The following is a 113,046-nucleotide window of genomic DNA, read 5'->3' as shown; positions in this document are numbered from 1 at the left end:
GACGTGGTCCGCGCCGCCGGCGACAACGGCGTGAAGGAAGTGGTCATCGGCATGGCCCACCGCGGCCGCCTCAACGTGCTGGTGAACATTCTCGGCAAGGCTCCCTCGCAGCTCTTCAACGAGTTCGAAGGCAAGTTCGAGCACGACGACAGCCCGATCCACACCGGCGACGTGAAGTACCACATGGGCTTCTCCGCCGACGTCAAGACGCCCAACGGCGGCGTGCACGTGGCGCTGGCCTTCAACCCGTCCCACCTCGAAATCGTCAACCCGGTGGTGGCCGGCTCGGTGCACGCGCGCCAGATGCGCCGCCGCGATACCGCGCGCGAGAAGTCGCTGGCCGTGCTCATCCACGGTGACGCGGCGTTCGCCGGCCAGGGTGTCAACATGGAGCTCCTGCAGATGTCGCAGGCCCGTGGCTTCGCCATCGGCGGCACGCTGCACCTGGTGGTCAACAACCAGGTGGGCTTCACCACCTCCAAGCGCGAGGACGCCCGCTCCACGCTCTACTGCACCGACCTGGCCAAGATGGTCAACGCGCCGGTGTTCCACGTGAACGGCGACGATCCGGAAGCCGTGATCCAGGTCACCCGCCTGGCTTACGAATTCCGCAAGCAGTTCAAGAAAGACGTGGTCATCGACCTGGTCTGCTACCGCCGCCACGGTCATAACGAGGCCGACGAGCCGGCGGCCACGCAGCCCCTGATGTACCAGGTGATCCGCAAGCGCCCGACCACGCGCGACCTCTACGCGCAGTCGCTCGTGAAGGACACCGTCATCGGTGCCGACGACGGCCAGAAGATGCTCGACGACTACCGCGGCCGCCTCGAGAAGGGTGAGCCGCTGATCTCGATCGACCCGAACCCGCAACGCGACATCGCCGTCGACTGGACCCGCTTCCAGGGCAACAAGCTGTCGATGGAAGTGAATACCGGCGTGTCGCGCGAGACGCTCGGCAAGGTGCTCGACACCATCCTCGACATCCCCTCCGACGTCACCCTGCACGCGCGCGTCGCCAAGATCTACGACGACCGCCGCAAGATGGCCGCCGGCGAACTGCCGGGCGACTGGGGCTTCGCCGAGAACCTCGCCTACGGCACGCTCATCGCCGAGGGCAACGACCTCCGCGTGGTGGGCCAGGATGCCGGCCGCGGCACGTTCTTCCACCGCCACGCGGTGCTGCACGACCAGAAGAGCGACGACACCTACATGCCGTTGCGCAAGGTGCGCGACGGGGCCCGCGTCGAGGTGATCGACTCGCTGCTCTCCGAAGAAGCCGTGATGGCCTTCGAATACGGCGAAGCCACCACCTCGCCCGACCAGCTCACGATCTGGGAAGGCCAGTTCGGCGACTTCGCCAACGGCGCCCAGGTGGTGATCGACCAGTTCATCAGCTCCGGCGAAGCCAAGTGGGACCGCCTCTGCGGCCTGGCGCTATTCCTTCCGCACGGCTACGAAGGCCAGGGACCGGAGCATTCCTCCGCGCGCCTGGAGCGCTTCCTGCAGCTGTGCGCCATGGACAACATGCAGGTCTGCGTGCCCACCACGCCGGCCCAGGCGTTCCACATGATCCGCCGCCAGCAGGTGCGCCCCGTGCGCAAGCCGCTGATCGTGATGACGCCCAAGTCGCTGCTGCGCCACAAGCTGGCCGTCTCCACGCTCGACGAACTGGCCAACGGCAAGTTCCAGCTGGTGATCGGCGAGCATCGCAACGTTGCGGCCAAGAAGGTCAAGCGCGTGGTGCTCTGCTCGGGCAAGGTCTACTACGACCTCCTCGAAGACGCCGAGAAGCGCGAACTCAACGACGTGGCCATCGTCCGCGTCGAGCAGCTCTATCCGTTCCCGCGCGCCGAAGTCTCGGCCGAGCTGGAGAAGTACCCCGCCGCCAAGGAAGTGGTGTGGTGCCAGGAAGAGCCGATGAACCAGGGCGCGTGGTTCCAGATCCGTCATCACCTGCAGGCCTGCGTCAACCCGAAGCAGAGCCTCTCGTACGCGGGCCGTTCGCGCTCGCCGTCGCCGGCCGCAGGCCATCTCAACACCCATATCGCCGAACAGACGGCGCTCGTCGAACAGGCGCTCGTCGCGCCGGTCGGCACCGATCACGCAGCGGAGTAAGACAAGCATGTCCATCGAAGTCAAAGTCCCGGTCCTGCCCGAGTCGGTCTCCGACGCGCTCATCGCCACCTGGCACAAGAAGGCCGGTGATGCCGTCAAGCGCGACGAAAACCTGCTCGACCTGGAAACCGACAAGGTCGTTCTCGAAGTACCGGCCCCGGTCGACGGCGTGCTGAAGGAAATCAAGTTCGAGGAAGGCGCCACCGTCACCAGCCAGCAGGTGATCGCGGTCATCGAGGAAGGCGCCGCCGCCGCGGCCCCGGCCCCGGCTCCCGCCCCGGCCGCCGCCGAAGCGCCCAAGGCCGAAAAGGCCGAGGCCAAGGAAGCGCCGAAGGGTGTCGACGAGCTCTCGCCCGCCGGCCGCCGCGTCGCCGTGGAAGAAAACATCGACCCGTCCACCGTCGCCGGCACCGGCCGCGACGGCCGCGTGACCAAGGAAGACCTGGTCAACGCCGGCAAGGGCGGCGCTGCTCCGGCGGCTCCCGCCACCCCGGCCGCCAAGCCCACGCCGGGTTCGCGTCCGGAAGAGCGCGTGCCGATGACCCGCATCCGCACCCGCATCGCCGAGCGCCTGATGCAGTCGAAGAACTCGATCGCGATGCTCACCTCGTTCAACGAAGTGAACCTCGCCGAGGTGGTGAAGCTGCGCAAGAGCCTGGGCGAGCAGTTCGAGAAGGCCAACGGCGTCAAGCTGGGCTTCATGAGCTTCTTCGTGAAGGCCGCCACCGAAGCGCTCAAGCGCTACCCGGTGATCAACGCCTCCGTCGACGGCAACGACATCATCTACCACGGCTACCAGGACATCTCGATCGCCGTGTCCACCGACAAGGGCCTGGTCACGCCGGTGCTGCGCGACGTGCAGGACATGTCCTTCGCCGACGTGGAAAAGGGCATCGTCGGCTACGCCAAGAAGGCCCGCGACGGCAAGCTCGGCCTGGACGACCTCCAGGGCGGCACCTTCACGATCACCAACGGCGGCACCTTCGGTTCGCTGCTGTCCACCCCGATCGTCAACCCGCCGCAAAGCGCCATCCTCGGCATGCACACCATCAAGGAGCGCCCGGTCGTGGAGAACGGCCAGGTGATCGCCGCCCCGATGATGTACCTGGCCCTGTCGTACGACCACCGCATCATCGATGGCCGCGACGCCGTGCTGTTCCTGGTCGACATCAAGAACCAGCTGGAAAACCCGCAGCGCATGCTGCTCGGCCTGTAATGGCCGGTTGAGAAGGCAAGCGTGAAGGCGGGAGTCGAAAGACTCCCGTTTTCATGTCACCGCCCCCATATCCAGCGGTAGCGAATACCGCCGTTTCATCCGGAGCTAAGCAAATGAGCGAGAAGTTCGACGTCATCGTCATCGGTGCCGGCCCCGCGGGCTATGTGGCCGCGATCCGCGCCGCCCAGCTGGGCCTGAAGACCGCCGTGGTCGACGCCTTCGTCGGCAAGGACGGCAAGGCCGCGCTGGGCGGCACCTGCCTCAACGTGGGTTGCATCCCCTCCAAGGCGCTGCTGGATTCGTCCAAGCAGTTCCACAACCTTACGCACAACTTCAAGGATCACGGCATCACGGCCGAGAATCCGAAGATCGACATCGCGACCTTCATCGGTCGCAAGGACAAGATCGTCAAGCAGTTCACCGGCGGCGTCGCGATGCTGTTCAAGGCGAACAAGATCACGTCGTACTTCGGCAAGGGCAAGCTGCTCAAGGGCAACGAGGTCGAAGTCACCGGCAACGACGGCGCCAAGCAGACGATCTCGGCCACCAACGTCATCCTCGCCTCGGGCTCGGTGCCCATCGAGCTGCCGTTCGCCAAGTTCGACGGCAAGCACATCATCGACAACACCGGCGCCCTCGACATCGACGCCGTGCCCAAGCGCCTGGGCGTGATCGGCGCGGGCGTGATCGGCCTCGAGCTCGGCAGCGTGTGGAAGCGTCTCGGCGCCGACGTGACGGTGCTCGAAGCCCTGCCGAAATTCCTCGCCGTGGCCGACCAGGACATCGCCAAGATGGCCGCCCGCGAGTTCGCCAAGCAGGGGCTGGACATCAAGGTCAACGCCAAGGTCACCAAGGCGGAGATCAAGGGCGACGAAGTGCACGTCAGCTACACCGACAAGGACGGCGCCGAGCAGAGCCTGGTGGTCGACAAGCTGCTGGTGGCCGTGGGCCGCCGCGCCTACACCGACGGCCTGCTGGCCGACGACACCGGCGTGAAGCTCGACGAGCGCGGCCGCATCGTGGTCGACGCGCACAACCACACCGGCGTCGACGGCGTCTGGGCGATCGGCGACGCCGTGCGCGGCCCGATGCTCGCGCACAAGGGCTCGGAAGAAGGCGTGATGGTGGCCGAACTCATCGCCGGCAAGCCGGGTCATGTCAACCTCGACACCGTGCCCTGGGTCATCTACACCGAGCCGGAAATCGCCTGGGTCGGCAAGACCGAAGAGCAGCTCAAGGAAGAAGGCATCCCGTATCGCACGGGCGCCTTCCCGTTCGCCGTCAACGGCCGTGCCGTGGCGATGAACGAAGGCATCGGCCAGGTCAAGATGATCGCCCACGCCGAAACCGACCGCATCCTCGGCGTGCACATGGTCGGCCCGGTGGTTTCCGAGCTGATCCATGAATGCGTGGTGGCGATGGAGTTCAAGGGCTCGTCCGAAGACCTCGCCCGCATCGTCCACGCCCACCCGGCGCTGAGCGAAGTGGTGCACGAGGCGGCCCTCGCCGTCGACAAGCGCGCCATCCACAAGGGCAACTGATCGCCCCTGTTGGCAAAAGCCCGTCCATGCGCAAGCATGGGCGGGCTTTGTCGTTTTGAAACGGGTGTTTTTACCCGATCGCACTCGCGACCTGGAATCGCCGATACGATCGGCTCCCACCCCTTCGGTAGGCAGGTTGCTCGTACTTTGCCACCGAAGGGGTGGGAGCCGATCGTATCGGCGAAGCGCTTCGCCAAGCGTGCGATCAGGTAAACACATCGGAGGTTTCGTCACATGCGTGAGATCAAATCCCTCTGCGTCTACTGCGGTTCCAGCAGCGGTTCGCGCCCCGAATACGTCGAAGCGGCGAAGGCCTTCGGCACGCGGCTCGCCCACGAAGGCATCGCGCTCGTCTACGGCGGTGGCAAGGTCGGGCTCATGGGCACCGTGGCCGACGCCGTGCTCGCCGAAGGGGGCCGCGTCATCGGCGTCATTCCGCGCCAGCTGGTCGAGAAGGAAGTCGCGCACCAGGGCCTGAGCGAGCTGCACGTGGTGGAAACGATGCACCAGCGCAAGACGCGCATGTATGAACTCTCCGATGCCTTCGTCGCCCTGCCCGGTGGCTTCGGCACCATGGACGAGATGTTCGAGATGCTCACCTGGGCCCAGCTTGGCCTGCACACCTATCCGTGCGCGTTCCTCGACGTGCTCGGCTTCTACTCGGGCCTCGCCGCCAGCATGGACCACATGGTGAGCGAGGGTTTCGTCAAGAAGATCCAGCGCGACCAGGTCTGGTTCGGCGCCAGCATCGACGCGCTGTTCGACTGGATGAAGCGCTACGAATCCACCTTCGTGCCCAAATGGATCACGGCAAGCACCGTCGACAGTCACTGAGGAGTAAACGATGAACGCGTTTCGAGCCTTCCGTATCCGCCAGGAGGATGCCGGCTGTCGTGGCCGCATCGAGACCGTCGCTCTCGACGACCTCACGCCAGGCCAGGTGGTCGTCCGTGCCGAATGGTCGTCGGTGAACTACAAGGATGCCCTCGCCGGCACCGGCAAGGGCAAGATCCTTCGAACGTTCCCCCTGAACGGTGGCATCGACGTGGCCGGTACGGTAATCCAGTCCACCGATCCGGCCTACCGCGAGGGCGACAAGGTGCTCGCCACCGGTAGCGGCCTTTCCGAGACGATCGACGGCGGCTACTCCGAATACGTGCGCCTGCCCTCGGTGACGGTGATTCCCCTGCCCGCCTCGCTGAGCACCCGCGAGGCGATGATCATCGGCACCGCCGGCTACACGGCCGCGCTGGCGCTGCTGCAGATGACCTTCAACCGGCAGTCGCCCTCGATGGGGCCGATCGCCATCACCGGCGCCACGGGCGGCGTGGGCATGCTGGGCATCGACATCTTCAGCGGCGCAGGCTACGAAGTGCACGCGATCAGCGGCAAGGCCGATCGCTTCGAGGCCCTGCGCGCCCTCGGCGCCAGCGAGTGCGTCGACCGCCATACCCTCACCTTCAGCGGCCGCCCCATGGATTCGGCGCGCTACGGTGGCCTGCTGGACAACGTGGGCGGCGACACCCTGGCCGGGCTCCTGCCCCTCATCGCCCCCTACGGCAACGCCGCCATCTGCGGCCTGGCCGGCAGTCCGGAGCTGCACACCACGGTGATGCCCTTCATCATCCGCGGCGTGAGCGTGCTGGGCGTGGCCTCGGCCGGAAGCCCGCGCGACATTCGCGAGGAAGTGTGGCGCCGCCTGTCCGGCGAATGGCGCCCCCGCCACCTCGACACGATCTGCACGCGCGAGGTGTCATTGGACGATGTCGCGGGGGTTTTCGATGGCATGCTCGCGGGTGGGTCGTTCGGTCGCACGGTGGTGCGCATCGGATAGTTGCCGTTGCGACAATATCGCCGGCCGGTAGAATGGCTCCGCCGGAAGCGCATCGCGCGACGTTTTTTCGTCGCCTGGGCGCCGTATCCAAGAAAAGACACATCGGGCACCGTCCCGGGGGAAAGTGAATGGCTCGTATCCTGATCGTCGACGATTCGCCGTCGCAGCTGCTTGGCATCAAGCGCATCGTTGAAAAGCTGGGCCATGAGGCCATCACTGCCGAGGACGGCGCCGCAGGCGTCGAGGCCGCCAAGCGCGAGCTGCCCGACCTGATCCTGATGGACGTGGTCATGCCCAACCTCAACGGTTTCCAGGCCACGCGCACGATCGCCAAGGAAGACAGCACCAAGCACATCCCGATCATCCTGGTGACCACGAAGGACCAGGACACGGACAAGGTGTGGGGCTTGCGTCAGGGCGCGAAAGCTTACGTGGTGAAGCCGATCAAGGAAGAGGAGCTGGTGTCGGCGCTGAAGGAACATCTGCCGGGCTGACGCGCTTTGCCAGGTGCGGGCCTCGCTCGGCAGGAGCCGCTTTAGCGGCAATGGCCGGTCGCGACACGGTTAGGCATCGCCGATGAATCGGCTCCTACCGAGCAAGGGCAAACGCCTGCATCGTGCCGCACCCTGCTTAGTAGGAGCCGCTTCAGCGGCGATAGCAGGTCGCGACACCGTTAGGCATCGCCGATGAATCGGCTCGTACGCGGCAAAGGCGCTTCAGTGCTCCCTATCGCCGCGGATCGAACCCCGCGAACGCTTCCTTGAACTCGGCATACGCCGCCTGCTCTTCATGCGTTTCCGGCACGGGAACGCGGATTTCCAGCACCACGATCTGGTCGCCCGGCTCCGAACCAGGCAGACCACGCCCCTTCAGCCGCAGCTTGCGCCCGGACTGCGATCCCGACGGAATGCGCAGGTCCACATGCCCACCCAGGGTCGGCACGGGCACCGTCGCGCCCAGGGCGGCCTCCCAGGGCGAGATCGGCAGCACATGGGTCACCGTGCGCCCATCGAGGCGGAAACGGGCATCCTCGCGGACGCCGATCTCCAGCAGCAGATCGCCCGCCGGGCCGCCGCCCGCACCAGGGTGCCCCTGCCCCGACAGACGGATCGTCTGGCCCGATACGATGCCGGCGGGAATCTTCACCTCCAGCACGCGCTCGCCACCGGACGAGTCGTTGAGTACGACGCGGGTCTTGCCACCGGTGTAGACGGTCTCGAGATCGGTCTCGATCTTCGCCTGGATATCGCGTCCGCGACGGGCCTGGGGCTGTCCGCGGCCCGCACGGGCGCCGCCGCCGAACAGGCTCTCGAAGAAGTCGCTGAAGTCGCCGCGACCTCCCATGTCGCCGAAATCGAAGCCGCCGCCTTGCTGTCCCCAGCCCGGCGGCGGGCGGAACTGCTCGCCCTGGCGATAACCGCCGGCGCGGAACTGGTCGTAGGCCCGGCGTTTCTCCGGATCCTTCAGCGCCTCGTTGGCCTCGTTGACGGCCTTGAACTTCTCTTCCGCCCCCGGCTCCTTGTTCTTGTCCGGGTGGTATTTGCGGGCAAGCTTGCGGTACGCCGCCTTGATCTCGGCGTCGCTCGCGTCGGGCTTGACCCCGAGAATCTCGTAATAATCCTTGAACTCCACAGGCTCTCCCGGGCTTGTGTCGAATACCGAATAACCCATACACATGGCCCGCGGTGGACCGAACCACCGCGGGCCAGACTGTCAAGCTTAGACCGAATCAGCCCGCAGCGTTGACGGTGATGCGACGCGGCGCACTTTCCGCCTTTTTCGGGATGGCGATTTCGAGCACGCCGTTGCGGCTGGAGGCGGTCACGCCCTCGGCATCGGCACTTTCCGGCAGGTTGAAGCTACGGCGAAAACCGCCCGTGACACGCTCGACGCGAGCGTATTTACCCTCGGTCTCGCTGCTGTAGGCCTTGCGCTCACCCTTGATGCTCAGCACGTTCTTGTCCATCTGGATGTCGATGTCGGCCAGGTCCACGCCCGGCAGGTCGGCCAGGATGAGGAAGCGTCCCTCTTCCTCGCGAATGTCCACGCGCGGCGACCAGGCGCTCTCCGTGGCGCTGCTGGCGGGGGCGATGTCGCTGCCGAAGATATGTTCGAAGGCGGCACGAAGATCCCCGCCCAGCAACGGCGCGCGACGGAACGTGATGTGACGAAGCTCGTTCATCTGGTTGACTCCCTTAAAGTTTTTCGGCCCGCTGGCCGTCTGGAATCCAACATATGAGCGCGCTGCGGCGATTCAAGAGGCCGACCGCGACGGTTGGTGACGCTTCAGCTTCACGGCGCTCGCGTACACTCGGGACTTTCCTCCCACCAAGGCCCGCATCATGACCATCGCAGTCGGCGATCGCATTCCGGAAGCCACCGTCGCCGTCTTCAAGGACGGTATCCAGACCCACACATCCACCGAGTTGCTCGGCGAAGGCAAGATCGTGGTGTTTGCCGTGCCGGGCGCGTTTACGCCCACCTGCTCGAACCGTCACCTACCGGGCTACATCCAGCATATCGACGATTTCGCCCAGCGCGGCGTGAAGGTGTTCTGCCTGTCCGTGAACGACGCCTTCGTCATGGACGCCTGGGGCAAGGAGCGCGGCATCCCCGAGAGCCTGGTCATGCTCGCGGACGGCAATGCGGCCTTCACCAAGGCGCTGGGGCTCGAACTGGACGGCACGAAGAACGGCATGGGCATTCGCGCGAAGCGTTTCGCCATGTACCTCGAGGATGGCGTGGTGAAGGTGCTGAACGTCGAGGCGCCGGGCGAATTCAAGGTGTCGTCGGCCGAAGCGATGCTGGAAGCCATCGGCGACTGAGCCTCACGTCGCATCCTCGAATCGCGCAGCGAGATGCCCAAAAAAAAACCCGCCTTTCGGCGGGTTCTTTTCATCAGGCCTCCGGCGAATCGCCTTCGCCGTTTACCGGCCCGGACTCGACCGGCGGCATGTCCGCCGCAGCCTCGCCGCTGGGCGTTTCGCCCTCGCCTTCCGGCTCGTCTTCGGCCTCGATGCGGACGACACCGATGAGGGTTTCGTCCTTCGGCAGCTTGATCAGCGTGACGCCCTGCGTGTTGCGGCCGACCTGCGCCACCTCGGACACGCGCGTGCGCACCAGCGTGCCCTGGTCGGAGATCAGCATCACCTGCTGGGCCTCGGTGACCTGCGTGGCGGCGACGAGATGGCCGTTGCGCTCCGAGCACTGGATGGCGATCACGCCCTGCGTGCCGCGCCCCTTCTTCGGGAACTCGTCGAGCACCGTGCGCTTGCCGTAGCCGCGCTCGGTGGCGGTGAGGATGTCGCCGTCGCCATGGGCGACGATAAGCGAGACCACCACCGCGTCGTCCGCGAGCAGCATGCCGCGCACGCCGGTGGCGGTGCGGCCCATCGAACGCACCTTGTTTTCGTCGAAGCGCACGGACTTGCCGTTGGACGCGAACAGCAGCACGTCGCTCTCGCCGTTGGTCATCGCCACGTCCACCAGCGCATCGCCCTCGTCGAGGCTGATGGCGGCCTTGCCCTTCTGCAGCTGGAAGGCGAACTCGGTGAGCGGGGTCTTCTTCACCGTGCCCTTGCGGGTGGCGAAGAACACGTAGCAGCTCGGGTCGTAGTCACGCACCGGCAGCAAGGCCTGCACCTTCTCGCCCTCGGCCAGCGGCAACAGGTTGACGATGGGCTTGCCGCGCGCGCCCGGGCCGGCTTCGGGCATCTGGTAGACCTTGAGCCAGTAGACGCGACCGGTGCTGGTGAAGGTGAGCAGCGTATCGTGGGTGTTCACCACCCACAGCTGCTGCACGACGTCTTCGTCCTTCAGCGCCGACGCCGAACGCCCCTTGCCGCCACGGCGCTGCGCACGATAGAGGCTGGCCGGCTGACGCTTGACGTACCCGGTATGCGACAGCGTGACCACCACGTCTTCCGGCGCGATCAGGTCGAGGACGTTGAGGTCTTCCTGCGAGTGCTGGATCTCGGTGCGGCGTGCGTCGCCGTAATCGGTACGGATCTGTTCGAGTTCTTCGCGGATGACCTCGAGCAGGCGCACCGGGTTCTCGAGGATCTCGATGAGCCCGCGGATGGTTTCGAGGATCTCGCGATATTCGTCGGAAAGCTTCTCCTGCTCCAGGCCGGTGAGGCGGTGCAGGCGCATCTGCAGGATCTCGGTGGCCTGGGCTTCGGACAGCTGGTAGCCGTCGTCACGCAGGCCGTCGCGTGGATCCATGTCTTCCGGACGGGAGGCGGCGGCACCGGCGGCGCCCAGCATCGCGCGCACCATGCCCGGCTCCCAGCGACGGGCGACCATACGCTCGCGGGCCTCCTGCGAGGACGCCGACGTGCGGATGAGCTCGATCATCTCGTCGATGTTGGCGAGCGCGACCGTGAGACCTTCGAGGATGTGCGCACGCTGGCGGGCCTTGCGCAGCTCGAAGATGGTACGGCGGGTGACCACCTCGCGGCGATGGCGGATGAACGCCTCGATGATGTCCTTGAGGTTGAGCAGCTTGGGCTGGCCGTCGAGCAGCGCCACCATGTTGATGCCGAAGGTGACCTGCAGCTGCGTCTGCTGGAACAGGTTGTTCAGCACCACGTCGGCCATGGCATCACGACGGATCTCGATGACCACGCGCATGCCGTCCTTGTCGGACTCGTCGCGCAGTTCGCTGATGCCTTCGAGCTTCTTCTCCTTGACCAGCTCGGCGATCTTTTCGATCAGGCGTGCCTTGTTCACCTGGTAAGGCAGCTCGTGGACGATGATCGTCTCGCGCCCGTTGGCCTCGGTCTCGATCTCGGTGCGCGCACGCACGAGGATGCGGCCGCGACCGGTGCGGTACGCCTCGACGATGCCCGAGGAGCCGTTGATGATGCCGGCGGTGGGGAAGTCCGGGCCGGGGATGTGGGTCATCAGCTCGTCGACGCCCAGCGAGGGCTCCTCGATGAGCGCCAGCGTGGCGTTGATGACCTCGGTCATGTTGTGCGGCGGGATGTTCGTCGCCATGCCGACCGCGATGCCGGCCGAACCGTTGACGAGCAGGTTCGGCACGCGGGTGGGAAGCACCAGCGGCTCGCTCTCGCTCTCGTCGTAGTTGGGGCCGAAGTCGACGGTTTCCTTGTCGATGTCGGCGAGCAGCTCGTGCGTGAGGCGCGCCATGCGCACCTCGGTGTATCGCATGGCCGCGGCGTTGTCGCCGTCGACCGAACCGAAGTTGCCCTGGCCGTCGACCAGCATGTAACGCAGCGAGAACGGCTGGGCCATGCGGACGATGGTGTCGTAGACCGACGCGTCGCCGTGCGGATGGTATTTACCGATCACGTCACCGACGACGCGCGCCGATTTCTTGTAGGGCTTGTTCCAGGCATTGCCCAGTTCGTTCATCGCGAACAACACGCGCCGGTGCACCGGCTTGAGTCCGTCGCGCACGTCGGGCAGCGCGCGCCCGACGATGACGCTCATCGCATAGTCGAGATAGCTCTGGCGCATCTCGTCTTCGATGTTGACGCGAATGACTTCTTTGGCGAGTTCTGCCATCAATCGACTTCCTGGATATCCGTGAAAATGCCCCCGCCGACCGCCGGATGTCGCGGCATGGCGACGCGGTCGACCCAACCCGACGATGATATCACAAAGGACGTCGAAAAGACAGTTAAAAAACCTTTGTATTCAATGACTTAAACAGTCGTTTTGACGGTGCGGAAAAGCACCGCGCGCGCCAACAGGAAGTTGGCGGCCGCGCCTGACACCGAGCCCGCGGCGACGGCCACCGCCGGCCACGCGTGGAGGGCGGGAAAAAGGTGCAGCGCCAGCACATAGGCGCCGTTGTTGAAGGCCGCGCCCACCAGCATGAGCCCGATCCAGTGCAGCCATTCGCTGCGGCTGTCGCGCCCCGATTCGCGATCGGCGAAGGTATGGTGGCGACTCCACCACCAGGTGAAGGTCGCCGCGACGAAAAACGACACGGCGCGCGCGCCGTAGGCGTTCCATCCGGCCATCCGCACCAGTCCCTGGGCGATGCCGCCGTCAATCACGAAGCCGATCAGTCCGCCCAGGGCGAACAGGGCGAATTCGCGACGCAGGCGCGTCACGGGAACATGATCCGCATCTGTTCTTCGTCGGGCTTCAGGATCACGCCGCGTTCGGTCACGATGGCATCGATCAGGTCGGCGGGCGTGACGTCGAAGACCGGGTTCCAGGCATCCGCGCCTTCGATCACCGTGCGCGTGCCGCCGACGGAAAGCAGTTCGGTCGCGTCGCGCAGCTCGATCTCGATGTCGTCGCCGCTGGCGGTGGCCATGTCGACGGTGGTGGAAGGCGCGACCACCATGAACTTCACGCCGTGGTGGCGCGCGGCGATGGCGAGCTGGTAGGTGCCGATCTTGTTCGCGGTGTCGCCGTTGGCGGCGATGCGGTCGGCGCCGACGATCACCCACTTCACCTTGCCTTCCTTCATGAGGTGGGAGGCGGCCGAGTCGGCGATGAGCCTCGCGGGAATGCCATCGCGGAAGAGCTCCCACATGGTCAGGCGCGCACCCTGCTGCCAGGGACGCGTTTCGCCCGCGTAGACATGATCGATGCGGCCGGCCTCGACGCCTGCGCGGATCACGCCCAGCGCCGTGCCGTAGCCCGCCGTGGCGAGCGAGCCGGTGTTGCAGTGGGTGATGACCTGCGATCCCGCTTCGATCAACGCGGCGCCGAGCTGGCCCATGTGACGGTTGGCGGCGAGGTCTTCGTCCTGGATGGCCTGGGCCTCGCGTTCCAGCGCGGCCGCATCGGCACCCGCGTCGATCCGCGCTTTCATGCGGTCGAGTGCCCACATGAGGTTCACCGCCGTGGGACGGGCGGCACGCAGCGTGGCGAGCGCATGCGGGAGGTCGTCTCCCGCCTTCGCCGCCAGCACCACGCCCCAGGCCGCGGCGATGCCGATGGCCGGTGCGCCACGCACGGCGAGATCGCGGATGGCGCGGGTGACATCGTCGGCGTTCACGCAGTCGAACCAGCGTTCCTCCGTCGGCAGGCGGCGCTGGTCGAGCAGGCACAGGCGGTCGCCGCGCCACTGGACGGCACGGATGGAATCGTGTGAGGTCGAGGCATTCATGCGTGGATTATCGCATGCCGGCCGCCACTGTCGCGGCGGTTCGCCGAGGTTGGTCAGGCTCCGGGTTCGCCGTCGGCCTGATTCACGAACACCAGCACGCCAAGCAACGCCATGTAAAACCTGAACGCGCTTTCCTGCCCGTTCCATGCCTTCGACTGCCACATGGCGAACCACTCGCCGCCCACCACCATGAAACCGAAGAACCAGACCATGAAGCCCACCGTGCAACCGGCGACGGCGAAACGCTTGGCCGCCTGGAACGCCACCGAGGAACGGCGTCGCGCCATCCACAATTCATACGCCCCCAACGCCAACAGCACGGCGGTCACGCCCTCGCCCGCGATGATCGCGACATAGGCCGCGTGCCAGGCGCCCGGCGAGGTGATCGCACGGCCCATCAGCGCATGACCGGGAAAGGTCGTATCCATCGACAACACGTGCCGCACGAATTCGAAGTTCGAGCCGTAGTCGATGAGATTGTCGAACGTGACCACCAAGGCGAAAGCCGCCAGCGAGAGCACCATCGCTATCTTCGACCAGCGCACGATCATCGTTCGTCGAGCCACTCATGGATGGCTGGCGGTACCAGTTTCTGCGCACGCCCGGATACGTAGATGCCGATGTGCCCGCCCGGGAACGCGAGCGCGGTGTAATCCTTGCTGCCGATCATGTCGCCGAGCGGCGTGGAGGCGGCCGGCGGCACCAGGTGATCCTGCTCGGCGTAGATGTTGAGCACGGGCTGGACGATCTTCTTCAGGTCGACCCTGCGCTCGCCGATCGTGGCCTCGCCTTTCATCAGCAGGTTCTTCTGGAAAAAATCGCGGGCGAACTGCCGGAAGGTTTCGCCGGCCTGGTCAGGCGAGTCGAAGATCCACTTTTCCATCCGAAGGAAGTTCTCTACCTCCTTAGGATTGTCGAGGATATCGACCAGGCCCACGTACTTCTGCTGATTCAGGCGCAGCGGCTTCAAGGTGAGGTAAGCGAAATTCATCAGGTCGGCGGGCACGTTGCCCACCGTGTCGACGAACAGGTCGATGTCGACGTTGCGCGCCCAGTGAGAGAGCATGTTGTCGGGCGTATGGAAGTCCACCGGCGTCACCATGGTGACGAGGTTGCGCACCTTCTCCGGATGCAGCGCCGCATAACACAGCGAGAATACGCCACCCTGGCAGATGCCCAGCAGATTCACCGCGTCCAGACCATGACGGCGGCGGACCACGTCGACGCAGCGATCGAGGTAACCGTCGATGTAATCCTCGAGCGTAAGCCAACGGTCGGCGCCGTCGGGATACCCCCAATCGATCAGGTAGACGTCTTCGCCTTGCTCGAGCAGGTTGCGCACCATCGAACGGTCTTCCTGGAGGTCGACCATCCACGGCGTGTTGACCAGCGCATAGCAGATCAGCAATGGCGTTTTCGCCGTGGGCTTGCCCTTGCCCTTGAAATGCCACAGCGTGAGCTTGTCTTCGGTGTAGACGGCCTCGCGAGGCGTCGAACCCAGCTCGATCGGCCCGACGTGCTTGAGCGTTTCGACGCCGGCCTCCAGCTTGCGCCGAAAAGCTTCGACCTCTTCACGAGCCCGCTCGGGGTCGATGTGGAAAGGGTTGTCGCTCATCGGGCCGGCCTCTTGCCCGCCGCCTTCTTCGCCGCTCTCTTGGGCTTGTCGCCACGCAGCGCGGCCAGTTCCGCCTTGAGCGACTCGACTTCGGCGGCCAGGCCCTGCATCTGCCTCAATTCGCGACGAACGGCTTGCAGGCGTTCCCCGAGGCTATCCACCTCCTTGCGCGTCGGCATGCCGGCCTGGACCGAGAAACGTTCGATCTGGCGCTGCTGGAGCACCTTCACGCGCATCTGCGCGTTGACCAGCGCCGCATAGACCTCGCGAAACTCCGTCGACAACGCCGCTTCCGCGTAGCTCTCTTCGGCGAGGTTCACCCAACGGTCGTAGAGCGAACGCATGGAGTCGGCGTCGGTCGGCGCCACCCGATCGCGCATGGCGGCGGACGCACGGTCGTGCACGCCCTGCAGCAACGACTGGTATCGCCCGAACTGCTCGGCATAGTCGATCCATGCCTTCAGCAGGGCCTGCTGCTCCTCCTGCTGCTCGCGGGTCAGCCCGAAGGCCGGCATCGACAAGGCTTCCCGGGTCACCCTCGCCCAATCGTCGAAGCGCTCGCTACCCGGCTGGGCGCCGGGTGGGGGACCGAAGGCGAACGGTGCCGCGCCGGGACCCGGCTGCCCGAAGGGCGGCACCGGGGCATCGAACGGCGATGCGGGAGACGCGCCTTGCATCACCGAACGCATCCAGTCGCCGTAACCGCCAAGGCTGGCGAAAAGCCGGGCGGCGATGTCGGCCTGCGGCGCGGCGTCCGGCTCGGGCTTGGGATCGAATTGCCGGGCCCAGGCCTGCACGCTGTCACGAACGAAGGCCTGGTACTGGTCGATGAAATCGTTGGGTTTGTCAGCCATGCCGGTATGGTACGGCACCCGGCGCGTGGGCGGCCGACAGCGGGGCCGGCGGACGCGTCAGCGTGCGGCGATGCCGTCGAGGAAAAGGTCGACCCGATGGGACGTCCGCGACGGATCGGTGCCGTCCTGCTCGATGGCCAAGGAAATCGCCGTAACCATGCAGACGAGATCGTCGACCGAGACATCGCGCCGGACCGCGCCCGTATCCTGCGCACGCAGGAGCAGCCGCCGTGCCTCCTCGCGGCTCGCATGGCACCCCGGCGTTCCGCTCTTCATCACCGCGCCCAGCGACGCCGCCAATCCGCGACAGTGAATGACGTGATCCACCAGTTCGCCGGCGAAGGCCCGGATCGATGCCGTCGGCGAAAGCCTGTCGTCGCGCGCGAGGCTGGTACGGGAGAGAGCGAGGAGCCGCTCGTCGCTGATGGCGGCCAGGAGGGATTCGCGTGTCGGAAAACGACGATAGAGGGTACCGATGCCGACCTTGGCGCGCTTGGCGATTTCGTCGAACGACGCGTCCGCGCCCTTTTCCGCCAGCACCACCTCCGCGGCCTGGAGAATGCGCTCACGGTTACGCGCCGCGTCGGCGCGCAGCGGTGCCTCGCCATGCGGAGCGTTGGCCATGCCTACCTCGCTTGAAAAGTGGATGATGCCTCCATATAGTAAATGGAGCAATCCTCCACTTTTTAAAGGGCACAGCATGAGCAAGCGGTTTGAAGGCAAGATCGTGGCGATCACCGGGGGCAGCGAGGGCATCGGCCTGGCAACGGCCCAGCGCTTCGCCGAGGAAGGCGCCACCGTGTACATCACCGGGCGCCGTCAGGACGCGCTGGACGCGGCGATCCGGTCCATCGGACACGGCGCGGTCGCCATCCAGGGCGACGCGTCCAACCTCGATGACCTCGACCGGCTCTATGCGCGTATCGAGGCTGACAACGGCCGTCTCGACGTGGTGTTCGCCAACGCCGGCCTGGCCGATCCGACGCCGAAGCCGCTCGGCGAGGTCACCCCGGAAAACTTTGATCGCGCCTTTGGCCTTAACGTGCGCGGTCTGTTCTTCACCGCGCAGAAGGCCTTGCCCCTGCTCTCGTCGGGCGGCTCGATCATCCTCAACGGCTCGGTCGCCGGCAGTAAGGGCTTCCCCGGCCAGTCGCTCTACAACGCAACGAAGGCCGCGGTGCGCTCGTTCGCGCGCAGTTGGACGGCCGATCTGGCCCCGCGCGGGATCCGGGTCAACGTGGTCGCGCCTGGCGGCACCGACACCCAGCTGATGCGGACGTATCTCGATACGCGCCCCGGCTTCACGGAAGTGCTCGATCAGATGATTCCGCTCGGTCGCCTGGGCAAGCCGGACGAGATCGCCAACGTGGTCCTGTTCCTGGCGTCGGCCGAGAGCAGCTACGTGGCAGGCGTCGAACTGTTCGTGGACGGCGGCTCCATCGCCGTCTGATCCACCTGCGACCGCCCATAAAAAAACCCGGCATCGCGAGATGCCGGGTTTTTCGTGTCACCGCGACGCTGGGACTCAGCTCGCGGCGCCCTCTTCCTCGGTCACGGCCTTCATCGACAGGCGGATGCGGCCCTGCTTGTCGACTTCGAGCACCTTGACCTTGACGATGTCGCCTTCCTTCAGCTTGTCGGAGACCTTTTCGACGCGCTCGCTGGAGATCTGCGAGACGTGCACGAGGCCGTCCTTGCCCGGCATGATGGTCACGAACGCGCCGAAGTCCATCAGCTTGGCGACCTTGCCCTCGTAGATGCGGCCCGGCTCGACGTCGGACACGATCTGCTCGATGCGCTTGCGGGCGGCTTCGGCCGCTTCGCGGTTGACCGAGGCGATCACGACGTTGCCGTCGTCCGTGATGTCGATGGTGGTACCGGTCTCTTCGGTGATCGAGCGGATGGTGGCGCCGCCCTTGCCGATGACTTCGCGGATCTTGTCCGGGTGGATCTTGATCGTGAGCAGACGCGGGGCGAACTCGCTCATTTCCGAACGGGCCGTGCTCATCACCTTGGCCATCTCGCCGAGGATGTGCGTACGACCGCGCTTGGCCTGGGCCAGCGCCGTGCGCATGATTTCCTCGGTGATGCCCTCGATCTTGATGTCCATCTGCAGCGCGGACACGCCATCGGCGGTACCGGCCACCTTGAAGTCCATGTCGCCGAGGTGGTCTTCGTCACCCAGGATGTCGGAGAGCACGACGAAGTCGTCGCCTTCCTTCACCAGGCCCATGGCGATACCGGCCACCGGCGCCTTGAGCGGCACGCCGGCATCCATCATCGCGAGCGACGAGCCGCAGACCGAGGCCATCGACGAGGAACCGTTCGACTCGGTGATTTCCGAGACGACGCGAACCACGTACGGGAACTCTTCGATGGTCGGCTTGACGGCCTGCACGCCGCGCTTGGCGAGACGGCCGTGGCCGATCTCGCGACGCTTCGGGGCGCCAAAGCGACCGGTCTCGCCCACCGAGAACGGAGGGAAGTTGTAGTGGAACAGGAAGGTGTCCTTCGACTCGCCTTCCGGCGCATCGATGATCTGCGCGTCGCGGGTGGTACCCAGCGTGGCCACGACCAGCGCCTGCGTTTCGCCGCGGGTGAACAGCGCCGAACCGTGGGTGCGCGGCAGCACGCCGACGCGAACCGAGATCGGGCGGACATCGTCGAGCTGACGACCGTCGATGCGCACCTTGGTGGCGAGCACGCCGTCACGCAGGGTGCGGTACTCCACTTCGCCGAAGGCGGCGGCGATGTCGCCGTCGGTCCAGCCGTTGGCTTCGGCATCGGCGGCGACGGCGGTCTTGACGTCGGTCTTCAGCGCGCTGATGACGTCACGACGGGCCAGCTTGTCGCGGATCTGGAAGGCTTCGGTGAAGCGGCTGCCGACGGCGGCCTTGACCGCGTCGTACAGGGCCGTCTTCGGTGCCGGGGCTTCCCACTTGAACGTCTTGGCGCCGGCTTCGGCGACGAAGGCGTTGATCGTGGAGATCGCGGCCTGCATGGCCTGGTGGCCATGGACCACGGCGCCGAGCATGACGTCTTCGCTGAGCAGCTTGGCTTCGGATTCGACCATGAGCACGGCGTTGGCCGTGCCGGCGACGACGAGGTCGAGGTCGGAGGTCTTCAGCTCGGTGGCCGTCGGGTTCAGGATGTACTGACCGTTGGCGTAGCCGACACGCGCGGCACCGATCGGGCCCTTGAAGGGCACGCCGGCGAGCGTCATCGCGGCCGACGCGCCGATCAGCGCCGGGATGTCACCGTCGACTTCCGGGTTCAGCGAGACGACCTGGGCGATGACCTGGATCTCGTTGCGGAACTCTTCCGGGAACAGCGGACGAAGCGGACGATCGATGAGGCGCGACGTCAGCGTCTCCTTCTCGGTCGGACGGCCTTCGCGCTTGAAGAAGCCACCCGGGATGCGACCGGCGGAGTAGAACTTCTCCGTGTAGTCGACCGTGAGGGGGAAGAAGTCCTGGCCTTCGCGCGCCTTCGGCGCCGCGACGACCGTCACCAGGACGACCGTGCCGCCCATGCTGACCATGACCGCACCGGAAGCCTGCCGGGCGATTTCGCCCGTCTCCAGTGTGACTTCGTGACTACCGTACTGGAATGACTTGGTTACTTTCGCCACTTCAATCTCTCCTCGTCCTGTTCCGGTGGTTTAGCGGCGCAGGCCGAGGCGTTCGATCAGGCTCTGGTAGCGAGCGAGATCGCTCTTCTTGAGGTAGGCCAGCAGCGTCTTGCGCTTGTTGACCATCTTGAGCAGGCCACGGCGCGAGTGGTGATCCTGCTTGTGCGCCTGGAAGTGATCCTGGAGCGCGGTGATGTTGGCGGACAGCAGGGCGACCTGGACTTCGGTCGAGCCGGTGTCGTTTTCCTTGCGACCGTAGTCCTTGATGATCTGGCTGGTCTGTTCGACGGTGAGCGACATGTGTATCGATTCCTTAAAAGCGGGTGCGAGACTTGCGCAACCTCACCGGAGCACCGCTGAAGTTGCGCAAGCCTCGCTTTATGATGAAAGCCGTTAAACGAGCACGTAATTGTAACGTCCCGGCAGTAGCGGCAACAAGCCCGGTCAGGCCCTGGGCAGGTTGAACCCCCGGAGAACCCTGAGCACGCCGTCCGGCGCTACCTCACCCAGCGCCATCAGCCGGCCATCGGCGCCCCATACCCCGCAGCGCCCCGTGGCGGCGCCCTCCCCCAGCGGCACCGGCTGGCCGAAGCCGAGTACCCGGGTTTGCGGCGTATCGAGTTCTACCCGGGAAATATGCGCGAGGCCGGCGTCGACGGGCAGCAGACAGGCGTCGAGCGGGCCCGGCCCGGTGTCGGCGGCCTCGCGAAGCTGCTCGAGCGTGACCATCGACGGGGCCATGAACGGCTCCACCCACAGGCGGCGCAGCCCGGTCAGGTGGGCGCCGCAGCCCAGGTTGGCGCCGAGATCGACGGCCAGGCTGCGCACGTAGGTGCCCGAACCGCACTCGACGAAGAGGCGTAACGTATCCCCTGTCCGCTCGATCACGTCCAGCCGGTAGACGTCGACCTCACGCGACGGCACATCCACCGCCTCACCGCGGCGGGCACGCACGTAGAGCGGCACGCCGTCCTGCTTGATGGCCGAATACGCCGGGGGCACCTGGACGATGTGGCCACGCAACGGCGCGAGGGCGGCGTCGATCGTCGCGTCGTCGAGGGGCGGCACGGGACGGGTGTCGACCACGTCGCCTTCCAGGTCGGCCGTGGTGGTCGTGACTCCAAGCCGCACCTCGGCCTCGTAGGCCTTGCGTGATCCGAGCAGCCAGCCGGCGAGCTTGGTCGCCTCGCCGAAACACAGCGGCAGCAGGCCGGTGGCGAGCGGGTCGAGGCTGCCGGTGTGACCGCCCTTGGCGGCACCCACGAGGCGGCGGGCCGTCTGCAGGGCCTGGTTGGAACTCAGCCCCAGCGGCTTGTCGAGCAGGAGGATGCCGTGGATGTCACGAAAGGATCGGCGGGTCATTGGAAACGTCGGGCGTATTGAACATTCGTAGGAGCCGCTTCAGCGGCGATCCCGCGGCAGCGGGCCCGCCTTGCGGCGGGATCGCCGCTGAAGCGGCTCCTACCGAGCAGGCTCAGTCTTCTTTGGATTCGTCGGCCGGCGGCACCGGGTTTTCGCGCAGCAGCGTCTCGATGCGCTCGCCGCGGTCGACCGATTCGTCGTACTTGAAACGCAGCTCGGGCACGCGGCGAAGGCGCATGGAGCGCGAGAGCTCGCGGCGGAATTCCTTGGCCAGTTCCTTGAGCGCCTTGACGGCCTCGGCCGACTTCTCGGGCATCAGCGCGGTCACCCACACGGTGGCCACGTCCAGGTCCTTGGTCGTCTCCACGTCGGACACGCTGACCGACGGCAACGCATGGTCGCGCACGGCGGCATGCACCAGCAGGCCGATCTCGCGGCGAAGCTCGGCGGACACGCGGTCGGTACGCTTGAAATCACGGGACGGCATATCCGCCTCCTATAAACGAGAAAAGCCTCCCCGGCGAACCGGGGAGGCACCTTGCAAGGGCTTACAGCGTGCGGGCGACTTCGATGCGCTCGAAGCACTCGATCTGATCGCCGACCTTCACGTCGTTGTACTGCTTCACCGCGATACCGCACTCGGTGCCGTTGCGGACTTCGTCCACCAGCTCCTTGAAGCGGCGCAGCGATTCCAGCTCGCCCTGGAACACCACCACGTTGTCGCGCAGCACGCGGATCGGCTTGGAACGCTTGACGATGCCCTCGATGACCATGCAACCGGCCACCGCGCCGAACTTCGACGAGCGGAACACGTCGCGCACCTGGGCGATGCCGATGATCTCCTCGCGCACTTCCATGCCGAGCAGGCCGGACGCCGCCTGCTTCACCTGGTCGATCACGTCGTAGATGATCGAGAAGTAGCGGACGTCGAGGCCCGCCGTATCGATCACCTTGCGCGCCGACGCATCGGCACGGACGTTGAAGCCGATGATCAGTGCCTTGGAGGCCGCCGCCAGCTGGGCTTCGGACTCGGTGATGCCACCGACGCCGGAGGAAATGACGTTCACCTTGACCAGGTCGTTGCCGATCTGGGTAAGGGAATCGCGCAGCGCCTCGACCGAACCCTGCACGTCGGCCTTGACCAGGATATTGAGGGTCTGCTGGCCTTCGCCCTGGCCCATCTGGGCCATGATGTCTTCCAGACGGTTCGACTTGGTGACCAGACGGTTCTCGCGACGCTTCTGCTGACGCTCGGCGGCCACCTGGCGGGCGAGGCGTTCGTCCTCGACGGCCACGAAGTCGTCACCCGACTCCGGCACGCCGGACAGACCGAGCACCTGCACCGGGATGGACGGACCCGCTTCGGCGACCTGCTTGCCGGTTTCGTCGATGAGCGCGCGCATGCGGCCGTATTCGACGCCACAGACGACGAAGTCGCCCTTCTTCAGGGTGCCCTGCTGCACGAGCACCGTCGCCACCGGACCGCGACCGCGATCGAGGCTGGATTCGATGACCACGCCCGAGGCACGGCCGTCGGCCACGGCCTTGAGCTCCATCACCTCGGCCTCGATCGAGATCGCGTCGAGCAGTTCGTCGATGCCCATGCCGGTTTTCGCCGAGACGGGCACGAACTGGGTATCGCCGCCCCAGTCTTCCGGGATGACTTCGAGGTTCGCGAGTCCCTGCTTGACGTGGTCGACGTTGGTGTCCGACTTGTCCATCTTGGTCAGCGCGACGATCAGCGGCACCTTGGCGGCACGCGCATGCTTTACCGCCTCGGCGGTCTGCGGCATGACGCCGTCGTCGGCGGCGACGACCAGCACCACGATATCCGTGGACTGCGCGCCGCGCGCACGCATGGCGGTGAACGCCGCGTGGCCCGGGGTGTCGAGGAAGGTCACCACGCCGCGGCTGGTCTCGACGTGGTAAGCGCCGATGTGCTGCGTGATGCCACCGGCCTCGCCCGAAGCGACCTTGGTGCGACGGATGTAATCGAGCAGCGACGTCTTGCCGTGATCGACGTGGCCCATGATGGTGACCACCGGCGGACGGGTGACCTTCTCACCGTCGAGCTCGACGCTCTGGGTGTGCGAGGCCAGCGCCGCTTCCGCGTCGTTGTCGGTGGCGCGAACCGGGTTGTGGCCCAGCTCTTCGACCACCAGCGCGGCGGTGTCGTGATCGATGGTCTGGTTGATGGTCGCCATGACGCCCATCTTGAACAGCGCCTTCACCACCTCGGCGCCCTTCACGGCCATCTTCTGAGCGAGCTCGGCCACGAGGTTGTTGTCACCGATGACCACGTCGCGCACCACGGCGGCGGTGGGACGGGTAAAGCCGTGCGGACCGCTGGACGCGACCTGGCCGCGGCTCGGCTCGATGCGACCGCCACGGCCGGGCTTGCCACGACCGCCCTTGCCGCTGGAACGGCGCGCGCGGTCGGCATCGGAAAGATGCATCTCGCCACCGGCGAAGCGCTTACCGCCCGACTCCCGCTCACCACCGCGGCCACCGTTGCCACCACCGGCGCCGTGCTTCGGCCGCGCATTGCCGCGCGCGTCGTTGGCGGCGGCGACGGCACCCGGTGCCGGACGCGCCGCCGGCGAACCGGAAGCGGCCGGACGGGCGGCAGGTGCCGCCGGACGGGCGGCCGCCGGTGCGGGAGCAGGAGCCGGTGCCGGCGGAGGTGCCGGCTTGGAGACCACGCGCTCGCGCTTACGCGGCTCGTGGATGCGCGGCAGGATCATGCCGAGCGAGCGGTTGTCGAGCTTGCCGACCTGGTGGGTCGGCGCATCGTCGGCGCTGGCCGCGGCGGCCGTTTCGCCGGCAGCGGGTGCCGACTCGGGCTGCACGGCCTCGGCGGCGGCGCGCGCCTCTTCGGCACGAGCGCGCTCGGCGGCCGCCTGCTGCTCGGCCTCGGCCTGGCGGCGGGCTTCCGCGGCGGCTTCCTCCTGGCGGCGCGTTTCCGCCTCGGCAGCCAGGCGGGCTTCTTCGGCCTGCTGGCGGCGCTCGGCCTCCTCGCGACGCTGCGATTCGTCGTGCTCGCGCTGGGCCTGCGATTCGGCGAGCTTGCGCGCGGCGTCCTCGCGTTCGGCGTCGACCGGTGCGTCTTCGCCGATGGCGCTGCGCTTGACGTAGGTGCGCTTGGCACGGACCTCGACGTTGACCGTCTTGGCCGGGCCGGCACCACGGCCGGTGCCGGAGTTCACCTTGAGCTCACCGACCGTGCGGCGCTTGAGGGTGATCTGGCGCGGGGCGGAATCGTCGGTTTCGGCGGCGGCTTCGCTCTTGCCATGCGTGCGGCGCAGGAAACCGAGCAGTTTCACCTTTTCGGTGCTGCTGATGACCTGATCCGCGTTGTTGAAATTCATCCCGGCCTTGTCGAGCTGCCCAAGGAGCTTCTCGACCGGCATTTCCAGGACCTGGGCCAGTTGTTTAATCGTGACGTCCGACATCGTTCTCTAATCTCCGCCGTTCCCGCGCGTACCCACCTTACGTGCCGTTCGATGACCCGTTCGGCTCCTCCATCCGTGGCGGAAGGCCCACCGGCCTTCCTCGAGGCGCCCTTCCAGGGCGCTTCCGGTCTCGCGCTTAGCCACCCTTCTCCAGACGGGCGATCATTGGAGCGCGCGCAGCCATGATCAGCTGCGAGGCGCGCGCTTCGGTCATGCCTTCGATATCGATGAGCTCGTCGACCGCGAGGTCGCCGAGGTCGTCGAGCGACTTCACGTTGCGCTCGGCGAGGGCGAAGGCGGTGGCCTCGTCCATACCGTCGAGCTCGAGCAATTCCTGCGAGGGGCCTTCGACGTTTTCTTCGACGGCCAACGCTTCCGTGAGCAGGGCGTCGCGCGCACGGGCGCGAAGCTCTTCCACGATGTCTTCGTCGAAGCCCTCGACGGCGAGCAGTTCGCCGCTGGGCACGTAGGCGATTTCCTCGATGGAGGAGAAGCCTTCCGAGACCAGGATGCCGGCGATTTCCTCGTCGACTTCGAGTTTTTCCTGGAACAGGTTGAGCGCGGCGGCCTGCTCGGCTTCGGTCTTGGCGGTGACTTGATCCTGCGTCATCACGTTGAGCTGCCAGCCGGTGAGCTTGCTCGCCAGGCGCACGTTCTGGCCGCCGCGGCCGATGGCCTGGGACAGCTTGTCCTCCGCCACCGCGATGTCCATGGCGTGCTTTTCTTCGTCCATGATGATCGACTGCACTTCGGCCGGCGCCATCGCGTTGATGACGTACTGGGCCTGGTTCTCGTGCCACAGGATGATGTCTACGCGCTCGCCGTTGAGCTCGTTGGACACCGCCTGCACGCGCGAACCGCGCATGCCGATGCACGCGCCGATGGGATCGGTGCGGCTATCGTGGGCCACCACGGCGATCTTGGCGCGATCGCCCGGATCGCGGGCGCAGCCCTTGATCTCGACGAGACCCTGGCCCACCTCGGGCACTTCGAGCTTGAACAGCTCGATCATGAACTCCGGCGCGCTGCGCGAAACGAACAGCTGCGGCCCGCGGATTTCCGACTTCACCTCGTAGAGGTAGCCGCGCACGCGATCGCCCACGCGGGCCGATTCGCGCGGAATCGTCTTGTCGCGCGGGATGAACGCCTCGGCATTGCTGCCCAGGTCGAGGTAGACGTTGCCGCGCTCCACGCGCTTGACGATGCCGGTGACCAGTTCGCCGACGCGGTCGGCGAAGGCGTCGACCACCTGCTGGCGCTCGGCTTCGCGAACGCGCTGCACGATCACCTGCTTCGCGGCCTGGGCGGCGATGCGACCGAACTCGGCGTTTTCGATCTGGTGTTCGATCCAGCCGCCGACCTCGGCGACTTCGCCCTCGCCCGCCTCGTCTTCGGCGTCCATCAGGCGAATCTGCCAGGACGGATCTTCCATCTCGCCGTCGTTCTCGATGATCTCCCAACGACGGAACGTCTCGTAGTCGCCGGTGTCGCGGTTGATCTCGACGCGGATGTCGGGATCCTCATCGGGGTAGCGCTTCTTGGCGGCCGAGGCCAGCGCCGCTTCCATGGCTTCGAAAATGACTTCGCGCGGCACGCCCTTTTCATTGGCGACCGCGTCGACTACCAGCAAAAGTTCTTTGCTCATTGCCGCTACTCCCGTGAGGATGCCCCGCGGCATCCCATCGTTTCGTTATTTATTTGGATTTCTTCTTTGCGCCCGGCTTGGGCTTGGGCTGCGGCGCATAGCCGAGGGCCACCCAATCGGGCACCACGCGGGCGCTTTCGACGTCCGCGTGTTCGAATTCGAACCGACCTGCCTCGCCTTCCAGCACCACGCGCTCGCCAACCACCTCGACCACGTTGCCCTTGAGGCGACGACGGCCCTCGATGGGAGCCTTCAGCAGCACCTTCACCTCCTGGCCAGCCACGCGCGCGAACTGCGCCGCCGTGAACAGGGGGCGGTCGATACCGGGCGAGGAGACTTCCAGTACATAGTTGCCGGGGATCGGATCTTCAACGTCGAGCCATGCCGAGAACTCGCGGCTGGCGGCTTCGCAATCCTCGATGGTCACCTCGGGCGGCAACTCGGCCGCCTCGCGGCGTTCGCGCTCGGCATCAGTGACGTCGAGATAGACGCGCAACGTGCTTTGCCCGTCCGACGGGGAGAATTCGATGCCCATGACCTCGAGGCCGAGATCGGCCACGATGTCCGAGAAGCGCTGTGAGAGTGCGTTGTTGTCCACGTTACCTGCGATGTTTTCCGGTCGCCAGAAACAAAAAAAGGGCGCGAACGGCCCATTCCTTTCGTCGCCGATGTATCCCGACACTTTCCTCCAGCGCCCTCCGCGATGCCCTGACGGCGCTCACAGTGTGTCGCAGGGAGCCTCCATGCGCCCAACAAAAAAGCCTCACGAGGAGGCTTTCTTGTAAAAAGAAAGTTCCTGAAGCGCGGCGGTCACGAATGTCGAAACAATCGTTAACGGCGCTTAAGATTCACGAATTCTATCGTATTTTCCAGGCTTCGCGCAAGGTGCCCGTCCGCCTCGAAACCCGCCGTCACGGCGCGTGAAGGCGTACCCCGCGGAATCTCACGATGGTCCGAGATGGAAACGGGCGCCTGTCATCCTGGCCGCATCACCACTGTACCGATCCAGCCCCGGGCGCGTCGCGCCAGCCTCGCACCCTCCTCTTCCCCGTCGAAGTCCACCGGGGCGGGAGCGGGTAACGTTCCGGGGAAGCCTTCGAAGGCATTCACGTTGACGACGGCATACAGGCGACCATCGATATCGCTGGTGCAGACCGGGACGGCGCCGCACCGGGGGCACACATGGAATCGCGCGGTTTCGGTGCCGAAGCGGTAGTGCGACACATCCGCGCCGTCGACGACCTCGAGCGAGGCGGCGGGATGCGCCGTCCACGCGGCCCCGTGCTTGCGGCAGAAGGTGCAGCCGCAGGCCCGCGGAACGATCGGCGCGTCGTCGGGCCAGTCGAGATCGAAAGCGATGCGGCCGCAATGGCATGCGCCATGGATTCGCATGATGGGCATCTCCGAACAGGGCAGACGCGATGGTAGCGCGTCGCAGGGATGTCGAGACCCCCTACGACGCATGTCATGTGGATCGCGGTACGTCCGATGTTTAGCATCGCAAGACAGGACGAAAGCCAGGGAGAGGCGCATGAAACGTATCGACTTCCGTGTCGAGGTGCCCGAGTGGCATTTCTACGAAAACCGCAGGCGGTGGATCTACGACCTCACCGACCCGGGCATCACCGGAGACGCATGGGAGGAAGGCCGCGTCGTCACCTTCATCGACGCGGAGGGCTACTTCGAGCGGCCGGACCAATTCGATCCGCTTCCCGTCGGCAGCTGGCGACGACTTCCCTTCCAGTTTTTCGAACGGGCGTCGGATATCCCGATCGGCCACGTCGATATCGAACGCCTCGTCGTGGCGTTCGGCACCGACGTCGAGCGATTCGAAGACGGACGGCGCAAGGGCCTGCCGGAACGCGCCGCACACGCCATCGCCCGCGGATGGCGGCGCCTGTTCCATCCCGCCGCCCCCAAGCGCGACTTGCTGTTTCTTCGCCTCGTGATGCTTACCCCGTTCGAAAGGCGCCCGGTAAAGAAGCACGACTTCCGCATCGACGTCTATGAGCCGGGAGAACCGGTGCCCTGATCATGGCCCAACAAAAAGCGCCCCTCCTCACGGAGGGGCGCCTCAGGGGTCGGCTTGCGATTACGGAGTCCAGGTCGCCTTCAATGACACGCCCGAGAACGATTGGTAGGCGTTGACCATCACGTAATACGTACCCGCCTGCGGCGAAGCGAACGTGCAGGATTCCGAATTACCCGTGAGGTACGGGCGGCAGCCGTAGCTCGAAGTCGTCGGCGCCGAGCCGAACTTGACGTAGAGATCGGCATCGCCCGTCCCGCCGGAAATGGCGATCTTCAGGTTGGTCGCCCCTGCCGGCACGGTCACGTAATAGCCCGTGACCTTGTTGCCGGTCGTCGCCGACAACCCGGTCTTCGCCACGCCGTTCTGCAGCGAGTTCGGGCTGGTGCTGCCCGAGCCGCCGCCACCCGTGTTGCCACCGCTGACCCAGTTGGCCTGCGCGTAGGTGTTGAGCTTGCCGATGTCGAAACTGCCGAAGCCGGTGGCCTGGTCGAAGCCGGTGCCGGCGACCTCGCCGTGGCCCTGGTAGCCGTTATTGCCTGAGGTCACGTCATGCAACACCGAGGTCTGGGTCGGGAAGGCCTGGTAGAACTTCGAGGCCGGGAAGCCGATGCCGTTGTTGGCGGCCGACTCGATCCGGGCGAACGCACCGACGAACAGCGGCGAGGCCAGCGACGTGCCGCCGACCTGCTGACCGGACTGCCCGTTGATCACGATGAGGGCACCGGACGACGACGCCGCGTCGAACGCCACGTCAGGGCCCACGCGATTGCCCGAACTGGATACCGACGACTGCCAGGACGGCGCCGTCTCGTACAGGCTGGTACCGCCACCGGTCGCCCACAGGCGCTGGTTGCTGTCGTTGCCCGGATCGATGGTAGCGAGACCTTCGTTCCACACGGTCTCACCTCCCCAGCTGGTGCCGCTGGTGGAAAGCGTGGTGCCACCGACCTGGATCACGTACGGCGAACTCGCCGGTTCGCTCACCGAATAGTGGGTCAGGTCGATCTTCACGGTGCCAGCCGAGTTGGCGACATAACCAGGGGCGCCCTCGATCGGATCGGACGACCATTGATATACGCCCGCATCGCCTGCGGCGACCGAGAAGATCTGGCCCTGGGCGACGGCCTGCTGGAAGATGTTATCGTCCGCCTGCTGCGTACCGGACTGCTGCGCGGCGGTTTCGTCTTCACCGAGCGACACGTTGATCAGCTTGGCGAAGTTGTCGGTCACCGCCTTGTTGTACGTGGCCGTGATGCCCGCATCGGTGATACCCGACGAGTTCGTGTCGCCGTTGGGCGACGTGTAGAAAATCAGCTGTTTTACGCCGCCGGCGATGCCGACGATGTCCTGGCTGTCCAGCGACCATTCGCCGTTCGAGTTCGGATCGTTGGCGAACGTACCGCTGCCCACCTTGGTGATCGTCGCGTTGACGGTCGCCAGGCCGGCGTTGCTGGTGAAGGTGTTCAGATCCTTCACCGTCTGGGTGAGCGAACCCCAGGTGATGACCGCGACCGTCGTGTTGGTGGCGGCCGGCACGCTGGAGCCTCCGTAGATCGAGGCGAAGTCCTGCGGCTGGTGCGCAGTGACCGAGCCGCTCGCCTGCGTGCGCGTAGCGGGGCCGGGAGCGGTGACGTTATCCGGCTGGTAGACGTGGTGCAGCGTGTGCTTGACCGACACGTTCTGCAGGCCGAGCACCGAACCGACCGAGTCGCCCAGCGACGCCGGTACGAGGGCCGGCGTGTCGTTGGCGAAGCGTTCGCGTCCGTTGGCGTTGATGCGCTTGATCGAGGTGTGGAAGCCGGTGGCCGCGGCGGCGGCGGTGCCGCTCGCCGAGATGAGCATGTTGTTCGGCGCGACCTCGATGTTGTCGAAGCCCGACTGGCGCAGGTGCGCCACCACGGCGTCGACCTGGGCCTGCGTGGGCGCGAAGCGCGCCTTGAATTCGGCCGGCGTAAGGAACTTGCCGTAGAGCGCGTTGCCCGGCGTCGTCACCGCGGCGAGGAACGCCTTCAGCGCATCCGGGTCACGCACCTTCATGGCCACGGTGACCTGCAGCGGATGGTCGCCCGGCATCGCGGAAACCGCAGCCGCATCGACATGCGGCGAACCGGTCATGTTGAGGATGTAGCCCGACATCGGTACCGACGCGCTGGACGTTGTCGCGAGCGTGCGGGTGGTTGCGACCGGCGACATCGCCGCCTGCGTACTGGTGGACACCCACGCCTGGTCGGCATGAGCGGAAAGCGAGGACATCGCCAGTGCGACGGCGATGGTCAATGCGGACTTGCGGGTAATCCCAAAAGCGTGTGCATCGATCTTCATGTGTGGTCCTTCGTTAGCCCGTAGTTTGCTTCCCCCGAAGCGGAAGCGCTGTCACTTCCGGCGATCGGGCAGGACCCCTCGCGTTGCGCAAGTCGCAGAAACCCACGAATCCCCCGCCGTTACGCCCTTGCTCCCCTGTTCCGCATCCAGCGATGCGCAGGAAGCCTTTCGCGCGGCTTTCAAGAAGGGGAGGACGCAGCCGCATCGGCGGACTTGCGTGACGGAATGCGCAAATACGGATGACCATCGCGTATATCGACGGACACCAGCGGCGACACGAAGGCATGCGTCGGCACTGACGCAACCGCATCATCTTGCGTTTTTGCCGGAATAGGTTTCGATCCGCTGCCGATCAGGCTGCGGATCGAATGTCCTGGCGAACGAAAGCGATCACCGCGTCGGCGAATGCGACCGGGCGCTGGAGGCGAACGAAATGCCCAGCCTCATTGAAAATGGCGCATCGGGCGTCGGTAACCAAGTCCGCGAGCGTGTCCGCCCATCGTGGCCCGCAAATGAAATCCCGCGCGCCGGCGCAGCCCGAGGCTTTACGCGCCACGCATCCGGAACACCGAGGCTTCGGCATTCATCCGGCGCGACGCCGCGGCGACGTCGGTGCTCACCACGGTCTTGCCGATGGGCGCGAGCGCGATGCCGGCCAGCTTCAGGTGCTGCCAGCCGAAAGGAATTCCGATGATCGTCACGCAGCAGGCCACGGCCGAGCAGACGTGTCCGATGGCGAGCCAGATGCCCGCGAAGACGAACCAGATGACGTTGCCGATGGTACCCAGCGGGCTCGTGCCGATATCGCCCTGCCCCGACAACTCGCGCCGGTCGATGGCCTCCTTGCCGAACGGGAAGAACGCGAACGAACCGATCACGAAGCAGGAGCGCGCCCAGGGAATACCGACGATGGTGATCAGCGCGACCAGGCCGGCCAACCACCAGCCAAGGCCCATCAACAGGCCGCCGAAAATGAACCAGATGAGGTTGCCGATCGTCTTCATGTGCCGCTCCTTGTGGACTGACGTCCACGTTAGGCCGGTCGCGGCGCGGGTCCCAGTGCCGTTAGTTGGCCGGATGGCCATGCTTGCTTCGGCAAGATCCGTTGTTGTATCCAGTTCGTTCGAAAAAACAGGAGTACCCCCGGTGCCAAGGATCCCTCGTCCCGCCCTCCTGATCCCCTTCTTCCTCGCCGTGCAAGGATGTAACGCCATGAACGGTTCCGCCGAGACGTTTCGCCCTCAGCAATCCGCCGATGATGCTCGGCAACAGCTCACCCGCTGGGTTCCCGTCTCCATGCCGCTCGGTGAGGCCGTAAAGGTCTTGCAAGCGCACGGCTTTGCCTGCCAGCACACGCAACCAACGAATGGCCTTCGCTCTGCCATGATCTGCACGTTCGCTCCCTCGCCCACGTCGCCGATCGCACGGCGCGACACCGCACCGCCGACGCCCGTCCATTGGTTCGTCACGCTCCAATCCAAAGACGGCACGACGGTCAGTGACATGCTCGTCGGACGTACGCCGCGCGATATCGGGGGCTGAGCATGGCCGACACCCCCAGGCGAAGATCATCATCGGCGCCAGCCCAGTAGCCGCCGACAGGCGCCACACCTATCTGCTTTTCGAGCACGCCGACGGCCGTCAGGAAGTGGTTCGAGCCGCCCCGGACGCCCAAACCGAGGGCGATGACTTGGCGAACCTTGCGGAAAGCGCCGTGTTCGGTTCGCCTTTGTTCGAGACGGAAGAAATCGGAGCGACCCTAAGATCGCTATAAAAAAATGCCTTCCTGGCCGCTTCCAAAATCTGGAACTCATTGGGTCACAAGCAACGACGAAACAAATTGCGGTTTTCGACCGCTCCTGCCGTTTTGCCAGTCCGCGTACGGTGAAAATGCGAACGGGTCTTTAAAAGCGAGTTCGCAATATATTGCGCATTCCGCACGAATGACGACACGACGCCCCGCCGCTTTCGTGGTCGGTGGCCCACAAGTATCACTGCGAAGGCGATACATCGAAAATTGCCGAAATTACGCACGTGTCGGCTGTTCGACATGTCGCTGTATGAGCGCAAACTGCAGCCGCGAAGTCGTTACCGGATGACTGAAGCTAGATTGAGTTCGCACTTCAGAGGACACCCCGATCGTCTGACCCTAAGTGCAAAAGGATCGACGACGCCTTCGCATCCACCTTCTACAAGGAAGAGTCAAATGAATTTGAAGTATTTCGTTGCAAGCGCAAGCTTCAGTGTTTTGGTCTTCTCATCAGGGCTCGCTCTCTCTCAGGAAGATATTGCCCCAAACCAAGATAGCCATGCGCGGCGAATCAGTTATCAACGGGAGATCGATGAAGCGAGAGCGCCCATTAAGTCGGAATCTGATCTTCGAAAGTATCTTCTCACCGAGTCATTATCTTCGCCATTGAATCGGCTAAGTCCTGACGCAAAGGCGCGCTTCATTTCGAGCCTGATTTTCAGCGAGAAAGGTCTAGGCAGCTACAACTATCAGTCGCTAGAAGACGAGCTTACAGCTTCTCAGATATATGACGTATTGAGCCTTTTTGGTGCTCAGGCCACTACACATCTCATTAGTGGCGCGAAAGTCGAGAGCAAAGCCGATCTGCTCATTATGCAACCGCAGGTCATCTCTCTGCCTTGTGAAGAAGGCGGCGACCTGCCTTGTCATGGCGGTGGCGGCGACACAGGCAGCGGCGGCGGCGAAGTCGATCACTTTGAATACAGTTGCGGATCGCCTCACACTTGCATCAGCACGCCAGGTGCGATCTGCATGCATACTTGTTGAGTGTCAAAGTCCCGGGCGCGCTTCCGTCTGCGCGCCCGGGACCAGTAGATCAATCTAACAAGGAGTAGGGAAGATTGCGCTGGCTCAACTATCCCACGCTGTTGATCGCGCTTTTTTGGATGAACGCGAACGCTGGTTCGCACGTCGATAGATCGGCCGTCGACCGCCTTCATGAACTTGAGAAAATTGAAACCGACAGCATACGAAGCCAGATAGCTGAAGACAGACGAGATGACCTTATCGTTTCATCATATGAACGTCTCTTTCGGTTCGACGATTCAAAAATCCTCCGAATGTCGGTGGAAGATCTACAGGCTTCATTTAAGGCCGCTTATCTCGCGACATTTTTTGGTATCCATCTCAAGCATATTGCCGAGATGGAGGGTTACCTAAATGCCCTCGAGTCTCAACATGCTGCCACCTCCGCCCAGTACACGCGCATGCACGATATGTATATGGCCGCACGCCTGTTCGATAAAGCGAACAAACTCCGCGAGCAGCACCCCGATCTGCATCTGGAGGTAGCACCGCTGATCGTAGCAGGACCTCGAGACGGCGAAGCTCGACCAAACAAACTGGGTATAAGTACCGACGGAAATACTCTGCTATATACCCCTATCGATACGAAGGGTAAGGCTATCGTTGTGATTGCTCACCCGCTATGTCACTTCTCTATGAAAGCAATTCGCGATATCTCTGCGCGAAGCGATTTATCCCATGTCTTCAAGGAGGCTATTTGGCTTGCCCCCCCTGGTTCGAGCTTGGACATGAAACAAGTACAAGGCTGGAACAAGTCATATCCCGCGGCAACGATGGGCTTCATGTACCGTCGAGAAGACTGGCCCATGCTTGACGCTTGGGCGACCCCCACCTTTTACTTCCTGAACAACGGGAAGGTTGTGGCACGAGTGCAAGGTTGGCCTCCGCAAGGTGGATATGAAAGCCTTGATCGAGCCATCAACGCATGGAGAAACTCCAAGGACTGATGCCATCGGTGCCAGGTAAAACACCCTGGCTTCGCTGCGCAAGCATTCCGGAAATGACACACACACCCATGTCTTTCCGGCCGCGCCCATGAGCGTGGGGGAAAGCAAGAGCTTGGTGCCCCGTCATCCGCCATAGCGATGCTCCTGCCCAACACGCTGTCCGGCGAAATCCGCCAGGTGCCATTACCGGAACAGCTATCAGGGAGACGAATGCGGAGCGAGGACGGGTGACGAACACAGCCGTGCCGGCTCCTGCTCCGCCACACCCGAGTCATCACAATGGCAAGCTGAGGCAGTGAACGCCGTCATCAAAACGGATTCGAACAGCACAAAAGAAAACGGCGCGATCCGAAGATCGCGCCGTTCAAAAAACTGGTAGCGGGGGCAGGATTCGAACCTGCGACCTTCGGGTTATGAGCCCGACGAGCTGCCAGACTGCTCCACCCCGCATCAGAGTCAAAAAGTATAGCGACGTGGCCGGATTCTTGCAAGCCCTTTCTTACACCTTCGTGAAAGAAAGGGCCGAAGGGATCAGCCAGCGAATGCCCTCTGGCACCACGCCAGCAGCGGCGACCAGGTGAAGCCGAGCACGAGCAACGCCAGTGCATTGATCGAAAGCATCCAGCGCGAGGCGACATCGGACGTGGCGCGCACCTCCGTGCCTTCGGTCGGCGCGTCGAAGTACATCACCTTCACCACGCGCAGGTAGTAGTACAGACCGATGATCGCGGCGACGGCACCGACGAGGGCAAGCCACAGCATCCCCGCGTCGATGGCGGCCTTCAGCACCAGCAGCTTGCCGTAGAAACCGAACAGCGGCGGCACGCCGGCCAGCGAGAACATCACCAGCAGCATCATGAAGGCGAACCACGGCGAACGCTGGTTGAGGCCCTTGAGATCGTCGATCTCCTCGCATTCGAAACCGGCGCGAGACATCACGATGATCATGCCGAACGCCGCGGCGCTGGTGATCGCATAACTCACCGCGTAGAACATCGAGGCCGAGTAGCCTTCGGGACCGGCGTTGACCAGGCCCACCAGCAGGTAACCCATGTGCGAGATGGTCGAGTAGGCCAGCAGGCGCTTGAGGTTGGTCTGCACGATGGCGACGAAGTTACCGATGGCCAGCGAGAGCACAGCCAGCACCGCCAGCATCAGCTGCCACTGCGGAGCCAGGCCCGTGGTGCCGCCGGCGATATCGCCCATACCGGTCGACAGCAGCCGATAGGCCATGCCGAACGCCGCGAGCTTCTGCGCCGAACCGATGAAGATCGTGACGGCCGTCGGGGCGCCCTGGTAGACGTCGGGAATCCACATGTGGAACGGCGCGGCGCCGAGCTTGAAGCCGATGCCGACGATCATGAAGACCAGGCCGAACAGCAACAGCGTCTTCCACTCGGTGCCGACGATGGCGGCATGGATGGTGTGCAGGTCGAGGCTGTGCGTGGCGCCGTAGACCATCGACATGCCGTACAGCAGCATGCCCGACGACAGCGCACCCAGCACGAAGTACTTGATGGCCGCTTCCGACGAAAGCTGCGAATCGCGGTTCAGGGCGACCAGCGCGTACGACGAGAGCGTGAGCAGCTCGAGGCCGAGGTACACGGTGACCAGGCTACCGGCGGCCACGAGGAACATGATGCCCACGACGGCGAAGATGGAGAGCGTGTAGAACTCGCCGAACGGAATCGCCCTCTCCTTCAGGTAAGGACGCGCGTAGACGAAGATCACCGCCATCAGTACCAGCGAGAACAGCTTCAACACCGTCGACACGCCGTCGCGGATGAACATGCCGCTGAAGGCGGCGGTGCTGCTGCCGGCCTGCTGGCCGCTCACGACCAGGTAGGCGCCGACCAGTACCACCAGGATCGACAGCCAGTGCACGGCGCCCTTCTGCGACGGCTTCAGGTAAGCGTCGAGCAGGAGCAGCACGCAGGCCGCGATGGTGAGGTACACCTCGGGGAGCAGGATGAGAATGTCGTTGATACCAGGCATGTTATTTCCCGCTCAGACTTTGGTGATGGCCAGCTGTTCGACGATGCGGGACACCGACGCGTCCATCAGGTGAACCAGCGGTTCGGGCCAGATGCCGAAGATCAGCACGCCGGCGGCGAACGCGGAGAGCATGAAGATCTCGCGGCCGTTCACGTCGGTGAGTTCTTTCACGTGCGGGTTGGTGATGTCGCCCCAGAGCACGCGCTTGACCATCCACAGGGTGTAGGCGGCACCGATGATCAGGGTGAACGCGGCGAACAGCGCGATCCACGGATTGGCCGAGAACGAGGCCAGGATCACCATGAACTCGCCCACGAAGCCGCTGGTACCCGGCAGGCCGCTGTTGGCCATGGCGAACAGCACGTAGAACGGCGCGAACACCGGCATCACGTTGATGACACCGCCGTAATCCTTGATCTGGCGCGAATGCAGGCGGTCGTACAGCACGCCGATGCAGCTGAACATGGCGCCGGAGATGAAGCCGTGCGAGATCATCTGCACCATCGCGCCCTGCATGCCCAGGCGGGCCGCGTCGGGGTTCTGCGAATCGCGCACCAGCAGGAAGGCGATGAAGATGCCCAGGGTCACGAAACCCATGTGGGCGATCGACGAATACGCCACCAGCTTCTTCATGTCCTGCTGGACCAGCGCCACGTAGCCGATGTAGCACACGGCGATGAGCGACAGCACGATGATCAGCCAGGCGAACTCATGCGAGGCATCGGGCGTGATCGGCAGGCTGAAGCGCAGGAAACCGTACCCACCGATCTTCAGCATCACCGCCGCCAGCACCACCGAGCCGCCGGTGGGCGCTTCCACGTGCGCATCGGGCAACCAGGTATGCACCGGCACCATCGGCACCTTGATGGCGAAGCCGAGCAGGAAGGCGAAGAACAGCCAGCTCTGCTCCGTCAGCGTCAGGTGCACGTTGGCCATGTCCGACAGCGCGAAGCTGCCACCCGTCTTGTGCCACAGGTACAGCAGGCCGATCAGCATGAAGATCGAGCCGAAGAACGTGTAGATGAAGAACTTCAGCGTGGCGTAGACGCGGCGCGGACCGCCCCAGATACCGATGATGACGAACATCGGGATCAGCATCGCCTCGAAGAACACGTAGAACAGCATCGCGTCCGTCGCGCAGAACACGCCGATCATGAGGCCCTCGAGGACCAGCATGGCGGCCATGTACTGGTGGGGCTTGTTCTGCACCACTTCCCAGGCGCCCACGATCACCAGGATCTGGGTGAACGAGGTCAGGATGATCAGCGCGACCGAAATGCCGTCGACGGCGAGCGAGTAGTTGATGCCCAGGGACGGGATCCAGCTCATCGATTCGGTGAGCTGGAGCGTGCCGGTGGCGGCATCGTAGGCAGGCAGGAGGGCCAGGCTGGCGGCGAAGGTCGCCACCGCTACCAGGAGGGCGATCCAGCGGGCGGCGCCTGGGCGACCGGAGCCAGCCAACAGCACCGGGATGGCGCCGAGGACCGGGAGCCAGATCAGCAGGCTGAGCAAGTGATTCGACATAGAGCTCGTTTCCCTTATTGCCCGATCAGCCAGTACCCGCCCAGGAGCAGGATCAAGCCGAGGATCATGGCGAACGCATAGTGGTAGAGGAATCCGGACTGCAGGCGGCGCATGCCGCCCGCGATACGGCGGACCAGGCCGGCCGAGCCGTTGACGACGGCGCCGTCGATGATGGCGGTGTCACCCACCTTCGACAGGCCTTCGCCCAGCTTGACGCCACCCTTCGCGAACACCGCGAAGTAGAGTTCGTCGATCCAGTACTTGTGGTTGAGCAGTTCGTACACCGGTTTGAGCGCCGTCTTCGCCTTGTCGGCGACCGACGGATTGAACAGGTACACGTAGGTCGCCACCGCGAAACCGGCGAAGGCGATCCAGAACGGAGCCGCCGTGAAGCCGTGGACGCCCGCCGCCACCACGCCGTGGAACTCGCGCGCGAGTTCGCCCAGCACGTTGTTCTCTTCGTTGACGTGGATGGCCTTGCCGAACCAGCCGTCGTACAGCATCGGCTTGACGGTGAACCAGCCGATCACGATGGACGGGATCGCCAGCAGCACCAGCGGCACGGTCACCACCCACGGGGACTCGTGCGGTGCATGCTCGAGCACGCCCGGCGTGTGATGGCCGTGGTCGTCGTCGTGGTGGTCGTCATGGCCGTGACCATGCGCCTTGTGCTCCACCGTGAAACGCTCCTTGCCGTGGAAGGTCATGTAGAGCAGGCGGAAGCTGTAGAACGAGGTCACGAACACGCCGGCCAGCACGCAGAAGTACGCGTAGCTCGCGCCCCAGCGATGCGACTCGCCCACGGCCTCGATGATGGCGTCCTTCGAGTAGAAGCCCGAGAAGAACGGCGTGCCGGCCAGCGCCAGCGAGCCGATCCACATCGTGATCCAGGTGACCGGCATGTACTTGCGCAGGCCACCCATGTAGCGCATGTCCTGCTCATGGTGCATGCCCATGATGACGGAGCCCGCGCCGAGGAAGAGCAGCGCCTTGAAGAAGGCGTGGGTCATCAAGTGGAACACGGCGCCGCTGTAGGCCGACACACCGAGCGCGACGGTCATGTAGCCCAGCTGCGAGAGCGTGGAGTACGCGATCACGCGCTTGATGTCGTTCTGCACGATGCCGATCAGGCCCGTGAACAGCGCGGTGGTGGAGCCGATCACGAGGATGAACGACAGCGCGGCGTCGGTCAGCTCGAAGATGGGCGACATGCGGGCGACCATGAAGATACCCGCGGTCACCATGGTGGCCGCGTGGATCAGCGCCGAGATCGGCGTGGGGCCTTCCATCGAGTCGGGCAGCCACACGTGCAGCGGCACCTGGGCCGACTTGCCCATCGCACCGATGAACAGCAGGATGCCGATCACGGTGGCGGCGTCCCAGGCATGGTTCTGGGTGATCTGCAGCGTCTTGCCGACCAGCTCCGGCGCGTGGTCGAACGCGGTCTGGTAGTCGAGCGTGCCCAGGAAGTACAGGATCGCCGAGATGCCCAGCAGAAAACCGAAGTCGCCCACGCGGTTGACCAGGAAGGCCTTGAGGTTCGCGAAGATCGCCGTCGGACGCTTGTACCAGAAGCCGATCAGCAGGTACGACACCAGGCCCACCGCTTCCCAGCCGAAGAACAGCTGCATGAAGTTGTTGCTCATCACGAGCATCAACATCGAGAAGGTGAACAGGGAAATGTAGCTGAAGAAGCGCTGGTAGCCCGGGTCTTCCGCCATGTAGCCAATGGTGTACAGGTGCACCAGCAGCGAGACGAAGGTGACCACCACCATCATCATGGCGGTAAGACGGTCGACCATGAAGCCCACCGAGGCGTGGAAACGGCCGATCTCGAACCACGTGTAGACGTTCTGGTTGAAGTTGTCGGCGCCGCCCCAGACGAGCTGGTAGAGCACGTAGAACGACAGGCCGCAGGCGATCGCCACGCCCAGGAGGGTGGCGGTGTGCGCCCCCGCCCGGCCGATCAGCTTGCCGAAGAGGCCGGCCAGGATCGAACCCGCGAGCGGCGCGAGTGCGATCGTCAGCAGGATTGAAAGCGAGAGACTCATCGGATCAACCCTTCATGCTGTCGATTTCGGCGACGTTGATCGTGCTGCGATTGCGGAACAGCAGCACGAGGATCGCCAGGCCGATGGCGGATTCCGCCGCGGCCACGGTGAGGATGAAGAACACGAACACCTGGCCCGACACGTCGCCGAAGAAGCGCGAGAAGGCCACGAAGTTGGTGTTCACCGCGAGGAGCATCAGCTCGATCGCCATGAGCAGCACGATCACGTTCTTGCGGTTGATGAACACGCCGGCGACGGCGATGCAGAACAGGATCGCGCCGAGCACGATGTAATGGGAAAGCGTGATCACTTGGCGTTCTCCTGCGTCGGTTCCACGACCGGCACGGGCGCCGGGCTGACGGATGCCATCGTTTCGCTGGCGAGCTTCACCACGCGGACGCGCTCGGTGGCCTTGACGGACACCTGCTGCGAGGCCGACTGGTGGCGCACGCCCAGGCGCTGGCGCAGGGTCAGCGCCACGGCGGCGACGACGCCCACGGTGAGGATCAGTGCCGCGATCTCGAACGGCAGCAGGAACTCGGTGTACAGGGCATGGCCCAGCCAGGCCACGTTCGACTCGCCGGCCGGGTTGGGGCCGAGCGTGTGCGCGTGCATGGCCTTCACGCCGATCATCGCCAGCATTTCCACCAGCATGACCACCGCGACCACGATGCCGACCGGCAGGTAGCGCATGAAGCCCTCGCGGACGGCCTCCTGCTTGATGTCGAGCATCATCACCACGAACAGGAACAGCACCATCACCGCGCCGACGTAGACCACGACGAGGGCAATGGCGAGGAACTCCGCCTCGGCCAGCAGCCAGACGCAGGCCATGCTGAAGAAGGCCAGCACCAGCGACAGCACGGCATGCACCGAGTTGCGCACGGAGATGACCATCAGCCCGGCGATGACCGCCACGCCGCCGAAGAGGTAGAAACAGATGAGTTGAAGCAGATCGGTATTCATCGCATAGGTCTCCGGGCGCTCAGCGGTAAGCCGCGTCCTGCGCGCGGGCGGATGCGATGTCCTGCTCGAAGCGGTCACCGATGGCCAGCAACTGGGCCTTGGTCACCACGTTCTCGCCACGATGTTCCATGTGGTACTCGTGCACGTGCGTCTCCACGATGGAGTCGACCGGGCAGCTCTCTTCGCAGAAGCCGCAGAAGATGCACTTGAACAGGTCGATGTCGTAACGCGTGGTACGGCGCTGGCCGTCTTCCGCGCGCGGGGCCGAGTCGATGGTGATCGCCAGCGCCGGGCACACCGCCTCGCACAGCTTGCAGGCGATGCAGCGTTCTTCGCCGTTGGCGTAGCGGCGCAGCGCGTGCAGGCCGCGGAAGCGGTTCGACTTGGGGATGTGCTCCATCGGGTAGCGCATCGTGTACTTGGGGCTGAACATGTAGCGCATGGTCAAGCCCATGCCCTTGAACAGCTCGATGAGCAGCAGGCTCTTGAAGTAATGGGTAACGCGGGACATGGCTCTTTAGGCTCCCGTTCCGATGTGGACCCAGCCGAAATATTTCATGCAGCCGGCAACGAGGACCCAGACGATGGTGATGGGGATGAAGACCTTCCAGCCAAGACGCATGATCTGGTCGTAGCGGTAACGCGGGAAGCTTGCGCGGAACCACAGGAAGAGGAAGGCGAAGACGAAGGCCTTGATGAACAGCCAGTGGAAGCCGCCGTGGCCGATGAGGCCCCACGATTCCGGGAACGGCGACAGCCAGCCGCCCATGAACAGGATCGAGGTGAGAAAGCTCACGAGGATCATGTTGGCGTATTCGGCCAGGAAGAACAGCGCGAACGGCGAGCCGGAGTACTCCACGTGGAAACCGGCGACGATTTCCGACTCGCCTTCGGCCACGTCGAACGGCGCGCGGTTGGTTTCGGCCACGCCCGAGACGAAGTAGATGACGAACACCGGCAGCAACGGCAGCCAGTACCAGCTCAGGAAGCTGCCCCGCTGCGCATCGACGATCGCCGTCAGGTTCAGGCTGCCCGTGAGCACCAGCACGCAGACGATGGACATGCCCATCGCCAGTTCGTACGAGATCACCTGCGCCGCGGCGCGCATGGCACCGAGCATCGCGTAGCGCGAGTTCGACGACCAGCCGGCGAGGATGATGCCGTACACGCCCATCGAGGTCATGGCCAGCAGGTAGAGCACGCCGGCGTTGACGTTGGCGAGCACCACGCCCGGGGAGAACGGCACCACGGCCCAGGCGCACAGCGCCGGCACGAGGGCCAGCAACGGCGCCAGGTAGTAGAGCGCCTTGTTCGCGTTGGTCGGCAGTACCACTTCTTTCAGCAGCAGCTTGACGACGTCGGCGAAGGCCTGCAGCAGGCCGGCGGGGCCGACCTTGTTGGGCCCCATGCGCACGTGCATCCAGCCCAGCACCTTGCGCTCCCACCAGACGTACATCGCCACGCCGATGACCAGCGGCAGCACGATCGCCAGGATGAAGAGCACCGGCAGCAAGAGGTGGTCGAAGAGTTGATCGGCCATGGTTTACGCCTTGCTCAGGGTGATGGCCGCGCCGTACGGGGGCAGCATCGCGGTTTCGGGAAGCGCGGCCTCGATCCACGCGGCGCCCGCGGGCACCGAGGCATCGATCGCCACCGGCAACACGGCATCGCCCACGCGGGCGTTGCCGCCCTCGGCGAGACCGAGCTTTCCGGCATCGTCCGCGTGGATGCGGATGGCGGCGGGACGGTTCAGCGGATGCGAATTGAGCGCACCGGCACGACGAAGCACCGCATCGACGCGGTAGATCGGCATGGTGGCCAGGCGCGAGAAGGACACGCCCGAGCTGCGCGTGGCGAGCTGCGAGCGCATCTCGGTGGCGCGCTCGGTCATGCCGTCGCGCAGGCCGGCCAGGTCGTCGAATTCGAAACCGGCCACGCCGAGCATGCCGCCGAGCGCGCGCAATACCTTCCAGCCCGGACGCGCATCGCCCGGTGCCTTGGCACCGGCGGCCACGACCTGCGCCGTGCCTTCGACGTTGACCAGCGTGCCGTCGATCTCCGGCGTGAGCGCGATCGGCAGGATCACGTCGGCCGAATCCTTCAACGCGTCGCTGGCATAGGCGGCGAAAGCGACCACGGTCTGCGCCGAGTGCATCGCCTGCTGCGCGAGCGCGCCGTCGGCGAAGTCGTGCGGCGGTTCGACGTTGTACAGCACGTAGCCCTTGCGCGGCTGCGCCAGCATGGCGCGGGCGTCGAGGCCGCCGGCGGTCGGCAGCACGCCGACCGAGGCCAGGCCGATGGCGTTCGCGCCGACCGGCAGTTCGTTGAAGGCCGCACCGGTGGCCTGCGCGATGAAGCGCGCGATGGCGCGCAGCCACGAGGCTTCCGGATGGGTGACAGCGGCGTGGCCGAGGATCACCACGGCGCCGTCGGCCGAAAGCGCCTTCACCGCGTCGCGATGGGCATCGGTCGCCTGCGCGCCGTCGACAGCGGCGGCGATCGATGCCGGCACGGTCGCGCCGGTCTCGGCGGCGGCCTTGGCCAGCAGCAGCAGCTCGTCGACGAACGCGTGCGGCGCGGCCACGGCTTCACCGGCCAGCGCGTAGTTGAAGTTGAAGTGGGCCGGATTGACCGCGTACACCTTCGCGCCCTTCTTCACCGCCTGACGGATGCGGTGATTGAGCAGCGGCACTTCGTGACGCAGGTCGGAGCCGACCAGCAGCGCCGACTTCACGGTATCGAACGAGGCGATCGTCGAGGCGAAGGGCTTGGCGAACGCATTGTCGGCAAAGTCGAGCTGGCGCAGGCGATGATCGACATGGGCGCTGCCGAGGCCGCGTGCGAGACGGACGATCAGTTCGCCCTCCTCGTTCGACGTGGCGCCGTGCACCAGCACGCCGAGATCGGCGCCGGCGACGCTCTTCAGGGCTTCCTTGGCGACCGAGAGCGCGTCGTCCCAGGTCGTGGCCGACCACTGGCCGTTACGCTTGACCATCGGCGACTTGACGCGATCGGCCGCGTACAGGCCCTGGTGGCTGTAGCGGTCACGATCGGAGAGCCAGCACTCGTTGATCGTTTCGTTGTCGCGCGGCACGTTGCGCAGCACTTCGCCGCGACGGGTGTGCATCCACAGGTTGGAACCGAGCGCGTCGTGATAAGCGACGGATGGGCGCGCGATCAGCTCCCAGGCGCGGGCCTGGAACTGGAACGGCTTGTTGGTGAGCGCGCCGACCGGGCAGACGTCGATGATGTTGCCCGACAGCTCGCTCTCGATCGTCTTGCCGATGTACGTGCCGATCTCGAGGGTTTCGCCGCGGCTCATGCCACCCAGCTCGTACGTGCCGGCGATCTCGCTGGTGAAGCGGACGCAGCGCGTGCACTGGATGCAGCGGGTCATCTCGGTGGCGATCAGGGGACCGATGTTCTCGTCGGCCACCGAACGCTTGCGTTCGTTGTAGCGGGACACCGAACGGCCGTAGCCGAGCGAGACGTCCTGCAGTTCGCACTCGCCGCCCTGGTCGCAGATCGGGCAGTCGAGCGGATGGTTGATGAGCAGGAACTCCATCACGTTGCGCTGCGACTTGAGCGCCTTGTCCGAACGCGTGAAGACCTTCATGCCCTCGCCCACCGGCGTGGCGCAGGCCGGCGCGGGCTTGGGCATCTTCTCGATTTCCACCAGGCACATGCGGCAATTGGCGGCGATCGGGAGCTTGCGGTGGTAGCAGAAGCGCGGGATGGGAATACCGACGGCATCGGCCGCCTGGATGATCATCGACCCCTTGGCTACCTGCACCGGAACGCCATCGATCTCGACGTTGACGAGGTCCGGCGCGGCGTTGGCTACGGGCTGCGCACTCATGCAGCGACTCCAGTGGTGACCGTGTCAGCCGGACCGTCGACGATCGACCGGCCATGCTCCACGTAGTATTCGAATTCGTGCCAGAAGTGGTACAGGAAGCCCTGCACCGGCCAGGCGGCGGCTTCGCCGAAGGCGCAGATGGTGTGGCCCTCGATCTGGCCGGCGACGGCCTTCAGGCGATGCAGGTCGTCCGTGGTGCCCTTGCCTTCGACGATGCGCGAGAGCACGCGGTACATCCAGCCGGTGCCTTCACGGCACGGCGTGCACTGGCCGCACGACTCCGCCTTGTAGAAGCGCGAGATGCGATGGCAGGCGCGCACCATGCAGGTTTTCTCGTCCATCACGATGACGGCACCCGAACCCAGACCCGAACCCGCCTTCTGCAGCGAGTCGTAGTCCATGGTGCATTCCATCATCTTGTCGGCCGGCAGCACCTTCATCGACGAGCCGCCCGGGATCACGGCCTTGAGCTTGTGGCCGTTGCGCACGCCACCCGCCATCTCCAGCAGTTCGGAGAACGGCGTGCCGAGCTTGATCTCGAAGTTGCCCGGGTTGTTCACGTGGCCGGAGACCGAGAAGATCTTCGGGCCGCCGTTGTTCGGCTTGCCGATGTTGAGGAACCACTCCGCGCCGTTGCGCAGGATGGCCGGCACCGAGGCGTAGGTTTCGGTGTTGTTGATCGTGGTCGGACGGCCGTACAGGCCGAACCCGGCCGGGAACGGCGGCTTGAAGCGCGGCTGGCCCTTCTTGCCTTCGAGCGATTCCATCAGCGCGGTTTCTTCGCCGCAGATGTACGCGCCCGCGCCCAGCGCGTTGTAGATGTCCACGTCTATGCCGGAACCGTCGATGTCCTTGCCGAGCAGGCCGGCCGCGTAGGCTTCCTTCAGGGCTTCTTCGATGTGCTCGAACGGCTCGTGGTGGAACTCGCCACGCAGGTAGTTGTAGGCGACCGTCGACCCCGTGCAGTAGCACGCGATGGCCAGGCCTTCGAGCACCGCGTGCGGGTTGAAGCGCAGGATGTCGCGGTCCTTGCAGGTGCCCGGCTCGGATTCGTCGGAGTTGCAGAGGATGTACTTCTGGCCCGGCGCGGTGCGCGGCATGAAGCTCCACTTCAGGCCCGTGGGGAAGCCGGCGCCGCCGCGGCCGCGCAGCGAACTCTTCTTGATCTCTTCGATCAGGGCCGCCGGATCGGGCTTCTCGGCGAGGATCTTGCGCCAGGCCTTCCAGCCGTCGACCTTCTCGTAGCTTTCCAGCGACCAGGGCTTTTCAAAATGCAGGGTCGTGTAGACGACCTGGTGTTCCTTGGGAGCGGGTCCGACCGGACCGGTGGTGCTAGCCATTGCCCTTACCTCACTTCAGACCGTCGAGGATCGCGTCGACCTTTTCGGTCGTCAGCTTCTCGTGGTAATGACCGTTGACGACCATCATCGGACCGCCCGCGCACGCGGCCAGGCATTCCTCTTCCTGCTTGAGGTAGATGCGGCCGTCGGCGGTGCTTTCGCCGGTCTTGATGCCCAGTTTCTTCTCGCAGTGGCGCACGAGGCCTTCGGCGCCGTTCAGCCAGCACGAGATGTTGGTGCAGATGGCAACGTTGTTGCGGCCCACGGGCGAGGTCTCGAACATCGAGTAGAAGCTCGCGACTTCGTAGGCCCAGATCGGCGGCAGGTCGAGGTACTTGGCGACGGCGGTGATCAGCTCGTCGGTGAGGTAACCCTGGTTCTGCTCCTGGGCACCCATCAGGCCCTGGATCAGCGCCGAACGCTTGCGATCCGGCGGGAACTTGCCCACCCAGTGATCGATGTGGGCGCGGGTGTGATCGTTGAGCACGACGAGAGGATCGACGTCCTTCACCTGCTCGAAATGACCGGTGGCTTTCATGATTCTTTACTCCGTCGACTTAGCGGTCGACTTCGCCGAAGACGAGATCGTAGGTGCCGATCATCGCGACGACGTCGGCGAGCATGTGGCCCCGCACGAACGCGTCCATCGAAGACAGGTGGGCGAAGCCCGGCGCGCGCAGGTGCACGCGGAACGGCTTGTTGGCACCGTCGGACACCAGGTAGCAGCCGAATTCACCCTTGGGCGCTTCCACGGCGGCGTAGGTTTCGCCGGCGGGTACACCGTAGCCCTCGGTGAAGAGCTTGAAGTGGTGGATCAGCGCTTCCATGTCGTTTTTCATTTCGACACGGCTGGGCGGAGCGACCTTGTAGTTCTGCACCATCACCGGGCCCGGGTTGGCCTTCAGCCATTCCACGCACTGGCGGATGATGCGATTGGACTGGCGCATTTCCTCGACGCGCACGAGGTAGCGGTCGTAGCAGTCGCCGTTGACGCCGACGGGAATGTCGAAATCCATCGCGTCGTAGGCGGCGTACGGCTGCTTCTTGCGCAGATCCCAGGCGATGCCCGAGCCGCGCAGCATCGCGCCGGTCATGCCCCAGGCCTGCGCCTTGTCCGGATCGACCACGCCGATGCCGACCGTGCGCTGCTTCCAGATGCGGTTGTTGGTGAGCAGCGCTTCGTATTCGTCGACGCGTGCCGGGAAGTCGTTGGTGAACTCGGTGAGGTAGTCGAGCATCGAGCCCTCGCGCCAGGCGTTCAGGCGCTTGAGGTCGTTACCCTTGTGCCACGGCGACTCGCGGTACTTCGACATCTGCTCGGGCAGATCGCGGTATACACCGCCGGGACGGTAGTACGTGGCGTGCATGCGCGCGCCCGACACCGCCTCGTAGACGTCCATCAACTCTTCGCGCTCGCGGAACGCGTAGAGGAACACGGCCATGGCGCCGAGATCGAGCGCGTTCGAGCCCACCCACATGAGGTGGTTGAGGATGCGGGTGATCTCGTCGAACATCGTGCGGATGTACTGCGCACGGATCGGGGCCTCGATACCCAGGAGGTTTTCGATGGCGCGCACGTAGGCATGCTCGTTGCACATCATCGACACGTAGTCGAGGCGATCCATGTAACCGATGGACTGGTTGAACGGCTTGGATTCGGCCAGCTTCTCGGTGCCACGGTGCAGCAGGCCGATATGCGGATCGGCGCGGACGATGGTTTCACCGTCCATTTCCAGCACCAGGCGCAGCACGCCGTGCGCGGCCGGATGCTGCGGACCGAAGTTCATCGTGTAATTGCGGATTTCTTCCACGGCTTAATTCTCCCGCCAGCGGTCGGCGGCTTCCGCCCTGGCCTGATCGAGGTCGGCATCGTTGCGGATCGTGCGCGGCACCAGCACGCGCGGCTCGATCGAGACCGGTTCGTACACCACGCGCTTCTGCTCGGCGTCGTAGCGGACTTCGACGTTGCCGATGAGGGGGAAGTCCTTGCGGAATGGATGCCCCACGAAGCCGTAGTCGGTAAGGATGCGACGAAGGTCTGGATGACCGTCGAAGATGATGCCGAAGAGATCGAACGCCTCGCGTTCGAACCAGTCGGCGCCCGGCCAGATCGACACCACGGAGGGCACCACCGGGAACGCGTCGTCGTCGCAGAACACGCGCACGCGGATGCGCTGGTTCAGCTCGATCGACAGCAGGTGGTAGACGGCGGCGAAGCGGCGGCCCAGCGCGACGTCGCGCGGGCGTTCTTCCCAGGTGAAGCGGCCGACGGCCTGGGCTTCGACGCCGCGCGAGAAGCTTTCGCCCTGCGCGGTGTCGGTGTCCCACTCGGTCTTGCCGTAGCTGAGGTAGTCGACGCCGCAGGCGTCGATGAAGACGGTGAAACGGAAGCCCGCTTCGTCGCGCAGCGCCGTCGCCACGGCCGTGAGGTCGCGCGCGGCGACTTCGGCGGTGACTTCGTTGCGCTCGACCTTCACGGTCAGCATGTCGCCGAAACGCGCGGCGAGGCGTTCGACCAGCGAGGTCTCGTTGTTAACGCTCATGAGGCAGCCCTTAGCGCGCGATCGTGTGGGTACGGCGGATCTTCTTCTGCAACTGCAGGATGCCGTGGATCAGCGCTTCGGCCGTCGGCGGGCAACCCGGCACGTAGATGTCGACCGGCACGATGCGATCGCAGCCGCGAACGACCGAATAGGAATAGTGGTAGTAGCCGCCGCCGTTGGCGCACGAGCCCATCGAGATGACCCACTTCGGCTCGGGCATCTGGTCGTAGACCTTGCGCAGCGCGGGGGCCATCTTGTTGACCAGCGTACCGGCCACGATCATCACGTCGGACTGGCGCGGGCTGGGGCGGAACACGACGCCGAAGCGGTCGAGGTCGAGGCGCGCCGCGCCGGCGTGCATCATTTCCACCGCGCAACACGCCAGGCCGAAGGTCATCGGCCACATGGAGCCGGTGCGCGCCCAGTTCATCAGGGCGTCGACGCTGGTGACGCCGAAGCCGCGCTGCGGCACCGGGGCGTCGCCATTCGGACGGATGATGTCGTCGACGAGGTTGAGCGGCGCCGGGTTGTGCATCACCCGGTCGATGGTGGTCATCACTCCCATTCGAGTGCTCCCTTCTTCCAGACGTAAGCGAAACCGACCACGAGCAGCGCCAGGAACAGCGCCATCTCGATCAGCGCGATCGCGCCGATCTTGTCGAACACCACTGCCCACGGAAACAGGAAGGCGATTTCGAGGTCGAAGATGATGAAGAGGATGGCGATCAGGTAGTAGCGCACGTCGAACTTCATGCGCGCGTCCTCGAATGCCTCGAAGCCGCACTCGTAGGGCGAGAGCTTTTCGGCGTCGGGACGGCGCGGACCGGCGAGCATCCCGAGCACCATGAGCACGATGCCTAGGCCGACGGCCACGGCGATGAACAACAGGACGGGCCAATATTGGGCGAGCACGATGCTGCGTACCTCCGCGCCTCACTGGGCGCATCAGTGACCGTCGGCGGGGACGAGCGGTCCGGCTAGAACGCCGGAGCTTTTATCGAATCGATCCAAATGGACCCATCCGAGTCGGCGCGCCAGGCACGCCAACGACTCCGGATATCCACAATCTCACGTTGGGGAACCGAACTATTGTACCAGCGCGTGCAGGTAAGACGACAAGTATTAATAGAAGGAAAACTGCATCCGAATGGTGCAAAGTCTTGCGCCACCCCTCCCGCCGCGGTCACGTCACATGGTCTGGGTAGGACGCTCGGACGTGAGGGTGCCGGCCAGCAGGCCCTCGATGCGCTGGCGGGCCGCCTCGCTCTCGGGCGACTCGTTGAACTGGATGCCGACCCCGGCCGTGCGATTGCCCTGGGCCCCCACGGGGGTGATCCAGACCACCTTACCGGCCACCGACAGGCGCTCACCCTCGTCGAGCAGGGTCACCAGGAGGGCCACCTCGTCGCCCAGGCTGTAGCGCTGGGCCGTGGGCGCGAACAGGCCGCCGTTCTTGAGGAAAGGCATGTACGAGATGTAGAGGGAATTCACGTCCTTGATCTTCAGGGACAGGATGCCCTGCTGGCGCGGCGCGGGGGCGTTGGCATTCATGGAGGCGGTCCCTTCGGTGACGAGGCATCCTAACGAGCCGGACCGTGACAGGTCCAGCCGTAGCGGTCGTGGATCCAGGGGGTGGAGAGGTCGGCCGTGAGCTTGACGAAGGCCGGTCCCGGCGCACCGCGCAAGGCCAGCCGCCAGTGCCCGTCCCGGAAGTCGAGCGGTGCCCGGCGCCAGGGCCAGACCACGCTGCCCTGCCCGTCGGACAGCAGTACGCGCAGGCGCGCCCTGGCGAGCGGACCGGGATGCCATGGCAAGCGGAGCGCGTCCAGGGCGTCGGCGGACGGCGCGGGCACGAACACCTCCGGGCGGCGCGCGTAGGCGAGCATGCGCTCGCGACTCAGGGCGAGTTGCGTGCGATGCTCCTGCATCGCGGCCGTCTTGGCGGCCTGCTGCCCGGCGTCCGTATCGATGGGCTCGCCGTTCGCCGACGTGGCGCCGTGCACGGCATAGGTCAGCACGGGGGCGACGGTTTTCGTTTCCCACAGTGCCAGGCGTACCAGCACGTGGGCCGCCCCATGGTCGGGATGGGTGTCCCTCAGCGAAGGGGCCAGCACCAGGGTGGGCCGCACCGCCTGGATCACCCCGCCCACCTCGGCCACGGCGGCGCCGTGATGGCAACGGAGCGCATCGGTGACCTGCATATCGTGCCAGCCCAACGGATGCAGTCGGTCCTCCCCGACGCCCAGGCGGCCGAGCGCCGCGATCGCCTCGCCCCGTCGGCGCGCGCCCCAGCGGGCCCGCCCCGCCTTGCCGATGAAGAGGCGCCGCTCGATCCAGCGCTGCGGCCAGGGATTGTCGTCGCCGTCGGTGAGCAGCAGCACGTCCACCTGCCCCCCAGCCCGGAGTACGCGCTGGATCAGTAGGCCGCCGCCGAGGGTTTCGTCATCGGGATGGGGCGCGACGACCAGCAAGCGGGTCTGTCCGTCGATAGCGGGCATGGAAAACACGATGGCGGTAAGTCCTAGGCTCGAAGGCGTCTCGATTAGCGCCGATCGGCCGGAAAAGTCGCGTCAACGCCAGGCGGCGACGAGTTCGAGCAAGACCAGATCGGCGCGCAAGGGGCCGCGCAGCGCATCGCGGGCACGATTGGCCTTCGCATACCAGGCATCCAGTGACTCGTCGTCGAGCCGGCTTTCCAGCGGAGCGGCCGTGCCGGCGGCGCGGGCACGCAGTTCATCGGTCACGGCCTGCGCGGCGAACCAAAGGTAACGCTGCGGATCGGCGGCCTGCCAGCGCTTGATCACCTCCATGGCATCGCCGCGTCCGGCGGCCAGGGCCTTGAGGTCGTTGCGCACCTCGCCGCGCTGCTTCAGCGCGCCGTCGGCGGCCCAGGTACGCGCCATGCCCGGATTGCCGCCGGCCGCATCGAGCGCGGCCACCGGGTCGGGCACGCCCGCGGCACGCAACCAGGCCAGGGATTCGTCGCGGGCGGGCACGAGGAAATCGATGCGCTGGCAACGGCTGCGGATGGTGGCGGGCAGCCTCGCCGGTTCGTCGGCCACGAGGATCAGCAGCGTGGCGGGCGTGGGCTCCTCGAGGGTTTTCAGCAGGGCGTTCGCCGCGGCGGCGTTCATCGCATCGGCCGGATCGATGCTGACGACCTGCCAGCCGCCGAATTGACTGGCCATGGCCAGGCGCTGCGACAATTCGCGGATCTGGTCCACCACGATCTCGCTACGGGTCACGCCGTCCTTGCGCAACCCGAACGACAGGGCGACCCGATCGGGATGCGTTCCGGCGTCGACCAGCTGGCAACCGCGGCAGGTGCCGCACGCCACGCCGTCGACCGGACGCTGGCATAGCAACCCTTTGACGAACGCCGCCAGGAAATCGCGCTTGCCCAGGCCCGCGGGCCCGGCCAGCAGCAAGGCGTGGGGCAACGCGTCACGCTCCCGGCGCGCCTGCAGGCGCGCCCAGGCGTCGGCATGCCAGGGCCGCAGACTCATGCGAATGCACCTCGGATAGGCTGACGCTGGATCACTTGCATCGTTTCAACTGGTAGCAGGCCACGGCCCGGTTGTGTTCGTCGAGGGTATCGGAAAACACGTGGCTGCCGTCGCCCCGCGCCACGAAGTAGAGCGCCTTGCCACCATCCGGATGCAGGGCCGCGAGTATGGCCGCGCGCCCCGGCAGCGCGATGGGCGTGGGCGGAAGGCCGACCCGCGTGTACGTGTTGTAGGGCGTGTCGGTGGTGAGGTCGCTCTTGTGGATGTTGCCGGTATAGGCGGCACCCATGCCGTAGATGACGCTGGGGTCGGTCTGCAACAGCATGTGCTGCTCCAACCGGCGTACGAACACGCCCGCGATGCGCGGGCGCTCGTCCGCCCTGCCCGTCTCCTTCTCCACGATGGAGGCGAGGATCAGCGCCTCGTAGGGCGAGGCCAACGGAAGATCCTGCGCCCGCGCCGGCCATGCGGTATCGAGCAGCTTCGTCATCGCGGCGTGGGCACGCTTCACGATGGCCGATTCCGGATCGCCCTTGACGTAAGCATAGGTCTCGGGGAGGAACCGCCCCTCGGGCTCCTCGCCTTCCGCGCCGAGGCGCTTCATCAGGTCGGCGTCGTCCACGTCGGCCAGGTCGTGCGTCAGCGTGGGTACGGTCGCCAGCACGCGGCGGAATTCGGCGTACGGCCAGCCTTCGACGATGGTGAAGTAATGCTGCACCACTTTACCCGAGGCCATGTCGCCGATGAGGTCGCGCGGCGTCATGCCGGGCCGCAACGCGTATTCGCCCGCGTGCAACCGGCCGGACGCATGCATCTCGGTCGCCAGCACGCGCCAGTACAGCGGCGAGGCGGCACTGACGCCACGACGGCGCAGGTCGCGAACGATGTCCTTGAACGAGGCGCCGCGCGCCACGTCGATACTCTGGCCCGCCGCGGGGATCGCCAACGGCGTGCGGGCGAAACGGGCCCAGTCGAACCAGGCCCATGCCCCCGCCGCGATCGCCGCGACCACCACCGCCAGCAGGATGACTCGCCACAGGGCGAGGCCACGCACCTTCATCACTTGGAAAATCCTTCAATCGTTGGCAGCGGCAAGCCGAGCGTACGCCAGTGCGCCTGCAGGGCGCGGGTCGCCGGACCGGGAGTCCATGCCCGCCCGGCACATGCCCGAACGGGGAGGATGCCGCGAACCGCCGACGTGAGGAAGACCTCGTCGGCCATCATCAGCCGTTCGGGTGCGATCGCCTCGACGGCGACCTCCCGCCAGGCCAGCACTTCGGCCCGCGCCACACCCGCCACACCGCAGGCGTCCACGGGCGGCGTCACCCACCGGTCGCCGAACACCGCGAACAGGTTCGCCGCGGTGGCGCAAACGACGTGACCCGCCATGTCGCGCACGAGTCCTTCACCGCACGCCGCATCCGACCACTCCGCGCGCGCCATCACCTGCTCCAGGCGATTGAGGTGCTTCATCCCCGCCAGCAAGGGCTGCGTCGCCAGCCGCGTCTCGCACAGCCGAACCGCGATGCCCTCGTCATAGGCCGACGCGTCCAGCACGAGCGGTGCCGCGCTCAACACCAGCGTGGGTTGCGGCCGTGAAGGCAACGCGTAGCCCCGCTCGCCTTCTCCGCGGCTCCACGTGAGACGCAACACGGCGTCGTCGAGACCCTCGCAAAGCCGCGACACTTCCAGACGAAGCGCATCGACGTCCGGCACCGGCAGGTGCAGGCGCTCGCAACCAGCGCGCAGCCGTGCCATGTGACGGTCCCACAAGGGCGCGCGGCCCGCGACGACGCGTAGCGTCTCGAACAGGCCGTCGCCGTAGGTGAAGCCGCGATCGGCGGCGGACACCGTGGCGCCGTCGACGAAGTTCACGGAAAAGCGCGCGCTCATGCCGCACCGAACACGCGAAGCAGCCCGCGAGCCTTCGCACGGGTTTCGTCCAGCTCTTTCTCGGGCACCGAATCGGTGACGATGCCCGCGCCCGCACGCAGCGACACCGTGCCGCCCTCGGCGGTGAGCGTGCGGATCAGGATGTTGAAATCCATGTCGCCGTCGTGGTCGAGGTACCCGAACGCGCCGGTATACGCGCCGCGGGGCTCCCGCTCGATGTCGCCGATGATCTGCATGCAACGGACCTTCGGACACCCGGTGATGGTGCCGCCGGGAAAGGTGGCGGCGATGACCTGGCCAGGCGTCACGCCTTCGCGTGCACGGCCTCGCACGTTCGACACGATGTGATGCACGTGCGCGTAGCTCTCCACCACCATGAGTTCGTCCACCTTCACGCTGCCCGGCACGCAGACGCGGCCCAGGTCGTTGCGCTCCAGGTCGATGAGCATCACGTGTTCCGCGCGCTCCTTCGGATGCGCGGTCAGTTCGCGGATGCGCGCCGCATCGTCGTCGCCCGCGAGGCGCGGACGCGTTCCCGCGATGGGACGCGTCTGCAATACGCCGTCGCGCGACTCGACCAGGCGCTCGGGCGACGAACTCACGATGGCCCAGCCCGGTCGCTGCAACATGCCCGCGAACGGCGCGGGGTTCGCCTGGCGCAAGGCCTGCATCAATGCGGCGGGCAGGGGCGCATCGGCGAAACGGGCTGCCCAGCGCCGGGAAAGATTGACCTGGAACACGTCGCCCGCACGCAGGTGCTCATGGATGCGCGCCACGCCATCGAGAAAACGCTGCGGCTCGTCCTCGTCGATGGCGACGGGCGCGGCCAGCGGATGGTCGCCCAGCGCGATGTCGACGTCGGCTTCCAGCCGGTCGAGCCAGTGCTCGCTACCCTCTTCCGCGATGAGCACGGTGCGCTCTTCGACGTGATCGACGATGGCCGCCGCGGGCACGCGCAAGGCGTAGGCCACGGGTACCGGACCACGGGCGGCGGGCAGGCGCAGCGAGGGCTCGATCTGCGCCGCCAGCTCGTAGGCGAGGTACACGAACCAGCCGCCATGGAACGGCAGGCCGTCGTCGACGCGTGCGCGATGACCTCGCACCCAAGCGCGATCCAACGCGTCGAGGAAAGTCCCCTCGACGGGCCGATTCTTTTCGTCGAGCAATCGTCCGTCGGCGTGCAGGGTGAGCGACGCATCAGCCGCGGCGAACAGGATGTCGAAGCGCGATTGCGGCGTGCCGCTGACGGCGCTCGCCAGCAGGGCCGGATAGCGCTCGGGAAACGACGCGGCCGGCGCGAGGAGATCGCGCCGGCCGGCCAGGGTTCGCGTGACGAAAGCCAACGTGCGTCAGACGCGACGGAAGACGAGCGTTCCGTTGGTACCGCCGAAGCCGAACGAATTGGACATGACGACGTTCAGGTCGGCCTTCCTGGCTTTGTTCGGCACGAGGTCCATGCCGAGCGCGGCGACTTCCGGATCGACGTTTTCGAGGTTCATGGTCGGCGGGATGATGCCGTCACGCAGCGCCAGCACCGAGAAGATCGCCTCCACGCCACCGGCTGCGCCGAGCAGGTGACCGGTGACCGACTTGGTGGAGCTCACCGCGAACTGGCCGTTCTTCGTGGCGTACTCGCCGAACACGTTGCGGATGGCCTTGGCCTCGCCCAGGTCACCCACCGGCGTGGAGGTGCCATGCGCGTTGACGTACTGCACCTCTTCGGGCTTCAAGCCCGCATCGTGCAGCGCGTTGCGCATGGCCAGCTCGGCGCCGTCGCCGCTGGGCGCGGTGATGTGATAGGCGTCGCCACTCATGCCGAAGCCGACCAGTTCGGCCAGGATGGTCGCGCCGCGCGCCTTGGCGAACTCGTATTCCTCGAGCATGAGCATGCCCGCGCCGTTGGACAACAGGAAGCCGTCGCGACCGGTATCCCACGGACGGCTGGCGTGCGTGGGATCGTCGTTGCGCGTGGACATCGCCTTGGCCGAGCAGAAGCCCGCCATCGCGGTCGGGGTGGTAGCGAACTCGGCGCCGCCGGCGAGCATCGCGTCGGCGTCGCCGTACTGGATGAGGCGCATGGCCATGCCGATGTTGTGCGCGGCCGTCGTGCAGGCCGACACCAGGGCGATGTTCGGCCCTTTCATGCCGAGGTAGATCGACAAGTTGCCGGCCACCATGTTGATGATCGAGCTGGGGACGAAGAAGGGCGACACCTTGCGAGGGCCCTTTTCGTTCAGTTCGAGCGCCGTGGCCTCGATGGTGTGCAGGCCGCCGATGCCAGCTCCCGCGGCGACACCGATGCGACCGGCATTATCGTCGGTGACCTTCAGGCCCGACTGACGAAACGCATGCACGCCCGCGACGATGCCGTAGTGGATGAACGGATCCATCCGCTTGAAGTCCTTGGCGATGGAACGCTTTTCGTCGTCCGGCGCGTCGGTGCCGGCGAAATAGGCCTCCACGGCGTCGAAGTCGCGGACTTCGCCAGCGATGTGCGTGGCGTACTTGCTCCAGTCCGTGCCCTCGATCGGGCTGATTTCGGCAATGCCGCTCACACCCTCGACGACATTCTTCCAGGCGGTGGCGAGATCGTTGCCGACTGGCGACAGGATGCCCATGCCGGTCACTACCACACGTCGCTTACTCATGCGTTCTCATCCTCAACGGTTTCCTCCGCCACCATACGCGAGCGCAGGTTACGGTTTGCAGAAACGAAAACTGCGCCATGACGGCGCAGCTTCCGTGTCGCTCGGAGATCGACGGGAGGCGACGCCTCCGATCGACGGCCTTACGTACGATTATTCCTTGACGTGAGCCTTGACGTAATCGACGGCCTGCTGAACCGTCGTGATCTTCTCGGCTTCTTCGTCCGGGATCTCGCACTCGAATTCTTCTTCGAGGGCCATCACGAGCTCGACGGTATCGAGCGAGTCGGCACCGAGATCGTCCACGAACGAAGCGTTCGCGGTGACTTCATCTTCCTTGACGCCCAACTGCTCAACGACGATCTTCTTGACGCGCTCTTCGATGGTGCTCATGTTGCCTTAACCTCCCGAGGGGAAAATCCGGCGGCATTGTAGTGGCTTGGGCCTCGCCCCGCCAACACGCCGCCGTGACGTGGATGACGCCCGGGCTTCCGTCCGGACGCGAAATGACGATTGTCTCTCAAAATCGGGCCGGTGGCGACTCCCCCGACCCGGATGCGACCGTGCTCAGGGCATGTACATGCCGCCGTTCACGTGCAGCGTCTCGCCCGTGATGTACTTGGCGGCCGGCGAGGCCAGGAAGGCCACGGCCTCGGCGATGTCGTCGCTCTCGCCCAGGTGGCCCAGGGCGATGCCCGCGAGTAGCGCCTGGCGCTGCTCTTCCGGCAGGGCGCGGGTCATGTCGGTGTCGATGAAGCCCGGCGCCACCACGTTGACCGTGATGCCGCGCGAGCCGATCTCACGGGCCAGCGATTTGGAGAACGCGATGATGCCGGCCTTGGCGGCGGCGTAATTGGCCTGACCGGGGTTTCCGGTCACGCCCACCACCGACGCGATGCTGATGATGCGGCCCTTGCGCGCCTTCATCATGCCGCGCATCACGGCCTTGGACGCGCGAAACACCGACGTGAGGTTGGTGTCCATGATCGCGCTCCAGTCCTCTTCCTTCATGCGCATGAGGAGCTGGTCGCGCGTGATGCCCGCATTGTTGACGAGAATGGAAACCGCGCCGGCTTCCTTGCCGATCGCCTCGATCAGGGCGTCGATGGACGCGCCGTCGGTGACGTCGAGCACTCGCCCATGGCCACCATGGGCGGCGAGGCGGTCGCCGATGGCCTTCGCGCCGGATTCGCTGGTGGCGGTGCCGTATACGGTGGCGCCGAGCGCGGCGAGTCGATCGGCGATGGCGGCACCGATGCCACGGCTGGCGCCGGTGACCAGGGCGACTTCACCCTTGAGGGTATGGGTCATGGTGTGGGTTCCTTGCGGAAGGGGGACGTAGGGATTCAGGCCACGACGGCCGCGTCGAGCTCGTCGGGCGTGTCGATCGCCTTCGCCTCGACCGATTTGTCGATGCGCTTGATCAGCCCCGCCAGCACCTTGCCCGGGCCGCATTCCAGGACCTGGGTGACGCCGCCGGCGGCCAGCGCCTGCACGCATTCGGTCCAGCGCACCGGCAGATAGAGCTGACGCTGCAGCGCGCCGCGGATGTCGTCGAGGATGGCGTGCACCTTCGCGTCGGCATTCTGCACGACGGGAATCGACGGCAGGCTCCACCGGACGGAAGCCATCCGTTCGCCGAGACGGTCGGCGGCGTCGCGCATCAGCATGCAATGCGAGGGAACCGAAACGGCGAGTTTCACGGCCTTCTTCACGCCCAGCTCGGCAAGGCGCGCGAGCGCACGATCCACCGCCTCCGCGTGGCCCGCGATGACGAGCTGGCCTGGCGAGTTGTAGTTGGCGGGCGCCACGACCTGGCCCTGCGCCACGTCCTCGCACACCTGCGCGATCTGGGCGTCGTCGCCACCGAGGATGGCAGCCATGGCACCGACACCGGCCGGCACCGCAGCCTGCATCAGGCGGCCGCGCTCGGCGACCAGCCCGGCGGCGTCTTTCAGCGAAAGCGCACCGGCGGCCACCAGGGCACTGTATTCGCCCAGGCTATGACCGGAGAGATAGGCCGGCTGCTTACCGCCCTGCTTGAGGTAGACACGCCATACCGCCACGCTGGCCGCCAACAGGGCCGGCTGGGTGTTCTCGGTGCTGTTGAGCTTTTCCTCAGGACCATTCTGGCTCATGTCCCACAGGTCGACGCCCGCGCCTTCGGAGGCTTCGTCGAAGGTGGCCTTCACCTCGGGATGGGCGGCCGCGAGGTCGGCGAGCATGCCGACGGACTGCGAGCCCTGGCCCGGGAAAACGATGGCGAGCGAGGCACTGGCTTGGGTCATTGCTTATCGATTCCGGCGACGTCAAAACGCGAATGGTGCCAGCAACCCAGGGGCGAATGCACCATTCGCGGGGGTATTGGCCAGTTCTATCGCGCCCTCGATCGCGACGCGTGGAGTTTCAGTAACGGATCAGGGCCGATGCCCAGGTAAACCCGCCGCCGAACGCTTCCAGGAGCAGGTTCTGCCCACGTTTCACCTTCCCCGAGCGCACGGCGTGATCCAGCGCCAACGGCACCGAACCCGAGGAGGTGTTGGCGTGCTTGTCCACCGTGACGATCACGCGGTCCATCGACATGTTCAGGCGCTTGGCGGTGGCCTCGATGATGCGCAGGTTGGCCTGATGGGGTATCAGCCAGTCCACCTGGTCTTCGGTCATGCCGGCGTCCGCGAGGGTCTCGCCGACCAGCGAATCGAGCGTCTTCACGGCCACCTTGAATACCTCACGGCCCGCCATGGTGATTTTCACGCCGTGATTGGGCGCATCGCTGAAGCCCACGGACACGCCGACCGGACTGAACAGCAAGTGCTTGTAGCCACCGTCGGCGTGCTGGCGGGTCGCGAGGATGCCTGGCTCGTCGGAAGCCTCCAGCACCACCGCCCCCGCGCCGTCGCCGAACAGCACGCAGCTTTCGCGCTCGGTCCAGTCGACCATGCGGGTCAGCGTTTCGGCACCGATCACCAACACCTTCTTCTTCTGGCCGCTGCGGATGAAGGCGTTGGCCACACCCAGCGCGTAGACGAAGCCGGAACAGGCCGCGTTGACGTCGAACGCGGCGCAGCCGTTGGCACCCAGCCGATGCTGGATCAGGCAGGCGGTGGAGGGAAAGACGAGATCGGGCGTGGTGGTGCCGACCACGATCATGTCGAGGTCTTCGGCCCTTACGCCGGCGGCTTCCAGGGCGCGTGTCGCCGCGAGGAAACCGAGGTCGCCCGTGGTTTCGCCATCGGCCGCGATATGGCGTTGCGTGATGCCCGTGCGGGTGCGGATCCACTCGTCGCTCGTGTCGACGATTTTCTCGAGGTCGGCATTGGTCAGCACCTTATCGGGAAGTGCGCTGCCGGTGCCGATGATGCGGGCGTATTTCAGAACGGTATTCCCGTGCTCAGGATAAAACCGGTATCCGTAAACGCAAAACGGCGCGTTTCCGCGCCGTTGCGTGGTGTTTTGTCACCGCGAGGAGATCAATCCTCGACTTCGACCGCACCGCGGGTGTCGATGACCTTCTTACCGCGGTAGTAGCCATCCTTGGTCACGTGGTGACGCAGGTGCACTTCACCGCTGGTCGGGTCGGTCGACAGCTGAACGGTCTTCAGCGCATCGTGCGAACGACGCATGCCGCGGGTGGACGGGGTCTTGCGGCTCTTGGCAACGGCCATGGCAAATCTCCAGCGATTACTTCTTCATGAGTTCGCGGAGTGCCGCGAACGGGTTGTCGGGGGGCTCGTCGGAGGGGATGTCCTCTTCCGTGCCGGCGATCTCTTCGGGCAACTCGTGATCCGGATTGACCGGAACCAGGGGCAGCGCCAACAGCAATTCATCTTCGATCGTCGCGATCGGATCCAGCTTGCCGTCCTCCTCGAGGAGAAGCGGCTCGTACCCGGGCGGAAGCGCGGCTTCCTCGCGTTCTTCGACGATCAGTCCGAGACGGGCATCGACCTCCACCGGCAGCGCGAACGGCTCGAGCGAACGCTGGCAGACCAGCATCAACGAAGCCTTTGCACGGACCGCCACGTAGGCGATGCCCAGGTTGTCGCGGCCGAAGTCGAGTTCGTAGGTTACGTCACCTTCGGGTGACGCGACCACCTCGCCGAGGCGGGAAAACGCCGACACGGGAAGACGACCCTGAAACGAACGCCGCGCACGAACCTCGCGCCAAGCGTCCACGGACGATGGCAAAGTCACGGACATAATCGCGAAATGGTAGGCACCAACGCCTCTGAAGTCAACCGGTTAGACGCCCGGCAGCCATTTTGCGCACACCGCCCCCTTTCGGGCAGACTCGCAGGCCATGCAGCAGTTTGCCTCAGCCGGCCCGCGAGGGGGAAGGTCCAGCGTGTTTTCCGTTGCGTATTATGCACTTGCCGCGACCATCGTCGTCGCGGTGGCGTTCTGCGGCTGGGCGGTGTCGCTCCAGCGCCGTCGCCGCCGCCTCGGCGCGCTGCAAGACCTGCACGACCACGCCGACCGCCTCGAGGTCGATCTGAAGGACTGCCGCGACCGCCTCCAGCGGGCACACGCCGTGATGTCCTCCCATCCCGAACAGCCGGCGGCAGGCGAGATCGAGGCGCGTCATGCCGTGGATTCGGGCCTCAAGGCCCTGCTCCGCCAGCGCATATGGATTCGCGACAAGGCGCCTTCCGCCAGCCAGCGCGAGCTGGACGAGGCCGTCGACGCCCTGCTCCGCGCCCGCCACCAGCTCGAGCCGCGCCTGCGCGACCTGGACGACGCCCAGGCGGCGCTGGACACCGCCGTGCGCGAACAGATCCATAAGGGTTTCTGACAACGTGACCGAACCGACCGTCATCCTCGCCTCCACGTCCCGCTATCGCGCCGGCCTCCTGCGCCGCCTGCTGGAACATTTCGAACAGGCCGCGCCAGGCACCGCCGAGGATCACCTGCCCGGCGAGGCGCCCGCCCGGCGCGCCGCGCGCCTGGCCGAGGCCAAGGCCCGCGACGTCGCCGAAGCCCACCCCGGCGCGATCGTCATCGGCTCCGACCAGGTGGCCGACCTCGACGGCACCGTGCTCGACAAGCCCGGCACCGTGCATGCGGCGCACCGCCAACTGGCGGCCAGTTCGGGGCGCGACGTGGTATTCCACACGGCGGTGTGCGTGATCGATGCCCACGGCGATGCGCTGACCCACGTCGACGAGACGCGCGTCCGTTTTCGCAAGCTTTCCGAAGCGGACATCGAACGCTACGTCGAGCGCGAACGCCCGCTCGACTGTGCGGGCAGCTTCAAGTGCGAAGGCCTGGGCATCACTCTCTTCGAGCGCATCGTCAACGAAGACCCCACCGCCCTCGTCGGGCTGCCGCTGATCGCCACCGCCCGCCTGCTGCGCAAGGCCGGCGTCGCCCTGCCCTGAACGGTCAGTGCGGGGCGGCGAGGTAGGCGGCCATCCAGACCACGCAATCGTCGGGATTCTGCGCCGGGGCCGGCGTCGCGCGTGCTCGCGCATCGTAGAACGCGATGCGTCGACGACCGTCGAAGAGGTCCAGTCGCGATAGCGGCCCGACGATATCCACCCGTGCGCAGATCGAGCCGAGCCAGCCGCGTGTCTCGCGCTCGCGCAACGACGTCTCGTCCACGGCCAGGATCACGCGCTGGCCGGCGTGCATGGCCAGACCCGCCTCGTCGATCCGCCACGCCGCCAGTTGCGGCGCGCGACCATGCTTCACGTTCAACGGGCTGTCGAGGGAATACACCGTGCGCGGACCGCCCAGGGCAAAGCGCAGCTCCGCCGCCAGCATGAAATTGTCGGCCACCACGAGCGCGCCGCTGTCGTGCAGCAGCTCACCTTGCAGCACGGCCGCGCTTTCGCGCCAGCCGGTGAAATGGGAGGGAAAGGCCTTGAGGTTCGCAAGCACGCGCGCACCGTCGCCCGATGCGGCCAGCCCGAGCCATGCGAAGCCCCCGAACAATCCGGCGAGGGCCAGTGCGAAACCCGCGTGCACGATGCGCCGCCAGGTGGAAGACGACGGCAACGACGGCCACGCGGCACAGAGCAGCAGGTAACCCGGCAGCGGCCAATGCACGCGAAAGCGCACGTCGTCGGCGAACAACCCGAGCACGAAATACGCGACGATGAACGTCCCCGCGACGGACCCGATCGCGTCGAACGGCGCTTCGCCGCGACGGCGCCACGCGCTCCACGCCATCCACAGCAGTGCCACGTAGGCGACCGGCGTGCAGGTCGCTGCCTGCTCGAGCGGCTGCACCAGGGCATCGGCATGGAATCGCCAGGGATTGCGTTCCACCAGCTGAAACGACACCCCGGCGCCCTGGGCCTGGAGGTTGTAGATCGCGATGGGCAGCAAGCCAACGGCAGCGATGCCCATCGCGAGCCATAGCCCGGGCTTGCGCCATTGCGCACGGCCGCGTGGCGTCGCCAGCAGGAAGACGAGCCCGCCCAGCATCGGCATCGCCGCGCGGTAATGCGTGGCCCATGCCAGCGCGAGCCCGACGCCGAGCAGACACCAGTCGCGCCGACGCCCGTCGTCGAGCGCACCAAGCAGGCCCTGCATCGCGAGCAGGACGGCGAAGGTCAGCGGCACGTCGGGCACGGCGAGTACGCCCAGGCTGCCCGCCAGCGGCAGGCACAGGGCCAGCGTGCCCGCCTGCCAACCCGCCGCGTCGCCGGCGTGGCGGCGCGCGATGGCGCGAACCTGGAAGGGAATCGCCGCGCCGATGAGGAGGAACGGCAAACGCATGGGCAACAGGCCATGCCCGAATACGGCCTCGGACGCTCCGATCAGCCATGCCGTGAGGGGTGGAAGATCGCTGTAGCCCCATGCCGGAGCGAGGCTTTCCTGCCAATAGAAGGCCTCGTCACCGAAGGGCGACAGCGTGCATGCGATGACGATGCGCAGGCCCAACGTCACGGCGAAGAGAACGAGGAACATGCCTCGCCACGCGCGCAGGCGCGCCGCTACACTCGACCGATCATCCATCGACGGGATCCGCCCCAGGGGCGCATGTTTGAATCATGTCAGCGACCACTCCGCTCAACGATGAAATGCTTCGGCACCGCCTCGACGCCGCCCTCACGCAGGTCAACGGCGTGTTGCTCGGCAAGCCGCGCCAGGTGAAGCTGGCTTTCACCTGCCTCGTGGCCGGTGGACACCTGCTGCTGGAAGACGTGCCCGGCGTGGGAAAGACCACGCTGGCGCATGCCCTCGCCGCCACCTTCGACCTGGACTTCCAACGCATCCAGTTCACCAGCGACCTGCTTCCCTCGGACATTATCGGGGTGAGCGTCTACGAGCGCGAGACGGGCGAGTTCCGTTTCCATCCGGGCCCCATCTTCACCCGCCTTCTGCTCGCCGACGAAATCAACCGCGCCACGCCCAAGTCGCAGAGTGCGCTGCTGGAAGCCATGGCCGAAGGCCAGGCCACGGTGGACGGCACCACCCACGTACTGCCCCGCCCGTTCTTCGTGGTGGCCACGCAGAACCCGCTCGATCTGGCCGGCACGTTTCCGCTGCCCGATTCGCAGCTGGACCGCTTCATGCTCCGGCTCAGCCTGGATTATCCGGACCCCGCCGCCGAACGCGCCCTGCTCACGGGGGAAAGCCGCCGCGACATGATGGAACACCTCGCGCCGCGCCTGGACGTCGCCGCCATCGGGCAATTGCATGCCGCGGCGCAGGCCGTGACGGCCAGCGGCAGCCTGCTCGATTACCTGCAGGCCCTGCTCACCGCCAGTCGCCGGCACAACGACCTGCGCGTGGGGCTCTCGCCACGCGCAGGCCTCGCCCTGCTCGCCGCCGCGCGCGCGTGGGCCCTCCTTAGCGGGCGCGCTTATGTCATCCCCGAAGACGTGCAGGCCGTATTCGTGCCCGCCGCCGCGCATCGACTCGTGCCGGGACGCGGCGGCCACCGCGAAGCGATCGCCCGCGCCATCCTCGCCGATACCGCGGTGCCCTGATGGCCTCGCGCGGGGCCCGGCTGCTCGCATGGGCGGAGCACCGCCTTCCCTCGCTCACGCGCCTGCGGCCCCGCGAACCGCTGCCCATCGTGCTCCACCGGCGACGCATCTACATCCTTCCGACCGGGTTCGGCCTGGGCCTGTCGATGCTGCTCGTCGTCATGCTCGTCGGTGCGCTCAACTATTCGAACAACGCCGCGCTGGGGCTCACCTGCCTGCTCGGCGCCGCCGCCGTCGGCAGCATGCTGGTGGCCTTTCGCACGCTCAACGGCCTCGTCATCGGCGGCCTGCGCTCCGATACCGCGCGGGCGGGCGAACAGGTACGCGTATCGCTCGACGTCTCCGCGCCACGCTACGCGCGGACGGCCATACGGCTGGATGCCGAGGCACGCGAGCAGGTCTTCGGCGTCCAACCGGGCGCGCCGTCGACCATCGAGTTCCATCTCGATGCCGCGCATCGCGGCTGGCTCGACTTGCCGCGCATGCGCCTGCACAGCCGCTGGCCGATGGGGCTGTTTCGCGTGTGGAGCTGGCTTCATCCCGACGGCAAGGTGCTGGTCTATCCGCGCGTCGAAGCCTTCGGCCCACCGCCCCTGGTACCGGATGGCGACGCCGATCGCGGCAGGCCGCGCGCGGGCGACGAGCTGGCCTCGCTGCGCGACTACCGGCCGGGCGATCCGCGCCGGCAGATCGCGTGGAAACTCAGCGCGCGCCACGACGGGCTGCTCGTGAAGGATCTCGAACAACCCGCGCCCCAGGAAGACTGGCGGCTGGATTGGGACGCGATCCATGGGCTCGACGACGAAACGCGCATTTCCCGCCTGGCCCGCTGGGTGGACGAAGCCCATGAAGGCGGCAGGCGCTGGAGCCTGCGCCTGCCCGACGGGTATTTCGACATCGCCCAGGGCGACGAGCATTACCACCGCTGCATGACCGCCCTGGCGCTGCGCCCATGACCGGCCTTCGTCCTTCCCTTCGCAAACGGGTTTCGACGGGTCTTCCGCTGGGCCGCCGCGCGTTCGACCTGCTCACGCTCACCATGGGTTTCGTGGTGCTGGTGCATGCCCTTCACCTGCCATGGTGGCTCACGGCGGCGCTGGCCGTGGTGGCGGGCGGACGCTGGTGGCATCGCCGTCACGGCGGGCGAAAGATCGCCGCGCTCATCCGCCTGCCGCTGCTCGCCGCATTGCTCGCCGTCGTGATCCTGCACTACGGCACGATGTTCGGGCGCGAACCGGGCAGCGCCTTCGCCGTCGGCCTGCTCGTGCTCAAGCTGCTGGAAACCGACGAGACGCGCGATGCCCGCGTCGGCGTGGCCTTCGCCTGTTTCGCCTTGATGAGCGCCCTGCTCTTCGACCAAAGCCTCGTCGCCAGCGCCTTCGTCAGTCTGGGATTGCTCCCGGCCCTCACCACCCTGTGCGCCGTGGAAGACCCCGACGCCGAGCAGCGCCGCTGGTCGATGCAATGGAAGCCCGTGCTGCTGGCGCTGCTGGCGTCGGTACCGCTGTCGGTGTTCGCCTTCCTTTTCATACCCCGTCTTTCCAGCCCGCTCTGGGGTACGCCCGACAGCGGACAGGCCGCGACCGGTCTTTCGCCGCAGCTGTCGCCGGGCGGCATGCTCGACCTCATGACCGACGACACGCCGGCCATGCGGGTCACGTTCGACGGGCCGCCGCCGCCCAACAGCCTCCGCTACTTCCGCGCCTACGTCATGCAGCTGTTCGACGGCACCGCATGGACACCCGGCTCGCACAGCACGCGCCGCCCGCCGTCCGACGTGCAATACGCGCAGCGCATCGGCTACCACGCATCGATCGAACCCACCCACGACCGCACCGTGCCGATGCTCGACCTGCCGACCACCGCGCCGCAGGACACCACGCTTCGTCCCGACCGCACCGTGCAGGCCAACCGCCGCATCGACGACACGGTGAACTTCACCGCGTTCGCGGCCACCCGCTACCGCCTCGAACCCACGCTGGACGACGGCGTGCGGCACGACAACCTGCAACTGCCGATGGGCGTCGGCCCTCGCGCCCGGGCACTGGCCCAATCGTGGGCGCAGCGCTACGGCGACGACCACGCGGCGATCGTCCGCGCGGCGCTGGCGATGTTCCATGCCGACTTCTCCTACACCCTCGCCCCGGAACCGCTCGACCGCGACCGCATCGACGATTTCCTTTTCCAGACGAAGCAGGGTTACTGCGAGCACTTCGCCTCGACCTTCACCTTTCTCATGCGCGCCGCCGGCGTGCCTGCCCGCGTCGTGACCGGCTATCAGGGCGGCTACTGGAACAGCGGCGCCCACTACCTGCTCGTACGGCGCTCCGATGCGCACGCCTGGTCGGAGGTATGGCTCGAAGGCCAGGGATGGGTTCGCTTCGACCCGACCGCCGCCGTGCGACCCGAGCGCGTGGAGCTGGGCGCGGCAGCCGCGGCGGAAGCCAGCGGCGGCGAAGGCTGGCTGGGCCCGGCGTGGTTGCGCGAGCTGCGCAACCGCTGGGACGTGGTCAACCAATGGTGGAGCCGCGGCGTTATCGGTTTCGACAGCTTGCGTCAGCAGGGCTTGCTCCGTCCGTTCGGAGTGAACCACGCCGACGTCACCGACCTGGCCGTGGTACTGGCCGTCGGTTGCTCGCTTCTGGTGGCGATCGCCCTGGGCTGGGCGGTGTTCCAGCGGCGTGAAGGCGACGCGTTGGATGCGTGGATGCGACGTCTGGAGCGCAAGCTCTCGCGGGCCGGCGTCGTTCGTCGAACCGGTGAAGGACCGAAGCATTTCCTCGCCCGCGCGGCCCGTGCCATGCCGGCGCAGCGAAATGCACTGGAAAGGTTGAGTAAGCTTTACTTGCGATCGCGCTACGCCCATGACGAACCACCGCCTGAATCAATCAGTGAATTCGGTCGGGCCGTAAGGGAATTAACGGCGCGCCGCGTGGTCAAATAGCGCATGGCGCCGGTTGTGCCCGGTGCCCCTGGGAGAAGTGACATGTCCATGTACAAACCGCTGGCCATCGTCGCCGCGACTCTGGCACTTGGCGCGTGCGCCACCGTGCCGCAGCCGCTGCAGGGTCAGTTCAACGACGTATCCACGGCCGGTGCCCAGCAGGGCGGAGCCCCCGGCGCGAAGGTGCGTTGGGGCGGCGAAATCATCAAGACCGAACCGGGTCCGCAGCAGACCTGCTTCTTCGTCCTGTCCGAACCGCTGGACAGCGAGGCCCGTCCCACGGCGAGCAAGCAGGAAAGCCAGGGCCGCTTCGTGGCCTGCCGCGACGGCTTCTACGATCCCGAGGTGTTCACCCGGGGTCGCGAGATCACCGTCACCGGTACGCTGCACGGCGCGGTCTCGCAGAAGGTCGGCGACTTCGACTATGCCTACCCGCGCGTCGAGGCCGATGTGGTCTACCTGTGGCCGAAGCGCGTTCCGGTGACTCGCTACCCGCCAGGCTTCTACGACCCGTTCTGGGGTCCGGGCTGGGGCGGCGGCTGGGGTCCGTACGGTTACGGCCCGTGGGGCGATCCGTTCTGGTACCGCCCGCGCACCATCATCGTGCCGCGTCCGGTACCGATGCGACCGCACAAGTAAGCGTAACGAAAAAGCCGGCGAAAGCCGGCTTTTTTTAGGCCTTCCGGCGGTAACTTGCAGCTATCGTTTCACGATGCCGAGGCCGACCAGGCTCTCGGCCGTCGCGACGATGGCCTCTTCCGGCGAACGCGGCGACCAACCAAGCAGGCGCATGGCTTTCTTGCCCGTGGCGCTCATGTCCACACCGAGCATCGGCACCAGGCCCTTCAGCCGGGGATTCCTTCGCGACGCGAGGCGCACGAACCAGTTCGGCAGAACCCGCGTCGTCGCGCGCTTGCCGACGGCACCCATGCGACGGCGCAGGACCTTCGCGACATCGGCCAGCCACATGCCTTCGCCGGACGTCGCGAAGAAACGTTCGCCATGGGCCGCCGGATGGGTCATCGCACGCAGGTGCAGGTCGGCCACGTCGCGTACGTCGACGAAGCACGAGTAGATCTTCGGACAACCCGTCCAGTTGCCCAGCAGGTTCTCGACGATCTTGATGGAGTGCGAGTAATCCGGACCCAGCACCGGGCCGAGGACGGCCACCGGATTCACCGCGGACAACTCAAGCCCCTTACCTTCGCGGGCGATGAAGTCCCACGCCGCTTTTTCCGAGAGGGTCTTCGACTTCTGGTAGGGCGCGACGTTGCCGGTCAGGTCACTCCAATCCGTTTCGTCGAACGGCCGCCGATGGCTCGCTGCGTGCCCGGCGCCGATCGCGCCAAAGGCCGAGGTCAAGACCACGCGTTTGACCCCGGCATCACGCGCCGCACGGAGCACCCGCAGGTTCCCGTCCACGGCGGGCCGAATCCAGTCTTCCTCGCTTGCATAGCTGCCGGAGGGCGTCGGTGACGCGCCGTGCATCACGTACGTGCATCCAGCGACGGCCTCGGCCCAACCTTCGTCGGCACCGAGGTCGGCAATGACGAACGACAGGCGATCGCCCGCCTCCACGCCGCCCGCCTTGAGGTAACGGCGTACCTCCATCTCGCGCGATGCGGTGCGGATCGTGGTCCGAACCCGGTATCCGCCGTTCAACAGCGCCAGCATGCAATGCTGCGCGATAAAACCGGTACCACCGGTCACCAATACCAATGCGTCGTTCATGGGAACTCAGCCGCTTCAAGTAGCGGGAAAGATTAGGCCTGACGCTCCGGACTGTTAATGCTTGATCGTGCGACTTACTTGCGTGAAAGTACGAGTATGAGCCTCGACCCTTTCTCGGACATCCTGCGCCTCACCCAGGCCGAGTCCCTGGTGACGGGCGGCTTCCGCGCCGGTGGCGAGTGGGCCATCCGCTTCCCTGCGCCGGACAAGATCAAATTCTTCGCCGTCGTCGAGGGCGCCTGCTGGGTCGACATCGACGGCGAGGCGGAGCCGGTGCGCTTCGATACCGGTGACGTCGGGTTGTTGAGCGCGAAGCGCTCGTTCGTGCTGGCCAGCCATCCCGGCATCGCGCCGCTGGATGCGATGAGCGTGTTTTCCCGGGGTACGGCCGTGCTGGGCGACGGCAACGACTTCGCCCATATCGGCGGACACGTGCTGCTCGATCCGACCAGCGGACGACTCCTGGCCGACGTGCTGCCACCGTGGATCCACGTTCCGGTGGCGTCGCCGCACGCCACGGCGTTCCGCTGGCTGCTCGAGCGGCTGGTGGAAGAACGCGCGAGCGATCAACCCGGCACGCAACTCGCATCGGCGCAACTGGGCCAGCTCCTCTTCATCGAGATCCTGCGCGCCCACCTCAAGACGACCGAGGCCATGCCCGCCAGCTGGCTGCGCGTGCTGGGCGATGCGCGACTCGCACCCGCCGTACGGCTGATGCATGGCGATCCGGCGCGCGCATGGCATCTGGAAGAACTCGCCAAGGCCTGCGCCATGTCACGAACGACCTTCGCGTTCCATTTCAGGACGATCGCCGGCGTTGCACCGCTGACCTATCTCACCGAGTGGCGTATGCGGCTTGCCGAACGGGCATTGCGTGATGAGAGCAAGCCGGTCTCCGTCATCGCGCAATCGCTGGGATACACATCGGAGAGCGCGTTCAGTAATGCGTTCAAACGGGCGAGCGGACAGTCGCCGAGGGTGTATCGAACCTCCCAACGCTAGCTCCTCGCTCCTGCGTACGCAGGAGCGGCGTGAGGGTTTCAGTCCGCCCGTCCTATCAGCCCGGCGGCCAATGCATCTGGCGACCGGCCAGCAGGTGCACGTGGATGTGGAACACCGTCTGTCCGCCATGGGTGTTGGTGTTGACCACGGTGCGATAGCCGTCCTTCGCGAAACCCTGCGCACGCGCATACGCCGCCGCCGCGAGCAACAGCTTGCCGAGCAACGCCGCGTCGCCGGGCACCGCGTCGTCCAGCGTGGCGATGGCGCGCTTGGGAATGAACAGCACGTGCACCGGCGCCTGCGGATTCAGGTCGCGAAAACCGAGCACCTCGTCGTCCTCGAAGACGATGTCGGCGGGAATCTCTCGGCGGACGATCTTGGCGAAGATGGTATCGGTCATGGAATTCCTCAGGAGCCTAGCGACTGCCGGCTGCCGAACGCATGCGCCAGCGTCCCGCGGTCGACGAATTCGAGTTCACCGCCCAGGGGCACGCCGTGGGCGAGGCGGGTGGCGCGGATGCCTGCCGCCTTGGCGAGCTGGCCGAGATAATGCGCGGTGGCTTCGCCTTCCACCGTGGGATTGGTGGCGATGATCATTTCTTCCACCTCGCCTTCGCCCAGGCGCTCGGCCAGCAGCGGCAGGCCGAGTTCGTCCGGGCCGAGACCGTCGAGTGGCGAAAGACGCCCGAGCAGCACGAAGTAGTGGCCGCGGTAGCCCGTCGCCTGTTCGATGGCGGCCAGGTCCGATGGCGACTCCACCACGCACAGCACGTGCCGGTCGCGGCTGGTGCTGGCGCATAGCGTGCACACGGGGGTCTCGCTGAAGTTGCGGCAGCGCGTGCAGTTGCCGACGTCGCGCATGGCCGACTCCAGCGCGGCGGCCAGGCGAACGCCACCCTGCCGCTCGCGTTCGAGCAGGTGGAAGGCCATGCGCTGCGCGCTCTTCGCGCCCACGCCAGGCAGGCAGCGCAAGGCGTCGATCAGTTCGCCAAGCAGGCGTGAACCGTGGCTCATCGGCGAATCAGAACGGCATCTTGAAGCCGGGCGGCAGGTTCAGCCCGGAGGTGACGCCGCCCAGGCGCGTGCGGCTGAGTTCGGCGATCTTGTTCACCGCGTCGTTGATCGCGGCGGCGACGAGGTCTTCGGCCATTTCCGGATCGTCGGCGAAGGTCTGGCGATCGATATGCACGCCGCGCACCTCGTGGCCGCCGCTCATCGTCACGGTGACCAGGCCGCCGCCGGCGCTGCCGGTGATCTCGGTCTTCGCCAGTTCTTCCTGCGCACGCTTCATTTCGTCCTGCATGCGCTGGGCCTGCTGCATGAGCTGACCGATTTGACCTTTCATTGCTTACTGCTCCACGGGTTTGATCGATTGCGGGATGACGCGCGCGTCGAAGTCGCGCTTGAGCGCCTGGACGAGCGGGTCGGTCTCCATCGAGGCTTCGGCGTTGGCCTGCGCATCGCTGGCCGCCTGCGCCCGGCGCTCGGCGGGTGTGCCGAGGCTGCCGCCCGCATTGCCGGCTTCGGCCACGAAACGGAAACGCACGCGACGGCCGAGCGCCTGCGAGACTTTTTCTTCCATCTGGCTGGTGAGCGGCTCCACCGCCAGGTGCATGTGCTGGGGCTGGAGGGCGAGCACCATGGCCTCCCCGTCCACGCCTCGCAGCGACGAGTTCTGCGCCAGCTGACCGATGGGTCCGCGCAGGTTCGCGCGTTCCACGATGTCGTGCCAGTCCGGCAGCCCGTTCGCGTCGGTGACGATCGGACGCGGTGCGACCGGCGCGGGCGCGGCCACCGGCGTCGACACCGGAGCTGGCGGCGGCGGCGCGCTACGCGGCGCCGGCGCCGATACGCTGGGCGACGGCGTGACGCGTGCCGCCACCGGGGCGGCGGCACGCGCGGGCGGCGCGGAGGCGGCCTGCCCCGGTTCCGACGGGCGGAATGCGAACATGCGCAGCAGCACCATCTCGAAGCCGATGCGCGCGTCGGGGGCCATCGGCAGGTCGCGGCGGCCGGCGGTGGCGATCTGGTAGTAGAGCTGCACGTCTTCGGGCGCCATGCGCTCGGCGATGTCGGCCAGGCCGGCGTCGCTTTCCTCGCCGCGATAGCCGGGCACGAGCTGAAGCAACTGCACGCGATGCAGCACGGTGGCGAGGTCGTCGAGCACGCCACCGAAGTCGGGCGAGAACGAGGCGATGCGGTCGGATTCGGCCATCAGGGCGGCACCGTCGCCGCTGGCCAGCGCGCCGAGTACGCCGAGCACCTGGCCACGCTCCACGCTGCCGAGCATGGCGCGCACGTCGGCAGCACGCAGGCTCCCGCCACCGTAGGCGATGGCCTGGTCGAGCAACGACAGACCGTCGCGCAGCGACCCGTCGGCCGCGTGGGAGAGCTCGCCGATGGCCTCGTCCTCGAACTCGATGGCCTCGGCCCCCAGGATGTGGCGCATCTGCCCGGAGATCTGTTCCGGCAGCAGGCGTTTGAGGTTGAACTTGAGGCAGCGCGACAGCACGGTGACCGGCAACTTCTGCGGGTCGGTGGTGGCGAGCAGGAACTTGACGTGCGGCGGCGGCTCCTCGAGTGTCTTCAGCAGCGCGTTGAACGCCGGCTTGGACAGCATGTGCACCTCGTCGACGAGGTACACCTTGAAACGGCCGCGCGAGGGAGCGTACTGGGCGTTTTCGATCACCTCGCGAACGTCGTCGACGCCGGTGTTGCTGGCGGCGTCGATCTCGAGGAGGTCGACGAAGCGCCCCGCGTCCACCGCCGTGCAGACGGCGCACTCACCGCAGGGATCGGCCGATTCACCGCGTTCGCAGTTGAGCGACTTGGCGAAGATGCGCGCGATGGTGGTCTTGCCCACGCCACGCGTGCCCGTGAAGAGGTAGGCATGGTGCATGCGGCCCGAATCCAGCGCATTGGTGAGCGCCCGGACGACATGCTCCTGTCCCACGAGTTCGGCGAACTTGCGCGGGCGCCACTTGCGTGCGAGTACCTGATAGGACATGCGGGCTACCTTGGGACGACAGTCGATTGTGCCAAGGTCGGGAGGCGGGCGAAAGCTCGACCCGTGAAAGGCGATGACCCTGCCAGCCACATCCCGGCACCCGAATCGTCCGCTACCGTTGCTTCCTTCCGGACCTGGCGGGATTTACGGACTATCGTCGCGGGGGGACCGACAGGGCCACCATAAAAGATAGTTTTCTCAGCGGGTGCGAATCCCGCCCGACGAAACATCCGTCGAAGCGGCAGCGGTTGGGCTGCCTCACGCTTGCCAGTGGCGGAGAGGGCGGGATTCGAACCCGCGATACGCTATTAACGTATACACACTTTCCAGGCGTGCTCCTTAAACCACTCGGACACCTCTCCACACCGGTACAGCTTCTTCCTCGCCGGGCATCCGTCCCGACAAAGAAGCGGAAGGATAACGGGAGCGTTGCGGCGACACAAGCGCCCGTTCGCCGATGCGATCGGCTCCCACCCCGTCGGTAGTGACGCTATCGCAACCTTGCTACCGACGGGGTGGGAGCCGATCGTATCGGCGAATCAGCCTGCCGTAGGCCTCACGGGATGCGGGTCCGGCAGGCGGACGCGCTCGCCCGGGCGGGCGACGCGATACCCACGCGAGGCCAGCGTCTCACCCTCGGCGACACTGCCGTAATGGTAGAGCGTCATGCGCTCGCGAACCTCGGCGGGGTATTCGCGCTCCAGGTCGTCCACGCCCGTGTGCGACGGATTGCCCACCACCCCGCAATCGTGGGCCACCCGTTCGCCCTGCGCGGCATGGATCGCCAAGGCCTCGGGCACGGGCCGCGTGTCGCCGGTAAAGACGAAGCTGCCGCGCAAGGCCACGCCGAACGACGTGCCCTGCACGTGATGCCGGGTGGGAAATACGTCGAACCAGAGGCCCTCGTGCCAGAAACCCCGCGTGCACGGCACGAGCCGGAACGCCTCCCAGTAATTCACGCCACCTTCGGCCAGCGCACCGGGATAGTCGGCCACCCTGCCCTGCAACCACGGCAGCAAGGCCGCATGCAGGTAGACCTTCGTGCGGCCCCGCAGGGCCTCGTCGAACCACAGGCGGAAGAACAGGCGCTCCATGCCGGCCACGTGATCCATGTGGGTATGGGTGACGTAAAGCGCGGACGGCACCTCGCCATAGGCCGCGAGGTAACGATCGAGCGTGTCCGGGCCGCAATCGACGAGCAGCGAGGGCCGCCCATCGCGCTCGAGCACCACGGCCGACGAGCCCAGCTCCACCGCATGGGCGGCCCCGGTGCCGAGGAAGTTCAGTTGCCAGCTCATCGCGCGTAGCTCCGCTCATAGGCGGCCAGCAGCGTCGGCCACAGCACGGCGTCGAAGGTATCGCCGCCCTCGCGCACGCCCACCTTCACCAGCGAGCGCTTCAACCGCGCGAGGTTGGCCTTGCGCCAGCCGGCCGAGGGCGAACGCAGCCGCCCCTTGTCGAAATCGATGAGGTGGAGACCGTCGCCGTTGACCAGGATGTTGTGCGCGTTGAGGTCGGCGTGCCAGGCCCCTTCGCGGTGGAATCGGGCCACCAGTTCGCCCACCCGCCCGGCCAGGGTCTCGTTGAAGGCGGCGTCGCCCACGCGTTCGGCCAGGGTCACGGCGTCGGGAATGCGCAAAGTGACCAGGTCGGCGGAATAACGCAGCCCGCGGCGCACGTAGCGCGCCGCCAGGGGCGGCGCCACCGGCAGGCCACGGCGCTGCAGTTCCATCAGCAGGCGAAACTCGCGCTGGCTGCGCGTGCGCGCCTTGCCGGTGAAGAGGTAGCGGTCCCCCAGCAGGGCGGCGACCATCCCACCGCGCCGGTAATGGCGCAGCACGGCCTCGCCGGCCGGGGTGTCGATGAGGGACACACCGCCCCGGCCGCCCGCCTGCGAGCGCAGCAGGCCGCGGTCCTCCCAGTACCCGGGCGAGAACCAGTCGTGGTCGACTTGAGCTATACGGGCCGCGTCGAACAGAATCGTTCCGTCCGCGGCCTCGGTGACGCGATGGTCTGTCATTGTCGGGCCGCCCACGTTGGCAGCCTCCCGTTCCGGTAATCCGATCTTGCCCAGTCTATCAAGCCATCCGCTCCCGTCGGGAGATTCGAGCCTGTGCATCCTGCGCACCTCGGCCATCGGCGACGTCACCCACGTGGTGCCCCTGGTCCGCACGCTCCAGGCGAAGGCGCCGGCCACCCGCCTGACCTGGATCGTGGGCAAGCTGGAGCGCCGCCTGGTGGGCGACCTGCCCGGCGTGGAATTCGTCACCTTCGACAAGGGCAAGGGGCGGCAGGGCCTGCGCGAGGTACGCGAGGCGCTGGCCGGCCGTCGCTTCGACGCGCTCCTGCACATGCAGGTGGCCCTGCGCTCCAACCTGCTCAGCCTGGCCGTAAAGGCCGATCGGCGCATCGGCTACGACAAGGCCCGCTCGAAAGACCTGCACAGCCTGTTCGTCAACGAACGCATCGCCGCCCGCAGCGGCGAACACGTGCTCGATGCCATGGCGAGCTTCATCGAGCCCCTGGGCCTGCGGCAGACGGAGGTTCGCTGGGACATTCCCGTCTCGGCCGCCGACCGGACCTGGGCGGCGGAACAGCTGCCCGGCGACACGCCCACCCTGCTGGTCAGCCCGATGTCCAGCCATACGGTGCGCAACTGGCGCGTGGAGCGCTACGCCGCGCTGATCGACCATGCGATGGCCCGCGGCATGCGCGTGGCCCTGGTCGGCGGTCCTTCCGAGGGCGAGCGGGCGCTCGCCGACGCCATCCTGGCCCAGGCGGAACGGGCGCCGCTCGACTTGACCGGGAAAGACACCCTCAAGCGATTCATGGCGCTGCTCGCCCGCACGGCGATGATCCTCACCCCGGACTCCGGGCCGATGCACATGGCCAACGCGGCCGGGGTGAAGGTGCTGGGGCTGCATGCGGCGAGCAATCCGCATCGCTCGGGGCCTTACTCCGACCGGCGCTGGTGCGTCGACAAATACGATGCCGCGTCGCGGAAGTATCTCGGCAAGCCCGCGTCGGAGATTCCGTGGGGTACCAAGATCGAGAAGCCGGGGGTGATGGACCTGGTCGAGGTCGGGGAGATGGTGGAACGGTTCGAAGCGTGCGCTTCGTTCCTGAAGCTGCCGCTCGGACACTAGCTTCCGGTTACGCCGCTTCGTCGACTATCGCGGACAGGCTCCGCTTCCGCCCTTCGGTAGCAGGCTTTCCTGCCGAAGGGCGGGAGCGCACCCTGTCCGCGATTTGTCGTCACTTCACGCGGTAATCCTGATACGACTTCTCTTCCACCAGCGTCGAACCCAGCTTCAGGTTGATCTCGCGTTTGATCGCCGCGCGCTCGTCGTTCTCGATGTACACCGACCGGGCGAGCTGGATGAACTCGTCGTCGAACGCCTGGGCCTTTTCCTTCAGGCGGATGTCGTCTTCGATTTTCCAAAGCCGCCGGTTCACCGCGAGCAGGCGGTTCGTCTCGTCGGTGATGTCGGTCTGCGATGCCGCGTCGTTCTTCCACGTGGCATCGAGCAGTTCGAGCTCGTTGCGGACGTTGGCCAGCTTCGCGTCGTCCTTGATCTCCTGGAGCTTGATCTGAAGGATGGTCATCTTGTCGATCAGCTCGCCGTACGAGACGGGGGTCTGGATCAGGCTCATCGGAGGTCTCCACGCGTTCGGACGCGGGAGGTTAGCAGTTTTCCTCCTCAGATACCCTCGATGGGGCAACTGGCCACGTCCTTGGCCTCGCACCATGCTTCGTTTCCACCTTTCACGTCCCACGATTTTGCGCGGGGAAGCTCCAGCCCCTCCTTCGTGATGCTTAGCCGAAGTGCCGATCCATCCCCCTCGTAATCGCATACGACGAGATTCTTCGCCAGCTTGACACCCGCGGCGTGGAACGCCAGCTTGTTCAGATCCACGTCATGGTCGTACTTGGATACCTCACCTTTCCAAACATGCCCACCGTACGATGCCTGGTAATTCGTCCCGTCGTCCGTGGTGCCGGACAATTTGATAGCCGACACAGGCGGGCAACTGGTATCGGATGCGGCAGCCTGGCCTGTACAAGCCAGGAAGACGAACAACGCCAACGAACGCATTCCGGTTTCCGATCCACTCATGTCATGTACTCCCTTTCATGTCTGGTGACGGTCGTTCGATTGTATTCCACGACACATCGTTCAGGCCGGTTCGCGCGGCTCGGAGACATTCGTTAATCTTCGTAAAAACAAGCAGATATCGACCACTTTCCCGATTGGCATGACGATTCCTGGCGATCGGACCTTAGAGTCGGCGGCGTCGTTCTTTCGCTGGCCGTATCGGCGGCTCCGAAGCGCGACACGCTAAGCTCTACGCATCACCCGCGACGGAGCCATGAACATGAGCCCTCCTTCGGTCCTGATCGTCGGCGCCGGTCCTACCGGCCTGGCCGCCGCCCTCCAGCTTTCGTTGCGCGGCATCCGCGCACGCATCGTCGACGAACGAACCGAGCCCGCGCCGCATTCGCGCGCCCTGGCGGTGAACCCGCGGACGCTCGAACTGCTCGAAGCCACCGGCGTCAGCGAGCGCATGGTCGCGGAGGGGCGTCGCGCGCTCGGCGTCATCTTCCACGAAGGCGGCAAGCCGCTCGCCCGCATCGAGGCGGAGCGCATTCATCCGCGCTACGGTCTCACGGTGCTTTCGCAGGCCCGCAGCGAGGCCCTGCTCACCGACGCCCTGGCCGAGCGCGGCATTGCCGTGGAACGCGGCCGCAAGGCGAAGCTGCTGGCTCGGGACCCGGACGCGGCACGCGTCTGCCTCGACGACGACGGCGTGGGCGTGGGTTCTTTCGATGTCGTCTTCGCCGCCGACGGCGCGCACAGCGCGTTTCGCGACGCGCTGGACATCGGCTTTCCCGGCGAGTCCTACCCGGAAACCTGGCCGTTGTTCGACCTGCCGATGGATACGCCGCTCGACGTCGACCACGCGCACGTGATGCTTTTCCCCGACGGCATGATCTTCCTGCTCGCCTTCGACCCCGCGCATTGGCGGGTGATCTCCAACCTGCCCGATCCGCTTTCGCGCCTGCCCCCGGGCACGGCGGTGAGCGAACCGACCTGGACATCGTCGTTCCGCGTCGCCCATCGCGTCGCCGAACGCTGCGCGGTGGGCCGAGTGGCGCTCGGCGGCGACGCTGCGCACATCCACTCGCCCGTCGGCGCTCGCGGCCTGAACCTGGGCGTGGAGGATGCCTCGGCCTTCGCCATGTACCTGGCGGCGCAAGCCGGCGATCCCATCGGCGCCCTCGCCCGCTACCAGCGGGAGCGCCATCCCGTGCATGAAGCGGTGGTGCGACGCATCCGAATGGTCACGTCGCTGGCTCGCGGCGGCAACGCGGCGCTGCGCGGCCTGCGACGCGCCATCCTGCCCACGGCCGCCCACCTGCCCCTGCTGCGCCGGTTCGCCTTGCGCACCGTCATGGGCCTGGATCATCCGCCGCCGCATTGAACCGCTAGAATCGACGGCATGGCCCTCACCCTGCTCATCGCCGACGATCACCCGATGTTCCGCGGCGCGCTGCTGCTCGCCCTGGCCGACCTGCTACGCGGCGGCCGCGCGCTGGAAGCGGGCAGCCACAGCGCGATGGAGGCCGTGCTCGCCGAGGGCGAAAGCGTCGATCTCGTCCTCCTCGACCTGACCATGCCGGGCGCGATGGGGTTTTCGTCGCTGCTATGGCTGCGCGGCGAACATCCGGACATTCCCGTGCTGGTGGTGTCATCCAACGATCATCCACGCAACGTGCGGCGCGCCCAGCAATTCGGCGCGGCGGGGTTCGTGTCCAAGTCCACGCCGGCCGACGTGCTTCGCGACGCGGTGACCGCGGTGATGCGCGGCGACACGGCCTTCGTCGGCGCGCGCGCGGAGCGCAGCGACGACGATGCGCGCCTCGCCGCCAGGCTGTCGAGCCTCACGCCCCAGCAGTTCCGTGTGCTGATGCTGATGGCGGAAGGCCTGCTCAACAAGCAGATCGCCGCGGAGCTGGGGCTGGCCGAGAACACGGTGAAGATCCACGTCACCGCCGTGCTGCAAAAGCTCGATTGCCGTTCGCGCACGCAGGCGGCCGTGCTGGTGAAATCGCTGGATCTCGACGAAGGCGTGGACGGCTCGCATCTTTGATTCGCCGATACGATCGGCTCCCACCCTTCGGTAGCAGTCGTTCGCAAGCCATCTACCGGAGGGGTGGGAGCCGACCGTATCGGCGAACCCTACGAAGCGAAGGGCACCGTCAGCCCGAAACCATCAGCAAGCGCGTCACCACCGCCCGCAGCCGCGCCGGTGCCAGCGGCTTGGTGAGATAACGCAGGCCCTCTTCCCCCGCCCGCCGAACCTCTTCCTGCGAAGGCGACACGGCCATCAGCACAGTCGGCGGCGACACGCCCCAACGCGCATTCAACGCCGCCCGCAAACCCTCACGCAACGGCTGTTCCAGCAACAGCACGTCCGGCGGATCGTCGAGCTCCGCATGCCGCATCGCCGCCTCCGCGTCGCCCACGGCCACCACATCGCAGCCCCATGACGCCAGCAAGGCGGCCACCTCGGCGCGAGTGGCGTCGTCGGAATCCACCAGCATCACGCGCCGCCCCGACAGCGGCGATTCGTCGTCGGCCACGCGTTCGTCGAACGTCTCCACCCCAGGCGCCGCCACCACCGGTACCGCGATGGAGAAGACGCTCCCCCGCCCTGGCCACGAGCGCACCGTCACGGGCGCACCGAGCAGCCGCGCGATGCGCTCGACGATGGATAGACCCAATCCCGCGCTGCGTCGATCGCGATCCACCCCGCTATCCAGACGGAGAAATTCATCGAAGATCGCACGCGTCTTCGCTTCGGGAATGCCCAGGCCCGTGTCCCACACCTCGATGCGCGCCAGGTCGCCGTCGCGACGCACGCCCACCAGCACGCGTCCACGCGGCGTGTAGTGGATCGCATTGGACAGGAAATTCTGCACCACGCGCCGCAGCAACAAGGCATCGCTGCGCACATGGATTCGCGTATCCACCCAGTGCAGGTCCAATCCCCTTGCCCCCGCCAGCACACCGAACTGACGCGCCAGATCGCCCAGCATCGCGCCCAGCGCGACGACGCCGAAACGCGGCTCCACCGCCCCGCCTTCCAGCCGCGACACGTCGAGCAGGCTGGCCAGCATCTCGTCCTGCGTTTCCAGTGCGCTGCGAACGCGCTCGATCAGTTGCCGCCCTTCCTCGTCCTGCCGCTCGGCCAGCGCGCCGATGAACATGCGCGCGGCGTTGAGCGGTTGCAGCAGATCGTGCACCGCGGCGGCGATGAAGCGCGTCTTCGACCGGCTCACCCGCTCGGCATCCGCCTTGGCCTCGTTGAGGTCGCGCGTGCGCTCCTCGACGCGATGCTCCAACGTCGTCGCCAGCGTGCGCAGTTCCCGCGCGGCAGCCTTGTACGCCGTGATGTCCGCATAGCTGGTGACGAAGCCCCCTCCGGGCAGCGGATTGCCCCGGATCTCCAGCGTGGTGCCGTCTGGACGCTCGCGCTCGTACATGTGGGGACTGCCCTGCCTCAGGTAGGCCAGCCGTCGCTCGATGGCCTCCTCGACGTTGCCCGGACCGAGCAGGCCACGCCGCGCGTTGAAGCGGAAAATATCCTCGATGGGCCGACCGACACGCATGTAGTCGTCGGGAAAACCGAAGATCTGCTGGTATCGCGCATTCCACGCCACCAGGCGCAGGTCGGCGTCCACCACGCTCACGCCCTGGGGCAGGTGTTCGAGATTGCCGTGCCCGCCCTGGGCGGCTTCGTGCGCGGCGGCCACGACGCTGTCCTGCGCCGAGCGCAAGGCCGCCGCGTGGTGCGCCACCATCCGCTCCAGTTCCTCGCGGCTGCGCTGGCGCAGCCGGGCCAGGCGCACGCGCTGCTGCACGACCAGGCCCACGAGGATCAACGGCAGCCATCCCGCGAGCACCACCAGCGCCGCGTTGCGTCCGGCGATGAGCGCGGGCCGCGCATCGGCCAGCAGGTGCAGCGTCCATGCCTGTTGCGGCATCGCCAGAGAACGCCAGACCACCTCGTGCTCCAGCGGCGGCGACGTGACGCGCACGCGTGTCGCGCCGTCGCCCGCATCGCCCAGCGGCGTACTGGCGATCGGCCGCAACGGCTGGTCGCCGTACTGGCGCGTGGCGCCGATCGCGGCGCTCGCGCGAGGATCCAGTGGGTGCAAGGTGCGATACATCCAGGCACCGTCACGGTTGTCGAGAAACACCACGCCGTGATCGTCGGCCAGCAGCACGATGTCGTCGCCGTGCGCCCAGTCGCGTGGAAGGGCCTCCAGCGTGATCTTCAGCACGATCGCGCCCACGTGCCGGCCCGCCTCATCGTCGATGGCCTGCGCGATGAAATAGCCCGCCACGTTGGTCGACACGCCCAGCGCATAGAACGTGGCGTGACCGTCGCGCATGGCGTCGCGGAAATACGGACGAAATCCGTAATCCAGACCCACGTTGCTTTCCGGCGTATTCCAGTTGTTCGCGGCAATGGCATGCCCATGCCGGTCGAGCAGGGTCAGCGTCGAGGAGTGCACCGCGCCGTTGGCGCGTTGCAGGCGCGCGTTCAACGCCGCGCTATCGATCGCCTCCGGCGGCCCCGCAAGGATGGCCCGCAACTCGGGATCGAGCGCCAGTACCGTGGGCAGCACGCGAAACCGGTCGATCAACCGCTGCACGGCCAGCGCGTGCAGGGTAAGCCGGTCGGCCGACTGCGCCGCGATGCCCTCCAGCCCCTTACGCCACGCCAGCCACCCGCCCAGCACGGCGCTTCCGGCCATGGCGGACAGGAGCAGGACGAGCCAGAACACATGAAGCGGCCGGATGTTTCGCATCCACGAATACTCTCACACCACCCGCCCCCACCCCCCTCCCCACCGAAGGGGTGGGAGCCGATCGCATCGGCGAACGACGCCTGCCACGAAGAGGGGTGCGTCCTCGCGCCGATGTCAGCCATGCCCTGACACCCCACACCATCCCCACCCGTTATCCAACATCCGAGCGATTTTTCAGAATCCTTCCATACGGTCGGGCGCGCTAACTTTAAACCCGGCGCACCGAAGCCGAAGGCACACTCATGGCGCGAGGCCGAAAGCGAGCCACCGGCCTGGCCCCTAGCCCGAATGTGTTATGGGTCATCCGCCCCCGACGCGTTACAACAGCCTCCGCCCACCCCGGGCGATGCCGTCGGCCGATCATGCTCGTTCCCTCCCCCACCCAAGCCACCCCGCAGCCGTTCTACCGCCAGACCTACGTGCAGGTGCTCGTGGCCATCCTGCTGGGTGCCGTGCTCGGGCACTTCTGGCCCGCCTGGGGCGAGGCGCTGAAGCCGTTGGGCGACGCGTTCATTAAGCTGGTGAAGATGGTGATCGCCCCGGTGATCTTCCTGACCGTGGTCACCGGCATCGCCGGCATGCCGCACCTGAACGCGGTGGGGCGCGTGGTGCTGAAGGCCATGGTGTATTTCCTGGTGTTCTCCACGCTCGCGCTGGTCGTCGGCCTCGTGGTGGCGAACGTCGTGCAGCCGGGCGCGGGCCTGAACATCGATCCGGCCACGCTGTCGACGAAGGAAATCGCCACGTACGCCTCGAAGGCGCACGACATCTCGCTCACCGGCTTCCTGCTCGACATCATTCCCGATACCGTCGTGGGCGCCTTCACCTCGGGCAACATCCTCCAGGTGCTGCTGTTCGCCGTGCTATTCGGCATCTCGCTCACGCTGGCCGGCGAACGCGCGAGGCCCGTGGTGGCCTTTTTCGAGGCGATGACCGAGCCCGTGTTCAAGCTCGTGCACCTGCTGATGAAGGCCGCGCCCATCGGCGCGTTCGGCGCCATCGCGTTCACCATCGGCCGCTACGGCATCGGCTCGCTGTCGAACCTGCTCATGCTGGTGGCGACGTTCTACGGTACCTCGCTGCTCTTCGTGCTGGTGGTGCTCGGCGCCGTGTCGCGCCTCACCGGCTTCTCCATCCTCAAGCTCATCCGCTACCTCAAGGCCGAACTGCTGCTCGTGCTGGGCACGTCGTCGTCGGAAGCCGCCCTGCCCTCGCTGATGCAGAAGATGGAACAGGCCGGCTGCGACAAGTCCGTGGTGGGCCTCGTGGTGCCCACCGGCTATTCGTTCAACCTCGACGGCACCAACATCTACATGACGCTGGCCGCCCTGTTCATCGCGCAGGCGACCAACACGCACCTGTCGCTCGGCGAACAGATCGCGCTGCTGCTGGTGGCGATGGTCAGCTCCAAGGGCGCCGCCGGCGTGACCGGCGCGGGCTTCGTGACCCTCGCCGCCACGTTGTCGGTGGTGCCCTCGCTGCCCGTCGCGGGCATGGCGCTGATCCTCGGCGTGGACCGTTTCATGAGCGAGTGCCGCTCGCTCACCAACTTCATCGGCAACGCGGTGGCCTGCGTCGTCGTGGCGCGCTGGGAAGGCGCGCTCGACCGCCAGGCCCTCGACGATGCCCTCGACCACCGCGCCGCCGGTCGCGACGCGCGTCCGCTCACCGTAAACCAGGGGAATACACCATGAGACTCTTCCGTACCGCGATCCTCGTCGCGACGGTCGCCCTCGCCTGCACCGGGCAAGCCACCGCCCAGTCCGCGCCCGACGCGGGCAAGCCGCTGTCCATCGACCTGTGGCCGGGCACGCCGCCCGGCGGTGGCGGTCCGAGCGGGCCGGAACGCATCGGACGTACAGGCACCGGCGTGGGCGCGGTGTCCAACGTCAGCCGCCCGCGCATCGAGGTGTACAAACCCGCGAACCCGAACGGCGCCGCGGTGATCCTCGTCGGCGGCGGCGGTTACTTCCGCATCGGCATCGGTCACGAGGTGATACCCACGGCCAGGTGGCTCGCCGCGCTCGGCGTCACGCCCGTGGTGCTCTACTACCGCCTGCCTGCCGACCGCTGGCCGGCCGTGGCACCGTTCCAGGACGCCCAACGCGCCATCCGCATCATGCGCGCCCGCGCGCAGGAACTGGGCATCGATCCGAAGCGCATCGGCGTGCTCGGCTTCTCGGCCGGCGGCAACCTCGCCGGCATCGCCGAAACGCGCCCGACGAACGCGTTTTATCCGCGCGTGGACGCGACCGACGACGTGTCCGCGCGCCCGGACTTCGCCGGCCTGATCTATCCCGTGGTGTCGCTGCAGCCGCCGTTCAATACGACGCGCTCCAGCCGCGAGCTGGCCACCCAGAAGGATTCGGTGCAGGCCTACTCCGTGGAGCTGCACGTGTCGCGCGACACGCCCCCGACCTTCCTCGCCCAGGCCGCCGACGATCCGATCGCCGACATCGGCAACAGCCTGGTGATGTTCGACGCGCTGAAGAAGAACGGCGTGGACGTGGAAATGCACGTCTTCGACAAGGGCGGCCATGGCTGGGGCCTTGGCGATCCGGGTACGGCGGTGGCCTCGTGGCCGCGCCTGTTCGCCGCCTGGGCCCGTCGCAACGGCTTCTTCTCGGCCGTGGACGATACGCCCTTCGCGCGCATGCCGAGCAAGGCCGCCGCGCCCACCAGCACTGACGACGACAACGCGCTCGACGACAACTGAACGCGATCGAAGGGGAACCCACCATGCGCAACACACCACGCCTCTACGTGGCGATCGCCGCCGTGCTTCTCGCCGGCCCCACGTACGCCGCCGACACCGTCAGTAACGCGGAGCTGCTCAAGCTCATCAAGGCCCAGGCCGCCGAGATCAGCGACCTGAAAAAACGCCTCGCCGCCGTCGAACACGAGCGGCCGCCCACCGCCGCCACACCGTCCGTCGCCTCGGACACGCCAGCCACGCCGGGCCCGAACCACGATGCGCAGGTGGAAGCCGCCATCGCCGACACGCGCGAAAGCGAACTGGCCGTGGCCCTCGCCCGTGGCACGGGCGGCGGTGGATCGAGCAGCAACAGCGTGCGCTGGGGGCGCGGCGGTGAAGCCGGGCCCACCTTCCGCAGCGACGACGGCTATTTCAGCTTCAAGCCCAACGGCCGTCTGCTCATCGACTTCACCCGCACCCGGGGATCGAGCTACGACACGCGCAACATCAGCGGCGCGCAGATCACCAGCGCGCGATTGGGCGGCGAAGGCACCATCGGCGCCCTGGGTTACCACGTCGAAGCCGACTTCGCCGACAACGAAGTCGCCCTGCGCCAGACCTACCTCACCTACGCCACGAAGCTGTTCGGCCATACGGCGAAGTTCTACCTGGGCAACTTCTTGAAGGACCTCGGCACGGAAGGCTCGTCCGAATCCGCACGCGTGCCCTTCATGTTGCGCAACGCCGCCACGGCGGTGGGCCAGCCGGTGGTGAGCTACTTCGGCATGGGCGCGCAGATGCGCGTGTACGGCGACAACTGGCACTACAGCCTGTCGGTGAACGGCAACGCGCCGAACAGTTCCACGTCGGGCAAGAACACCGATTCCACCACCTACCTCACCCGCGCGCACTGGAACCCGATCAAGACCTCCGACGGCTTCCTGCACGTGGGCTCCTGGTATTACTACGAGAAGATCAGCGACGGCGTCACCAGCATCAACAACACCCCGGCCATCGCGCTCGACTACAACGACAACCTCGCGGTCTCGGCCAGCTCCATCGCCAATCCCACGCAGGATCACGGCAAGGGTTTCGAGCTGGGCGGCGTGTTCCGTAACTTCTGGATGATGAACGAGTACGGCAAGCGCACCATCGATTCGAGCACGGCCGAGTCGGTGAGCCGCCATGGTTCGTCGTTCGCCGCCGGCTGGATGATCACCGGCGAGGCGCCGGGATTCTCGTCGCGTTCGGGCAGCTGGAAAGCGGTGAAGGTGAACCATCCGGTCACCTCCGGCGGCTGGGGCGCGTTCGAGCTGGCGGGTCGTGTCGACCATTACGACTACGCCGACGCACCTCGCGGCGGCAAGGGCAAGAGTTACACCCTCGGCCTCAACTGGTACCTCAACGACTGGTCACGCCTGATGCTCAACTATATCCACTGGGACACCGACAACAAGGTCGGCAGTTTCCAGGGACCGGACACGGGCAACTCCATCGGCATGCGCGCGCAGGTGGTGTTCTGAGCAACCGCCTGAGTGTTGCGCAAACACCCAGCTCACGGCGTTAGGCCCAGGGCTGCGCGGGTACGGCGATACTTCGGCGTACCCGCGCGGCACGGCGTCCACGACGAAGGGCCCGGCATTCGCGACGAGTGCCTTCAAACCACCGGTAGGCGCTTGGGTTCCGACACCGAAAACAACGCCACGCAGCCCACGACCTCGATGGTCACCTTTCCGAAGCGTACGTCGAGTTCACGACGCAGGTCGTCCAGGCGGTCTCCAGCGTTACCGAAGATCCCCTTCCGGTTATAGAACGCCATCAGCTTCGTCGCCATGCCCGAACGGACCACGCCCTCGGCCAGGATCGTCGCGCCGAACATCGTGCCGCCCGGCGCCAGCAGCGATACCAGGTGATCGAACACGATGGCCTTCTCCGCGATGTCGCCGGGCAGGCAGTGGAGCAGGTAGACCAGGCTGATGGACGCGTACGTGCGATCGACGCCCCGGATGGGCTGGAGCACGTCGGCCACATGGCTGATGGGAGAGTATCGTTCCACGCGCTTTGCCGCGCTACGTAACGCGTTGCGGTTGAGGTCCATCAGGCCCAGGCGTACGCCGGCCGGGAACCGGCACCGATCCAGATACCAGCCCGTACCCACGCCCACGTCGAGGTGATGGTCGCTGACGTGGCGGTCGTACAGGGCCAGGATCCGCGGCGTGGGGCAACGCCAGATCGTCGGATTGGAAATCCGCAGCACGAGGGTGTCGTAGATGGCCAGCGTCGCCGGCGAATACACCGACTGGCTGTCATGGTCCTTGGTTTCCTGCAAACTCATGGGGTCGGTCTCGGCCTGGGGACGGGGTCGGCCAGCATGGCATGGCCTCGGGGCGCCGGTCATGGACGCTTCTAGCGCGACGCCCCCGCCGCTAAAGATTCCCCGCCATCGGCCGATTCTTCCACCAAGCATTTCGATACCGAGCCCATGCCCGTCCAGACTGCCCGCCACGCCAACCTGCGAACCCTCCTCACCCAATTGGAGGCCGAAGGCGTCGCCGGATACGCCGAGCAGGCCGCCTACCTGGGCAACATCACCGAGGGGCGCCTGGCCTCGATGGATCACGGCGGCGACATCGACGTGATGTTCGCCCAGCACGTCGAGTGGGTATTCCACCGCCGCAAGGGCTGGATGGACGAACTGCATTCCGATCCGCTGGAAGCCTGAACGAGTCAGGCACGTAGGGGCATGAGTGCCCTGGCGGTTCACTGGCAGGTCGCCGGGAGCCCATCGACCATGGCCCGGATCGCCACCGCCGCATGCGCGGCTTCGATGCCCTCCGTGCTGCAAAGCGCCCTGATCCGGCTTCTCGCCTCCGCCCGCACTCCCGAGCACTGCCATTCGCGCAGCGCATCCAACGGCAAGGCGGCGTAGGCCACGCGGCTGCACTCATCGACGGCACGCGCATGGAGGGAGGCCTTCGCCAATTCGTCGGGAACGACATCCATGTCCGGGTCGAAATAACTGTCCGGAAATGCCGCCATGTATCTTGCCGGGTCGAGTTCGCGAACGTACGGACCCACATGCAACGCGAAGGGTGCACCGCACGGGGCGTTCCTTACCGCCTCCCTGACGAGATCGGCCGTGGCCTTCCGCGTCGTGTCGCCGATCGCCTTGAGCACCGGGAGACCCGCGACCACCGCCATCCTCGGCAGATCGTGCGCCTGCGACGACGCGCAACGGGCCTGCAACGCCGCCACGATGAGGAAGATCACGTCGTCGGCCACGTCGCCGTCCACCTGCATCCGACGTCCCACCGTCTGCGCCTCGGCACCGGCCAGCACCACGGCGGCGGACCCGATCGACGGCGACGGCGGCGTCACCTGGTCGCCATGCGACCGTCGATGCGCGACGCCGACGGCCAGCGCGACGAAAACGCCCACCGCACATAACCAGGCCACGGTTTTCATCACGCCGCGGAATGCCACCCGGGAAACGTATCGGGCAACTGCTGCCAGGCAACGGGACCTTGCGCCATCTCGGCCTCGGTGAGGAGGCACGCGTCCAGCGCGCGGCGCACCTGCGCTTCCGGCAGGTCGACGCCGATCATCACCAACTCCTGGCGGCGGTCGCCATAGCGTGGATGCCATACCTCGGCCAGAGCCCGCCGTTGCTCGATGCTCGGCAACTCCACCGCGGTGGGAGGCCGAACATGGAGATCGCCGTTCGCGAAGGGCCGGACGAGGCCTTCACGCACACGTTTGCGACTGGCCCACCAATGTCCCGCCGCGGCCGTTTCCGTCGCACCGCCCGCGACGGCGAGGCTACCTACCCAATCCATCCGGCTGGCGAGCCAAAAGTAACCTTTGGCACGCAGCACCCCAGGAATGCCACTCGCCAACAGCGAATGGAACCGCACGGGATGAAGCGGCCTGCCGCTGCGATAGACGAAACTCGTAATGCCATATTCCTCGGTTTCCGGCGTGTGCTGGCCCATCAGCTCCTTGACCCAGCCCGGAGCGGTCTGCGCCCTCTCGTAGTCGAACAGGCCGGTGTCGAGCACCGCGGAAAGATCGACATCGCCGAAGGAGGCGTCGACCAGGCGCGCGTCCCGGTTGAGGGCACGCAGCACCCGATGCAGCTCGTGGCGCCTACCTTCATCCAGCCGGTCACACTTGTTGACGACGATGACGTCGGCGAACTCGACCTGTTCGGTCAACAGGTTCACCAGCGACCGGCCGTCGCCGTCGCCGTTGCTTTCGCCGCGTGCCGCCAGCGAATCGGGTGAACAGTAATCGGCGAGGAAGCCGACGCCGTCGACCACGGTCACCATGGTGTCCAGGCGGGCCACGTCGGATAGCGAGAAACCGGCCTCGTCGCGCACATGGAACGTCGCGGCGACCGGCATGGGCTCGGAAATGCCCGTCGATTCGATGAGGAGGTAATCGAAGCGCTCCTCGGCGGCCAGCCGCGTGACCTCCTGCATGAGATCGTCGCGAAGCGTGCAGCAGATGCAGCCGTTGGAGAACTCGACGAGCTTCTCGTCGGTTCGGCTCAAGGCCGCGCCACCGTCGCGAACGAGCGTGGCGTCGATATTGATCTCGCTCATGTCGTTGACGATGACCGCCACCCGCAAACCTTGCCGGTTACGCAGCACGTGGTTGAGCAAGGTGGTCTTACCGGCGCCGAGGAATCCGGAAAGGACGGTGACGGGCAACGGCCGCCGACGAGCAGGAAGGGTTTGCATGGATGGCCTCATGGTCTGGACGGCGTCATTCGAACGCCTCGCGGAGGCGTTTCGCATCGTCGTCGTGGTAGGGCTCGATGACCGCGTCGCTCATGGCGTAGGCGGACGAGGCCATCGCGTTTCGGGTCACTTCCGTGTGCAGCACGCCCTTGAGGGTCAAGGGGTCGTAAAGGCTGGGGGTGACCACGCCGTGCGCCAGGCGCACGTGAACGAGCATGTTGGGTGGGGGCGGCGGCACATGGATGCATGCGCCGTAGAACGGCACGAAGAAGAATTCGACCATCTTCCCGTCGTCGTCCGACTCCAATGGCACGACGTAGCCCGACAGCTTCACTTTCCTGCCGGCCAACGCCGCCACCGTGTGCAGGGTGCCGGTCTGCTTCGTCCGCCGGTTGCCCACGTGCAGAACCGGCGGCGCATCCCGGAGCAGCGCGATGTCCTCGGGTGGCACCATGCGGCTCCAGTCGAGATCGACGAAACCTTCTTCATCGGGCTCACCCAGGAACGACACACCGGGCCGCACGGCGGCTTTCGCGACGCCATGAGCCGCCGCATAGGCACGCGCGGCCACGATGCCTTCGGCCCGCGCCCTCGCCAGCGCAGCGCGTCCCGCATCCGCTTCGGCCTGGGCACGGGCCAATGCCGACTCGGGAGCGGTTCGCTGTTCGCCATCGCCGCCCTGGCATCCGGCGAGAACGGCACATGCCATCAGGAGCGGGAGTGCGCGAATCACAGGCGCACCTGCAAGCCGTCCGCGAGCGAGCGCCGATAGGCCATCCATCCGGGTACGCACCCCGCCAGCACGCCGACGGCGAAGACCGCCCCCAGCAACGGCCACTCACCCGGCGCGGGAGTCTGGTCGATGACGAGGCCCGCGTTCACGAGGAGATAGTCGCGCGTGACCGCCGTCACCAGCGCCAGCAACAGCCATCCCGCGATCATGCCTGCCAACGTGAGTAGCGTGCTTTCGATGACCAGCAGCGCGAAGATCACGCGAGCGGACGCGCCCACCGCGCGCAACACGGCCATCTCGCGGCGCCGCTCGTTGAGCATGCCGACCAGCGTGCCGAGCATTCCCGACATGCCGGCGAGGAGCACCATCGCGCTGACGACACGCAACGCGTTTTCAGCGGTGCCGACCAGGTGCCAGAGTTCGCCCAACGCCACGCCGGGCAGCACGGCGAGCAAGGGTTCTTCCGGGTAGTCGTCGATAGCCCGCTGCACCGCGAAGGCGGACAAGCGCGAGCGCAAACCCACGAGCGCCGCGGTGATCGCCTTGGGCGCGAGATCCGCATGCCTGGCCTGCTCCGACGTGGTGGCGGCTCCGGGCAACGGCACGCCGGAGCGCCAGTCGAGGTGGATGGCTTCGATCGCTGGCAGGCTCACGAGAATCGAAGCATCGACCGGCGTACCCGTGGGCGCCAGCACGCCGCCGATCCGGAACGGCTTGTCGGCGTGCTGCGCCAGCAAGGCACCACCCAGGCCATGCGAGAGCACGATGGTGTCGCCCACCTCGTAATGAAGCCGCCTTGCGACCTGCGAGCCGATGACGGCATCGTAGAGATCGTCGAACGGCTTGCCGGCGGCGAAGCTCAGCCGGTTCGCCCGGCCGTAACGGTAATACCGGAAGAAGTCGGCGGTGGTGCCGGTCACGCGGAAGCCACGGTGCGAGTCGCCCAGTGACAACGGCACCGTCCATGCCACCTCCGGCATGGCGGCGATGTCCTGGTAGCTCTTCCACGTGATGTTGTTGGTGGCCTCGCCCACATGGAAGACCGCGTAAAGAAGCAGGCTTACCGGGCCGGTCCTCGCACCTACCAGCAGGTCCACGCCGGATACGCTGCCGGCGAAGCCCTGCCGTGCATCGGCGCGCACGCGCTCGACGCCGAGCAGCAGGAAAACGCTCAAGGCGATGGTCAGCAGGCTCAGCGCCACGCCCACCTTGCGTTGGCCCAGGCTCCTGAGGGTCAGGTAGAGCAGGCTCATGATGCCGCGCCCTGCCACAGGGATACGGAACGGTCGAAGTGACGCGCCAGCGACAGGTCATGGCTCACGAAGACCACTCCCGTGCCGTGGCGACGGCATTCCTCGAGCAACAGGCGCAGAAAGGCATTGCGGCTGGTCATATCCAACGCCGAGGTCGGCTCGTCCGCCAGCAACAGCGCCGGACCGCCGATCAGCGCGCGAGCGGCGGCGACGCGCTGTTGCTGGCCCACGCTCAACTCCCCCGTGCGCGCATGGAAGGTCGTCCTTGCATCCAGGCCCAGCGCGAGAAGCAGGCGCCTCGCTTCGCCACGCACCGAGGCGCGGGACGACCCAGCCCGCGCCGCCCTCTCCCGAGACCACGCGCAGCCGAGCAGGACGTTCTGCATCGGATCGAGAAACGGCAGGAGATTGAACTGCTGGAAGACATAGCCGAGGTGATTCGCGCGAAAACCGTCGCGCGCCGCCGGTGTCGCGGCCGCAAACGACGTGCCCAGCACGGACACGTCGCCGTCGGTCGGCGAGAGCACCCCCGCGAGCAATCCCAGCAAGGTGCTTTTCCCGCTGCCGCTGGGGCCGCAAAGGAACAGGCGCTCGCCTCGCCCCAGTACGAGGTCGTCGAAGGCGAGCGCGTTTTCGCTATCCCGCCATGCGTAACGCAAGCCACGCGTACGCAGCAGTGGCGCATCTTCGCCATAGGGAATCATGGCGAAAGATCGACATGGACGGCCGGGGCATCGAGCGTCTGCCGCACGCTGCCGGATGCGGTGATGATGTCGACCACCATTTCGCGCACCGAAGGAAAGGCGTTCGGCAATCCGATGTCGATACCGTCGAGTTGGCTCATGTCACGGCATGTGAGCCACCCCCGCGCCACGTAATCGGCGTGACCGCCCGGTGTGCTACCCCCCGGATCGGGCGTCTCCACCGTTACCTGGTTCAGGCGGCAATCGGCCGCTTTGGCCGGCATCAGCCATGAGCCGCTCCTGAGCACGCCGATCGCCGTGGCGACGGCCTCGTTCTCCGCCATCGTTGCGGGGGCCCGCTCGAAGCCCACGACATCGTGGCCGGGAAGAATCGCTTCCACCTCGACCCGGCCGCCTTCCTCCGAGATGTGCACGGTGGCCTGCCCGTGCACGTGGGGACCCACATGCCGCTCCTGCGCACCGACCACGGTCGAGAGGATCGCAAAAAGAAACGGAAAAACCATGAAATGCCTGCGCACGAAGCGATGCCATTGGAGTGTTATATTATAACATAATGCACATGGCAAATCTGTCGGTCCGACAGTCCCATCGCACGGTGGCCGCCCGAACACCGACCAGCGCGGTGCCGCCTGCGTGACCTCGCGCATGCACATGGAAGACAAGAGCACCGTGCAACCGAACAATGCGTATTCGGCAGGAGTTCCGCGCAGGGAGGGCTACTTGCGAAGCCAATCACATTTATCGAATCGCCCGACCGTGTCGGCATCGCCGATACCTGACTAGTATGGAAAGTGAAACGTCATGTCATCCCGGCGTTTCCGTCCGTCGTTCCCATCCCTCAGAGGAAGTGCTGATCATGAAGATGCTTTTTTCCCTGAAGAACAAGCTGTCCCCGAAGAAGAGCCTCAAGGCGTACGCGTGGTACCTCTGGTACTGAACCGGCACCCCGGCATGCCGTCGCTTCAACGGTGAGCCGTGATCGATTCGGCCGCGCCGGGTCGAGTCCCGGCGCGGCTTTGATGTCTTCAGGGAACGCACTTCATGATCTCCACCGGCGGACAAGCCCGACAGACGGTATTCGCCCCCCGGCTCCAGGCACTGCTGGATGAACATCGCGGCAAGGATCTATTCCGGCTCGATGACGATACCGTGGGCGTCGCCAGCCCCGAGTTGATGCACCGCATCCTCTCCGCGCGCTACGCCACCGAAACCGAACGCCCTACCTTTAAACCGCTGCACGGCCGGTCCATCCAGCGCTCCGACGCGATCCAATGGATGCAGGCCATTGGCCGCGACGTGCGTACGGCGTTGAAGAAGCCGATACCCGAAGATACCGATCTGTCCGGCGAATGGCCCCAGACGGGCCACAACTATCTGCGCGACCTGCTCCTGCGCAACGATCCCCAACGCCTGCGCGCGCTGATGAGTCGCGTACTCGAACTGACGCCCAAGCTGACATGGGCGGTTATCGCCGTGGGCGCGTTGCGTCCGTTCCACCTTGGGGAAGATGCCTCCGTGGTCGCCGGGATGCCCGCGAATACCCGCGGCTACCATGACCGACGCTATGCCATGGGCCTGTATCGTCGAACGGTGGCACCGGTGTGCTTCACCATCTCCACGCTCGTCGCCAACGCGCTGTGGCTAGGCTCACCGTTCGATGAGTGCACGCCGAACAGCCACATCCTGTACGAGGCGATGCGCCTGCTGCCGCCGTCCTGGAACATCCTGCGCAACGCGTCGCCCGAGTATCCCGCCATCGATTCCCGCATCGGGCCCGAGGACGACGTGCTGATCCTGCCGCTGCTCAGCCAGCGTGACCCGGCGATCTGGGACGCGCCCGACACGTTCCGGCCCGAGCGATGGAACGACATCGATCCCGACGATCATCCGGCGTACCTGCCCTTCGGCCATCGCTCGGAACGCTGTTGGGGACGGCACATGGTGATGCCGTTGGCGGACATGCTCCTCGATGTCCTGCGCAGGGAAGGCATGGCGGTCAGCCCGTACCAGACGGCCGTCGACGTGCCGCTGGCCGGGCTGCTGGGCGTGTCGCAGATTCAGGTGTCCACGCGCCGCGCCCACTGAGGGCGATCCATCAAGCAGCGGCCTTCGGCTGCCGCAGGAGTTGCTTCTTCCGCGCTTCCATCCGCTCACCGAGCTCCTCGAGCTGCGCCTTGTCGAGCAGCTTTTTCGCGTCTCTTTACACGCGGCACGTGAAGATCGCCGCGGTAATCGCCGACCTGCCCTTCAACTTCGCTGGTCCAGGATGGGGTTTTACGACGGGAGCGCGACATGAAGGCACTGACCTACCATGGCTCGAAAGACGTGCGCGTCGAAACGATGCCTGACCCGACCCTCCTATCGGGCGACGACGTGATCCTGCGCGTGACCGCGACCGCGATCTGTGGGTCTGACCTTCATCTCTATCACGGCAAGATTCCCGAAACCAAACACGGCGATATCTTCGGACACGAGTTCATGGGCGTCGTCGAAGAAGCAGGCCCTGACGTAACGAACGTCGCCGTCGGCGACCGGGTGGTGATTCCCTTCGTCATCGCCTGCGGAAAGTGTTTCTTCTGTGAAAACGATCTGTTCGCCGCCTGCGAAACCACCAATCCGGACCAGGGCGCCAGCCTGCGGAAACGGAACGGCATGACGCCTCCCGCCGCCCTGTTCGGCTATTCGCACCTCTACGGCGGCGTGCCCGGCGGACAGGCGGAGTTCGTTCGCGTGCCGAAAGCCAACGTCGGCCCCTTCAGGATACCGGGCAGCCTGGACGACGAGCGCGTGTTGTTCCTTTCGGACATCTTGCCCACGGGCTACCAGGCGGTGCTCAATGCCAAGGTCGGACAAGGTTCCAGCGTCGCCATTTTCGGCGCCGGCCCGGTCGGCCTGATGGCGGCCGCCTGTTGCCGCATGCTCGGCGCCGAACGTATTTTCATGGTCGACTCCGAACGCTATCGGTTGGATTTCGCCGTCTCCGCGTTCGACGTCATACCCGTGGACTTCAGCAAGGTCGATTCGTCCGAGTTCATCCTGGAGCAGACCGGCGGACGCGGTGTCGACGCGTCCATCGATGCCGTCGGCTTCGAGGCGAAAGGCAGCACCACGGAAACCGTGCTCAGCACGTTGAAGCTGGAGACCAGCTCGGGGGAAGTGCTTCGCCAATGCATCACGGCGACCCGGCGTGGTGGCGTGGTGAGCATCCCTGGCGTGTATGCAGGCTTCATCCACGCGTTCCTGATCGGCGATGCCTTCGACAAAGGCCTTACCCTCGCCATGGGTCAGACCCACGTCCAGAAATTCCTTCCGGAGCTGCTCGAATTCATCGAAGACGGCAAGTTGCAACCTGACATCATCATTTCCCATCGCATGAAACTCGCCGACGCGGCCAAGGGCTACGAGATCTTCGATAAGAAGGAGGACAACTGCCGCAAGGTCGTGCTCACGCCATGACCTGGCAGTAACCCCGCCCATGGGAATACTCGGCTGGATCGTCTTCATCAGCGTTCTCCTGGCGGTGACCTCCACGGCCGCCGGGTGGATTCGCCGTGGCCCGATCACCTCGTTCGCGATCTACCTGGTGATGGGTGTGGTCGTGGGCCCCGCAGTCCTCGACCTGGTGCGCCTCGATATCGCGGATAACGCTTCCTGGTTGCGTGGGATGACCGAGGCCGGCCTGGTGGTCTCCCTCTTCATCACCGGGCTGAAACTACGCCTTCCGCTTCGGCACCGCGCGTGGTTCACGTCGCTTCGGCTCGCTGTCCCCGGCATGCTGTTGACCATTGCCGGGGTGACCTGCCTGATTCATGCGTTTCTTGGATGGCCGTGGCCCGTCGCATTGGCGATCGCCGCCATGCTGTCGCCTACCGATCCGGTCCTGTCCAGCCTCGTCTCCGTGGACGATGCCCGTGACGACGACGCCATGCGCGTGGCGCTATCGGGCGAGGCCGGTCTCAATGACGGGACGGCGCTTCCGTTTCTGCTGCTCGCGCTGACGCTGCTCGCCACGCCGCACATGGAGCACGGCGCATGGCTTCACTGGTTCACGCGGGATCTCGTCTGGGAGTGGGTGGGCGGAATCGGCTTCGGCCTCGCCGTGGGGTGGCTCGTCGGGTATGGAGGCACGCATCTTCGTCATGCGACGCAGGATGTCGCGCCCAGCGATTTCCTCGCGCTGGGCATCATGGGCCTCGCTTATGGGGGTGCCGAACTCCTGCACGCCTCCGGTTTCCTCGCCGCATTCGCCGCGGGCGTCGGCTTGCGCCGCGTCGAACTGACCGTGACGGAGCAGCACAGTGGCAGCGAGAAAGACGGCATGGCCGACGACTCGCCCGCTGAACTCCTCGTGCGGCCGAACGAACGAAGCACCGCCGACACCAAGCATCCCGCCCACACCGTCGGCTGGGTGGTGTCGGATGCGCTTTCCTTCGGCGACACCACGGAGCGCCTCATCGGTGGCGCGCTCGTCTTCGTCGCGGGCATCGCGGCCTGGCCGTCGTTCAGTGCTGCCGGTGTCACGGTGGCCCTTGCCCTGTTCTTCGTCATTCGTCCCGCGGCCGTATGGATATCCACGATGGGCGAACGCTTGCCATGGCAACGTCGCCTGCTCCTGGGGTGGTTCGGCATCCGCGGGCTGGGCAGCCTCAACTATCTCGCGTTCGCACTCACGCACGGCCTGTCGGGAAATGTCGGCAAAACCGTCGCCCATGCCGTTCTCACCGTGGTGGCGCTGAGCATCCTGGTCCACGGCGTGAGTACCACGCCGCTCATGAACTGGCGTGGCCGAGCGCTGGAAAGTCGTCGCGAGCGGCAGTCACCGGAACGGGAGCGTTAGACGCGCCCTTCCCGCCAAAGGTGTCGCGAAAGATCCCCGCCATGGCGAACCGACGCGCGACGCATCATTCGACCGCCGACGACGCGAACGCACTGGACTGGTTCGCCCCTTTTGACGTTTCAGAGGAAGCGCTGACGGTAAAGGTCAGCGACCGGACGCTTTGGCGCGAGCCGATCGCGCTGCTGCAGCCCGCTCTGATTTAGCGCGCGTGACTACCGGCGGCGGTCCGCATTGAACGCCGCTAGCTGCGCAGCAGTTCTCGGTCAGGTATTCGACCAGCTCGTTCACGGACGAGATCACGGGAGCGTAGTAGATGAATCGTCCAGCCTGGCGACTGGTGACGAGGCCGGCGTGCAGCAATTCCTTGAGATGGAACGACAGGGTCGCATTCGCCAACCCAAGGCACTCGCCGATCTCGCCCACCGGCAAACCATCCGGCCCCTGCTCGACGAGAAGTCGAAAAATCGCCAGGCGGGATTCCTGGGCGAGGGCAGAAAGAACCTTGATGGCGTCGAGGGTTTTCATGAAAGCCAGTCTATCAGGCGTGTCCAGCGGCGCTCGCGCCCCTGGCGAGCGCCGGCGCAGAGCAAGGGCGGCCAATGTCGTCAGCCGTGGCAGAGCACCATGGGTACGAGGAACGGTAGGCCGGCGATCGGGCGGAACCCACGCGATCAACGGACATTCGTTTCGACATTTCTAGAATGCTAGAATTGTTATCGCCAGGCAATTCCCGGAGCATTCGTGAGCGTCAACGACCTTCCCCATCTCGACGGCCCCCTGCCCCACCCGGCCTGGGAACGCCTCACCGTGGACCACGACGGCGGGCATCCGCCGCGCATCCTCATCCTTTACGGTTCGCTGCGGCCTCAATCGTTCAGCCGCAAGCTCGCCCTGGAAGCCGAACGCATCCTTCGCCATCTCGGCGCGGAGACGCGCGTGTTCGATCCGGCGGAACTGCCCATGCTCGACAGCGTGGCCGCGGACCATCCCAAGGTCCAGGAACTACGCGCCCTGTCGTTGTGGTCGGAGGGGCATGTATGGGTCAGTCCCGAGCGCCACGGAACCATCACCGGCGTATTCAAGAACCAGATCGACTGGCTGCCGCTGGAAAGCGGTGGCGTGCGGCCCACGCAGGGACGCACGCTTGCCGTCATGCAGGTCTCCGGAGGATCGCAGTCGTTCAACGTCGTAAATACGCTACGCGTTCTGGGACGATGGATGCGCATGGTCACCATCCCCAACCAGTCTTCGGTTCCCAAGGCCTGGACCGAATTCGACGATGAGGGCCGCATGAAGCCTTCGCCCCTCTACGACAGGGTGGTCGACGTCATGGAAGAACTGATGAAATTCACGCTTCTCGTGCGCGGTCGCAGCGACTACCTGGTCGACCGCTACAGCGAACGAAAAGGCGCTGCCGAAGCGCGCGCCTTGGCGGCGAAGGCCAACGTGGTCGAGTAACCACCCCGCGTGGGCGCGGCATCCCGTGCGCCCGACGCCTCACCCACCTGCTGCCCACTCAAGGCGAAGGCATGACCATGCAAGCCACCATCTACCACAACCCCGACTGCGGCACGTCGCGGAACACGCTCGCCATCCTGCGTCATGCGGGCATCGAGCCGACGATCGTCGAATACCTGAAGACACCGCCCGATCGGGAAACGCTGATGCGGCTGTTTCGCGATGCCGGACTCACGGCCCGCCAGGCCGCGAGGCAAAAGGGAACGCCATTTGACGAACTGGGCCTGGGCGACCCGTCGGTCGACGACGAGGCGATCGTCGACGCGATGCTGGTCCATCCAATCCTGATCAACCGTCCGTTCGTCGTGACCGAGCGCGGCACCCGCCTGTGCCGCCCGTCCGAGGTGGTGCTGCAGATCATTCCCCCGTTGCCTTCGCCGTTCATCAAGGAAGACGGCGAGATCGTCGGGCCGTCGGCGCAGTGAACCGCGCCGCCGTCGGGCGCAGGCGTCAGGGCGCGTGATCGGGCGGACCACCGAGCATGGCGTTCATCATGCGGATTCGGCAAACGTGTTCCACCCCATACGTGCCATGTGCCAATCGTGGATTGAAATCGTGCCATGATTGAAAAGTTGACTGACGGACCACGAATCACTACCACCAGACCAGGGGAAGGACGTGAACGGAAGCACGGGGGAACGACGCGTCACGAGCGCGACTTACTGGGACGTTTGGGGTAAGCACGTCGCCATCGCCGCGGCCTATGCCGGTTTCTACGAACTCTGCCGTTACGTCAGCGTGCCCCAATGGATGCTGATGAGCGGTTTCCGCCTCACGTGCCTGCTGCTGTTACCCACGCGGTACTGGCCCGCTGTCGTGATGGGCGAAGCGCTGCCCCTGCTGGAAAATGCCTTGATATGGGAGCACCGGTTCGGCCTTCTGTGGGCCGGAATGGCGGCCGTACCCATGGCACTGATGTGGATGCCTGCACTTGGATGGCTACGGAATCGTTGGCCCATCCAGGATGCCGACGGGCACCCCCGCATGATGGCGATCCTCTCCGCCAATCTCGTCACGTCGATCATCACCGCGGTTGCGACCACCGTGGTCCTGGTCGTGTCGCTGCGGTATCGACCGGGTGACTGGCCCGAGGTCGATCCCGAAGATTACGTGTTCCCCTATCTGCTGGGCGCCTACCTCGGCGCACTGACGGTCACACCTGCGGTACTCGCATTTTATGGACGATTCCGCGCACTCGGTGACCGGCCTCTCAGCGTCGGGCTCGTGTGGCGCAGCCCACTCCTTCGCGACATGCTCTGGTGGGTGCTTCCCTCCCTGGCCCTCCTCGCCTGGGCGGCCTCAATGGCACCGAACGATATCCTGCGACAAGCCGCCCGGTTCGCCATGCTAGTGCCCATTCTCGGAATGGGCTGGCGTCATTCGTGGCACGGGACGGCCACCGCGGGCATGGCCGCCAGCGCCGCCATGGCCATGACGGCCACGGCCTTTCTCGATTCGCAGATGATCCAGGCTCAGGTCACCCTGGCGCTGACCCTTTCCGGCGCATTGCTCCTGGGTTCGCGAACCAGGAACACCCGGGCCCTGAAGCCCGGGCGATCCTGACATATCGTCACCTGACGTAAGCGACGATCACTTCATGGCGCAGTCGGGCGGGGAACCATCGCACTGCGTCGGTGCCGCGAGAAGACGCATCGTGCCGTCCGCTTGAGGGGCGGCGCGGATGGTCATGCCGTCGTCCTGATAGACCGGATCGCCGGCGGCGGGCGCGGAGGGATCCGTCGTCACGGTCCACCGGTCGGCATCCATGCCGATGGGAAGCTCCAACACCTGTCCGTCCACGTAGCCGATAGCACCGCGGACGTTGCCGTTGAGGTCGTTGACCTGGACGTAGCGCACGCCGGATCTCGTGAAGGCATACACATGAAAATGGCTGTTGCCACTCAGGTCCGGCGCGTTGGGCCACGATTGACCGAGGCCGGTGGCCGGCGGCGCGGCGGCCGCCGCCGCACCACATCCAAGCAGCAAGGCGACCGACAGAAGAGACTTGCAGAAGATGAAACGCATACAGGACTCCATTGTTCGCGTTATTGGGAGTCTCAAGCGTAGCCGACGGCCAGGGTGAAACGCCTGTGCTGACGGCAGAATCTCCTCATGGGTGCGAGCGAATTCACCCGCAAGCCAAGGGCAAGTCTCGCTTCTACGCGCATGTCATTTTTCCGATCCGTCGACCTCGACCTCCCCCCATCCATCCGGCCACGCGTCGTCACCGTCGACGAGTAATCGTAGGACTCGCTGGTCTGGACATCCCTCCGAACTGTGAAGGCGCCCGGCAAACTCGTGCATGCCGCGGGTCGCATTCCTGAATCGCCATAGCCCCAGGCTCATGATGACCGGGTTCACGGAGGACCTTTCACCGGGAGACAAAAAACGAAGCCCCACACAATGGCGGGGCTTCGTGAGTCACTATATCTGGCGGAGAGGGTGGGATTCGAACCCACGGTACGCTTGCACGTACGCCTGATTTCGAGTCAGGTACATTCGACCACTCTGCCACCTCTCCGGGAACGGTCGTCAACAGGGTTGGGACCCTGCCGAGTCGGCAATGATAATGGGTCTTCCGTGCCGTGACAACAGGCTTTTGATGGGGCATCCTGCCTCGGCTTTCCGGGCGCTTCGACGCCCACTTCCCCGCTCTCCCAAGGCCCACATGATCGAGTTCGGACACGGCACGCACACGGGACTTCGCCGCCTGCGCAACGAGGACACCTACTACGCCGATGCGTCGCTCGGCCTCTTCCTGGTGGTGGACGGCATGGGCGGGCACCGGCATGGCGAGGTGGCGTCGGCCACCGCGCGCGATGGCGTGGTGGCGCAGGTCGGTGCGGGGCAGTCGCTGGTGGACGCCATTCAGCGGGTAAACGAAGCGCTCATCGCCAAGTCCAGCGGGTTGGCCGAATCGCGGCCGATGGGTACGACCATCGCCGCCGTGCGAATCGACGGGCGGTCGTACGAGGCGGCCTGGGTGGGCGATAGCCGGATCTACCGGTGGGACGGTTCCCTGGAGCGGCTGTCCCACGACCATTCCATCGTGGAGGCGCTGGTCGAGGCCGGCGAGCTGACCGAGGCCCAGGCGCGGAATCATCCGCAGCGCAGCCTGCTCACCCAGGCACTGGGAATCACCTTGCCCGACCAACTGCATATCGGGCTGGCGCGCGGCGAGTTGCGGGCGGGAGCACGATTGCTGCTTTGCACGGATGGCCTTACCGATGAAGTCGACGATGCGAAGATCGCCGAGATCGTCTCGCGCTCGGATATCGCCGCGCAGGAAGCCGTGGATCAGTTGATCCTGAAGGCGCTGGCGGGCACGGGGCGGGATAACATCACCGCCATCCTGGTGCGTGCGGCGGATTGAGCAAAAGCTCGCGGCCTGCAGCGGTCCCGCTCGGCATCGCCGCTGAAGCGGCTCCTACCGAGCGGATGATCGCGAACCGTCAATGCACCGTGTCGGATTCGAGGCGGCGCCAGATGCTCTGGCCGCCGGCGGCCTTGTCGAGGGCGTCGAGGCGCTTGTCGTGCAACTCGGCCTCTTCGGGACTTGCACGCAACACGATGGGACGGCGGGCGATGACGATGTTGTCGAGCACGCGCGACGCGTTGTTGTCGGCACCCGCGTCGAAGACGAAATCCAGGCCCACCTGGCCCGACGTCATCGCGACGTAGACATCCGCCAGCAACTGCGCATCGAGCAGGCCGCCGTGGAGATCGCGTTTGGTGTTGTCCACGCCCAGGCGCTTGCAGAGCGCATCGAGGCTGTTGCGCTGACCGGGATACATCGTGCGCGCCATCACGAGCGTATCGAGCACGCTGGCGTGATCGGCGATGCGCCCATAGTGCGCGCCGGCCATGCGCAACTCGGCATCGAGGAAGCCCACGTCGAACGCCGCGTTGTGGATGATCAGCTCGGCGCCCTTGATGAAGGCCAGGAACTCGTCCACCTTGTCGCGGAAGAACGGCTTATCGATCAGGTCTTCGTCCTTGATGCCCGTGACCTTGCTCGCCTCTTCGTCGATGGCACGCTCGGGATTGAGATAGGTGTGGAAATGACGGCCCGTGGGGCGGCGCCCGATCATCTCGACCGCACCGATTTCGACGAGGCGGTGCCCCTGCTGCACTTCCAGGCCCGTGGTTTCCGTATCGAGAACGACCTGCCTCATGCGACCTTGCCCTTCGCCTTGTAAATCAGCGCCTGATCGCGCGCGGCGGTGTCCACGCGCTCGTTTTCGTCGTGGCCGCTGTGGCCCTTCACCCACTCCCAGGTCACCGTGTGCGCGGCGGCCGCCGCGTCGAGGCGCACCCAGAGGTCCTGGTTCTTCACCGGCTTCTTGTCGGCCGTCATCCAGCCATTGCGACGCCACTTGGGCACCCACTCCTGCACGCCCTGCATCACGTACTTGGAGTCGGTCATGAGGTGCACCTCGCAGCGACGCGTGAGCGCCTCCAGGCCGGCGATGGCGCCCATCAGTTCCATGCGGTTGTTGGTGGTGTCCGGTTCGCCGCCGGAAAGCATCTTTTCGATGCCCTTGGCCCGCAGCAGCGCGGCCCAGCCACCCGGGCCGGGATTGCCGAGGCAGGCGCCATCGGTGAAGAGTTCAACGGTGTCGGTCATGTAGGGGATCGGCTAAAGGGTTTGACGGGCGTTGCGGCGAGCACCCGAGGCGAGCGAGCCGGACATCGGCGCCGGCACGGCTACCGGGCGGGGGCGCAAGGGTACCGCCGCCGGACGTTTTTTGCGCGCCAGCAGCAGATATCCGCCGCCCAGCAGGGATTCGGCGAACGGTGAACCGCTGGCACGCGGCCAGGGGCTGCCCACGCGGCGCGGCATGGCGAGTTCGAAATCGTCGCGCACCAGGCGCTGGCTCCACCACCATGGCCAGGTAAGGCGGGGACGGGTGCCCTGGCTACGTCTCGCCAGCCAGGGAGACCACAGGCCGACGGGATGGATGCCGGTGATCGCGAGCATGCCGCCGGGCGCCAGCACGCGGATGGCCTCGTCGAGCAGGTTGTCCTGCCGCGCCGTGGTTTCGAGCGCGTGGCGCAGCAGCACCACTCCGAACGCGTCGTCGGCGAACGGGAGGGCCTCCAGGCCGCTTGCGTGCACGTCCCCACCCAGGACGGCGCCGGCCACCTTCACGGTCGCCCAGTGGCCCAGGAGAGGCAAGGCGGGCACCCCGGCCTGGGCCGAGGCCGTGAGGTGCAGGCCATGGTCGCCCGTGCAACGGGCCAGCAGGGGGCCGAGCACGCGATCCTCGTCGGCCATCAGCTTGCCGATCGGGGGCGAGGCGTAGATGTCGGGGTTAAGGTGAGGCATGCGTGTCGAGTGTAGTGAGGTTGAACGGCATCCGCACCGTTAACGAAATTCCAACAAGCAGCCCATACCCCGTTGATATAGTCCGGCCGCCCCGCCCCTTCGGGCGGCCATTCCTTGGGTGTTCGCGCCCTATCGACGTGTCACGGAGTCCGCCCGATGCATTGGGTACCCGTCGCGGCCTTGAGCGACAACTACATCTGGCTGGTCGCCGACGACGAGGGCAACGCCTTCGTCGTGGATCCCGGTGAAGCCGCCCCCGTCGAAGCCGCCCTCGCCGAGCGCGGCTGGACGCTGCGGGCGATCCTGCTCACGCACCATCACAACGACCACATCGGTGGTGTCTCCGACCTCGTGGCACGCCACGACGTCGAGGTGTACGCCACGGGCGATCCGCGCATCCAGCCGAAGAACCGTTTCGTGGAAGACGGCGACGTCATCACGCTGGAATCGCCGCGCGCCACCTTCCGGGTGATCGCGGTGCCCGGCCACACGACGACGCACGTAGCTTATGTCGGCGAAGGTTTCCTGTTCTGCGGGGACACCCTCTTCAGCGTCGGTTGCGGCCGCCTTTTCGAAGGCACGCCGGAACAGATGCTCGCTTCGCTCGACCGCTTCGCGGACCTGCCCGGCGACACGCTGGTCTGCTGCGCCCACGAGTACACCGCGGCCAACATCCGTTTCGCGCTCAGCGTCGATCCGGACAACGGCCCCTTGCGCCTCCGTCGTGACGAGGTGGCGCGCTTGCGCGAGGAGGGCCGTCCATCCGTGCCCAGCCGCCTCGCCGACGAGTACGCCACCAATCCTTTCCTGCGCGTCGACAGCGAGGCGATCGCCCGCTGGGTCGAGGCGCAGGGCAAGGACCACGCCACGCGTGCGCAGCGCTTTGCCGCGCTGCGCCAGGCCAAGGACACCTTCAACGCATGATCGCTCTCAGCCGGCGGCTGTTGCCCACCCTCATCCCGCTTCTGCTGACGGCCTGCGCGGCCGTTCCGCAACATCCGGTGGCCACTCCCGCGCCGCCGGTCATCGCGCCGCCGGTGGACGACGTGGCCTTCGTGCCGAAGATGATCCGCCCTGCCCCGCCCGCGGATTTCTGGGCGAGCATGCGCGACAGCTTCGGCATGCAGGGTTGCTCGGCCGATCCGCAAGTACTGGCCTGGGCACGCACCTACACGAAGATGCCGAATCGCTTCGAGCAGCAGGTGAACGAAGTGCTGCCGCTGATCGTCTACGCGCACAAGTCGGCGATGACGCACGGCGTGGCGGGCGAGTTCGCGTTGCTGCCCTGGGTGGAAAGCCAGTACCGCCATGTGCCGGGCAAGAAAAACCGGCCTGCCGGCATGTGGCAGATCATGCCCGAGACCGCGCGCACCCTTGGCCTGCGCGTCGAGAAGAATTACGACGAGCGCCTGGACATCGCCAAATCCACCAATTCGGTGATGTCGATGATGCGCCGCTACTACGACGACCTCGGCGACTGGCGCCTGGTCGACGTGGCTTATAACGCGGGCGAGTTCGGCCTCAAGCGAACGATCGACAAGCATGGCGGACCGTCGGACGACGAGGGCCTGCCCGACGTGCCCATGAAGGCCACCACGAAAGAGCACCTGGTCAAGCTGATGGCCATGGCGTGCATCGTGCGCGATCCGGCCCGTTTCAACGTGCAGTTGCCGCGGCAAGACCTCGATGACGCGCTACAGGTGGTGCAGGTGTCCAATCCGCAGTCGCTCGCGCAGGCCGCGAAGCAGTCGGGCCTGTCGATGAACGACCTGCGCGACTTCAATCCGGCATACCGCACCGCAAAGGGGATGGTCACCTCCAGCCTGTTGCTGCCGAAGAGCGCCGCCGACCAGTACAAGCTCGGGCCGGTCGATCCGGTGGCTGACGTGGCGGACGCGTCGGCCGATGCGTCCATGGATGACGAAGCCGCAAAGCCGGCGACGGCCAGGCACGGCAAGGGCAAGGGCAAGGCGTCGAAGAAAACCGTCGCCGCTGCGAAGAAGTCGGCGAAGAAGGACGAACCGCAGCTGGTGATCCACAAGGTCAACAACGGCGAATCGCTGTGGTCGATCGCGCGCTTGCACCAGGTGAGCGTGGAACAGCTGGTGAAGTGGAACGACCTGCAGACGAAGGCGGTGAAGCCCGGGCAGGTTTTGAAGCTCACGGCGTCGCGCTGATTACATAGGAAACGTCGTCGATTTCAGTCGGGACCGACGCGCTGGGTTCCTGCGTACGCAGGAACGACGATGCGAGATAGACCGTCGCTCTTGTGTAAGCAGGAACGGCGACGTGAGGTAGGCCGTCGCTCCTGCGCACGCAGGAGCCTGGCGCCATATCGCTCGACCAAGCGATATGGCGCCATCGCTATCACGCTTAAAGCTGCACGACGTCCCACTGCACGTCGGCGCTCACGTCGGCGCCGTAATCCACGCCTTCCACCTCGAAGCCGAACAGCTTGATGAAGTCGTGCTTGTAGCCGGCGTAGTCGGTATCGCTCCACAGGTTCGCCGTGGTGACGGTCGGCCACAACGCCTTGCATTCGCCCTGCACGTCGTCGCGCAGTTCCCAGTCGTCGAGGCGCAGGCGGCCGTCGGCATCGGTCTCGGGCTTGGCCGCATCGGCGCGATACAGGCGATCGTGGAACAGGCGGTTGATCTGCTCGATCGTACCTTCGTGGATGCCCTTGGCCTTCATGATCTTGAAGACCATGGACACGTAAAGCGGAATCACCGGGATGGCCGAGCTGGCCTGGGTCACCACCGACTTCATCACGCCCACGTACGAGCGCAGGCCACGCTCCTTGTGACGCTCACCCAGCTCCTTCGCGGTACGGTCGAGGTGCTGCTTGGCCTGGCCGAGCGTACCGTGCCAGTAGATCGGCCAGGTGATCGAGGTGCCGACGTAGCTGTAGGCGATGGTGGTGGCGTCATCGGCCAGGACGCCAGCGTCGGCCAGTGCGTCGATCCACATCGACCAGTCTTCGCCGCCCATCACGGTAACGGTGTCTTTCACTTCCTGCTCGGTGGCCGGTTCGACGGTGGCCTGCACCACTTCGTTTTTGTTCGTGTCGACCGACGACGCCGTGAAGGTGTCGCCCATGGTCTTCAGCGCGGAACGCACCACGGTGCCGGGCTCACCCATGGCCGTGCCTTCCGGCAGTTTGCGCACGGGCGACGCCAGCGAATAGACCACGAGGTCGACCTTGCCGCCCATCTCGTTCTTGATGATCTCGATGGCCTTGGCGCGCGTCTCGTTGGCGAACGCGTCGCCGTTGATCGACTTCGCGAAGAGGCCCGCCTCGCGGGCGAGCTGATCGAAGGCATGCGCGTTGTACCAGCCGGCCGTACCCGTCTTGGTGTCGCTGGACGGCTTTTCGAAGAACACGCCCAGGGTCGCGGCGCCATGGCCGAAGGCGGCGGTGATGCGCGAGGCGAGACCGTAGCCGGTCGACGAGCCGATCACGAGTACGTTCTTCGGACCGGCGGCGAACGTGCCGCTGGCCTTGGTGATGGCGATCTGCTCTTCGACGTTCTTCGCGCAGCCGATCGGGTGGGCGGTGGTGCAGATGAAACCGCGGACCTTGGGTTGGATGATCACTGGTAGTTCCTTCGACGCGTCAAGGCGCCCATTGTAATGGCGACGGCCATCCATGCGCCTCCGCACGGTGCACGGGTGGCGGGCAACAAAAAAGCCCCTCCGGAGAGGGGCTTTCGGGTGGCGCGGGAAGGCGGCTTACATGCGATCCTGCGCGACCTTGATATCGGCCTTGGCCTTCAGGGCCTGGATGTAGTCCAGCGTGGTGGCCTGGGCCATGGCGTCCATCATCTGGCCGCGAAGTGCGTCACGCTGCGCCTTGTCGACCTTGGACGGATCGCCGTCGGTCACCTTGTCGACCGCCACCAGCGCGTAAGTCGCGTCGCCGGTACGCACCACCGACCACGACGGCTTGCCGTCGACCGGGCGCGGCAGGCTGAAGGACTGCACCAGCACTTCCTGGGGAACGTCCTTCACCGTGGCGAGCTTGTCGCGCTCCAGGTCGGGCAGCGTATGCACCGGCGCCTTGGCGAGCGCCGCCACGTCGCCCCCCTTGCTCAGCTGCGCGGCGATGTCGTCGGCCTGCTTCCGGGCCTGCGCGTCCACGCGCTCGTCGAGAATGCGCTGACGCACCATGTCTTTCACGTCCGCCAGCGCCCTGGGCGTGGCGGCGTTGTGCTTGCTGAGATGCATGACCACGGCATCGCCCTTGCCGAGCTGCACCAGCGACGAATTGTTGCCCTGGTTCAGCACGTCGTCGGCGAACGCCGCCTGCACGAACTTCGGATCGGTGGGAATGCCTTCGCCACCCTGGCGACCGAAGAGCGGCGACGTCTTGATCGTGAGGCCAAGCTCCTTCGCCACCGGTTCGAGCGAACCGGGGTTGCGTTCGGCGAGATCCGCCAGCTTGCCCGCCCGCTCGTTGTAAAGACGCTCACCCTCGTTCTTCGACCAGTCGTCCGCGATCTGCGCACGCACCTGATCGAATGGCTTGGCATCGCCGTCGCGGGCGTCGCGCAGCCAGATGATGTGGTAGCCCTCTTCCGGCGAAAGCACGGGCTCCTTGGTGATGTCGCCCTTTTTCATGCCGAACAGGGCGGTATCGAACGCGGCATTGGCCACGCCTTTTTCCAGCCAGCCGAGGTCGCCGCCGGTACGCTTGGAGCCCAGGTCGTCGGAGTTCTCCGCCGCCAGCTTGGCGAAGTTTTCGGGCGTGGCTTCGGCGGCGATCTTCTTCGCCTTCTCGAGCGCGGCCTTCTGCTGGTCGGGCGTGGCGTTCTTCGGCACGTTGATGAGAATGTGCGCGGCCTCGCGTTGCGGCGGCTGCGCGTAGCGCTGCTTGTTCTGGTCGTAATACGTGCGCAGCTGCTCGTCGGTGGGCGCTTCGGCCTTCAGATCGGCCTGCTTCACTTCGAGGTAGTCGACCGAAACCTGCTCGGGCGTGGTGTAGTCGGCGATGTGCGACTTGTAGAACGCGTCGATGTCCGCGTCGGCCACCGAGGCGTCGGTGAGCGAGGGGCGCGGCAGGTCGACGAAGCGCAGGTCGCGCTTCTGCAGGCGCAGGCGGAAGAATCCGTCGACGTCGGCTTCGCTCACGAGCGTGGTGCTGGAGATGGCCGACGGCAGCAACTGCGTGGCCAGCGAGGCCCGAACCTTCGCTTCGTACATCGCCGGCGACATGCCCTGCATATTGAGGATGGCGCGGTAGGCTTCGGGGCTGAACTGGCCGTTGACCTGGAAGCTGGGATCGCTGCCGATGGTCTGGCGCACGTCGAGGTCGGACACGGTGAGCTTGAGGTTCGTGTTGGCCTGTTGCAGCAGCGCCTGACTCACGAGACCGTCGAGTACTTTCTGCTTCAGTTCGGGCTTTTCGAGATCGGCCGCCGTGAACTGCGAATTGGGATTCTGGGCGAACTGCTGACGAAGCTCGTTGAGTCGGTTCTGCCAGTCTTGCTGCGAAATTTCCTGGTCGCCCACCTTCGCCACGTAGGTGTCGACGTGTGAGACGAAGTACGACTCGATGCCGAAGAACGCGACGGCGAAGACGGAGACGCCGAGGACGATGGCCGCGGGCCAACCATGGATCTTGTTACGCAGGGCTTGCAGCATGATGCGACTCGCAACGGTTGCGCCGGCAAATCCTAACCGACGTTAGATAAAGCAAAGGCGCCACGCGGGCGCCTTTGCGGACGAATGGCGGAGTGGACGGGACTCGAACCCGCGACCTCCGGCGTGACAGGCCAGCATTCTAACCGACTGAACTACCACTCCACGTTCCGTTTGGTGGGTGCTGAGGGGATCGAACCCCCGACCAGCGCCGTGTAAAGGCGACGCTCTACCGCTGAGCTAAGCACCCCTAACGGTTAGACCGATTAGTTTACGTGATCCTTCAGCGCCTTGCCAGCGGTGAAAGCGGGGACCTTGGAGGCCGGAATCTTGATCTCTTCGTTCGTGCGCGGGTTGCGGCCCGTGCGAGCGGCGCGGGAGCGCACCTTGAACGTGCCGAAGCCGACGATCGCCACGTCACCACCGCCCTTGAGGCCTTCCTTGACGGCATCGATGAAAGCTTCGAGCGCGCGGCCCGCATCGGCCTTCGACAGCTCGGACTTTTCGGCAATGGCGGCGATCAGTTCGGATTTATTCATTACGTAACTCCCTAAGGATGATTCGAACCGCCGGACGGCGATCCTGGACGAAAAGGCATAGGTCGTGGAAGCCAGGTGACCTGGGAAGCGACCCCGTGATCGATGGTGCCGTTGCGGCACGGGTGATCGCGGTGCCGCCTTTATACCAGCGCCTTCCCCCCAACCGCAATACAAGCAATACCAAGGCTTTCAGCGGATATGCATGGTCAAACGAGACTTGCGCGCGAGTACAAATGCGATTATTGCAGGGTAACAACCATAGGACGACGAAGACGAAAAGGGCGCACCGGAGTGCGCCCTCGTTCACGCATCGAAACGATGAAATCGCGTCAGTGAGTCACTGACGGCGACTCTTTCGACTTGCCTTTTCCCTTCGCGCGAGGCACCGCCACCCCCTCGCCGCCGCCCGCTTTCTTGGGGCCGAGAGGACGTTCGAGGGCGAGGTCGAGCACTTCGTCGATCCACTTCACCGGATGGATGTCCAGCGACGACGTGATGTTTTCCGGCAGGTCGGCGAGATCCTTCCGGTTTTCCTCCGGAATGATCACGGTGGTGATGCCGCCACGATGCGCCGCAAGCAACTTCTCCTTGAGGCCACCGATGGGCAGCACGCGTCCGCGCAGGGTGATCTCGCCCGTCATCGCCACTTCGGAGCGCACCGGTACCTTGGTGAGCGCCGAGACCAGCGCCGTGCACATGGCGATACCCGCGCTGGGGCCATCCTTCGGCGTGGCGCCTTCCGGCACGTGGATGTGGATGTCGAGCTTTTCGTGGAAGTCCGCCTCGATGCCCAGGCCCGCGGCGCGGGCACGCACGACGCTCAATGCCGCCTGGATCGACTCCTTCATGACATCGCCGAGCTGACCGGTGTGCACCAGCCGGCCCTTGCCGGGTACCACGGAGGCTTCGATGCTGAGCAGGTCGCCGCCTACCTGGGTCCACGCCAGGCCGGTCACGAGACCGACTTCGTTCTGCTGTTCGGCGCGACCGAAATCGAAGCGGCGCACGCCGAGGTAGTGATCGAGGTTGGATGCATCCACGCGCACCTGGCCCGGCGCGAGCGCCTTGCCCGGCTTGGCGGCCTTCGCCGGAGCCTTCTTCACCTTGGCCTTGGCATTGGCCGGCACCGTGCCAAGCGCCAGCTCCTTCACCACCTTGCGGCAGATCTTGGAGATCTCGCGCTCGAGGTTGCGCACGCCCGATTCACGCGTGTAGTAGCGCACGATGTCACGCAAGGCGTCTTCCGCCACCGTGAGCTCGCCCGCCTTCAGGCCGTTGGCCTTCAGCTGCTTGGACAGCAGGTACTTCTGCGCGATGTTGAGCTTTTCGTCTTCGGTGTAACCCGGGATGCGGATCACTTCCATGCGATCGAGCAACGGACCGGGGATGTTGAGCGAATTGGCCGTGGCGATCCACATCACTTCGGAGAGGTCGAGGTCCACTTCGAGGTAATGGTCGTTGAAGGCGTTGTTCTGTTCGGGGTCGAGCACTTCGAGCAGCGCCGACGACGGATCGCCACGGAAGTCCATCGACATCTTGTCGATTTCGTCGAGCACGAACAGCGGATTCTTCGTGCCGACCTTGTTGAGGTTCTGCACGATGCGCCCCGGCATCGAACCGATGTAGGTACGGCGGTGACCACGAATCTCGGCTTCGTCGCGCACGCCGCCCAGGCTCATGCGAACGAATTTGCGGTTGGTGGCCTTGGCGATCGACTGGCCGAGCGAGGTCTTGCCCACGCCGGGCGGACCGACGAGACAGAGGATGGGGCCTTTCATGCGATCGACGCGCTGCTGCACGGCGAGGTATTCGAGGATGCGCTCCTTCACCTTCTCCAGGCCGAAGTGATCGGCGTCGAGCGTTTCCTGCGCCAGCGCGAGATCCTTGCGGACCTTGCTGCGCTTCTTCCACGGCACGCCCACCACCCAGTCGAGATAATTGCGCACGACCGTGGCTTCCGCCGACATCGGCGACATCTGCTTGAGCTTGTTGAATTCCTGCCTGGCCTTGGCGAGGACGGCCTTGGGCATGCCGGCGGCGTCGATCTTCTTCTGTAGCTCTTCGAGCTCGTTGGCGCCCTCTTCGCCCTCACCCAGTTCCTTCTGGATGGCCTTCATCTGTTCGTTGAGGTAGTACTCGCGCTGGCTCTTCTCCATCTGCGACTTCACGCGGCCGCGGATGCGCTTCTCGACCTGCTGCAGATCCATCTCGCCGTCGACCAGACCGATGAGCAGTTCGAGGCGCTCGCCGACATCGGCCGTCTCGAGCACTTTCTGCTTGTCGGCCATGCGCACGGACAGATGCGCGGCAATGGAATCGGCCAGGCGCGACGGATCTTCGATGCCCGACAGCGTGGCGAGGATTTCCGGCGGCAGTTTGCGGCTCTGCTTCACCAGCTGTTCGAACAGCGACACGAGCGAGCGCGACACCACGTCGAGTTCGCGCTCGTTGCTGCTGTAAATGGGTTCGATGACGCGCGCGCGTCCGCTCATCATGCCGGCGTCGTCTTCGAACGAATCGATCTGCACGCGAGACTGGCCTTCGACCAGCACCTTTACGGTGCCGTCAGGCAGCTTCAGCAATTGCAGGACGCCCGCCAGCGTACCGACCTGATGCAGGTCCGCGATGGCGGGATCGTCGATGTCGGGGCTCTTCTGCGCGACGAGCAGGATCTGCCGCTCGCCTTCCATCGCCTGCTCCAGCGCACGCATGGACTTGTCGCGACCCACGAACAACG

109 protein-coding genes, 5 tRNA genes and 1 other RNA gene (2 of these 115 running past the window's edge) are annotated in these 113,046 nt (G+C 65.9%); 36 read left to right on the top strand and 79 right to left on the bottom strand.

What is annotated here, in order from left to right; translation table 11 throughout:
• From JNG39_RS15415 to pilH, 6 genes are all read left to right on the top strand, one after another.
• Positions 1-2,115 carry the 3' portion of a 2-oxoglutarate dehydrogenase E1 component gene (locus JNG39_RS15415; RefSeq protein WP_368312730.1) on the top strand. Its footprint begins 735 nt before the window's first position, so 2,115 of the gene's 2,850 nt are visible here — the last part of the coding sequence; the start codon falls outside the window, past its left edge; it ends in the stop codon at positions 2,113-2,115.
• Between the two features lie 7 nt (positions 2,116-2,122).
• Complete coding sequence (gene odhB / locus JNG39_RS15410; RefSeq protein WP_368312729.1) at positions 2,123-3,331, top strand: 2-oxoglutarate dehydrogenase complex dihydrolipoyllysine-residue succinyltransferase; 1,209 nt, start codon at positions 2,123-2,125, stop codon at positions 3,329-3,331.
• A gap of 113 nt (positions 3,332-3,444) precedes the next feature.
• Positions 3,445-4,872, top strand: coding sequence for a dihydrolipoyl dehydrogenase (gene lpdA, locus JNG39_RS15405; RefSeq protein ID WP_368312728.1), 1,428 nt, complete (start codon positions 3,445-3,447; stop codon positions 4,870-4,872).
• 234 nt (positions 4,873-5,106) lie between these two features.
• Positions 5,107-5,706, top strand: a complete 600-nt coding sequence (locus tag JNG39_RS15400) for a TIGR00730 family Rossman fold protein (protein WP_368312727.1) — start codon at positions 5,107-5,109, stop codon at positions 5,704-5,706.
• A 10-nt stretch (positions 5,707-5,716) separates the two neighbouring features.
• The gene (locus tag JNG39_RS15395) at positions 5,717-6,706 is read left to right on the top strand and encodes an acryloyl-CoA reductase (RefSeq protein ID WP_368312725.1); all 990 of its coding nucleotides are present in this window, start codon (positions 5,717-5,719) and stop codon (positions 6,704-6,706) included.
• A gap of 128 nt (positions 6,707-6,834) precedes the next feature.
• Positions 6,835-7,200: a twitching motility response regulator PilH gene (pilH, locus tag JNG39_RS15390; RefSeq protein WP_368312723.1), complete on the top strand. Its 366-nt coding sequence runs from the start codon at positions 6,835-6,837 to the stop codon at positions 7,198-7,200.
• A gap of 232 nt (positions 7,201-7,432) precedes the next feature.
• Here the strand turns inward: pilH and JNG39_RS15385 are convergent, their stop codons facing one another.
• Together JNG39_RS15385 and JNG39_RS15380 are read right to left on the bottom strand one after the other, a co-directional pair.
• The gene (locus JNG39_RS15385; protein ID WP_247367526.1) at positions 7,433-8,338 is read right to left on the bottom strand and encodes a DnaJ C-terminal domain-containing protein; all 906 of its coding nucleotides are present in this window, start codon (positions 8,336-8,338) and stop codon (positions 7,433-7,435) included.
• Between the two features lie 97 nt (positions 8,339-8,435).
• On the bottom strand, positions 8,436-8,888 hold the full coding sequence (locus JNG39_RS15380) for an Hsp20/alpha crystallin family protein (protein ID WP_368312721.1): 453 nt from the start codon (positions 8,886-8,888) through the stop codon (positions 8,436-8,438).
• A 160-nt stretch (positions 8,889-9,048) separates the two neighbouring features.
• Between JNG39_RS15380 and JNG39_RS15375 the strand changes: the two genes are divergently transcribed.
• Positions 9,049-9,531 carry a peroxiredoxin gene (locus tag JNG39_RS15375; RefSeq protein WP_368312719.1) on the top strand — a complete coding sequence of 161 codons (483 nt, stop codon included), beginning with the start codon at positions 9,049-9,051 and terminating at the stop codon, positions 9,529-9,531.
• A 73-nt stretch (positions 9,532-9,604) separates the two neighbouring features.
• Here JNG39_RS15375 and gyrA read toward each other — a convergent pair whose 3' ends face one another.
• The 7 genes from gyrA to JNG39_RS15340 all read right to left on the bottom strand — a co-directional run bounded on the left by gyrA (position 9,605) and on the right by JNG39_RS15340 (position 16,892).
• Positions 9,605-12,235: a DNA gyrase subunit A gene (gene gyrA / locus JNG39_RS15370; RefSeq protein WP_368312716.1), complete on the bottom strand. Its 2,631-nt coding sequence runs from the start codon at positions 12,233-12,235 to the stop codon at positions 9,605-9,607.
• A gap of 140 nt (positions 12,236-12,375) precedes the next feature.
• On the bottom strand, positions 12,376-12,789 hold the full coding sequence (locus tag JNG39_RS15365) for a GtrA family protein (protein WP_368312713.1): 414 nt from the start codon (positions 12,787-12,789) through the stop codon (positions 12,376-12,378).
• Positions 12,786-13,799 carry an S-methyl-5-thioribose-1-phosphate isomerase gene (gene mtnA, locus JNG39_RS15360; protein WP_368312711.1) on the bottom strand — a complete coding sequence of 338 codons (1,014 nt, stop codon included), beginning with the start codon at positions 13,797-13,799 and terminating at the stop codon, positions 12,786-12,788. Before mtnA ends, JNG39_RS15365 begins: the two co-directional genes overlap by 4 nt.
• A 53-nt stretch (positions 13,800-13,852) precedes the next feature.
• Positions 13,853-14,350 carry a DUF2165 family protein gene (locus tag JNG39_RS15355; protein WP_368312708.1) on the bottom strand — a complete coding sequence of 166 codons (498 nt, stop codon included), beginning with the start codon at positions 14,348-14,350 and terminating at the stop codon, positions 13,853-13,855.
• Complete coding sequence (locus JNG39_RS15350; RefSeq protein WP_368312706.1) at positions 14,347-15,414, bottom strand: class III poly(R)-hydroxyalkanoic acid synthase subunit PhaC; 1,068 nt, start codon at positions 15,412-15,414, stop codon at positions 14,347-14,349. The genes JNG39_RS15355 and JNG39_RS15350 overlap by 4 nt, the downstream gene beginning before the upstream one ends.
• Positions 15,411-16,268 carry a poly(R)-hydroxyalkanoic acid synthase subunit PhaE gene (locus tag JNG39_RS15345; RefSeq protein ID WP_368312704.1) on the bottom strand — a complete coding sequence of 286 codons (858 nt, stop codon included), beginning with the start codon at positions 16,266-16,268 and terminating at the stop codon, positions 15,411-15,413. The genes JNG39_RS15350 and JNG39_RS15345 overlap by 4 nt, the downstream gene beginning before the upstream one ends.
• 57 nt (positions 16,269-16,325) lie before the next feature.
• On the bottom strand, positions 16,326-16,892 hold the full coding sequence (locus JNG39_RS15340) for a TetR/AcrR family transcriptional regulator (RefSeq protein ID WP_368312701.1): 567 nt from the start codon (positions 16,890-16,892) through the stop codon (positions 16,326-16,328).
• 76 nt (positions 16,893-16,968) lie between these two features.
• On the opposite strand from JNG39_RS15340, the gene JNG39_RS15335 reads away from it, so the two are divergent.
• A complete protein-coding gene (locus JNG39_RS15335) occupies positions 16,969-17,718 on the top strand; it encodes an SDR family NAD(P)-dependent oxidoreductase (protein ID WP_368312698.1) in 750 nt (249 codons plus the stop codon).
• Positions 17,719-17,793: 75 nt separating this feature from the next.
• Here the strand turns inward: JNG39_RS15335 and pnp are convergent, their stop codons facing one another.
• The 8 genes from pnp to JNG39_RS15295 all read right to left on the bottom strand — a co-directional run bounded on the left by pnp (position 17,794) and on the right by JNG39_RS15295 (position 27,750).
• Complete coding sequence (gene pnp / locus JNG39_RS15330) at positions 17,794-19,899, bottom strand: polyribonucleotide nucleotidyltransferase (protein ID WP_368312696.1); 2,106 nt, start codon at positions 19,897-19,899, stop codon at positions 17,794-17,796.
• 30 nt (positions 19,900-19,929) lie between these two features.
• Positions 19,930-20,199, bottom strand: a complete 270-nt coding sequence (rpsO, locus tag JNG39_RS15325) for a 30S ribosomal protein S15 (RefSeq protein WP_291775872.1) — start codon at positions 20,197-20,199, stop codon at positions 19,930-19,932.
• A 144-nt stretch (positions 20,200-20,343) separates the two neighbouring features.
• Positions 20,344-21,261 (bottom strand): tRNA pseudouridine(55) synthase TruB, encoded by a 918-nt coding sequence (gene truB / locus JNG39_RS15320; protein WP_368312693.1) that lies wholly within the window; start codon positions 21,259-21,261, stop codon positions 20,344-20,346.
• 112 nt (positions 21,262-21,373) lie between these two features.
• A complete protein-coding gene (rbfA, locus tag JNG39_RS15315; RefSeq protein WP_368312691.1) occupies positions 21,374-21,748 on the bottom strand; it encodes a 30S ribosome-binding factor RbfA in 375 nt (124 codons plus the stop codon).
• Positions 21,749-21,809: 61 nt separating this feature from the next.
• Positions 21,810-24,713, bottom strand: a complete 2,904-nt coding sequence (infB, locus tag JNG39_RS15310) for a translation initiation factor IF-2 (protein WP_368312688.1) — start codon at positions 24,711-24,713, stop codon at positions 21,810-21,812.
• Positions 24,714-24,849: 136 nt separating this feature from the next.
• Positions 24,850-26,358, bottom strand: coding sequence for a transcription termination factor NusA (gene nusA / locus JNG39_RS15305; protein WP_368312685.1), 1,509 nt, complete (start codon positions 26,356-26,358; stop codon positions 24,850-24,852).
• A 49-nt stretch (positions 26,359-26,407) separates the two neighbouring features.
• Positions 26,408-26,956: a ribosome maturation factor RimP gene (gene rimP, locus JNG39_RS15300; protein ID WP_368312683.1), complete on the bottom strand. Its 549-nt coding sequence runs from the start codon at positions 26,954-26,956 to the stop codon at positions 26,408-26,410.
• A gap of 377 nt (positions 26,957-27,333) precedes the next feature.
• Complete coding sequence (locus JNG39_RS15295) at positions 27,334-27,750, bottom strand: GFA family protein (protein ID WP_368312681.1); 417 nt, start codon at positions 27,748-27,750, stop codon at positions 27,334-27,336.
• Between the two features lie 139 nt (positions 27,751-27,889).
• On the opposite strand from JNG39_RS15295, the gene JNG39_RS15290 reads away from it, so the two are divergent.
• Entirely contained in the window at positions 27,890-28,390 is a 501-nt protein-coding gene (locus JNG39_RS15290; RefSeq protein WP_368312679.1) for a hypothetical protein, read from the top strand.
• A gap of 60 nt (positions 28,391-28,450) precedes the next feature.
• On the opposite strand, the gene JNG39_RS15285 is transcribed toward JNG39_RS15290, so the two are convergent.
• Complete coding sequence (locus JNG39_RS15285) at positions 28,451-30,712, bottom strand: protease pro-enzyme activation domain-containing protein (protein ID WP_368312676.1); 2,262 nt, start codon at positions 30,710-30,712, stop codon at positions 28,451-28,453.
• Between the two features lie 545 nt (positions 30,713-31,257).
• Complete coding sequence (locus JNG39_RS15280) at positions 31,258-31,716, bottom strand: YccF domain-containing protein (protein ID WP_368312674.1); 459 nt, start codon at positions 31,714-31,716, stop codon at positions 31,258-31,260.
• 208 nt (positions 31,717-31,924) lie between these two features.
• Between JNG39_RS15280 and JNG39_RS15275 the strand changes: the two genes are divergently transcribed.
• From JNG39_RS15275 to JNG39_RS15265, 3 genes are all read left to right on the top strand, one after another.
• Positions 31,925-32,254: a hypothetical protein gene (locus tag JNG39_RS15275; protein WP_368312671.1), complete on the top strand. Its 330-nt coding sequence runs from the start codon at positions 31,925-31,927 to the stop codon at positions 32,252-32,254.
• Positions 32,255-32,918: 664 nt separating this feature from the next.
• Positions 32,919-33,509 carry a hypothetical protein gene (locus JNG39_RS15270; protein WP_368312669.1) on the top strand — a complete coding sequence of 197 codons (591 nt, stop codon included), beginning with the start codon at positions 32,919-32,921 and terminating at the stop codon, positions 33,507-33,509.
• 74 nt (positions 33,510-33,583) lie between these two features.
• Positions 33,584-34,495, top strand: coding sequence for a hypothetical protein (locus tag JNG39_RS15265; protein WP_368312666.1), 912 nt, complete (start codon positions 33,584-33,586; stop codon positions 34,493-34,495).
• Positions 34,496-34,868: 373 nt separating this feature from the next.
• Here JNG39_RS15265 and JNG39_RS15260 read toward each other — a convergent pair.
• The 28 genes from JNG39_RS15260 to JNG39_RS15125 all read right to left on the bottom strand — a co-directional run bounded on the left by JNG39_RS15260 (position 34,869) and on the right by JNG39_RS15125 (position 61,014).
• Positions 34,869-34,945 (bottom strand) — tRNA-Met (locus JNG39_RS15260).
• 81 nt (positions 34,946-35,026) lie between these two features.
• Positions 35,027-36,490 carry an NADH-quinone oxidoreductase subunit NuoN gene (gene nuoN, locus JNG39_RS15255; protein ID WP_368312663.1) on the bottom strand — a complete coding sequence of 488 codons (1,464 nt, stop codon included), beginning with the start codon at positions 36,488-36,490 and terminating at the stop codon, positions 35,027-35,029.
• 12 nt (positions 36,491-36,502) lie between these two features.
• Entirely contained in the window at positions 36,503-38,014 is a 1,512-nt protein-coding gene (locus tag JNG39_RS15250) for an NADH-quinone oxidoreductase subunit M (RefSeq protein WP_368312662.1), read from the bottom strand.
• Positions 38,015-38,028: 14 nt separating this feature from the next.
• A complete protein-coding gene (nuoL, locus tag JNG39_RS15245; protein WP_368312659.1) occupies positions 38,029-40,065 on the bottom strand; it encodes an NADH-quinone oxidoreductase subunit L in 2,037 nt (678 codons plus the stop codon).
• A gap of 4 nt (positions 40,066-40,069) precedes the next feature.
• Positions 40,070-40,375, bottom strand: a complete 306-nt coding sequence (nuoK, locus tag JNG39_RS15240) for an NADH-quinone oxidoreductase subunit NuoK (protein WP_247367625.1) — start codon at positions 40,373-40,375, stop codon at positions 40,070-40,072.
• Positions 40,372-41,031: an NADH-quinone oxidoreductase subunit J gene (locus tag JNG39_RS15235; protein WP_368312655.1), complete on the bottom strand. Its 660-nt coding sequence runs from the start codon at positions 41,029-41,031 to the stop codon at positions 40,372-40,374. Before JNG39_RS15235 ends, nuoK begins: the two co-directional genes overlap by 4 nt.
• Before the next feature lie 19 nt (positions 41,032-41,050).
• Positions 41,051-41,542 (bottom strand): NADH-quinone oxidoreductase subunit NuoI, encoded by a 492-nt coding sequence (gene nuoI / locus JNG39_RS15230; RefSeq protein ID WP_247367630.1) that lies wholly within the window; start codon positions 41,540-41,542, stop codon positions 41,051-41,053.
• 6 nt (positions 41,543-41,548) lie between these two features.
• Positions 41,549-42,571, bottom strand: coding sequence for an NADH-quinone oxidoreductase subunit NuoH (gene nuoH, locus JNG39_RS15225; RefSeq protein ID WP_368312652.1), 1,023 nt, complete (start codon positions 42,569-42,571; stop codon positions 41,549-41,551).
• A 3-nt stretch (positions 42,572-42,574) separates the two neighbouring features.
• Entirely contained in the window at positions 42,575-44,890 is a 2,316-nt protein-coding gene (gene nuoG / locus JNG39_RS15220; protein WP_368312649.1) for an NADH-quinone oxidoreductase subunit NuoG, read from the bottom strand.
• Positions 44,887-46,230 carry an NADH-quinone oxidoreductase subunit NuoF gene (gene nuoF / locus JNG39_RS15215; RefSeq protein ID WP_368312646.1) on the bottom strand — a complete coding sequence of 448 codons (1,344 nt, stop codon included), beginning with the start codon at positions 46,228-46,230 and terminating at the stop codon, positions 44,887-44,889. Before nuoF ends, nuoG begins: the two co-directional genes overlap by 4 nt.
• A gap of 10 nt (positions 46,231-46,240) precedes the next feature.
• Positions 46,241-46,768, bottom strand: a complete 528-nt coding sequence (gene nuoE, locus JNG39_RS15210) for an NADH-quinone oxidoreductase subunit NuoE (protein ID WP_368312643.1) — start codon at positions 46,766-46,768, stop codon at positions 46,241-46,243.
• A gap of 19 nt (positions 46,769-46,787) precedes the next feature.
• Positions 46,788-48,017, bottom strand: a complete 1,230-nt coding sequence (locus tag JNG39_RS15205; protein ID WP_368312840.1) for an NADH-quinone oxidoreductase subunit D — start codon at positions 48,015-48,017, stop codon at positions 46,788-46,790.
• A 27-nt stretch (positions 48,018-48,044) separates the two neighbouring features.
• A complete protein-coding gene (locus JNG39_RS15200) occupies positions 48,045-48,773 on the bottom strand; it encodes an NADH-quinone oxidoreductase subunit C (protein WP_368312640.1) in 729 nt (242 codons plus the stop codon).
• A gap of 10 nt (positions 48,774-48,783) precedes the next feature.
• Positions 48,784-49,338, bottom strand: a complete 555-nt coding sequence (locus JNG39_RS15195) for an NADH-quinone oxidoreductase subunit B family protein (RefSeq protein WP_247367645.1) — start codon at positions 49,336-49,338, stop codon at positions 48,784-48,786.
• Entirely contained in the window at positions 49,329-49,685 is a 357-nt protein-coding gene (locus JNG39_RS15190) for an NADH-quinone oxidoreductase subunit A (protein ID WP_247367646.1), read from the bottom strand. The genes JNG39_RS15195 and JNG39_RS15190 overlap by 10 nt, the downstream gene beginning before the upstream one ends.
• Positions 49,686-49,961: 276 nt before the next feature.
• Positions 49,962-50,324, bottom strand: coding sequence for a PilZ domain-containing protein (locus tag JNG39_RS15185; RefSeq protein WP_144910363.1), 363 nt, complete (start codon positions 50,322-50,324; stop codon positions 49,962-49,964).
• A gap of 29 nt (positions 50,325-50,353) precedes the next feature.
• Positions 50,354-51,271, bottom strand: coding sequence for a PIG-L deacetylase family protein (locus JNG39_RS15180; RefSeq protein WP_368312636.1), 918 nt, complete (start codon positions 51,269-51,271; stop codon positions 50,354-50,356).
• A 72-nt stretch (positions 51,272-51,343) separates the two neighbouring features.
• Positions 51,344-52,279 (bottom strand): DNA polymerase III subunit delta', encoded by a 936-nt coding sequence (holB, locus tag JNG39_RS15175; protein ID WP_368312633.1) that lies wholly within the window; start codon positions 52,277-52,279, stop codon positions 51,344-51,346.
• A 31-nt stretch (positions 52,280-52,310) separates the two neighbouring features.
• Entirely contained in the window at positions 52,311-53,339 is a 1,029-nt protein-coding gene (gene mltG / locus JNG39_RS15170; RefSeq protein WP_368312630.1) for an endolytic transglycosylase MltG, read from the bottom strand.
• A complete protein-coding gene (pabC, locus tag JNG39_RS15165; RefSeq protein ID WP_368312628.1) occupies positions 53,339-54,172 on the bottom strand; it encodes an aminodeoxychorismate lyase in 834 nt (277 codons plus the stop codon). Before pabC ends, mltG begins: the two co-directional genes overlap by 1 nt.
• A complete protein-coding gene (locus JNG39_RS15160; protein WP_368312626.1) occupies positions 54,169-55,515 on the bottom strand; it encodes an aminodeoxychorismate synthase component I in 1,347 nt (448 codons plus the stop codon). Before JNG39_RS15160 ends, pabC begins: the two co-directional genes overlap by 4 nt.
• Positions 55,516-55,521: 6 nt before the next feature.
• Positions 55,522-56,820 (bottom strand): beta-ketoacyl-ACP synthase II, encoded by a 1,299-nt coding sequence (fabF, locus tag JNG39_RS15155; protein WP_368312624.1) that lies wholly within the window; start codon positions 56,818-56,820, stop codon positions 55,522-55,524.
• A gap of 150 nt (positions 56,821-56,970) precedes the next feature.
• Positions 56,971-57,210 (bottom strand): acyl carrier protein, encoded by a 240-nt coding sequence (gene acpP / locus JNG39_RS15150; protein ID WP_368312621.1) that lies wholly within the window; start codon positions 57,208-57,210, stop codon positions 56,971-56,973.
• A gap of 174 nt (positions 57,211-57,384) precedes the next feature.
• Entirely contained in the window at positions 57,385-58,128 is a 744-nt protein-coding gene (gene fabG, locus JNG39_RS15145; RefSeq protein ID WP_368312618.1) for a 3-oxoacyl-ACP reductase FabG, read from the bottom strand.
• Between the two features lie 35 nt (positions 58,129-58,163).
• The gene (fabD, locus tag JNG39_RS15140) at positions 58,164-59,105 is read right to left on the bottom strand and encodes an ACP S-malonyltransferase (RefSeq protein ID WP_368312615.1); all 942 of its coding nucleotides are present in this window, start codon (positions 59,103-59,105) and stop codon (positions 58,164-58,166) included.
• Positions 59,106-59,223: 118 nt separating this feature from the next.
• Entirely contained in the window at positions 59,224-60,192 is a 969-nt protein-coding gene (locus JNG39_RS15135) for a beta-ketoacyl-ACP synthase III (RefSeq protein WP_368312839.1), read from the bottom strand.
• 95 nt (positions 60,193-60,287) lie between these two features.
• Entirely contained in the window at positions 60,288-60,482 is a 195-nt protein-coding gene (rpmF, locus tag JNG39_RS15130; RefSeq protein ID WP_144910343.1) for a 50S ribosomal protein L32, read from the bottom strand.
• 16 nt (positions 60,483-60,498) lie between these two features.
• Positions 60,499-61,014 (bottom strand): YceD family protein, encoded by a 516-nt coding sequence (locus JNG39_RS15125; protein ID WP_368312613.1) that lies wholly within the window; start codon positions 61,012-61,014, stop codon positions 60,499-60,501.
• Positions 61,015-61,159: 145 nt separating this feature from the next.
• On the opposite strand from JNG39_RS15125, the gene JNG39_RS15120 reads away from it, so the two are divergent.
• Both JNG39_RS15120 and JNG39_RS15115 read left to right on the top strand, forming a co-directional pair.
• Positions 61,160-61,606: a hypothetical protein gene (locus JNG39_RS15120; RefSeq protein ID WP_368312611.1), complete on the top strand. Its 447-nt coding sequence runs from the start codon at positions 61,160-61,162 to the stop codon at positions 61,604-61,606.
• 4 nt (positions 61,607-61,610) lie between these two features.
• Complete coding sequence (locus tag JNG39_RS15115; protein WP_368312608.1) at positions 61,611-62,192, top strand: nucleoside triphosphate pyrophosphatase; 582 nt, start codon at positions 61,611-61,613, stop codon at positions 62,190-62,192.
• A gap of 4 nt (positions 62,193-62,196) precedes the next feature.
• Here the strand turns inward: JNG39_RS15115 and JNG39_RS15110 are convergent, their stop codons facing one another.
• A complete protein-coding gene (locus tag JNG39_RS15110) occupies positions 62,197-63,729 on the bottom strand; it encodes an ArnT family glycosyltransferase (RefSeq protein WP_368312606.1) in 1,533 nt (510 codons plus the stop codon).
• A gap of 83 nt (positions 63,730-63,812) precedes the next feature.
• Between JNG39_RS15110 and JNG39_RS15105 the strand changes: the two genes are divergently transcribed.
• From JNG39_RS15105 to JNG39_RS15090, 4 genes are read left to right on the top strand one after another with little or no spacing between them, the layout of a single operon-like run.
• Positions 63,813-64,754: an AAA family ATPase gene (locus JNG39_RS15105; protein WP_368312603.1), complete on the top strand. Its 942-nt coding sequence runs from the start codon at positions 63,813-63,815 to the stop codon at positions 64,752-64,754.
• Positions 64,754-65,710 (top strand): DUF58 domain-containing protein, encoded by a 957-nt coding sequence (locus JNG39_RS15100; protein WP_368312601.1) that lies wholly within the window; start codon positions 64,754-64,756, stop codon positions 65,708-65,710. The genes JNG39_RS15105 and JNG39_RS15100 overlap by 1 nt, the downstream gene beginning before the upstream one ends.
• Positions 65,707-67,698 (top strand): DUF3488 and DUF4129 domain-containing transglutaminase family protein, encoded by a 1,992-nt coding sequence (locus tag JNG39_RS15095; protein WP_368312598.1) that lies wholly within the window; start codon positions 65,707-65,709, stop codon positions 67,696-67,698. The genes JNG39_RS15100 and JNG39_RS15095 overlap by 4 nt, the downstream gene beginning before the upstream one ends.
• A 42-nt stretch (positions 67,699-67,740) precedes the next feature.
• Positions 67,741-68,337, top strand: coding sequence for a Slp family lipoprotein (locus tag JNG39_RS15090; RefSeq protein ID WP_368312595.1), 597 nt, complete (start codon positions 67,741-67,743; stop codon positions 68,335-68,337).
• 60 nt (positions 68,338-68,397) lie between these two features.
• Here JNG39_RS15090 and JNG39_RS15085 read toward each other — a convergent pair whose 3' ends face one another.
• Positions 68,398-69,429 carry an SDR family oxidoreductase gene (locus JNG39_RS15085; protein ID WP_368312592.1) on the bottom strand — a complete coding sequence of 344 codons (1,032 nt, stop codon included), beginning with the start codon at positions 69,427-69,429 and terminating at the stop codon, positions 68,398-68,400.
• A gap of 96 nt (positions 69,430-69,525) precedes the next feature.
• Here JNG39_RS15085 and JNG39_RS15080 point away from each other — a divergent pair, with 96 nt between their 5' ends.
• On the top strand, positions 69,526-70,431 hold the full coding sequence (locus JNG39_RS15080) for an AraC family transcriptional regulator (protein WP_368312589.1): 906 nt from the start codon (positions 69,526-69,528) through the stop codon (positions 70,429-70,431).
• Positions 70,432-70,486: 55 nt separating this feature from the next.
• Here JNG39_RS15080 and JNG39_RS15075 read toward each other — a convergent pair whose 3' ends face one another.
• The 8 genes from JNG39_RS15075 to JNG39_RS15040 all read right to left on the bottom strand — a co-directional run bounded on the left by JNG39_RS15075 (position 70,487) and on the right by JNG39_RS15040 (position 75,458).
• Positions 70,487-70,831 (bottom strand): histidine triad nucleotide-binding protein, encoded by a 345-nt coding sequence (locus JNG39_RS15075; RefSeq protein ID WP_368312587.1) that lies wholly within the window; start codon positions 70,829-70,831, stop codon positions 70,487-70,489.
• 8 nt (positions 70,832-70,839) lie between these two features.
• Complete coding sequence (gene recR / locus JNG39_RS15070) at positions 70,840-71,445, bottom strand: recombination mediator RecR (RefSeq protein WP_368312584.1); 606 nt, start codon at positions 71,443-71,445, stop codon at positions 70,840-70,842.
• A gap of 7 nt (positions 71,446-71,452) precedes the next feature.
• Complete coding sequence (locus JNG39_RS15065) at positions 71,453-71,776, bottom strand: YbaB/EbfC family nucleoid-associated protein (protein WP_368312582.1); 324 nt, start codon at positions 71,774-71,776, stop codon at positions 71,453-71,455.
• 3 nt (positions 71,777-71,779) lie between these two features.
• Entirely contained in the window at positions 71,780-73,438 is a 1,659-nt protein-coding gene (dnaX, locus tag JNG39_RS15060; protein ID WP_368312580.1) for a DNA polymerase III subunit gamma/tau, read from the bottom strand.
• Positions 73,439-73,515: 77 nt separating this feature from the next.
• Positions 73,516-73,612, bottom strand: an RNA gene (gene ffs / locus JNG39_RS15055) — signal recognition particle sRNA small type.
• A 97-nt stretch (positions 73,613-73,709) separates the two neighbouring features.
• Positions 73,710-73,800, bottom strand: a tRNA-Ser gene (locus tag JNG39_RS15050).
• Positions 73,801-73,977: 177 nt separating this feature from the next.
• Positions 73,978-74,736, bottom strand: coding sequence for an MBL fold metallo-hydrolase (locus JNG39_RS15045; RefSeq protein ID WP_368312577.1), 759 nt, complete (start codon positions 74,734-74,736; stop codon positions 73,978-73,980).
• Complete coding sequence (locus tag JNG39_RS15040) at positions 74,733-75,458, bottom strand: 3-deoxy-D-manno-octulosonic acid kinase (RefSeq protein ID WP_368312574.1); 726 nt, start codon at positions 75,456-75,458, stop codon at positions 74,733-74,735. Before JNG39_RS15040 ends, JNG39_RS15045 begins: the two co-directional genes overlap by 4 nt.
• A 46-nt stretch (positions 75,459-75,504) precedes the next feature.
• Between JNG39_RS15040 and JNG39_RS15035 the strand changes: the two genes are divergently transcribed.
• On the top strand, positions 75,505-76,584 hold the full coding sequence (locus JNG39_RS15035) for a glycosyltransferase family 9 protein (RefSeq protein WP_368312571.1): 1,080 nt from the start codon (positions 75,505-75,507) through the stop codon (positions 76,582-76,584).
• 109 nt (positions 76,585-76,693) lie between these two features.
• On the opposite strand, the gene JNG39_RS15030 is transcribed toward JNG39_RS15035, so the two are convergent.
• Both JNG39_RS15030 and JNG39_RS15025 read right to left on the bottom strand, forming a co-directional pair.
• Positions 76,694-77,092, bottom strand: a complete 399-nt coding sequence (locus JNG39_RS15030; protein ID WP_368312568.1) for a DUF6165 family protein — start codon at positions 77,090-77,092, stop codon at positions 76,694-76,696.
• 47 nt (positions 77,093-77,139) lie between these two features.
• The gene (locus JNG39_RS15025; RefSeq protein WP_368312566.1) at positions 77,140-77,556 is read right to left on the bottom strand and encodes a hypothetical protein; all 417 of its coding nucleotides are present in this window, start codon (positions 77,554-77,556) and stop codon (positions 77,140-77,142) included.
• A 259-nt stretch (positions 77,557-77,815) separates the two neighbouring features.
• On the opposite strand from JNG39_RS15025, the gene JNG39_RS15020 reads away from it, so the two are divergent.
• Both JNG39_RS15020 and JNG39_RS15015 read left to right on the top strand, forming a co-directional pair.
• Positions 77,816-78,922 (top strand): FAD-dependent oxidoreductase, encoded by a 1,107-nt coding sequence (locus tag JNG39_RS15020; RefSeq protein WP_368312563.1) that lies wholly within the window; start codon positions 77,816-77,818, stop codon positions 78,920-78,922.
• An 18-nt stretch (positions 78,923-78,940) separates the two neighbouring features.
• Positions 78,941-79,591, top strand: a complete 651-nt coding sequence (locus JNG39_RS15015; RefSeq protein WP_368312560.1) for a LuxR C-terminal-related transcriptional regulator — start codon at positions 78,941-78,943, stop codon at positions 79,589-79,591.
• 109 nt (positions 79,592-79,700) lie between these two features.
• Here the strand turns inward: JNG39_RS15015 and JNG39_RS15010 are convergent, their stop codons facing one another.
• The gene (locus tag JNG39_RS15010; RefSeq protein WP_368312558.1) at positions 79,701-82,319 is read right to left on the bottom strand and encodes a PAS-domain containing protein; all 2,619 of its coding nucleotides are present in this window, start codon (positions 82,317-82,319) and stop codon (positions 79,701-79,703) included.
• A gap of 362 nt (positions 82,320-82,681) precedes the next feature.
• On the opposite strand from JNG39_RS15010, the gene JNG39_RS15005 reads away from it, so the two are divergent.
• Genes JNG39_RS15005 through JNG39_RS14995 form a run of 3 tightly spaced genes read left to right on the top strand, consistent with a single transcriptional unit; the run spans position 82,682 to position 86,537 of the window.
• Entirely contained in the window at positions 82,682-84,013 is a 1,332-nt protein-coding gene (locus tag JNG39_RS15005) for a dicarboxylate/amino acid:cation symporter (protein ID WP_368312556.1), read from the top strand.
• Positions 84,010-85,035 carry an alpha/beta hydrolase gene (locus JNG39_RS15000; RefSeq protein ID WP_368312554.1) on the top strand — a complete coding sequence of 342 codons (1,026 nt, stop codon included), beginning with the start codon at positions 84,010-84,012 and terminating at the stop codon, positions 85,033-85,035. The genes JNG39_RS15005 and JNG39_RS15000 overlap by 4 nt, the downstream gene beginning before the upstream one ends.
• Before the next feature lie 23 nt (positions 85,036-85,058).
• Complete coding sequence (locus JNG39_RS14995) at positions 85,059-86,537, top strand: OprO/OprP family phosphate-selective porin (protein WP_368312551.1); 1,479 nt, start codon at positions 85,059-85,061, stop codon at positions 86,535-86,537.
• A 134-nt stretch (positions 86,538-86,671) separates the two neighbouring features.
• Here the strand turns inward: JNG39_RS14995 and JNG39_RS14990 are convergent, their stop codons facing one another.
• Positions 86,672-87,349, bottom strand: a complete 678-nt coding sequence (locus tag JNG39_RS14990) for a class I SAM-dependent methyltransferase (RefSeq protein ID WP_368312548.1) — start codon at positions 87,347-87,349, stop codon at positions 86,672-86,674.
• Between the two features lie 147 nt (positions 87,350-87,496).
• Here JNG39_RS14990 and JNG39_RS14985 point away from each other — a divergent pair, with 147 nt between their 5' ends.
• Positions 87,497-87,736 (top strand): hypothetical protein, encoded by a 240-nt coding sequence (locus JNG39_RS14985; RefSeq protein WP_247367718.1) that lies wholly within the window; start codon positions 87,497-87,499, stop codon positions 87,734-87,736.
• Positions 87,737-87,774: 38 nt separating this feature from the next.
• On the opposite strand, the gene JNG39_RS14980 is transcribed toward JNG39_RS14985, so the two are convergent.
• From JNG39_RS14980 to JNG39_RS14955, 6 genes are read right to left on the bottom strand one after another with little or no spacing between them, the layout of a single operon-like run.
• A complete protein-coding gene (locus JNG39_RS14980) occupies positions 87,775-88,497 on the bottom strand; it encodes a hypothetical protein (RefSeq protein ID WP_368312546.1) in 723 nt (240 codons plus the stop codon).
• A complete protein-coding gene (locus JNG39_RS14975) occupies positions 88,479-89,756 on the bottom strand; it encodes a GTP-binding protein (protein WP_368312544.1) in 1,278 nt (425 codons plus the stop codon). The genes JNG39_RS14980 and JNG39_RS14975 overlap by 19 nt, the downstream gene beginning before the upstream one ends.
• 25 nt (positions 89,757-89,781) lie before the next feature.
• On the bottom strand, positions 89,782-90,489 hold the full coding sequence (locus tag JNG39_RS14970) for a DUF3299 domain-containing protein (protein WP_368312542.1): 708 nt from the start codon (positions 90,487-90,489) through the stop codon (positions 89,782-89,784).
• A complete protein-coding gene (locus tag JNG39_RS14965) occupies positions 90,486-91,742 on the bottom strand; it encodes an ABC transporter permease (protein ID WP_368312539.1) in 1,257 nt (418 codons plus the stop codon). Before JNG39_RS14965 ends, JNG39_RS14970 begins: the two co-directional genes overlap by 4 nt.
• Positions 91,739-92,446, bottom strand: coding sequence for an ABC transporter ATP-binding protein (locus tag JNG39_RS14960; protein WP_368312537.1), 708 nt, complete (start codon positions 92,444-92,446; stop codon positions 91,739-91,741). Before JNG39_RS14960 ends, JNG39_RS14965 begins: the two co-directional genes overlap by 4 nt.
• Entirely contained in the window at positions 92,443-93,099 is a 657-nt protein-coding gene (locus JNG39_RS14955) for a DUF2796 domain-containing protein (RefSeq protein WP_368312535.1), read from the bottom strand. Before JNG39_RS14955 ends, JNG39_RS14960 begins: the two co-directional genes overlap by 4 nt.
• A gap of 29 nt (positions 93,100-93,128) precedes the next feature.
• Here JNG39_RS14955 and JNG39_RS14950 point away from each other — a divergent pair, with 29 nt between their 5' ends.
• From JNG39_RS14950 to JNG39_RS14935, 4 genes are all read left to right on the top strand, one after another.
• Entirely contained in the window at positions 93,129-93,383 is a 255-nt protein-coding gene (locus JNG39_RS14950; RefSeq protein ID WP_368312534.1) for a tryptorubin family RiPP precursor, read from the top strand.
• A gap of 104 nt (positions 93,384-93,487) precedes the next feature.
• A complete protein-coding gene (locus JNG39_RS14945) occupies positions 93,488-94,531 on the top strand; it encodes a cytochrome P450 (RefSeq protein ID WP_368312531.1) in 1,044 nt (347 codons plus the stop codon).
• Between the two features lie 207 nt (positions 94,532-94,738).
• Positions 94,739-95,902: a zinc-dependent alcohol dehydrogenase gene (locus JNG39_RS14940; RefSeq protein ID WP_368312529.1), complete on the top strand. Its 1,164-nt coding sequence runs from the start codon at positions 94,739-94,741 to the stop codon at positions 95,900-95,902.
• A 19-nt stretch (positions 95,903-95,921) separates the two neighbouring features.
• Entirely contained in the window at positions 95,922-97,283 is a 1,362-nt protein-coding gene (locus tag JNG39_RS14935) for a cation:proton antiporter (RefSeq protein WP_368312528.1), read from the top strand.
• A 144-nt stretch (positions 97,284-97,427) separates the two neighbouring features.
• Here JNG39_RS14935 and JNG39_RS14930 read toward each other — a convergent pair whose 3' ends face one another.
• Entirely contained in the window at positions 97,428-97,808 is a 381-nt protein-coding gene (locus JNG39_RS14930; protein WP_368312526.1) for an ArsR/SmtB family transcription factor, read from the bottom strand.
• Between the two features lie 252 nt (positions 97,809-98,060).
• Between JNG39_RS14930 and arsH the strand changes: the two genes are divergently transcribed.
• The 3 genes from arsH to JNG39_RS14915 all read left to right on the top strand — a co-directional run bounded on the left by arsH (position 98,061) and on the right by JNG39_RS14915 (position 100,364).
• Entirely contained in the window at positions 98,061-98,741 is a 681-nt protein-coding gene (gene arsH / locus JNG39_RS14925) for an arsenical resistance protein ArsH (protein WP_368312838.1), read from the top strand.
• A gap of 77 nt (positions 98,742-98,818) precedes the next feature.
• Positions 98,819-99,226, top strand: a complete 408-nt coding sequence (gene arsC, locus JNG39_RS14920) for an arsenate reductase (glutaredoxin) (protein ID WP_368312837.1) — start codon at positions 98,819-98,821, stop codon at positions 99,224-99,226.
• Between the two features lie 193 nt (positions 99,227-99,419).
• The gene (locus JNG39_RS14915) at positions 99,420-100,364 is read left to right on the top strand and encodes an MASE1 domain-containing protein (RefSeq protein WP_368312524.1); all 945 of its coding nucleotides are present in this window, start codon (positions 99,420-99,422) and stop codon (positions 100,362-100,364) included.
• Between the two features lie 27 nt (positions 100,365-100,391).
• Here JNG39_RS14915 and JNG39_RS14910 read toward each other — a convergent pair whose 3' ends face one another.
• Together JNG39_RS14910 and JNG39_RS14905 are read right to left on the bottom strand one after the other, a co-directional pair.
• The gene (locus tag JNG39_RS14910) at positions 100,392-100,826 is read right to left on the bottom strand and encodes a hypothetical protein (RefSeq protein ID WP_368312523.1); all 435 of its coding nucleotides are present in this window, start codon (positions 100,824-100,826) and stop codon (positions 100,392-100,394) included.
• A 406-nt stretch (positions 100,827-101,232) separates the two neighbouring features.
• Positions 101,233-101,322, bottom strand: a tRNA-Ser gene (locus tag JNG39_RS14905).
• A gap of 147 nt (positions 101,323-101,469) precedes the next feature.
• Here JNG39_RS14905 and JNG39_RS14900 point away from each other — a divergent pair.
• Entirely contained in the window at positions 101,470-102,174 is a 705-nt protein-coding gene (locus tag JNG39_RS14900; protein ID WP_368312522.1) for a PP2C family serine/threonine-protein phosphatase, read from the top strand.
• 79 nt (positions 102,175-102,253) lie between these two features.
• Here the strand turns inward: JNG39_RS14900 and dnaQ are convergent, their stop codons facing one another.
• The 3 genes from dnaQ to JNG39_RS14885 are packed head-to-tail and all read right to left on the bottom strand — an operon-like array spanning position 102,254 to position 104,130.
• On the bottom strand, positions 102,254-102,976 hold the full coding sequence (dnaQ, locus tag JNG39_RS14895; protein WP_368312519.1) for a DNA polymerase III subunit epsilon: 723 nt from the start codon (positions 102,974-102,976) through the stop codon (positions 102,254-102,256).
• Positions 102,973-103,428 carry a ribonuclease HI gene (rnhA, locus tag JNG39_RS14890; protein WP_144910278.1) on the bottom strand — a complete coding sequence of 152 codons (456 nt, stop codon included), beginning with the start codon at positions 103,426-103,428 and terminating at the stop codon, positions 102,973-102,975. The genes dnaQ and rnhA overlap by 4 nt, the downstream gene beginning before the upstream one ends.
• Positions 103,429-103,440: 12 nt before the next feature.
• Entirely contained in the window at positions 103,441-104,130 is a 690-nt protein-coding gene (locus JNG39_RS14885) for a methyltransferase domain-containing protein (protein WP_368312517.1), read from the bottom strand.
• A gap of 156 nt (positions 104,131-104,286) precedes the next feature.
• Here JNG39_RS14885 and gloB point away from each other — a divergent pair, with 156 nt between their 5' ends.
• On the top strand, positions 104,287-105,054 hold the full coding sequence (gene gloB, locus JNG39_RS14880) for a hydroxyacylglutathione hydrolase (protein WP_368312515.1): 768 nt from the start codon (positions 104,287-104,289) through the stop codon (positions 105,052-105,054).
• The gene (locus JNG39_RS14875; RefSeq protein WP_368312513.1) at positions 105,051-106,307 is read left to right on the top strand and encodes a transglycosylase SLT domain-containing protein; all 1,257 of its coding nucleotides are present in this window, start codon (positions 105,051-105,053) and stop codon (positions 106,305-106,307) included. The genes gloB and JNG39_RS14875 overlap by 4 nt, the downstream gene beginning before the upstream one ends.
• Positions 106,308-106,503: 196 nt before the next feature.
• On the opposite strand, the gene fabV is transcribed toward JNG39_RS14875, so the two are convergent.
• The 6 genes from fabV to lon all read right to left on the bottom strand — a co-directional run.
• Entirely contained in the window at positions 106,504-107,727 is a 1,224-nt protein-coding gene (gene fabV / locus JNG39_RS14870; RefSeq protein WP_368312512.1) for an enoyl-ACP reductase FabV, read from the bottom strand.
• 135 nt (positions 107,728-107,862) lie between these two features.
• A complete protein-coding gene (locus tag JNG39_RS14865; protein ID WP_368312509.1) occupies positions 107,863-109,773 on the bottom strand; it encodes a SurA N-terminal domain-containing protein in 1,911 nt (636 codons plus the stop codon).
• Between the two features lie 85 nt (positions 109,774-109,858).
• A tRNA-Asp gene (locus JNG39_RS14860) sits at positions 109,859-109,935 on the bottom strand.
• 10 nt (positions 109,936-109,945) lie between these two features.
• A tRNA-Val gene (locus tag JNG39_RS14855) sits at positions 109,946-110,020 on the bottom strand.
• Positions 110,021-110,036: 16 nt separating this feature from the next.
• Entirely contained in the window at positions 110,037-110,309 is a 273-nt protein-coding gene (locus JNG39_RS14850) for an HU family DNA-binding protein (protein WP_144910266.1), read from the bottom strand.
• 329 nt (positions 110,310-110,638) lie between these two features.
• Positions 110,639-113,046, bottom strand: the 3' portion of a protein-coding gene (gene lon, locus JNG39_RS14845; protein ID WP_368312507.1) for an endopeptidase La. It continues 100 nt past the right edge of the window; 2,408 of the gene's 2,508 nt are visible here — the last part of the coding sequence; the start codon falls outside the window, past its right edge; its stop codon occupies positions 110,639-110,641.

This window comes from Luteibacter sp. CQ10, assembly GCF_040900725.1.
Taxonomy (GTDB): domain Bacteria; phylum Pseudomonadota; class Gammaproteobacteria; order Xanthomonadales; family Rhodanobacteraceae; genus Luteibacter.
Note: the sequence above shows the minus strand (reverse complement) of the source record. Positions and strands in the feature narration are given on the sequence as shown.

Bases quoted from the DNA above. Each gene is read 5' to 3' on its own strand.
- JNG39_RS15005 (WP_368312556.1), top strand. From the start codon at position 82,682: ATGCTCGTTCCCTCCCCCACCCAAGCCACCCCGCAGCCGTTCTACCGC.
- JNG39_RS15100 (WP_368312601.1), top strand. From the start codon at position 64,754: ATGGCCTCGCGCGGGGCCCGGCTGCTCGCATGGGCGGAGCACCGCCTT.
- nuoL (WP_368312659.1), bottom strand. From the start codon at position 40,065: ATGAGTCTCTCGCTTTCAATCCTGCTGACGATCGCACTCGCGCCGCTC.
- JNG39_RS15025 (WP_368312566.1), bottom strand. From the start codon at position 77,556: ATGAGTGGATCGGAAACCGGAATGCGTTCGTTGGCGTTGTTCGTCTTC.
- JNG39_RS15180 (WP_368312636.1), bottom strand. From the start codon at position 51,271: ATGCCCGCTATCGACGGACAGACCCGCTTGCTGGTCGTCGCGCCCCAT.
- JNG39_RS15000 (WP_368312554.1), top strand. From the start codon at position 84,010: ATGAGACTCTTCCGTACCGCGATCCTCGTCGCGACGGTCGCCCTCGCC.
- JNG39_RS14990 (WP_368312548.1), bottom strand. From the start codon at position 87,349: ATGAGTTTGCAGGAAACCAAGGACCATGACAGCCAGTCGGTGTATTCG.
- JNG39_RS15275 (WP_368312671.1), top strand. From the start codon at position 31,925: ATGAACGGTTCCGCCGAGACGTTTCGCCCTCAGCAATCCGCCGATGAT.
- JNG39_RS14865 (WP_368312509.1), bottom strand. From the start codon at position 109,773: ATGCTGCAAGCCCTGCGTAACAAGATCCATGGTTGGCCCGCGGCCATC.
- rpsO (WP_291775872.1), bottom strand. From the start codon at position 20,199: ATGTCGCTCACCGTCGAACAGACCAGCCAGATCATCAAGGACTACGGT.
- JNG39_RS14985 (WP_247367718.1), top strand. From the start codon at position 87,497: ATGCCCGTCCAGACTGCCCGCCACGCCAACCTGCGAACCCTCCTCACC.
- JNG39_RS14910 (WP_368312523.1), bottom strand. From the start codon at position 100,826: ATGCGTTTCATCTTCTGCAAGTCTCTTCTGTCGGTCGCCTTGCTGCTT.
- pabC (WP_368312628.1), bottom strand. From the start codon at position 54,172: ATGAGCGCGCGCTTTTCCGTGAACTTCGTCGACGGCGCCACGGTGTCC.
- JNG39_RS15015 (WP_368312560.1), top strand. From the start codon at position 78,941: ATGGCCCTCACCCTGCTCATCGCCGACGATCACCCGATGTTCCGCGGC.
- JNG39_RS15250 (WP_368312662.1), bottom strand. From the start codon at position 38,014: ATGTCGAATCACTTGCTCAGCCTGCTGATCTGGCTCCCGGTCCTCGGC.
- JNG39_RS15340 (WP_368312701.1), bottom strand. From the start codon at position 16,892: ATGGCCAACGCTCCGCATGGCGAGGCACCGCTGCGCGCCGACGCGGCG.
- rpmF (WP_144910343.1), bottom strand. From the start codon at position 60,482: ATGGCCGTTGCCAAGAGCCGCAAGACCCCGTCCACCCGCGGCATGCGT.
- JNG39_RS15285 (WP_368312676.1), bottom strand. From the start codon at position 30,712: ATGAAGATCGATGCACACGCTTTTGGGATTACCCGCAAGTCCGCATTG.
- JNG39_RS15335 (WP_368312698.1), top strand. From the start codon at position 16,969: ATGAGCAAGCGGTTTGAAGGCAAGATCGTGGCGATCACCGGGGGCAGC.
- fabG (WP_368312618.1), bottom strand. From the start codon at position 58,128: ATGACCCATACCCTCAAGGGTGAAGTCGCCCTGGTCACCGGCGCCAGC.
- JNG39_RS15105 (WP_368312603.1), top strand. From the start codon at position 63,813: ATGTCAGCGACCACTCCGCTCAACGATGAAATGCTTCGGCACCGCCTC.
- odhB (WP_368312729.1), top strand. From the start codon at position 2,123: ATGTCCATCGAAGTCAAAGTCCCGGTCCTGCCCGAGTCGGTCTCCGAC.
- JNG39_RS15235 (WP_368312655.1), bottom strand. From the start codon at position 41,031: ATGAATACCGATCTGCTTCAACTCATCTGTTTCTACCTCTTCGGCGGC.
- fabF (WP_368312624.1), bottom strand. From the start codon at position 56,820: ATGAGTAAGCGACGTGTGGTAGTGACCGGCATGGGCATCCTGTCGCCA.
- JNG39_RS14900 (WP_368312522.1), top strand. From the start codon at position 101,470: ATGATCGAGTTCGGACACGGCACGCACACGGGACTTCGCCGCCTGCGC.
- JNG39_RS15195 (WP_247367645.1), bottom strand. From the start codon at position 49,338: ATGGGAGTGATGACCACCATCGACCGGGTGATGCACAACCCGGCGCCG.
- JNG39_RS15345 (WP_368312704.1), bottom strand. From the start codon at position 16,268: ATGGCTGACAAACCCAACGATTTCATCGACCAGTACCAGGCCTTCGTT.
- holB (WP_368312633.1), bottom strand. From the start codon at position 52,279: ATGAGTCTGCGGCCCTGGCATGCCGACGCCTGGGCGCGCCTGCAGGCG.
- JNG39_RS15085 (WP_368312592.1), bottom strand. From the start codon at position 69,429: ATGAACGACGCATTGGTATTGGTGACCGGTGGTACCGGTTTTATCGCG.
- JNG39_RS15080 (WP_368312589.1), top strand. From the start codon at position 69,526: ATGAGCCTCGACCCTTTCTCGGACATCCTGCGCCTCACCCAGGCCGAG.
- JNG39_RS14955 (WP_368312535.1), bottom strand. From the start codon at position 93,099: ATGTGCATGCGCGAGGTCACGCAGGCGGCACCGCGCTGGTCGGTGTTC.
- arsC (WP_368312837.1), top strand. From the start codon at position 98,819: ATGCAAGCCACCATCTACCACAACCCCGACTGCGGCACGTCGCGGAAC.
- JNG39_RS15095 (WP_368312598.1), top strand. From the start codon at position 65,707: ATGACCGGCCTTCGTCCTTCCCTTCGCAAACGGGTTTCGACGGGTCTT.
- JNG39_RS14965 (WP_368312539.1), bottom strand. From the start codon at position 91,742: ATGAGCCTGCTCTACCTGACCCTCAGGAGCCTGGGCCAACGCAAGGTG.
- JNG39_RS14960 (WP_368312537.1), bottom strand. From the start codon at position 92,446: ATGATTCCCTATGGCGAAGATGCGCCACTGCTGCGTACGCGTGGCTTG.
- nusA (WP_368312685.1), bottom strand. From the start codon at position 26,358: ATGAGCAAAGAACTTTTGCTGGTAGTCGACGCGGTCGCCAATGAAAAG.
- JNG39_RS14930 (WP_368312526.1), bottom strand. From the start codon at position 97,808: ATGAAAACCCTCGACGCCATCAAGGTTCTTTCTGCCCTCGCCCAGGAA.
- JNG39_RS15355 (WP_368312708.1), bottom strand. From the start codon at position 14,350: ATGATCGTGCGCTGGTCGAAGATAGCGATGGTGCTCTCGCTGGCGGCT.
- dnaX (WP_368312580.1), bottom strand. From the start codon at position 73,438: ATGTCCTATCAGGTACTCGCACGCAAGTGGCGCCCGCGCAAGTTCGCC.
- JNG39_RS15295 (WP_368312681.1), bottom strand. From the start codon at position 27,750: ATGCGAATCCATGGCGCATGCCATTGCGGCCGCATCGCTTTCGATCTC.
- nuoE (WP_368312643.1), bottom strand. From the start codon at position 46,768: ATGAAAGCCACCGGTCATTTCGAGCAGGTGAAGGACGTCGATCCTCTC.
- JNG39_RS15200 (WP_368312640.1), bottom strand. From the start codon at position 48,773: ATGAGCGTTAACAACGAGACCTCGCTGGTCGAACGCCTCGCCGCGCGT.
- JNG39_RS14940 (WP_368312529.1), top strand. From the start codon at position 94,739: ATGAAGGCACTGACCTACCATGGCTCGAAAGACGTGCGCGTCGAAACG.
- JNG39_RS15045 (WP_368312577.1), bottom strand. From the start codon at position 74,736: ATGAGCTGGCAACTGAACTTCCTCGGCACCGGGGCCGCCCATGCGGTG.
- JNG39_RS14950 (WP_368312534.1), top strand. From the start codon at position 93,129: ATGCGTATTCGGCAGGAGTTCCGCGCAGGGAGGGCTACTTGCGAAGCC.
- gloB (WP_368312515.1), top strand. From the start codon at position 104,287: ATGCATTGGGTACCCGTCGCGGCCTTGAGCGACAACTACATCTGGCTG.
- rnhA (WP_144910278.1), bottom strand. From the start codon at position 103,428: ATGACCGACACCGTTGAACTCTTCACCGATGGCGCCTGCCTCGGCAAT.
- acpP (WP_368312621.1), bottom strand. From the start codon at position 57,210: ATGAGCACCATCGAAGAGCGCGTCAAGAAGATCGTCGTTGAGCAGTTG.
- JNG39_RS15010 (WP_368312558.1), bottom strand. From the start codon at position 82,319: ATGCGAAACATCCGGCCGCTTCATGTGTTCTGGCTCGTCCTGCTCCTG.
- rbfA (WP_368312691.1), bottom strand. From the start codon at position 21,748: ATGCCGTCCCGTGATTTCAAGCGTACCGACCGCGTGTCCGCCGAGCTT.
- nuoN (WP_368312663.1), bottom strand. From the start codon at position 36,490: ATGCCTGGTATCAACGACATTCTCATCCTGCTCCCCGAGGTGTACCTC.
- nuoI (WP_247367630.1), bottom strand. From the start codon at position 41,542: ATGTCCCGCGTTACCCATTACTTCAAGAGCCTGCTGCTCATCGAGCTG.
- JNG39_RS15395 (WP_368312725.1), top strand. From the start codon at position 5,717: ATGAACGCGTTTCGAGCCTTCCGTATCCGCCAGGAGGATGCCGGCTGT.
- JNG39_RS14885 (WP_368312517.1), bottom strand. From the start codon at position 104,130: ATGCCTCACCTTAACCCCGACATCTACGCCTCGCCCCCGATCGGCAAG.
- nuoH (WP_368312652.1), bottom strand. From the start codon at position 42,571: ATGGCCGATCAACTCTTCGACCACCTCTTGCTGCCGGTGCTCTTCATC.
- JNG39_RS15020 (WP_368312563.1), top strand. From the start codon at position 77,816: ATGAGCCCTCCTTCGGTCCTGATCGTCGGCGCCGGTCCTACCGGCCTG.
- JNG39_RS15375 (WP_368312719.1), top strand. From the start codon at position 9,049: ATGACCATCGCAGTCGGCGATCGCATTCCGGAAGCCACCGTCGCCGTC.
- JNG39_RS15400 (WP_368312727.1), top strand. From the start codon at position 5,107: ATGCGTGAGATCAAATCCCTCTGCGTCTACTGCGGTTCCAGCAGCGGT.
- JNG39_RS15030 (WP_368312568.1), bottom strand. From the start codon at position 77,092: ATGAGCCTGATCCAGACCCCCGTCTCGTACGGCGAGCTGATCGACAAG.
- dnaQ (WP_368312519.1), bottom strand. From the start codon at position 102,976: ATGAGGCAGGTCGTTCTCGATACGGAAACCACGGGCCTGGAAGTGCAG.
- truB (WP_368312693.1), bottom strand. From the start codon at position 21,261: ATGACCCGCCGATCCTTTCGTGACATCCACGGCATCCTCCTGCTCGAC.
- recR (WP_368312584.1), bottom strand. From the start codon at position 71,445: ATGAGCCACGGTTCACGCCTGCTTGGCGAACTGATCGACGCCTTGCGC.
- nuoG (WP_368312649.1), bottom strand. From the start codon at position 44,890: ATGAGTGCGCAGCCCGTAGCCAACGCCGCGCCGGACCTCGTCAACGTC.
- mltG (WP_368312630.1), bottom strand. From the start codon at position 53,339: ATGAAGGTGCGTGGCCTCGCCCTGTGGCGAGTCATCCTGCTGGCGGTG.
- pilH (WP_368312723.1), top strand. From the start codon at position 6,835: ATGGCTCGTATCCTGATCGTCGACGATTCGCCGTCGCAGCTGCTTGGC.
- JNG39_RS15380 (WP_368312721.1), bottom strand. From the start codon at position 8,888: ATGAACGAGCTTCGTCACATCACGTTCCGTCGCGCGCCGTTGCTGGGC.
- mtnA (WP_368312711.1), bottom strand. From the start codon at position 13,799: ATGAATGCCTCGACCTCACACGATTCCATCCGTGCCGTCCAGTGGCGC.
- JNG39_RS15350 (WP_368312706.1), bottom strand. From the start codon at position 15,414: ATGAGCGACAACCCTTTCCACATCGACCCCGAGCGGGCTCGTGAAGAG.
- gyrA (WP_368312716.1), bottom strand. From the start codon at position 12,235: ATGGCAGAACTCGCCAAAGAAGTCATTCGCGTCAACATCGAAGACGAG.
- fabD (WP_368312615.1), bottom strand. From the start codon at position 59,105: ATGACCCAAGCCAGTGCCTCGCTCGCCATCGTTTTCCCGGGCCAGGGC.
- JNG39_RS14945 (WP_368312531.1), top strand. From the start codon at position 93,488: ATGATCTCCACCGGCGGACAAGCCCGACAGACGGTATTCGCCCCCCGG.
- JNG39_RS15270 (WP_368312669.1), top strand. From the start codon at position 32,919: ATGAATTTGAAGTATTTCGTTGCAAGCGCAAGCTTCAGTGTTTTGGTC.
- JNG39_RS15205 (WP_368312840.1), bottom strand. From the start codon at position 48,017: ATGAACTTCGGTCCGCAGCATCCGGCCGCGCACGGCGTGCTGCGCCTG.
- JNG39_RS15185 (WP_144910363.1), bottom strand. From the start codon at position 50,324: ATGAATGCCAACGCCCCCGCGCCGCGCCAGCAGGGCATCCTGTCCCTG.
- JNG39_RS15125 (WP_368312613.1), bottom strand. From the start codon at position 61,014: ATGTCCGTGACTTTGCCATCGTCCGTGGACGCTTGGCGCGAGGTTCGT.
- JNG39_RS15090 (WP_368312595.1), top strand. From the start codon at position 67,741: ATGTCCATGTACAAACCGCTGGCCATCGTCGCCGCGACTCTGGCACTT.
- JNG39_RS15290 (WP_368312679.1), top strand. From the start codon at position 27,890: ATGAAACGTATCGACTTCCGTGTCGAGGTGCCCGAGTGGCATTTCTAC.
- JNG39_RS14935 (WP_368312528.1), top strand. From the start codon at position 95,922: ATGGGAATACTCGGCTGGATCGTCTTCATCAGCGTTCTCCTGGCGGTG.
- JNG39_RS14850 (WP_144910266.1), bottom strand. From the start codon at position 110,309: ATGAATAAATCCGAACTGATCGCCGCCATTGCCGAAAAGTCCGAGCTG.
- JNG39_RS14875 (WP_368312513.1), top strand. From the start codon at position 105,051: ATGATCGCTCTCAGCCGGCGGCTGTTGCCCACCCTCATCCCGCTTCTG.
- infB (WP_368312688.1), bottom strand. From the start codon at position 24,713: ATGTCGGACGTCACGATTAAACAACTGGCCCAGGTCCTGGAAATGCCG.
- JNG39_RS15280 (WP_368312674.1), bottom strand. From the start codon at position 31,716: ATGAAGACGATCGGCAACCTCATCTGGTTCATTTTCGGCGGCCTGTTG.
- lpdA (WP_368312728.1), top strand. From the start codon at position 3,445: ATGAGCGAGAAGTTCGACGTCATCGTCATCGGTGCCGGCCCCGCGGGC.
- JNG39_RS15110 (WP_368312606.1), bottom strand. From the start codon at position 63,729: ATGTTCCTCGTTCTCTTCGCCGTGACGTTGGGCCTGCGCATCGTCATC.
- JNG39_RS14995 (WP_368312551.1), top strand. From the start codon at position 85,059: ATGCGCAACACACCACGCCTCTACGTGGCGATCGCCGCCGTGCTTCTC.
- JNG39_RS15065 (WP_368312582.1), bottom strand. From the start codon at position 71,776: ATGAAAGGTCAAATCGGTCAGCTCATGCAGCAGGCCCAGCGCATGCAG.
- JNG39_RS15075 (WP_368312587.1), bottom strand. From the start codon at position 70,831: ATGACCGATACCATCTTCGCCAAGATCGTCCGCCGAGAGATTCCCGCC.
- JNG39_RS15040 (WP_368312574.1), bottom strand. From the start codon at position 75,458: ATGACAGACCATCGCGTCACCGAGGCCGCGGACGGAACGATTCTGTTC.
- JNG39_RS14975 (WP_368312544.1), bottom strand. From the start codon at position 89,756: ATGCAAACCCTTCCTGCTCGTCGGCGGCCGTTGCCCGTCACCGTCCTT.
- nuoF (WP_368312646.1), bottom strand. From the start codon at position 46,230: ATGGCTAGCACCACCGGTCCGGTCGGACCCGCTCCCAAGGAACACCAG.